The following is a 115343-nucleotide window of genomic DNA, read 5'->3' on the forward strand; positions in this document are numbered from 1 at the left end:
CAAATTCAACTGGTCATCCCAACCAGTGAGGAAGTTTTTTTTCAAGAGGCGCTCTTAACTAAAGTTCAAGTCCATCGCCAAAGCCAGACGTATCATTTTACAATTGAAGTGGCGGAAATTTTGCCGGTGAATTTGTTTCAGAATTTTAAGCAACAATTAGAATTAGGTTTTAAAGATATCGCTAAAGTAAAAATCACCATTACACCTCGAAAGCAACAATTTAGCCAAGAATTATTAGTCGACTACTGGCTGCTGGCCGTCAATGGTGAGGCTTGTGACACGCCAGTTTTGCGAGAAACTTTAAAAAATGCTACCCCGATGTTAGAAAATAGCAAAGTAAAATTAGCCATCGATAATTCCGGGATGTTGGCTTACATTAAAGAACAATATTTACCGCTAATTGAACAACATTACCAAGACTTTGGATTTCCAAAATTTACCATTCAACCTTTTGTCGATGAAGAAGAAGCGCAGCGGATGCTGGCTTTATTTGAAGAACAAAAGCAAGAAAAAGAAGAACAGTTGCAAAAAGATGCTCAAGTTGTCTTTGAAATGCATCAACAAAAATCAGCGGCAAAAAAAGAAATTTCTCCGCTAAAAGGTCCGATTCAATTAGGTAAAGAAATTCCCGCCAGTGAAATAGTTACTTCTATGAAAGATATTGTAGAAGAAGAAAAACGAGTGACGATTGAAGGGGTTATTTTTGCCATTGAGGTCAAAGAGTTGCGTTCCAAACGGAAACTGATGACTTTAAAAATGACGGATTATACTTCGAGTTTTTCAGTGAAAAAATTCTCCAACAATGAAAATGATGAAGCCGTATTTGCCGCACTTAAAGAAAATATGTGGATTAAAGTCCGGGGATCCGTCCAAGAAGATACATATATGCGCGACCTTGTCGTCAATGCCTTTGATTTACAAACAGTAAAACACAAAGAACGGATGGATACTTTTGACGGTGACAAACGAGTGGAACTGCATCTTCATTCTAATATGTCACAGATGGATGCCACCAATCCGATTGGTGATTATGTAGCACAAGCAGCCAAATGGGGACAAACGGCTATTGCCATTACGGATCACGGTGGAGCACAAAGTTTTCCTGATGCCCATTCCGCTGGAAAAAAACATGGCGTGAAAATTTTGTACGGGGTCGAGGCCAATTTAGTAGATGACGGGGTGCCCATTGCTTATAATCTCGAACATTTAAATTTGTCTGATGCAACGTATGTCGTTTTCGACGTGGAAACCACTGGACTATCGGCAGTTTACGATACAATTATTGAACTGGCCGCCGTAAAAATGCACAAAGGGAACGTTATTGATACGTTTGAACAATTTATCGACCCTGGACATCGTTTGTCTAATACGACAATTAATCTAACCGGAATTACCGATGAAATGGTTCACGGATCAAAACCGGAAAAAGAAGTGTTGCAGCTTTTTGCCGAATTTTCTAAAGATTCGATTTTAGTGGCCCACAACGCGACTTTTGATATGGGTTTTTTAAATACGTCATACGGACGCCATCAAATGCCAGAAGCGTTAAATCCAGTAGTAGATACGTTAGAATTGTCGCGGTTTTTACACCCGCAATTAAAATCTCATCGTCTAAACACGTTAGCTAAAAAATATGGCATTAATTTGGAACAACATCACCGGGCCGTCTTTGACTCAGAAACTACCGGACATTTGGCTTGGCTCTTTTTAAAAGAAGCCCAAGAGGAACACGGCATTATTTTCCACGATCAGTTAAATGATTATATCGGCCAAAGTGATGCTTACAAAAGGGCTCGGCCATTTCATGCGATTATTATGGCTAAAACTCAAGCCGGCTTGAAAAATTTATTTAAATTAATTTCGGCCTCTAATATTGATTATTTTTTCCGCGTGCCACGGATTCCGCGCTCGCTTTTAACTGAGTTGCGGGAAGGCTTGTTAGTCGGGTCTGCTTGTAGTGACGGCGAAATTTTTGAAGCCATGATGCAAAAAGGAAAAGAAGAAGCTTCTAAACGCGCTGCTTTTTACGATTATATTGAAATTCAACCAAAAGCGGCCTATCAACCATTGATTGAACAAGAGCTGGTGAAAAATGAAGCCGATCTTGAAGAAATTATGGAAAATATGATTGCCATTGGAAAAGAATTAAATAAACCGGTCGTTGTCACAGGCGACGTTCATTATTTAAATCCAGAAGATGCGATTTATCGCCAAATTTTAGTTGGTTCCATGGGAGGCGCTAATCCTTTGAATCGTCATAGCTTGCCGGAAGTGTATTTCAAATCGACGTCAGAGTTAATGAAAGAATTCGATTTTCTTGATCCAGCAACGGCTAAAGAAATCATTGTGGACAATACGCAACTTGTAGCTAGTTGGACCGATGAAATTACGCCAGTTAAAGATCAATTGTATACGCCAAAAATTCCCGGCTCAGAAGAAGAAATTACCGAATTGTCTTATGTGCGGGCCAAAGAATTATATGGCGATCCTTTACCAGATATTGTGCAAAAGCGTTTAGAACGAGAATTAAAATCAATTATCGGCAATGGTTTTTCGGTGATTTATTTAATTGCCCAAAAACTTGTTCATAAATCTTTAAGTGATGGTTATTTAGTTGGTTCGCGGGGATCGGTCGGTTCTAGTTTTGTAGCGACTATGACTGGAATTACCGAGGTCAATCCACTGCCACCTCATTACCATTGTATTCATTGTCAATATTCGGAATTTTTCACTGATGGATCGTATGGCTCAGGCTTTGATATGCCAGAAAAAAAATGTCCTAATTGTGGCGCTCGGCTCTTTAAAGACGGCCATGATATTCCATTTGAAACATTCTTAGGTTTTCACGGCGATAAAGTACCGGATATTGATTTGAACTTTTCCGGTGACTATCAAGCAGAAGCCCATAATTATACAAAAGTTTTATTTGGTGAAGATTATGTCTATCGCGCCGGAACGATAGGCACGGTAGCTGAAAAAACAGCGTACGGGTTTGTCAAAGGGTACGAACGGGACCATGATTTGCAATTTCGCCAAGCAGAAACAGATCGCTTAGTGAAAGGCGCCACTGGAGTCAAGCGAACGACAGGGCAACATCCCGGCGGTATTATTGTTATTCCTGATTATATGGATGTCTATGATTTTACGCCGATTCAATATCCCGCCGATGATCGCAATGCTGAATGGAAAACGACCCACTTTGATTTCCACTCGATTCACGATAATATTTTGAAACTCGATATTTTAGGTCATGATGATCCTACCGTTATTCGGATGCTGCAAGATTTATCCGGCATCGATCCTAAAACAATTCCGACTGATGATCCCACGGTGATGAAAATTTTTGCCGGTTCTGATGTTTTAGGGGTCACCGAAGAGCAAATTTTTTCTCGCACCGGCACACTAGGTATTCCTGAATTTGGGACGCGGTTTGTTCGGGGGATGTTAGAAGAAACGCATCCGTCAACTTTTGCCGAGCTTTTGCAAATTTCCGGACTTTCTCACGGAACCGATGTCTGGTTAGGCAACGCGGAGGAATTAATTTCTAAAAAAGTAACTACTTTGGATAAAGTAATTGGTTGTCGGGACGATATTATGGTGTATTTAATGCATGCCGGTTTGGATAATGGTTTGTCCTTTAAAATTATGGAGTCCGTCCGTAAAGGAAAAGGTATTCCTGATGAATGGCAAGCCGAAATGCGCCAGCAAAATGTACCGGAATGGTATATTACTTCTTGTCTAAAAATTAAATATATGTTCCCCAAAGCCCATGCGGCAGCTTATGTCTTGATGGCTTTGCGGGTAGCGTACTTTAAAGTTTATTATCCCGTTTTATATTATTGTGCCTTTTTCTCTGTGCGAGCCGACGATTTTGATCTCGTGGCTATGTGTAAAGGCAAAGATGCGGTCAAAGAAAAAATGAAAGAAATTAATGACAAAGGTCTAGAAGCTTCCACAAAAGAGAAAAATTTATTGACCGTCTTAGAAATCGCCAATGAAATGTTGGAACGTGGCTTTAAATTTGGGATGATTGATTTGTACAAATCCGACGCCCAAAACTTTGTTATTGAAGGTGACACCTTAATTGCTCCATTTCGGGCTGTACCGTCTTTAGGAACAAACGTAGCCAATCAAATTTGTGAAGCACGCAAAGACGGGCCGTTTTTATCTAAAGAAGATTTGGCCACTCGAGGAAAAGTTTCCAAAACTTTAATTGATTATATGACTGAACAAGGGGTAGTCAGTGATTTACCCGATGAAAATCAATTGTCGTTATTTGATTTTTAAAATTTCCTGCTGTTTTGTTACTTATATTTTTTAATTTTAAATTTTTAGTTAAGCGTAAAAGCGCCAAAACAGCGCCTTTGGTTGCATTTTTCAAATTTTTATGCTAGTATGATGAAAGAAATGATACTGTTAAGGGAGTGAGCAAAATTTTGCTCACTCTTTTTAATGGAAAAACAAATTTTATTAAAGGGGGGACATCCTTGAGTAGTGTTATTGAAACTGTCACGGAGTTAGTCACGCCATTTCTAGTAGAAAAAAATTTTTATTTAACCGACTTAGAATTTGTCAAAGAAGGAAAAAATTGGTTTTTGCGGGTCTTTATTGATAAAGAAGGCGGCATCGACATTGAAGAATGTGTCGAGGTCAGCGAATTTTTGTCAGAAAAACTCGATCAAATGGATCCAGATCCCATCCCACAAGCTTATTTTCTCGAAGTTTCTTCTCCGGGAGCCGAACGTCCACTTAAAAAAACAGCCGATTTTGAACAATCCATCGGTGAATTTATTCATGTGGCCTTGTATGAAGCAATGGATGGTCAAAAGCAATGGGATGGAATTTTGCAATCCTACAGCGCTGATCAATTAGTCTTAAGCGTCAAACAAAAAACCCGCACCAAAGACCTAACCATTCCCAATAAAAATATTGCCAAAGCACGACTAGCGATTCAGTTTTAATAAGTAGGAGGAAACATCATGTCAAAAGAAATGTTAAATGCCCTAGATCAACTGGAACAAGAAAAAGGGATTTCTAAAGAATTTGTAATTGAATCTTTGGAAGCCGCCTTAGTTGCAGCTTACAAACGTCACTATGGGCAAGCGCAAAATGTGGCCGTAGAATTCGATCAAAAAAAAGGCAATATCCATATTTATTCCGTTAAAGAAGTGACTGAAGAAGTCATGGACTCTCAACTTGAAGTGAGTCTAGCAGATGCTTTAAAAATTAATGCCGCTTATGAAATTGGCGACACGATTCGTTTTGAAGTGACGCCAAAAGATTTCGGACGCATCGCGGCTCAAACCGCTAAACAAGTTATTTTACAACGGGTTCGTGAAGCGGAACGGAGCATTATTTATAATGAATTTTCACAATATGAAAATGACATTATGTCGGGGATTGTTGAACGTTTAGACAATCGGTATATTTATGTGAACTTAGGCAAAATTGAAGCTGTTTTATCTAAACAAGATCAAATGCCAAACGAACATTATCGCCCCCATGATCGGATTAAAGTTTATGTCACAAAAGTAGAAAATACATCAAAAGGCCCGCAAGTTTTTGTGAGTCGCTCACATCCTGATTTGTTGAAACGTTTGTTTGAACAAGAAGTGCCTGAAGTTTACGATGGCACGGTAGAAATTGTTTCCATTGCTCGAGAAGCTGGCGACCGTTCTAAAGTGGCGGTAAAATCAAACGATTCTAACGTTGATCCAGTGGGGACTTGTGTGGGACCAAAAGGACAACGGGTGCAAGCCATTGTGAATGAATTAAAAGGGGAAAATATGGATATCGTAGAATATAGCGATGAACCAGCCCAATTTATTTCAAATGCCTTAAATCCAGCCCAAGTACTCGATGTCATTTTTGATCTTAAAAATCCTAAAGCTTGCACAGTAGTCGTTCCTGATTATCAACTGTCGCTAGCTATTGGTAAAAAAGGTCAAAATGCCCGTCTGGCTGCTAAATTAACTAATCATAAAATCGATATTAAACCAGAATCTGAAATGGGTGATTTTTATGCCCAAATCGAAGCCGAAGAAGCAGCGGTCCAAGAAGTTACTGAAGAAGTTGCTAATGAAGAATTAGTAGCCGATGAATTAGTTGCTGAAAATTTAGTTGAAAATGAAATTGTTGAAGATCAAGTAGCTGCAGTTACTGAAGCTATTGAATCTCAAGAAACAAACGAAGAAGAATAATTTTTTTAAAGGAGTGTCCACATGAAACCACGAAAAATTCCTATGCGCAAAGATATTGTTACCGGTGAAATGTTTCCTAAAAAAGAATTAGTTCGCATCGTTAAAAATCAAGAAAACCAAGTGGAAATTGATCCTACAGGTAAAATAAATGGTCGTGGCGCTTATGTCTCTTTGAACCCAGAGCTAGTAAAAAAAGCTCGGGATAAGCAAATTCTTGATAAAGCATTAGAAACGAAAGTCAGCGCTGATTTTTATCAAGAATTATTGGCCTACGTGGAACATCAAAAAGCGCGCAAAGAGTTGTTAGGCAAATGAATTTAGGATTAAATTTATTAGGCCTAGCTCAACGCGCAGGAAAATTAGCCAGTGGCGAACAAACGGTCTTGCAAAATATTCGCAATCAAAACGCAAAACTCGTCCTCCTTTGTTCGGACGCTTCTGACAATACGCAAAAAAATATTCGGGACAAGTGCAATTTTTATCACATAGAGCTGCGGGTGGTTTATACTTCTGACCAACTGAGTGCCGCTCTTGGGAAAAAACGCTTTGTCTGTGCCTTACTTGATTCCGGATTTAGTAAACGAATGGACGAAATAATACAAGGTTAGGATGGTGATTGCATGGGTAAAAAACGTATTTACGAATTTGCCAAAGAAATCAATCAAGAAAGTAAAGTGGTCGTTGAAAAAGCGAAGGGACTCGGCATGGATGTTAAAAATCACATGGGCTCTATTAGTGACGCCGAAGAACAAAAATTACGAGCCGCGTTGACACCAAAACTTGCCAAAAACCCCACCGAAACCAACGCAAAAAATCCGGGTAATTCTGGACATCAAAAAGCACAACAAAGGAGTCAAATGAAAGAAATTAAAGATAATAATGAAGAAAAAGTAACAGGAACTAGCACACAATCAACTGATAAAGTTACGGACAAAGCCGCTGATAAAACATCAGGTACCGTCCACCGTCGTTTCCAACCCAAACCAAGCAATGCTTATTCCACTACGCGGCCAAATCAAAAACAAAGTCGTCCTAGCAATAAACCTGTTAGTGAACAAAGTGGAAGTAGTGTAAAACCAGTTGTTAAGACAGCTGAAAAATCAACAGTTAAATCCGTTGAAAAAACGCCTACTCAAGCAACAACTACACCGCGCTCAACAAGCCAAAGCACTCAAACAAAGCCAACTTCTGACAATCGAACGAACCGTTCTAATAGCAATCAATCAGGAAGAAGCGATCACCGATCTAATCAAACAAGTCAAAATAAAACGCAAAATCGTCCGGCAACTTCTGGAAATACAAGCACAACTTCAACAAATTCCAGCAACCAGGCTAACCGTCCGCAACGCACGAATGATAATCGTTCAAACCAAGGAACAACGAGCAATCGTTCAAACCAAGGAACAACTCGGACGAATGATAACCGTTCAAACCAAGGGACTCGTTCAAATCAAAGTTCTAACACCAATCAAGGGGCAAGAACAAACCAAGGAACGAATACCAATCAAGCACCGCGCACCAATCAACCAACTAGAAGTAGCGACAATCGCACTAGTCAATCTAGTAGCCAACAAAATACCCGCAACCAAAATCAAAATCAAAGTGCTAACCGCGGCGGTGGTAGTGGGAATTCTTACAACTCTCGCAATAACCGAGGCAATAATCCTTACAACAAAAATAATAAATTTAACAAAAAAGGCAAACGGAATCGTCAAAAAGAATCCGATAAACCAGCAGTTCCAGCACGTAAATTCTGGGAACTTCCTGAAGTATTGGAATATACAGAAGGCATGAACGTTGCTGATATTGCTAAGAAAATCCGTCGCGAACCAGCAGAAATCATTAAAAAATTATTCTTAATGGGTGTGATGGTTAACCAAAACCAACCATTGGATAAAGATACGATTGAACTGTTAGCAGCTGATTATGGCATTAACGCTCAAGAGAAAATTCAAGAAGATATTGCCGATATTGATAAATTCTTTGAAAATGATGATTTGAATCCTGAAAAAATGGTAACTCGTCCACCAGTAGTTACTATTATGGGACACGTCGATCATGGTAAAACAACTTTACTAGATAATTTGCGTCATACCCACGTGACTCAAGGTGAAGCCGGGGGAATTACCCAACATATTGGTGCTTATCAAATTGAAATTGATGGCAAACCAATTACGTTCTTGGATACTCCAGGACATGCTGCCTTTACTTCTATGCGGGCACGGGGCGCAAGTATTACTGATATTACGATTCTCGTTGTCGCAGCCGATGATGGTGTGATGCCACAAACTATTGAAGCAATTAATCACGCCAAAGCCGCTGAAGTGCCAATTATCGTCGCTGTCAATAAAATCGATAAACCAGGAGCTAATCCTGATCATGTGATGCAAGAGTTGTCCGAACATGGATTAATTCCAGAAGCATGGGGTGGCGACACAATTTTTGTGAATATCTCTGCTAAATTTGGTCAAAACATTGACGAATTATTAGAAATGATTCTCCTTGTAGCCGAAGTGGAAGATATGAAAGCCGATCCTACCGCGCGTCCAATCGGAACCGTTATTGAAGCACGTCTTGATAAAGGAAAAGGAACAGTAGCAACTTTACTTGTTCAAGAAGGTACTTTAAAAGTCGGTGATCCAATTGTTGTAGGTAGCACTTTTGGTCGGGTTCGGGTAATGACCAATGCTTCCGGTCGCCGGGAAAAAGTAGCTGGACCAGCTACACCAGTAGAAATTACTGGACTAAATGATGTGCCACAAGCAGGCGATCATTTTGCCGTCTTTGAAGATGAAAAAACAGCGCGGGCTGCTGGTGAAGAACGGGCAAAACGTTCCTTATTAGAACATCGTGCCGTTACGAGTCGCGTTACACTTGATAATTTATTTGAAAGTCTTAAAGAAGGCGAATTAAAAGAAGTGAACGTCATTATTAAAGCTGACGTTCAAGGTTCCGCCGAAGCTTTAAGTGCTTCTCTGCAAAAAATTGATGTGGAAGGCGTTCGGGTGAAAATTGTTCACTCCGCAGTGGGTGCCATTAATGAATCTGATGTTACCTTAGCTGCAGCCAGCAATGCGATTATTGTCGGCTTTAACGTTCGCCCAACCCCACAAGCAAAAGCGCAAGCTGACCTTGAAGAAGTGGATATTCGTTTACACAAAATTATTTATAATGTGATTGACGAAATTGAAACAGCTATGAAAGGGATGCTTGATCCTGAGTACGAAGAAAAAATCACGGGACAAATGCTTGTTCGCGAATTATATAAAGTGTCTAAAGTCGGCACCATCGCCGGTTGCTATGTCACTGACGGCGTAATTAAACGCGATTCAGGTGTGCGAGTGATTCGTAATTCCATCGTTATTTTTGAAGGGAAACTTGCCAGCTTGAAACGTTTCAAAGATGATGTCAAAGAAGTGAAACTTGGCTTTGAATGTGGTGCGATGATTGAAAACTACAACGAGCTTCAAGTGGATGATGTGATTGAAGGTTTCGAAATGGTAGAAATTAAAAAAGCTTAGGAGGAAATATTATGGCTCAATATCGTGATCGTCGGGTAGCTCAAGAAATTCATCGTGAACTGACCGATATTTTACGGAAAAATGTCAAAGACCCCCGGGTAGCTGATTTAAACATTACTGATGTTCAAGTCACTGGCGACCTGCAACAAGCAACGATTTATTATAGTTTGTTGTCTGATTTAGCAAGTGATGATCAACGTGTACAAGCCGGTCTTAAAAAAGCTAGCGGGATTATTCGTAAAGAACTCGGCAGTCGTTTGACTATTTATAAAACACCAGAATTAATTTTTAAAAGAGATAGTTCGGTGGCTTACGGTGAAAAAATTGACGATTTGCTCCGGAATTTGAATAAAGAATAATCAAATAAAAAACCAAGGAAATCCTCCTTGGTTTTTTATTTTTTTTGTGCTAGATTTAATGGATGAAATAAAAAGGGTGGTTCAATTGATGGCAGAAAGTCTTGAAGAAGTGCAAAAAGCTGGGAAATATTTAGTTACATGGATTTTTTTAGGTAGTCTTGTTGGTGTGGTGATGGGATTTTTATCTTATTTCTTCTTAACAAGTTTACAATTTGTCACCCAAATACGTTCCGGCTCTCCTTGGCTCTTATTGGGCTTACCAGTTGTGGGCTTTATTTTTAGTTTTTTGTACGTTAGATTTGGCAAAAATGCCATCGGTGGCAATAATTTAGTAATTCGTCAAGCCAATGGTGGAAATGAAAAAATTCCGTTGCGTCTGATTCCTTTAACTTTATTTGGCACCTTAGCGACTCATTTATTTGGTGGATCTGTTGGTCGAGAAGGAACAGCTGTGCAAATGGGCGGCAGTGTCGCTGATTTTTTTAGCGGTCTTTTTCATGTGACCGGCATTAAGCGTGAGGTGTTAATTGCCAGTGGCATGGCGGCGGGTTTTAGTTCGGTTTTTGGTACGCCGCTTGCGGGAACGATTTTTGCTTTAGAAGTATTAGTTGTAGGAAAAATTCGCAGCGAGGCTTTACTACCGGCGCTGATTGCCAGTCTGGTAGCTAATTATGTTACTTTATCATTAGGAGCAAACCATGTGCATTACGCTATGGGGCAAGCACCGGATTTTTCACTCTTGTTAATGGGAAAATTATTTTTAGCGGCGCTTTGTTTTGGTTTGATGGCGCGAGTTTTTGCTAAAAGCATTGGCTATTTGAAAAAATTCTATACTAAAATTTGGCCAAATCCTGTTTTACGCCAAACTTTAGGAGCGGTTATTGTCGTTTTATTTTTTCTTTTGTTGTCAGGACAACGCTACGAAGGATTGTCCACTGAATTATTATCGGATGCATTTTCTGGCCAGCAACATGCAATAGATTTTGTCGGCAAACTTTTTTATACCGTCTTATCATTAGGGGCGGGCTTTCAAGGCGGAGAAGTGACGCCGTTATTTGAAATCGGGGCAACGTTAGGCGCAAATCTGGCGCCGATTTTGGCAATCAGCGTGCCATTTTTAGCTGGACTTGGTTTTATTGGCGTTTTTGCTGGAGCTACTAATGCACCAGTCGCCTGCTTTTTAATGGGAATTGAATTATTTGGTGGCGATTATGCCTTGTATTTTATGTGGGTAGCCGTGATTGCTGTTTTCGCTTCCGGAAAAGCGGGTATTTATAGCGCCCAGATTTTTCCTGGTGAAGAATCTTTATAAAATAGCAAAAAAAAAGCTAAGATTAATATCTCAGCTAAAGTAAGTATTCAATAAAAAAATTAAAATCGTTAGCACAATAAGAAAAGCCACCACAATTAGGTGGTTTTTTTTATTTTTAAGAATAACGGCGGCAAATTCCCGCAAGAAAGCATTTGGTAAAAAATAAAAGGCTGTTTTAGCTCCTAGGCCATCCGCTTTTAATTCCACCGCTCTAGCGTCAAGGGCAGCTCGGAAAATATGATAGTTGCTAGAAGTAAAAATAACGCGGACTGGTTCAGGATGCTTTTGTAAAATAATTTTTTTAGAAAAGGTCATATTTTGCAAAGTATTGACCGCTTGATCTTCAAGCAAAATCAAATCGGCTGGAATCCCTTTAGATAGCGCATAATTTTTCATAGCAGCAGCTTCTGAAATTTGTTCGTCATTTCCTTTTCCGCCAGACATAATGAGTGTCGGCGCCTGGCCCGTTTTATTTAATTGTTTAAAATAAAAATTGACCGCTCGATCCACTCGAGCAGCTAAAAGGGGCGAGACCGTTTGTCCATTGATTAGTCCGGCACCTAAGACAATAATGAAATCTTGATTGAGACGCGGACGATTGAACTGGTAAAGAACGTTGACGGTAAAATAATTGGCAAAAACAAATAAAAAATAGGCGCCAATCACATTGACTAATTGAAAACTAGATTCAATAATAGCAGGATACTTTATTGGTAGATTTTGAATGATTAAAAATAAAATGAGTCCCAAGCCTAAAAATAAAGTTAACATATTCCCTAAAGAGCGAGATTCTCGGCGCCAGACTTGCCGCGCGTTCCATAAGAGGAAAACAATAAGGCCATAAACACCAAAAATCGCGGCGATAATAATGAGCAATCCAACAGAGGCAACTAATATAAAAAACAGATTGTTTTGGCTAGTCAGAGCATATGCGCCGATACCAATTGCCAAGCTTGCTAGAAACAGATTGAATAATAAACCGTTAATGATTCGTCGTTTTTCAATCCGCCAATTCCAAAAGAATAATAAGAAAAAAAACAAAGGAATCAATAAAAATGCCGGACCAGAAACAAAATTTTCCATAAATGCACCTCGTGTGTTTAGTATAGCAAAAAAAACGTCCAGACTAAAAGAAAAATCTTTTAATCTGGACGCCTGTAAACAATCAGATGGCTATTTTCTAAAAGCGTAAAATGGCAACTAGAGATTTTTCGTCGGGGGCATCTTTTTGATCTAGAAGATGAACCTCGCCGCCATTGATTGCTACTTGATAGGCGATTTGATTAAGGACTTGTCGACGATCGTATTCAGTATCAGGATCTGATCCGAAACCATTTTGCAATAAATTGGTGGCGATAAATAAATGAGAAACTTTTCCTAAGCCAGTTGCTTGTTGAATATCGACTAATTGATCAGAAAATTTACGATCCAATAGTTGATTGTAATCCTTGACTTCTTTTTGCGTTAATTGTGTTTCTAGTTTTGGTAATTGTTCAATAATTTCTTTTTTAGTTAAAGCAGATGGTGCAATGGTTAATGCGGGTTCTTTTAGTTGATCTAGTTTGGAAACTTTTTTGTAGACAAATTGATTTTCTGGTAAAGCCATCAGATAAAGTGGGATTTTTTTATCAGGTAAAAATCCTTTTAAGAAGGTATCGACTGCTAAATAATAATTAGTATGATCAATTTCTTCTTCTTCATCTTTGGAAGAAACGCCGTGAAAAGCTAATCCTTCTTTGCCACGTCCACCGGCAGATCCTTGGGTGGAGTAATTAATATTTCCACCAGTAAGTTCTGTTCCTAGTGCTGTTTCTAAATCTTTTGGCGCACCGTCTGGTAATTCAAGTTCAGTTAATTTCTTTTCGTGATATTCGTAAACTTTCATGGAGTCACGATTTAGCGCTAATAAATAGTAATGATAGTTAAACTGAGCATTTTTCACTAAAGCTAGTAAATAAGGCCGTTCCGATACATAATATTGATTATCGACAGAAATTGTTAAAGGATAAACAAAACTTTTTTCCGGGGTGAAAATTAAAGCGACGGCTGTGTAACCATTACGGAAAAAATTCTGATCGTTTAAAAGAGTGTCGATCTGTTTTTGAAATGGTTCAAAGGAGTGGTCGGGGAATTTTTTGGCAAAGCGATTCTGGGCATCTTTAGCCAAATTTTTAAGCTGGAGAACATCTTGATCGACGGCGGAATGTCCCACATGTGTATTCAACATAATGGTTACAAACGGGCCTTCCACCTCATTTAATTCTTTAAAGTCAAACGCTGTCATAAAAAAACCTCCTTAACAAATTTATTACAACTTCAGTGTAGCACAACAGTCGTTTTTTTTGAAAAATTGTCTTCTTTTTGGGTAGACAGCTAAAAAATTATTAAAAATCTTAAAAATCAAAAAAAGGCTAGCGAAATATAGTATAATATCCAAGAGTGAAAGGAGGGATTCGGTGGAACCAATTTATGCAGTAGTAGATTTAGAAACAACGGGCACAGACCTTGAGCATGATCGAATTATTCAAGTAGGCGCGGTGTTGTTACAAAATGGTCAAATTGTGAGTCGATTTGCCACCGATGTCAATCCTGAACGGAAAATTCCTAAAAATATTGAAACATTAACCGGTATTAGTAATAAACAAGTTCGCCAGGCACCGATTTTTACTGATATTGCTGGCATGTTGCATCAATATTTGGAGGGGACTATTTTTGTGGCCCATAATATTGGCTTTGATTATCGCTTTTTAAATGCGGCGATGCAAAAAGAAGGTTTGCCGCCTTTAAAACTTGCGGGAATTGATACCGTCGTCCTTGCCCAAATTTTTTTCCCAACTGAAATTAGTTTTCGTTTAAAAGATTTAGCAGATTCTTTTGGGTTAACGCATGAACGGCCTCACCATGCCGATTCCGATGCTGAAGTAACAGCGCAACTACTTTTGAAAATTCAAGAAAAAATGCGCGCCATGCCAAAAATAACACTAGAAAAAATTGCCCAATTGGCTACAGTTTTGCCTTTTCAAACGGGAAATTTCATTCAAAGAATAGAACAAAAGCAAACAAGCAACCAATTGCCAGCTGAATTAATGGTCGTTGAAAATTTAGTTTTACGGAAAAAAACTTTGTCAAAAGAACAAGTGACTGTTCAAGCGTCTTATCCAAAAAAGAAAAAAGATAAAGAAAAAATTTTGCCGCCTGATTTTCAATTTCGTAATGTTCAAGCGCGGATGATGAATTTAGTGGCTGACTTTTTTATGAATGAACAAGAGCAGTCCACCTACTTTTTGGAAGCTCCGTCAGGCATTGGCAAATCAGTCGGTTATTTATTCCCGTTGAGTTTTGTTGCGACACCTGAAAAACCAGTCGTTATTGCCACGTCCACTTTATTATTGCAACAGCAATTGCTAAAAGATATTGATCAATTAAATCAAACTTTACCTAAAAAATTAAAACCAATGATCATTAAAAGTCCTCGTCATTATTTGGATTTGGCTAGATTTTCCAAAAGTTTGCAAACTTTTGAAACGAAACAAATTACCCTCTATCAAATGATGATTCTCGTCTGGCTTACAGAAACTATGACGGGCGATTTTTCAGAGCTGAATTTATTGAAAATCTCAGATCCTTATTTCAAAAGTATTGCTTCAACTGGGCACAAACAAGCGACTGCTTTTTCGGCGGTTGATTTTTACTTTTGGGTCAAGCAACAAGCCCTTAGCGCCAATGTCTTAATTACCAATCATGCGTATTTACTACAAGAAAATCTGCGAAAAGTTTACGCCTTACCGAAAACGCCATTTTTAGTCATTGATGAAGCCCATCATTTACCAAATGCGATTTTACAGCAACAAACGCAACATTTTGATTTTGATTTTGTGCAACGAAAATTGCGTTATTTAAGTTTTATAGCCAATGATCCGCCAGAAAATCTGGTGATGCCAGCGGGAAATTATTTTATTGAATTAACTAATGAATTGGCGACAGATTTGGAAGCTTTAAATCATTATTTTGTTGGCAAATATCCTTTAGATTATCCATTGCTTTGGGGACGGCATTTTCAGGAGAATTTAGAAAAGCCAGTGGCCGTCTTAGTCGATCAAGTGGAACAATTATTAAAAGACGTCGCCCAATGGAGCCAAGAGTTACTAGTCGAAGTGGAAAAAGAACCTACCGGACTTGCCCAACTGTTGTCAACTTTAGAACAGGTGATTTTATTGTGGCCCATCTTCCGCCAATTTTTTAATGCCCATAATCAACACGTCAAATGGTTGACTAAAGAAGAACATGTGGAAGACTTGGTGTTAAATATGACCCAAGTCAAAGCACTGGATTTAGAAAAAGCCGCTTGGTTTACTCGCTATGAAAAAGTATTACTGGTGGGCGCGACTTTTCAAATTGGCCGAAAAAAAATCATTCAAGAACAACTACAATTGCCAAATGCCAAATCTAGCCGGCTCCATGCCGCTTACGATTATCAAAAGCAATTAAAATTTTACGTTCCTGAAGCAGATTCGGCAGTCAATCCTTTTGACCAACTCGTTCTATCTGTGGAACAATATATGAAAGAGGTTAAACAACCACTTTTAGTTTTATTTTCTTCTCACCAAAGTTTAGCCAACTGTTATGCCCGTATTCAAAAAACGGCGCTGGATGCTGGCCGTGAATTATTAGCCCAAGGAGTTAATGGGACGAAAGAAAAATTATTGAAACGATTTTTATTAAGCAATGATGCGATTATGTTAGGGAATGAAACATTTTGGGAAGGCATTGATTTGCCAGGAAAAAATTTACCGGTGATTTTTGTAGCGAAACTTCCTTTTGAAAATCCCAATCAACCACTGGTGCAAGTTAAATTTTCTACCATTGAACAAGCAGGCGGAAATGCTTTTTACCAAGAAGCTTTGCCTCATTGTTCCATGCGTTTGCAACAAGCGATTGGTCGACTTTTGCGGACGCCAGAAGATCGCGGCGTGTTGGTTTTATTTGATCAACGGATGGTCGCTTCGTCCTATGCACCTTCTTTACAAAAAAACTTGCCTAAAGGATTGCTAGTGGAGACCATCATTTCAGAAAAATTAATTACAGCTATTGAGTCGTTTAATCAAAAAGGAGAAGTTCATGAAAACTAAAAGTCGCTTTGGCACAAAAGAAAAAGTGCTAGTAATTATTTTGGCGGTGCTAGTTACAGTCATTGTTTTTACAAGTATTTTTCTCGTGCGAGGCACCCGTCGCTACAATTGGGCCCGACAAGAAGCCGAAGAATTGGCTCGGCAATATGGAAAAATTACTACCGTGGATCAATTTTATTATTTTAACCGGGAAGAACAATATTTCGCGGTCCTAGGAGAAACGGCCCAAGGGAAATCTGTTTATGCCTTAATTCCAGAAGATGGAAAAGAAATTACGATTTTGCCAGCGGGGGAAGGAATTTCTGAAAATCAAGCCTTAACCGTAGTCCAAGAAGCACATCCAGAATTAACGTCTTTAAAAGTCGGCCTTGGTAAAAAAAATGAGGACGTTGTTTGGGAAGTTTCCGGAAAAAAAGGTGATACATGGACGTATATTTTATTATCTTTTAATGACGGAACTGTTTTGTCAACGATTGAAAATATTTAAAAAATAACTAGAAATATTTCTATTTAAGGAGGGGAACCAATGAAATTATCGACACGGGCACAACAAATTAGCCCTAGTGCAACCTTGCAGGCGGCTGCCATGGCCCGCAAATTAAAAGCGAGCGGGCGTGATGTGATTAGTTTGACAGTAGGAGAGCCAGATTTTTTCACGCCGAAAAATATTCAAGAAAAAGCAATTGAAAGTATTCGTGATGGCTCGGCTAGTTTTTATACACCGACAGACGGCTTGCCAGCGCTAAAAAAAGCGGTGCAAGAATATTTTCACACGAGTTATCATTTGAACTACGAATTAAAAGAAATTATGATTAATCCTGGTGCAAAATTTGGTTTGTACGCTGCTTTTATGGCTCTTTTAAATACTGGCGATGAAGTGTTAATCCCGACGCCTTACTGGGTGAGTTACAGCGAACAAGTAAAATTAGCTGATGGCGTGCCAATTTTTGTGGAACCATTTGATCAAAAAAGCTGCAAAGTCACCCCAGCTGATTTGGAAAAATATCGGACGGACAAAACAAAAGTGCTCTTAATGAATTCGCCAGCGAATCCCACGGGTATGATTTATACAAAAGAAGAATTAACGGCACTGGCTGATTATTGCTTAGCGCACGATTTATTTGTAGTGACCGATGATATTTACTCCCAATTGGTCTATCACGGGGCTGAATTTGCCTCGATGGTGAATATGCGCCCGGCAATGAAAGAAAATACTTTAGTCATTACTGGCGTTTCTAAAACTTACGCCATGACTGGTTGGCGAATTGGATTTGCGGCAGGTCCTGTGAAATTAATTCATGCCATGAGTGAAATTCAATCGCACTCCACTAGTAATCCGGCAGCCGTCAGTCAATATGCAGCGATTGAAGCGTTAAACGGGTCCCAAAAAGAAGCAGAAAAGATGCAAGAAACTTTTTCCAAACGATTAGATGCCGCTTATGATTTAGTAGTTGTTCTGCCTGGTTTTTCGTTAGTGAAACCGCAAGGCGCTTTTTATTTATTTCCTGACGTCACAGAAGCTATGGAAAAACTTGGTTACACCGACGTAGAAAAATTTGTCGCTGATATTTTAGAAGAAACTGGCGTGGCGTTAGTGGCCGGCACAGGTTTTGGTTCTAATAGACATTTGCGCTTGAGTTATGCCGTTAGCCAGGAAGCTTTTGCTAAAGCGATCGGACTGATTTTAGAATTTTTAACTTTAAAAAAATAAAACTTACCGTCAAAAAAATTCGCCTTTGCGCGATTTTTTTGGTTAGAGCAAGGAATAGTCTTGCTTTTTTACTAAAGAATAGCTTAAAATAAGACCATTGAAAGAAAAAGGAGCGAAAAAGTGTGAAACGTATTTCCATCATTGATGCTAAAAATTACGTGGGTCAAACTGTTGAAATTGGCGCCTGGGTTGCCAATAAACGCTCGTCTGGTAAAATTGCCTTTTTGGAATTAAGAGACGGCACTGCTTATTTTCAAGGTGTAGCAGTAAAAAATGAAGTAGGCGAAGAAATTTTTGATATCGCTAAATCCTTAAATCAAGAAACATCCATTATTTTAACTGGAGAAATTCGCGAAGATGCTCGCAGCCACTTCGGTTATGAAATCGGCATTAAAACGTTAGAAGTAGTGGGAAGTTCAGAAGATTATCCCATTACGCCTAAAGAACATGGAACGGACTTTTTAATGGATCATCGCCATTTATGGTTGCGTAGTTCTAAACAGCATGCCATTATGCAAATCCGTAATGAAATGATTCGGGCAACTTACGAATTTTTCAACGATAACGGATTTATTAAAATTGACCCACCAATTTTAACTGGGTCTGCTCCAGAAGGGACGACGGAACTTTTTGAAACGGATTATTTCGATCAAAAAGCTTACTTGTCACAATCTGGTCAACTTTATATGGAAGCTGCGGCAATGGCTTTTGGTAAAGTATTTTCATTTGGCCCCACTTTCCGGGCTGAAAAATCAAAAACCCGCCGTCATCTGATTGAATTTTGGATGATTGAACCAGAAATGGCTTTTATGCACCAAGAAGAAAGCTTAGAAATTCAAGAACAATATATTGCTTATCTTGTTCAAGGTGTTTTGGACAATTGTGATTATGCCTTGACTGTTTTAGAACGGGATAAAGGAATTTTGGAACGTTATACGCAACTGCCTTATCCACGGATTAGCTATGATGATGCGGTTGAATTATTAATTAAAAATGGTTTTGAAGATATTCAATGGGGAGACGATTTTGGTTCTCCGCACGAAACATTTATTGCGAATTCTTTTGAAAAACCAGTTTTTATTTTAAATTATCCAAAACAAATCAAACCATTTTATATGAAGCCACATCCAACGCGTGAAGATGTTGTCATTTGTGCTGATTTAATTGCTCCAGAAGGTTATGGCGAAATTATTGGCGGATCCGAACGGGAAACGGATTACGATCAACTTTTAGCTGAAATTAAAAAATTCGGCTTAAGTCCTGAAGAATACAAGTGGTATTTGGATTTGCGCAAATACGGCAGCGTTCCTCATGCCGGTTTTGGTTTAGGTTTAGAACGAGCCATTACTTGGGTTGCCGGGATTGAACATATTAGAGAGGCCATTCCGTTTCCACGTTTGATCAACCGTATTTATCCATAAAATGAAACTAGAAAACGATAAAAACATGAAAAGAGGAGCTTATGCAAATTTATCCTAATGATCGTATTGTTTTTTTCGGCGATAGTATCACCGATGCCGACCGTCAAAAAGAAAATTTAGACGATCTCGGACATGGATTTCCTTTATTTATTGCCAGCCAATTTGGTGCAAGATATCCAGAAATGAATTTATCATTTTATAATCGCGGCGTTTCTGGTGATAAAGTTGCCGATTTGAATGAACGTTTGCAAGAAGATGTGATTAGTTTAATGCCAGATGTGGTATCGATTATGGTAGGGATTAACGACACGTGGCACAATGTGGAAAGTCCTGACTTTGGGACCAAAAAGGCGGCTGATTATTTCGAGGCTGAATACCGCAAAATGTTAATGACCTTAAAAAATGCCGGTATTACCCGACTTGTTTTAATGGAACCTTTTGTTTTACCCATTCCTAAAAATCGGACCACTTGGCGGGTTGATTTGGATCAAAAAATTCAAATTATTCGCCTATTAGCTGCTGAATTTCATGCGGAATTTATTTCGCTTGATGGCTTAATGAATGCAGCGGGCATTCGTCACGGATTTGAACTGTATACTAAAGATGGCGTTCATCCTACACCAACTGGTTACGGGCTAATTACTGAAGAATGGATGCGCCATGTCCATCCAACTTTAGAACTTAAGTAATTTTTTAAAAATTGATGTCTCTTCTAAGAGGTGTCAATTTTTTTATTTTGAAAGGGTTTGTCAGACTTCGTGTCATTTGATTTTAATGTAAAACGAGACGATGACAGGTTTAGGCGTGAATTCTCTGTTTTTTCTGTTATACTAATATTAGTAAAAAATATTTTCCAATTGGCGTCAAGAAAGTAGGATATGTATGTCTAACATTAAAATAGTTACTGATTCTTCTTGTACCATGGATCCAAAACTTATCTCCGATTTAGATATTACCGTAGTACCTTTATCAGTCATGCTGGATGGCGTGATGTACACGGCAGATGAAAATTTTGATAATGTGCAATTTATGAAACTTATGGCCGAATCTAACGCACTACCTAAAACAAGTCAACCACCGATTGGCGTCTTTGCTGAAACGTATGAAAAGTTAACCGCCGATGGTTCCACTGTTATTTCCATTCATTTAACTGAAAAATTATCAGGCACTGTAGAAGCTGCCCGCCAAGCAAGTCACTTGGTAAAAGGTAAAGTCATTATTGTTGATTCCAATTTTATTGACCAAAGTTTGGCCCAACAAGTCATTATGGCCGCCCAACTGGCGCAACAAGGGCGCGATGAAGCAGAAATTGTTGCCGCTACAAAATCTATTGCTCAACGTTCAAAACTTTTTATTGGCATTTCTAATTTAGAAAATCTCATTAAAGGTGGCCGGATTTCTAAAGCAAAAGGCGTGGTGACCACTTTATTTAACATCAAATTAGTTTTAGAATTAAAAGATGGTAATTTTGAACCGGTGGCAAAAGGTCGCGGTAGTAAAACTTTTTTCAAATGGCTCCAAGAATTAAAACGAGAATTACAAAATCAAACGGTAGAAAAAATGGGAATTTCCTATGCCGGTGATGCCTCATTGGCTAAAGAAATAGCCGGAGAACTGCAAGAACTTTTCCCTAATTTAGAAATTCCCGTGTTCCATACCAATCCTGTCGTGGCTACCCACGCTGGAGATGGCGCGTTTGCCATTATGTATTACACAAAATAATTAGCAAACGATTCATCGCAAAGTTGTGGTGAATCGTTTGTTTGCATTTTTCACAACCTAATTTTTAAAAGGACTGATTTTATGAAAGTTTGGCAAAAAATAATTAGTTATACGGTCGTGATTCTAATTGGTTTTGTGGCGAGTTTTTTTATTTTCTCGCTGTTTTTACAACCGAAAGAGGGCGTCTTAGTCAATGCGCAACCGGTGAGAAAAGAAGATTCCAAATCGGCGGTTTCTTTAGTGGCGCTGGGGGACTCTTTGACCCAAGGCATTGGCGACACCACTAATCGTGGAGGATTTGTCCCACTAGCTGTCAGTGATGTGAAAAATTATTTTGATTTGGCGGCTTTTGATGCTGATAATTTCGGCAAATCAGGCGATCGCTCCGATCAAGTCTTAAAGCGACTTACCGAATCCACTGAGCAACAAGATGCCTTGAAAAAAGCCGACATCGTAACTTTGACAGTCGGTGGCAATGATTTGATGAGTACAATTAAAAAAGAATTATTTAATAAAATTAGTTTAGACACTTTTGAAAAACCGGCCGCGAAATATCAAACGAATTTAAAAAATTTGCTAGCTGAAATTCGCAAGTATGCTCCAGATGCGCCGATTTATCTTTTTGGTATTTATAATCCATTTTACGTTTATTTCCCCCAAATTACTGAACTGCAAGATGTGGTTTCGTTTTGGAATGAGCAAAGTGAAAAAATTATTGCTGATACGAAGCGGAGTTACTTTATTCCCATCAACGATTTATTATATAATGGGTCGGACGGTGCCACGGTCGTTGCCGAAAGTGACACCACCAGCACGCAAGAAGAAAATACAACCCAAAACAGTTCTAACCAAAGCGATTCGTCCCAAGATAGTTCTGAAATTGCTGATGCTACGACGGATAGTACGATTTCCGATGAAGAGCTGGCCGGGTTAGTTGAAGCGGTGAATAATGATTTGATTTTTGAGGAGGATCATTTTCATCCCAATAATTTAGGCTACCAAAAAATGGCGACGGCCTTACGCGATCAATTGATTTCTACGCAAGGACTTTGGTTGAAAGAAGGTCAAACAAGTGGAGAATAATCCAGAAGAAAAAACACCTGAAAAAACAGCACGAAGTAAAACAAAATCTAAGATGACCTTAAAAAGAAAAATTAATGGTTGGAAAATTGCTACGTTATTAATGATTGGCTTAATTTTAGGCAGTGGATTTTATCTTTTTTCGATTATTAACACCGATCGCGAGGACGATTATAAGCCGGCAGCAGTAGAAACAGTCGAATCTTCCACGCAGATTTTGGAATTATCGACTGATAAAACGCGAGTCAATGAACTGATTGATCATTATTTGGTGGAGTATTTATCTAATGAAGATATTAAATATGAATTTTATTTGGAGAACCAGGCCCTTTTAAAAGGAACTTTTGAACTGTTAGGTTATCCGTTAAATTTTTATTTGTATTTTGAGCCGTATGTAATGGAAAATGGCAATGTCCAATTAAAAGCCAAATCCGTTTCCATTGGGGCCTTGGGTATTCCGGTAAAAGAAGTGTTGCGCTATGTCCGTTCTAATTTTGAATTACCAGAATGGATTGAAATTAATTTGGACGAAGAGACGATGATTTTACATTTGGATCAATTTAAATTAGCGGCGGATTTAAAAATCGCAGCTGAAAAAATTGATTTAGTGGATGATGATATTCGGTTTACTTTAAATTTAGCAACTTCAGAAAGCGAGGCTGAAAAATAATGACAACACAAAATCTACAACCAACATTTGAAAAGGCAATTTTTGCTGGGGGCTGTTTTTGGTGCATGGTAGAACCATTTGATTCCTTACCCGGTATTGAAAAAGTGATTTCCGGTTATACAGGCGGTCACGTGGAAAATCCTACTTATGAACAAGTGTTAACCCATAACACAGGACATACTGAAGCAGTGGAAATTACTTATGATCCAAAAATTTTTCCTTACGAAAAATTAGTCGAGATTTATTGGCAAGTCACTGATCCAACCGATGCATTCGGACAATTTCAAGATCGTGGCGACAATTATCGACCGGTGATTTTTTATACGACACCAGAACAGAAAATAATCGCCCAAAAAGCCAAAAAAGAAATGCAAGACTCCGGTAGATTTGATCAACAAATTGTCACGCAAATTGAATCGGCGCAACCTTTTTATCCGGCGGAAGACTATCATCAAGATTTTTACAAAAAAGATCCAGCTCGCTATGCATTAGAACAAGGCGCGCGAAAAGAATTTCAAGAAGAACATTGGGAGGAATAACGTGTATCGATCGTTTTATCATTATTTAATGACTTTACGGGCACCGCATAGTAACCCGCAGGCTGACTTTGCGGATCATGCTTTTTATGATGCGAGTTTTCCTAAGCAAGCCCAAGATTATCAAACCTTGAGTCAGTATTTAGAATTTGTAGATTATTTGCCGAATATGGATATCTTTGATGAGGTTTTTACGATGTATGAAGAAAATAATCGTTAGAAAGGAATTGGTGGCATGAAGAAAAAATTTGCGACTTGGCAATTGGTCGTTAGCTTGATTTTAGTGGCCCTTTTGACAAGTGGGGGAAGCTATATTTATTTTAATCATCAATATCAAATCAATCGAAAAGAAGTCGCCGGGACAAATGATGACTTGGCGCCGATTTCTGATTTGTACGCACGAATTTTAAAAGATTATGTTGGCAATGTCGAAAGTAAAACTTTAATCGATGGCGCACTTTCTGGCATGACTCAAGCAATCGGAGATCCTTATTCGACTTATTTGCCAGAAGATCAAGCACAAGATTTAGAGGACTCATTAGCTTCTAGTATCGAAGGGATTGGAGCCAGCTTAACGATTATCGATGAAAAGCCGCAAATTGCTCAAGCGCCGATTAAAGGCACGCCCGCTGAAAAAGCAGGTTTAAAAGCAGGGGATCTGATTTTAAAAGTTGATGGCACAGACGTTACCAAAAAAACCTTGGATGAAATTGTTGCTTTAGTCCGCGGAGAAAAAGGGAGCGAAGTAACGCTGGATTTAGAGCGAGACGGGAAGGCATTTTCTGTCACAGTAACGAGAGATACTATTCCAGTGGCCTCAGTCAATGCCAAAATGCAAACCGATGATGTGGGTTATCTTAATATTACAAGTTTTTCAGAAAATACCGCCGCTGAATTTCAAGAACAAATTAGTTTTTTACGTGAAAGTGGCGCTATGAAATTTATTTTCGATGTCCGCCAAAATCCAGGTGGTCTACTAGATCAAGTCGTCCAAATGGGTTCCATGGTTTTAACAGATGGAGAAACCATTGTGAAATGGGAAAATAAAGACGGCGAAAAATTTCAAAATACAGCTAGTAGCGATCTGGATAATGGATTTAAAGTGACGGAACCGGTGACTGTTTTAGTCGATTCCGGTTCTGCATCGGCTGCTGAAATTTTTGCCGGCGCCATTAAAGACAATCAACGAGGAAAAATTATCGGCACTACCACGTATGGTAAAGGGACGATGCAAGATGTGGAAGGTCTCGGCGATGAAAAATTAAAACTAACGACAGGAAAATGGTATACCCCTAACGGCACGTGGGTTAATGAAGTGGGACTGGCGCCAGACGAAGAAATTTCCTATCCGGATTACGCCTATATGGCTCCTCTTACTGGTGAACAAGAATTAACCATTGGCAGCACGGAATCTTCAGTAAAAGCAATTAAAGTTCTAATGAACGGCTTAGGTTATTCTTTAGAAGAAACAGAAACTTTTGACGCGCCGCTAGAAGATGCTTTAAAAGATTTTCAAGAAAAAAATAATTTAACTGTCAGTGGTACTTGGAACGTTGAAACGGCTAATTCCTTACAAACCCAGTTGATTGAACAACTCAATAGCCATGATCCTTTTATGGAAAAAGCGCTAGAAATTTTAGGTGAATAACATGAGAGACCGCTTTTGGTTATTATTCAAACAACTTTTAGTAGCGGCGGCCATTGTTTTATTTCTCCGCGGATTTGTTTTGATTCCTGTTCAAGTAACTGGAAATTCCATGAAAAATTTATTGCATCAAGATGACACGGTCATTATGGAAAAAATTTCAAAAATTCAACGTTTCGATATTGTTGTTTTTACCCAAGCGGATGGCTCGACCTTAGTTAAAAGAGTGATTGGTCTACCTGGAGAAACAGTCGCAGTAAAAAATGATGCTTTATATATTAACGATGAAAAAATAACTGAGCCTTTTTTAAGTGGCTTGAAAAAAAAGGATCAAGCGTTAATTCAATTTACCGCTGATTTTTCACTATCTGATTTAACTGGCCAAGAAGAACTTGGGAGTACTCAATATTTTGTGATGGGGGACAATCGGCGGATGTCAAAAGATTCGCGAGATTTTGGCCCGATTGACCAAACAACAATTATTGGTAAAGCGCGCCTTGTTTATTATCCGCTCAAACATTTTAATTGGTTGCAATAAATGAGTGCGCCAAATATTAGTCCAATAAGAAAAGTTAAAGTTGCCTGCTTTTTATAAAAAATATTTGCCTTTCTCGGCAACTTATGGCAAACTTTTTAAAGTAAGTTTTTGATGACGGAATGTAAAGGATTGTTGTATGAAAAAATCGCAGAAAATTATTTTGAGTTTAGTCAGTATTGTAGTCCTTGGTGCTGGTGTTGTGTTTGCTTATGCTATTAAACTAGCTGAAGACGCCAAACAAACGGTGGCTAATATTGAAGGTAGTATCGATCGTGAAGTTCGTCCCGTGAATTATGAAGCGCAAGATCCGGTTTCGATTTTGTTAATGGGTGTTGATGAAGGGACAGTCACTGGAGAATTGGACCGCACAACAGATTATGTTGGCCGCAGTGATTCACTGATGTATGTCACTTTAAATCCAAAAAATAAACAAACAACAATTGTTTCCATGGATCGCGATTTATATGTGCAAATTACCGGCAAAACTAGAGATAGTGGCGCGCCGCTTTATGCTAAATTAAACGAATCGTATTCATACGGAGCAGGTGACGGGGCTGGCGAAATAGGTTCGGCTGAAACCACCATTGCCACTGTGGAAAATATGTTGGATGTGCCAGTAGATCATTACGTTTCAATTAATATGCAAGGTATGGAAGATTTAATTGATGCCGTGGGCGGAATTACCGTTGATAACCAATACCATTTTGAATTAGATGGTGTTGAATTGTATCCCGGTGTTCAAGAACTTGACGGCAAATCAGGGCTTGCTTATGCGCGATTTAGAAAATATGATGCCGCCACTGGCATGGGCGATCCTGAAGGGGATGTCGGTCGTCAAAAACGACAACGAGAAGTAGTTGAACTAATTGTCCGTAAAATTTTGAGTTTAAATTCAGTAACGAATTATCAAAAAATATTTACCGCAATTGAGGACAATGTCGTGACCGATTTAACTTGGGATCAAATGTTAAATATCGCTCAAGGATATACAAGTGTGTTAGATAATATTGTTCCGCTACAACTACAAGGGCAATATCATTGGTTTGACGGCTATTATCAACTGTTACCAATTAACGAGCTGTTAGATATTCAAAATGCGCTGAAGACCCAACTAGACCTTCCTAATGTGGATAGTCTGGCTGCTATGGAAAGTTTTGATAATCAAGAATATTATTTTGATGACACTAATCTTGATGCTGATGCCGGTGAACGCGAGGGCATTGATGACAATCTTTACTTTGACGGACAAATTTTGCGCCCTTATCAAAGTATTTGGACGCGGGATAGTTATCCGGAAAATGCTTTGACCCAATCGACAACGGAATCAAGTGGATCTGCTACTGAAACGACAGCCACTTCCGAGATTGCTCAAGTAGAATAAAATAAAACATAAATGGAAAATCCAGCCGTTAATGGTTGGATTTTTCTTTTGGGAAAAAATGCCGAAACTTTTTGTAAAAAAATTCTCGCTGATTTTCGCCAAATTTTAAAATAAATATGATACACTCAAAAAAAGGACGTGAAGAAATGACAATTCAATGGTTTCCCGGCCACATGAACAAGGCCAAACGGGAAGTGAGCGAAAAATTAAAATATGTTGACTTGGTGTTGGAATTAGTAGACGCCCGCTTGCCCCAATCCTCAAGAAATCCCTTATTGGATAAAATTATTCAAAATAAACCAAGACTGATGATCTTAAATAAAATTGATTTAGCAGATCCTGTGGCCACTAAGCAATGGTTGGCCGAATTTGAACGTCAAGGCATTCCGGCAATTGGGATTAACGCCAAAGAAGATCATGCTAAGAAAAAAATTATGACTGGCGCTAATGAAGTTTTAAAAGAAAAAAAAGCCAGAGACGCCTCCCGAGGCATTAAACCACGGGCAATTCGCGCTATGGTTATCGGTATTCCTAATGTGGGAAAATCCACCCTTTTAAATCGCTTAGTAGGTAAAAAAATTGCCGCTACTGGTAATAAACCCGGCGTAACTAAAGGGCAACAATGGTTAAAAATTAGTGGGTCTTTGGAATTATTAGACACCCCAGGAATTTTGTGGCCAAAATTTGAAGATGAGCGGGTGGCCAAAAAACTCGCCGTCACTGGTGCCATTAAAGATCAGTTGCTTCATTTAGATGATTTGGCGATTTATGCGCTAGATTTTTTGAGTGAGCATTATCCAGACTCTTTAGTGAAACGATATGGTTTTACTAAAGAGGATTTAACGGTCGGCGGCGTTGAACAGTTATTACTAATTAGTAAAAAACGCGGCTTTAAAGATGATTATGAAAAAGGCGCCACGCTATTTCTGACGGAGCTTAGAAACGGGATGCTTGGCGGAATTACTTTTGATATTGTTCCTGAGCAAAATTAAATAAATCAAAACGGGAGGATGGAAGTGTATTCCACAGCTGAAATAAAAAATTTGTTACAAAATAAAGTTTCTCCTGAACTTTTTGAAGAATTAAAAATCGATTCTCGTAAAGGTGTTCAGCAGCTTCTTGTTTCATATGAAAAGCGCCAGCAAACGATAGAACTGGCAAAAAATAATTTTTACGATCGTTTGTCTTTTGAACGCCAACTTTCTGCAGAAGGTTTTTCGGCGGTGGCTGGCATTGACGAAGTTGGTCGAGGGCCATTAGCAGGTCCCGTTGTGGCAGCAGCAGTAATTTTGCCGGCGGATTTTTTTCAGCCAGAGGTGAATGATTCTAAACAAGTTTCTGAGAAAAAAAGAAATACTTTATATGAAATCATTCTTGAAAAAGCAGTCGCTGTGGGTATTGGAGTGATTTCTGAAAAAGTCATCGATCAAGTCAATATTTATCAAGCGACCAAACTTGCTATGATTGATGCGGTGAAAAATTTAGAAGTGCCAGCCGACTTTTTACTTTTGGATGCTATGAAGTTAGACTTGGCGATTCCTCAAGAAAGTCTGATTAAAGGGGATGCCCGTTCGGTGTCCATTGCGGCGGCCTCAATCGTGGCCAAAGTCACTCGGGATTCGCTAATGACAGCTTACGATGAAGAATTTCCCGGCTATGATTTTACTCATAATGCCGGTTACGGCACGAAAAATCATTTGGCAGGTTTGTCAGAGTTTGGTCCATCGCCCATTCATCGCCGAACATTTGCCCCAGTAAAAGATTATTTTAAATAATAAAAACCGGTAAACACCATTTTTTCTTTGGTGTTTACCTTTTTTTGCGTATCTTCTAGTAAAGGGGTGTCGCCATGAGTAAAAAAAGATTGCTACAACAATTATATTTAACCCGAGGAGTCGGCAACAAGACGATTCAAAAAATACTCGCCCAAATTCCTGATGACAGCGCGGTTAGTCAATTAACAGCTAATGATTTAATAAAACTAGGAGAAATTTCTCGCCGGCAAGATTTTGCAAAAAATTTTCAAGAAGTGCTAGATCATCCGGAATGGTTGAAGTATTTAAATACTTTGCCGCATTTTACCACGCTTGATGCGTTATATCCGCCGCTGCTAAAAGAAATGTATCAATTTCCTTCGTTGTTATTTTTTCAAGGAAATACCGAACTTTTAGCAAAACCGTCTCTGGCTGTCGTGGGTACTCGTGATCCATTGCCACATTTAAAGCCGGTTTTAGAAAAAGTTTTGCCACCACTTTTAAATGAACTAGTGATTGTTTCCGGACTCGCTGAAGGGACGGACGCACTGGCCCACCAATTGACCCTAGAAAATAACGGCGCAACCATTGCTGTTTTAGGAAATGGTTTAAATATTTTTTACCCGAGAAAAAATCGCCAACTACAAGAAACTATCGCCAAACGTGGCCTTTTATTAAGTGAATATCTCCCACAAGCAGAGCCTCGGCGTCATCATTTTCCCATGCGCAATCGGATTATTGCCGGACTTACTTTAGGAACGGTAGTCGTGGCCGCTAAAGAACGGTCGGGCTCTTTAATTACCGCGCAAATGGCTTTGGAAAATAATCGGGAAGTTTTTGCGATTCCCGGCAGTATTCTCGATAAGAAATTTTCCGGCTGTTTATCCTTAATTCAAGAAGGCGCCAAGTGTGTTCAAAATGCAACTGATATAATAGAAGAAATTCGTTTTTCCTAAATCATTTTTAAAAATATTTCTCAATCGATTTTTCCAAGTCGACCGCGGGTTTCTCGCGGTTTTTTTGCGCATTTTTACGCAGCTGGCCAAAAAATGATTACCCCTCGTCCTTGACAAAACAATTCTTTCTAACATATGATAATATCCGAATTCAAATGTGTGTTATTACACAAATTTTTTTAAAATTTACTATTAAAATACAGATAAATACACAAAAGGAGAATTGTTTTGGCATTTAAATACTTAGTTATCGTCGAATCACCTGCAAAAGCAAAAACAATCGAAAAATATTTAGGGCGCAATTATAAAGTCATGGCTTCCGTGGGCCATGTGCGTGATTTACCGAAAAGTAAAATGGGAATTGATTTTGAAAATAATTTTGAACCTCATTATATTAATATCCGCGGAAAAGGCGACGTCATTAAAAGTTTGCGGACCCAAGCCAAAAAAGCTGAAAAAGTTTACCTAGCAAGTGACCCGGATAGAGAAGGGGAAGCTATTGCTTGGCATTTAGCCCATATTCTTGGGTTGGATATTAAAGATGAAAATCGCGTCGTCTTTAACGAAATCACCAAAGATGCTGTTAAAGAAGCTTTTAAACATCCGCGGACGATTGATTTAAATTTAGTCGATGCCCAACAAGCGCGCCGGGTGCTAGATCGGATTGTGGGTTACTCCATTTCACCTATATTATGGAAGAAAGTTAAAAAAGGTTTGTCCGCTGGTCGTGTGCAATCCATCGCTTTAAAAATTATTATCGACCGGGAAAAAGAAATTCGCGCCTTTATTCCAGAAGAATATTGGACAATTGACGGGAATTTTAAAAAGGGTGCTAAAAAATTCAAAGCGGGCTTTTATGGCATCAACGGAAAAAAAATGAAGTTAAAAAATGCTGAAGACGTTAAAGAAATTTCTAAACTTTTAAAAACCAAAGATTATTTAGTAGAAAAAGTCGAGAAAAAAGAACGGAAAAGAAATGCACCACTACCTTTTACTACGAGTTCTTTGCAACAAGAAAGTGCTAACCGAATTAATTTTCGGACTAGAAAAACCATGATGGTCGCTCAACAACTTTACGAAGGAATTTCTCTTGGTAAAGAGGGCACAGTCGGGTTGATTACTTATATGCGTACAGACTCCACCCGGATTGCTGATTCCGCTAAAACCGATGCTGCTAAATATATTACTGAAACTTTTGGCGAAAAATATTCTACTCATTCCGTTCGGACCATTAAAAATGCCAAGGGCGCTCAAGATGCCCATGAAGCGATTCGTCCGTCTAGTGTTTTTTACACGCCAGAAAAAATTGCCAAACATTTAGATAAAGATCAATTAAAATTATATACGTTAATTTGGAATCGATTTGTGGCAAGTTTAATGACCCCAGCGGTGATGGATACGGTCAAAGCGACTTTAACGCAAAATACTGTGACCTTTATTGCCAATGGTTCCGTCGTGAAATTCCCTGGTTATTTAAAAGTTTATCCAGAAACGACGAAAGACCAAGAAAAAAATCTTCCCGCATTAACGGAAGGTGAAACCGTTCAAGCAGTAGATATCGAAAACAATCAACATTTCACCCAACCACCGGCTCGCTATTCTGAAGCCACGCTAATTAAATCGTTAGAAGAAAATGGTGTCGGCCGCCCTTCAACTTATGCGCCGACTTTAGAAACGATTCAACGCCGTTATTATGTTAAATTAGCGAATAAACGCTTTGAACCAACGGAACTTGGAGAAATTGTTAATTCACTAATTGTAGAATTTTTCCCACAAATTATTGATATTACTTTTACTGCCGATATGGAAAATGATTTGGACCGAGTGGAAGATGGCACGGAAGAATGGAAAAAAATTCTCGAACGTTTTTATGGACCATTTACTAAAGAATTAACCGACGCCGAAGAAAAAATCGAAAAAATTCAAATCAAAGATGAACCAGCTGGCTTTGATTGTGATCTTTGCGGACATCCTATGGTAATTAAATTGGGGCGCTATGGTAAATTTTACGCTTGTTCTAATTTCCCTGATTGCCGCAATACAAAACCAATTGTTAAAGAAATTGGCGTGATTTGTCCTGTCTGTCATGAAGGTCAAGTCATTGAGCGCAAATCGAAGAAAAATCGGATTTTTTATGGCTGCTCTCGTTATCCAGAGTGTGATTACACTTCATGGGATAAACCAATCGGACGCCTTTGTCCCGTTGATGGCGGTCAACTAGTGGAGAAAAAAAAAATCAAAGGTGGCGGCAAGCAAGTGGTGTGTGCCAATGGTGATTACGAAGAGGCCGTGCAAAAATAATTTAAAAATAAAACATACGGAGAAATTATGGAAAAAATTCAAGTAATTGGGGCCGGATTAGCCGGTAGTGAAGCAGCGTATCAAATTGCCCAAGCCGGGATACCGGTAGAACTTTATGAAATGCGAGGAAAAAAATCAACCCCAGCGCATCACACAGAAAATTTTGCTGAGTTGGTTTGTACTAATTCTTTGCGGGCCAATCAATTAACGAATGCAGTGGGTGTTTTAAAAGAAGAAATGCGCCAACTGAATTCTTTAATTATGGAAGCCGCCGATGCCACCGCCGTTCCAGCTGGCGGTGCTTTAGCAGTGGATCGGGATTTATTTTCCGAATATGTCACCGAAAAAATTAAAAATCATCCACTAATTACGGTTATCACTGATGAAGTAGAAAAAATTCCTGAAGGCATTACCGTTGTTGCGTCAGGTCCTCTAACGAGTGATCATTTAGCTGCCGATATTCAAGCGTTTAATGATTCCGATGGGTTTTATTTTTATGATGCAGCAGCGCCGATTTTAGAAAAAGACAGTATCGATTTTGATAAAGTGTATTTAAAATCCCGCTACGACAAAGGGGAAGCGGCTTACTTAAATTGCCCTATGACAAAAGAAGAGTTCGACGTTTTCTACGAAGCTTTAATTACTGCTGAAGTGGCGCCATTGAAATCCTTTGAAAAAGAAAAATTTTTCGAAGGCTGCATGCCGATTGAAGTGATGGCTAAGCGCGGGGAAAAAACAATGCGCTTTGGTCCGTTGAAACCCGTGGGCTTAGAAGATCCGAAAACGGGTCGTCGTCCTTATGCGGTGATTCAATTGCGCCAAGATAATGCTGCAGGATCACTTTACAATATTGTTGGCTTTCAAACTCATTTAAAATGGGGCGAACAAAAACGCGTTTTCCGTTTGATTCCGGGTTTGGAAAATGCTGAATTTGTGCGTTACGGTGTGATGCACCGGAATTCATTTATGGATAGTCCTAATTTATTAGAACCGACGTATCAAACGAAAAAACGGCCTGATTTATTTTTTGCCGGGCAAATGACTGGTGTGGAAGGTTATGTAGAAAGTGCCGCTTCTGGACTTTTAGCCGGACTGAATGCCGCTCGCTTGGCGCAAGAAAAAGAACCAATTGTCATGCCGGAAGAAACCGTGATGGGGGCGATGGCCCACTATATTACTCATGCGGCCAGCAAACATTTTCAACCAATGAATGCCAATTTCGGGATTTTAAAAGAGTTAGACACACCAATTCGCGACAAAAAATTGCGCTACGAAGCGTTAGCTAATCGCGCACTGGCAGATATTGCTAGCACTAAAGAAGCACTTTAAAAATATAAAATAGTAAAAAGAATTTGGAAAACTTTCCAGATTCTTTTTACTTTTTCAGCGTTGAAACTAACAATTGGCTTTGTTTTGCGTGAAAATGTTGAGAAAAGATTAAAATTTTTGCAATAAATCATTTAATTCTGACAATTAAATTGTAGAAAAAGCTTTTTTTTGTTACAGTTAACATGTTTGGAGGTGCACAATGACTGAAAAAAATTGGCCCGAACTTTTTTTTAAATATCTCCATACCCAACGTGGCTATTCTCCTTTAACCATTGATATTTATCATGATGATTTGCGGGATTATTTAGCTTTTTTAAAAACATCAGGAGATGCCAATTACTTGGAAGTAGAGCCCTTAGATGTCCGGAGTTATTTGGGCTTTTTGTATGAAAAAAAATATGCTAGAAATACGGTGAGCCGCAAAATTTCTGCGTTGCGTTCCTTTTACCAATTTTTGTTAAAAAATGAAGTTTTGGACGAGAATCCTTTTTCTTATTTGCACCTTAGAAAAGGACCGAGTCGTTTGCCGAAATTTTTTTACGAAGAGGAGATGAATGTGCTCTTTGAAACGGCTAGTGGCAGTCAGCCGCTGGATTATCGGAACACGGCGCTCTTAGAAGTTTTTTATGCTACGGGTTTGCGGGTTAGTGAAGCTTGCCAACTGCAAATTTTCGATGTGGATTTTCAATTAGGCGTTGTCTTGCTCCATGGAAAAGGCAATAAAGAGCGTTACGTGCCCATTGGAAGCTTTGCTCAAGATGCTTTAAAAATTTATTTTGAAAAATCTCGGACACCGCTAATGACTAAATACCATAAAGAGCACCAATTTGTCTTTGTTAATCGCCTAGGCGAACCGATTACTGATCGCGGCATTCGTTATGTTTTTACCCAACTAGTGAAAAAATCCAGTTTAACCACGACGATTCATCCCCATATGTTCCGCCATACGTTTGCCACTCATTTACTTAATAATGGGGCCGACATGCGGACCGTTCAAGAACTTTTGGGGCACGTCAATCTTAGCTCCACTCAAATTTATACACATGTCACTACCGATCGCCTGCAAGAAAGTTACGATAAATTTTTCCCGCGGGCTTAATGTTTGATGATTCAATTTTAAAAAATTTAGGAGGTTTTTAAATGTCAGTAAAAAGTCCATTTCATTCCACTACTATTTGTGCCGTGCAAAAAGACGGGCACATCGCCATGGCCGGTGACGGGCAAGTCACCATGGGAGAACAAGTGGTGATGAAAGGTACGGCCAAAAAAGTGCGGCGAATTTTTAATAATGAAGTAATTGTCGGTTTTGCCGGCAGTGTCGCGGATGCTTTTACTTTAGAAGAAAAATTCGAAGGAAAACTCAATGAATATAATGGCAACTTAACCCGAGCAGCTGTTGAGCTGGCTAAAGAATGGCGGACCCAACAATCGATGCAAAAATTAGAGGCAATGCTTCTAGTCACCAATGGCAAAGAAATGTTATTAGTTTCAGGAACGGGTGAAGTTATTACACCAGACGAAGATGGTGTATTAGCCATCGGTTCAGGTGGGAATTTTGCCTTAGCAGCAGCGCGGGCGATGAAAAAATTTGGCGCCCCAGATCTTTCGGCCCGAGAAATTGCTGAAGGTGCGTTAAATATCGCTGCGGATATTTGTATTTTTACCAATCACAATATTATCGTGGAGGAAATTTAAATGTCTGAACAAACACCAAAAGAAATTGTCGTTGAACTTGATCACTATATTGTTGGTCAAAATGAAGCGAAACGTGCGGTAGCTGTAGCTCTGCGCAATCGTTATCGTCGTTTACAATTAGATACGGAAATGCAAAAAGATGTGACGCCGAAAAATATTTTAATGATTGGACCAACTGGAGTGGGAAAAACCGAAATCGCCCGCCGGCTTGCTTCTGTTGTGGGCGCGCCATTTGTTAAAGTGGAAGCAACTAAATACACCGAAGTCGGCTACGTAGGTCGTGATGTGGAATCTATGGTGCGCGATTTGGTAGAAAATGCGTTGCAAATTGTCAAAAAGCAAAAATATTCTCAAGTCTACGCAAAAGCGCTCCGTCTAGCAAATGAACGGCTAGTTAAAGCCCTCGTTCCTGGGATTAAAAAAGAAAAACGCCAAAGTGGCAATCAATTTGAAAACATGATGAATATGTTTAATCAAATGCAAAAAACAGAAGAACCAGAAGAAATCAACGATTCCATTCGCACCAGTCGCGAAAGTGTGATGGACCAGTTAGAAAAAGGTTTACTAGAAACGCGTGAAGTCACTATTGAAGTGCAAGAAATAAAACCAAAAACTAATATGATGAACAATGGCTTAGAACAAATGGGCATTGATTTAGGCGATACTTTGTCGGCTTTAAATCCCCCTAAAAAAACCAAGCGAACACTGCCGGTCAAAGAGGCGCGGGAAGCATTAATTGTTGAAGAGCAAGATCGTTTAGTCAATACAGCGGACATTAATGCCGCTGCCGTTGAACTGGCGGAAAACTCAGGCATTATTTTCATCGATGAAATTGATAAAATCACCGCCAAAACTCAACAATCTGGCGAAGTTTCTCGGGAAGGTGTTCAGCGGGATATTTTACCCATTGTGGAAGGATCAACCGTCAATACAAAATACGGCACGATTGAAACAGACCATGTTTTATTTATTGCTAGTGGGGCTTTCCACGTGTCCAAACCATCTGATTTGATTCCTGAATTGCAAGGGCGTTTTCCTATTCGCGTCGAGTTAGATGATTTAACAAAAGATGATTTTGTGCGGATTTTAACTGAGCCAAAAAATTCTTTGATTCGTCAATATACCGCGCTATTAGCTACGGAAAATGTTAAAATTAAATTTACTAAAGAAGCAATTGATAAAATGGCTGAAATTGCCTTTACCGTCAATGCCCATACTGAAAATATTGGTGCCAGACGTTTGCATACGATTTTGGAAAAATTGCTGGAAGAATTATTGTTTGAAGCTAGCGACATGCAAATGGGTGAAATTTTAATTACCGAAAATTATGTCAACGAAAAATTAGCGACCATCGTCCAAGATGAAGACTTAAGTCGCTTTATTTTATAAAATTACTTTGGAGGAAAATAATGACTTTACTAGACAAAATGCGTCAAATGAATGAACTGCTGCAAAAAAATGATAACTTGGAAGTTCATACGGCACTTCCTTACAATCATATGGCTCAAGTTTCTGGCGATCTTTTAGATGCCAATTGTTACATTATTGATCAACAAGGTTTGCTCCTCGGGCTCAATGAAGTGCATGATATTAATAATCAACGGACTAAACAAATGATGGCCACCGGTCAATTTGAAAAAACCTATACGTATGATGTGGATCGCCTGCAAGTAACGCGGGAAAATATTCCCATTGATTCTGACTTGACCGCTTTTCCGGTTGAATGGCGGAGTCATTATCCATTTGGCGTGACAACGATTGTGCCTATTTTTGGAGCTGGTCGTCGTTTAGGAACCATTATTTTAGCTCGGATGCAAGATCGTTTTTCTGAAGATGATTTGGTTTTAGCAGAATATACAGCAACGGTTATCGGGATGCAAATTTTGTATCAACAATCTAAAGTAATTGAAGCTGATATTCGTCAACAAACCCAAGTCCAAATGGCCCTTTCTACTTTATCTTATAGTGAAATGAAGGCCGTTAAAGCGATTTTTAAAGCTTTAGATGGTAATGAAGGTCGTTTGACCGCGTCATCGATTGCCGATTCCATTGGGATTACGCGCTCGGTAATCGTCAATGCTTTGCGAAAATTAGAATCAGCTGGCGTGATTGAATCTCGTTCATTAGGGATGAAAGGGACTTATTTGAAAGTCTTAAATGATCGCTTTATTGCGGAATTAGACAAACAATTTTAATTTAATTATTTTATGGATTCAATCGTTTTACAAGAAGAACTTTATAAAAATAGTTTTACCGGGAAAGATTTAAAAAGGAGTGATTTGGTGATTGTTTTAGAAAATGAGTGGTTGAAAGTTGGCGTAAAGCCAGCCGGTGGGGAACTGACGGAAATTTTCCACAAAAAAAATCAGCTGAACTATTTATTTGACGGCAATCCGTCATTTTGGTCACGGCAAGCGCCGGTGTTGTTTCCTTTTGTAGGACGCCTAAAAAATGATCAATACCATTATCAAGGGAAAACATATCCCATGGGGCAACATGGTTTTGCCCGCGATAAAGTTTTTCAAGTGCAATCACAAACGCAAGAGTCAGTGACTTTGGTTTTAACTGATTCTAAAGAGTCGCAACAAGTCTATCCCTTTGCTTTTTTTCTAGCGGTCACTTACACCCTTAAAGACGATACGCTAACTGTTGCTTATCAAGTGGCTAATCCAGCCGAAACACCGCTCTATTTTTCCCTTGGTGCCCATCCGGCTTTTCGGTTGCCACTAGAAGAGAATTTAAGTTTTGAAGATTATTATTTGCAATTTACACCGGCTAAAAGTCGGCTGGCACTTCCTTTAAATGGTCCTTTTATTGATTATAATCAGCGGACCATTGCCGCCACCAATACGAATATGGCGTTAACTTATGATCTTTTTAAAAATGATGCCTTAATTTTTGAAACGAATGGGCCGCAAATGTTTGCGATTGTTAGTGAAAAAAGTGAACATGGGGTCAGTCTCAGTTACGATGGGTTTGATTATGTGGGCTTTTGGACGCCATATGGCAAAGATGCACCATTTTTATGTATTGAACCATGGTCTGGATTAGCTGACACTGTTGATACGACTGGTGAGCTGACGGAAAAATTGGACATTCAAACGTTAGGTGCCAAAGAAACATTTGAAAAATCATTTACACTTCATCTTTTTTAAGCGGCTAAATTAAATAAAAAGAACTGTGACAAAAAGATTTCTCTTTTTTATCACAGTTCTTTATTTTATTTTTTTTTTGGAAATAAACCAAACGGCACTCGATTTTCAGTTCCATTTTTAATACGGGCGATATTGTCCTTGTGGCGAATAATAATAAAAAGGGCGATAAGGAAAATCACACCGGTTAAAAACCAATCTTGTTGGGGCAAAATCACCGGCGCGATTAAAGGTAAAATCATCGTGGAAACAAAGACTAGGACAGCGGTAATCATACTAGATAAAGAAACAGTAGAAGTTAAAAATAAAATGATTATAAACAGCAGCAAGGAAAAAAAGAAAAATGGTGGATAATAACCTAGCAAAATTCCGCCAGAAGTGGCGACGGCTTTGCCACCTTTAAAGCCGGCAAAAATCGGAAAAGTATGACCTAAAATAGCGGCCAGCCCAAACCATAAAGGATTAATAGCCAGCCCGAAGTAAATGGGAATCATCGTCGCAACCGTTCCTTTTAAGATATCCAAAATAAAAACGACGATGCCAGCTTTTTTTCCTAAGACGCGAAAAGTATTGGTGGTCCCCATATTGCCAGAACCAAAGTCTCGCAAATCCTTTTTAAAAAAAAGTTTGCCAATCCAGACGCCATTTGGAATCGATCCGATTAAATAAGCGACAATCAATAAAATAAAAATTTTCATTATGCACCTTCAAAGTTTAAATTTATCACTTTCTAAGTGTACCATAGCAGACTACCGAGAACGCAATTTTTTTTATTTTCGCGGTCTTTTTTGCTAGAATTATTTGACTAACGATTAAAAAACCGCTATTGTCTTAAAAGATACAATGTTCATTTTTGTTGGTTTTATTTAACAAAAATCATACATAAAGGAGTAGAGTTCGTGGTAAAAAAGCAAACATATAATGATGATTCCATTCAAGTACTAGAAGGACTAACGGCAGTCAGAAAACGGCCGGGTATGTATATCGGTTCCACCGATTCAAAAGGACTCCACCATCTTGTTTATGAAATTGTCGACAATGCTGTCGATGAAGCACTTTCTGGGTTTGGGGATAAAATTGCGGTCACAATTTATCCAGACGGTTCTTTAGGCGTGCAAGATTTTGGCCGGGGAATGCCCACAGGAATGCACGCTTCCGGGATTCCTACTGTCGAAGTCATTTTTACCATTTTACATGCGGGGGGCAAATTTGGCCAAGGCGGCTATAAAACTTCCGGTGGACTGCATGGCGTTGGTGCCAGTGTCGTCAATGCTTTATCTAGCTGGTTAAAAGTAAAAATTGTTCGTGATGGCACTTTATATGAAGAAAATTTTGTTAATGGTGGCAAGCCAAAAGGAACCTTAAAAAAAATTGGCAAAACAAAAAATCCTGAAGGTACTGAAGTTATTTTCATGCCGGATAAAGAAATTTTTTCTACTACCAAATTTTCCTTTGAAACGTTAACGGAACGTTTGCGGGAGTCGGCCTTTTTACTGAAAGGCGTGACGATTACTTTAACGGATTTAAGAGGCGAGGAAAAAGTCGAAGAAGTTTTTCATTTTGATGAAGGCTTAAAAGAATTTGTCGCTTATTTAAATGAAGAAAAAGATGCGTTAACGCCGGTGATTTATTTTGACGGGGAAAAAGATGGCATTGAAGTAGAGTGTGCCCTTGAATATAATGATGGCTACTCGGAAACGGTTTTGAGTTTTGTTAATAATGTGCGCACTAAAGATGGCGGGACTCATGAAGCTGGGATGAAGACGGCTTTGACGCGATCTTTTAATGACTACGCCCGGAAATCTAATTTACTTAAAGAAAAAGATAAAAATCTTGAAGGTAGCGATTTTCGTGAAGGACTCACCGGTGTCTTATCGATTCGTGTGCCAGAGCAATTATTACAATTTGAAGGGCAAACGAAAGAAAAACTAGGCACTCCTATTGCCCGGTCTGTAGTGGATAATGTTTTAGGGGAGCAATTGAGTTTTTATTTGCAAGAAAATGGCGATGTTGCCCAAATGCTAGTCAAAAAAGCCTTGAAAGCACGAGAAGCACGAGTAGCGGCTCGTAAAGCGCGGGAAGAAAGCCGCAGTGGGAAAAAGCGCAACAAAGGAGAATCCCTCCTTTCGGGAAAATTAACACCCGCTCAATCAAAAAATCCGAAACGCAATGAACTCTTTTTAGTGGAAGGAGATTCCGCCGGCGGTTCAGCTAAACAAGGACGCGATCGGAAATTCCAAGCCATTTTACCTTTACGAGGAAAAGTTATTAACACGGAAAAAGCGAAACTTGCCGATATTTTAAAAAATGAAGAAATCAATACAATGATTTACACGATTGGCGCAGGTGTCGGGGCAGAATTTTCGGCTGACGATTCTAATTACGATAAAGTGATTATTATGACCGATGCCGATACCGATGGCGCTCATATTCAAGTTTTGCTGCTGACTTTTTTCTATCGTTATATGAAACCACTCATTGAAGCTGGAAAAATTTATATTGCGCTGCCGCCTTTATACAAAGTGCAAAAAGGCACCGGGAAAAAATCAGTCATTGAATATGCTTGGACCGATGAAGAATTAGCTAAGATTACCGAAAAACTCGGCACAAATTATATGTTGCAACGTTACAAAGGTTTAGGGGAAATGAATGCTGACCAACTGTGGGAAACCACGATGGACCCTGAGACGAGAACTTTAATTCGCGTTCGGATTGACGATGCTGCCAAAGCCGAGCGCCGAGTGACCACCTTAATGGGTGACAAAGTTGAACCTCGCCGTAAATGGATTGAAAGTCATGTCGCTTTTACGTTGGAAGAGGAAGGTTCTATTTTAGAAAACCAAGAAGAGCTTGCTTACACAGATGAAGAAGAGATTGTTGAGACAGCTTTAGAACATCAAGAAGACGTTAAAGAGCAAGCAGCATTAGTTGACGAAGAAAAAATAGTTGAAAAAAAAGCCGAAATTCTAATTGAAAAAAGCGATCATCAATTGGATTTTTCAACAACTAAAAAAGAAAACAAAAATAAAAAACAAGCACCAAAAATAACGACAACCAAAAAAGATCCGGAAAAAGCAGCGCAAAATAAAAATGTCGCCCCAAGTGATTTTGAATCTTTTTCTTTATTTGATTTTGAAGGGGAGGAATAAATGTGGCACATCCGATTAAAGAATTAACTTTAGAAGATGTTATGGGAGATCGCTTCGGGCGGTACTCTAAATATATTATTCAAGAACGGGCTTTACCTGACATTCGTGACGGTTTAAAACCGGTGCAACGTCGGATTTTATTTGCCATGCACCAAGATGGAAACACTCATGATAAAGCATTTCGTAAATCCGCTAAATCCGTGGGAAATATTATGGGGAATTTTCATCCCCATGGTGACTCCTCGATTTATGAGGCGATGGTTCGGATGAGTCAAGATTGGAAGTTGCGGGAAACTTTAATTGAAATGCACGGTAATAACGGATCAATGGATGGCGATTCTCCAGCGGCGATGCGTTACACAGAAGCGCGTTTATCAAAACTTGCCGATGAACTGTTAAATGATATCGACAAAGAAACAGTGGAACTTGTTTGGAACTTTGATGACACGGAAAAAGAACCGACTGTTTTACCAGCGGCTTTTCCTAATTTATTAGTCAATGGTTCAACAGGAATTTCAGCCGGTTACGCCACTGAAATTCCCACTCACAATTTAGGTGAAGTAATCGATGGCACGGTTTATTTATTAGATCATCCCGATGCTTCTTTAGAAAAATTATTGCAATTTATTCCTGGTCCCGATTTTCCAACCGGGGGTATTTTGCAAGGGAAAAAAGAATTACAACAGGCTTATGAAACAGGACGAGGCAAAGCCATTTTGCGTTCAGTAACCGCCATTGAAAGTATTAAAGGCGCCAAAGAGCAAATTGTCATTACTGAAATTCCTTATGAAGTAAATAAAGCCCAACTAGTTAAGAAGATGGATGAAGTCCGCCTCAATAAAAAAGTTGAAGGTATTGCTGAAGTTCGTGACGAAAGTGACCGGACCGGCTTACGGATTGTTGTGGAGCTGAAAAAAGAAGCCAATGCTAACGGCATTCTTAATTTTTTATTGAAGAATACCGATTTGCAAATTAATTATAATTTCAATATGGTAGCTATCGATGAAAAAGCACCAAAACAAGTGGGCTTGCAAAAAATGTTGGCCAGTTACATCAAGCATCGCCGAGAGGTCATTAAACGCCGCAGTCAATTTGATTTGGAAAAATATCAAAAACGGCAACATATTGTAGCAGGGTTAATGAAGGCCTTGTCGATTTTAGATGAAGTGATTGCTATAATTCGTAATTCTAATGACAAAAAAAATGCCAAAGAGAATTTAATTAGCGAATTTCAATTTACAGAAGCGCAAGCTGAAGCAATTGTTACTATGATGCTGTATCGTTTAACTAATACCGATATCACGATGCTGCAACAAGAAGACCATCAATTGCAGGAAAATATTTCGGCTTTGCAATTAATTTTAAACGACCAAAGTCAATTGGATAGTGTCTTGAAAAAAGAATTGAAACAATTGAAAAAAAATTATGCGACTCCTCGCTTAACTAAAATCGAAGCTGAAATTTCCGAAATTAAAATTGAAACGGAAGTCTTAATCCCGTCTGAAAAAGTGATGGTAGTAGTAAGTAGAGAAGGGTACATCAAACGCAGCTCCTTGCGCAGTTATGCCGCTTCAAAATTAAGTGAACTAGGATTAAAAGAAGGCGACAGTTTATTATTTAGCCAAGTGGCAAATACCCGTGATCATTTACTTTTATTTACGACTCACGGCAATGTAATTTATCGCCCAGTCTTTGAACTGCCAGACCTTAAATGGAAAGACTTAGGAGAACATATTTCCCAAACGATTAATGGCCTTTCCCTGGACGAAAAAATTATTGCTAGTTTCGTCTACGAAACGATAAGCGATCAATCTTTTGTCTTCTTTACTAAAAATGGAATGATTAAACAAACATTACTCAGTGAGTTTGCCCCTTGGCGCGGGTACAAGTCAAAAAGTACCATGGGTATGAAGCTAAAAGGAAAAGATGAGCTGATCAATGTTTTACTGACCCCAACAGATTTGTCCGATGTCTTTTTAATTAGTCACCGTGGATTTGCATTACGCTACAGTCTTAGTGAAGTTCCGGTGGTCGGTGCCAAAGCTGCCGGTGTGAAATCAATGAATTTAAAAGAAGAAGATCAAGTAATCAATGGACAGTTGGTAGATCACGAAGGGGACACGCCCATTTTTCTAGTCACCCAACGTGGATCAGTTAAAAAATTCCTGGCACAAATTCTTGAACCGTTAACCCGAGCTAAACGCGGGGTAATGATTCTAAAAGAACTGAAAGGAAATCCCCATCGAGTAGTTTACTTTAACCGTTTAGATAGCAATCAAGTGCAACAAACGTTTGTTTTAACTTCTGCTAAAGGGACGCAAGTAGAAGTTGTTGCCCAAGAGTTAATCTTCTCTGATCGCTTAAGTAACGGCAGCTTTGTCATGGATGAAAAACAAGTCGGTCCGGTGATTAATGTCGAAGAAATCATGACCATCCAAAACTTAAATGAAGCTAATTCTGGCGATGATTCACTAAAAGAATAATAGAATTTTAACGGAACCACCTAAATTTAGGTGGTTCTTTTTAATTAAGTAACAAACTTAGTGAAGGAATTCGCCATTTTTCACCAACTGTACTCTTAAAACTAATACAGTTATCTAAAAAATGAGTACAATTGATTTAAATGACTCACTTTAGTGGACGTATTTTTCAAAAAAAACGATCTGTTGTAGAAAAATCAGTAAAAAATGCTCTGTTTTAGTACAACAAATCGAAAATTCGGCTTGCCAAAATCTTAAGAAATTGCTAAAAGTTTAATAATGTTCACAGACTTCACAATAGTAAATCGTTGATACAACAAGGTTTAACAAAAATTAATAGCCGAACTTGAAAAAAAATTTACAAACTGAACGACTTTAGCTTGCATTCCTTTTCGGTTGTGTTATACTTTATTCGTAAACCTGTTACATATGAGTGATCATAATTATTTGAGGAGGTCTCATGAATGGGAGCAACTAAAGAATTAGAAGAATTGAAAAATGTAGAGAAATCTGCATGGGATGGATTTAAAGGTCATCTTTGGAGAACAGAGATCAATACCCGCGAATTTATCCAAAATAACTACACACCGTTTGAAGGCGACGCTTCATTTTTAGCTGGACCAACGGAAGCTACAAACAAACTTTGGAAAACTTTACAAGGTTTGCAAAAACAAGAACGTCAAAATGGCGGCGTATTAGACATGGAAGCTGATGTTGTATCATCTGCTGATGCTTACGGCTCTGGCTATATTGAAGAAGATTTAAAAGACTTAGAACAAATCGTTGGTTTGCAAACTGACAAACCTTTGAAACGTGCCTTCATGCCTTATGGTGGGATTAAAATGGCTGAAGAAGCTCTTGAAAGCTATGGCTACAAAACCAACCCTGAATTGCACACAATCTTTACTAAATATCACAAAACACATAACCAAGGTGTTTTCGATGTTTACACACCAGAAATTCGGGCAGCTCGCCGGAATAAAATCATCACTGGTCTTCCTGATACTTACGGTCGTGGCCGGATTGTTGGTGACTATCGTCGGATCGCTTTATATGGTATCGACTACTTGATGGAACAAAAATTCAAAGATCATGAAAATTGTGGTCACGGTCAATTCACTGACGAAGATATTCGTTTACGTGAAGAAATTACTGATCAATACAATGCTTTAAAACGGATGAAAACAATGGCTTCAGCTTATGGTTTTGATATTTCCGTTCCAGCTGAAAATGCTAAAGAAGCTGTACAATGGTTATACTTTGGTTATTTAGCAGCTATTAAAGAACAAAACGGGGCTGCTATGTCAATCGGCCGTGTTTCAACTTTCTTAGATGTTTATATCCAACGTGACTTAAACCGCGGTTTGTTAACTGAAGAATCTGCTCAAGAATTAATTGACCACTTAGTTATGAAATTAAGAATGGTTAAATTCGCACGGATTCCTTCATACAACGAATTGTTCTCAGGAGATCCAATCTGGGCAACATTATCAATCGCTGGTATGGGTCTTGACGGTCGGACTCTTGTTACTAAAAATGATTTCCGTTTCTTACGGACATTAGAAAACATGGGACCTTCTCCAGAACCAAACTTGACTGTTCTTTATTCTTCTCGTTTACCTGAAGGATTTAAAGAATATGCAACGAAGATTTCTATTGAAACTTCTTCTATCCAATACGAAAATGACGATGTAATGCGTCCAGTATGGTTAGATGACTACGCTATTTGCTGCTGTGTATCAGCTACGCAAACTGGTAAAGAAATGCAATTCTTCGGTGCCCGCGCTAACTTAGCTAAAGCTTTACTTTATGCTATTAACGGTGGTGTTGATGAAAAATCTAAAACTCAAGTTGGACCTGCATACCAACCAATTACTTCTGATCTTTTAGACTTTGATGAAGTTATGGCTAAATATGACGACATGATGGAATGGTTAGCTGGAATGTATGTCAATACATTGAACGCTATTCATTACATGCATGACAAATATTTCTATGAAGCAGCTGAACTTGCTTTGATGGATACAAACTTGAAACGGACTTTCGCAACTGGGATCGCTGGTTTCTCTCACGTGGTTGACTCCTTGTCAGCTATTAAATATGCTAAAGTAACAGCAATTCGTGACGAAGACGGCTTAGTTGTTGATTATAAAGTTGAAGGCGAATTTCCTAAATACGGAAATGACGATAACCGCGCCGATGATTTGGCTGTTTGGTTATTGAAGAAATTCTTGGAAAAATTGGAACACTACCATACTTACCGTGATTCCGAACCAACAACTTCAATCTTAACAATTACTTCTAACGTAGTTTACGGTAAAGCAACTGGTAATTTGCCAGATGGCCGCCGTGCTGGTACTCCATTATCACCAGGTGCTAACCCATCTTATGGTGCTGAACAATCTGGTTTATTAGCTTCTCTTAACTCTTTGACGAAATTACCTTATGAATATGCTTTAGATGGTATCTCTAATACACAAAGTATTAACCCTGATGCATTAGGTCATGACGAAGAAGAACAAGTAGAAAACCTTGTTTCTGTATTGAACGGTTACTTTGATAAAGGCGCTCACCATTTGAACGTGAATGTCTTTGGTAAAGAAAAACTTGTTGATGCTATGGAACATCCAGAAAAAGAAGAGTACGCAAACTTCACCATTCGCGTTTCTGGTTATGCCGTTAAATTTATCGACTTAACTCATGAACAACAATTAGATGTTATTGCTCGTACTTTCCACGATCATATGTAATTTCTGCTTAATCTCGAAGCGGACGGACGTTTGTCACGCCCGTTCGCTTCTTTTGTTTTTTTAATTAGAAAGGGGAAGGAATTATGTCCACCCAAACTGAAGTTACCGAATCAAAAGAAATTTTAGGCAATGTCCACTCCATTGAAAGTTTCGGGAGTGTTGATGGTCCTGGCGTTAGATTTATTGTCTTTATGCAAGGCTGTCAAATGCGTTGTCAATTTTGTCACAACCCTGATACTTGGAAATTAAAAAATCCCAAAGCAAAATTCCGTAATGCAGACGATGTTTTAGATGAAGCATTGAATTATAAGAGCTATTGGGGCAAAAAAGGTGGTCTAACTGTTTCAGGCGGCGAACCTTTATTGCAAATTGATTTTTTAATTGATTTATTTAAAAAAGCGAAAGCCCGCGGTGTCAATACAACAATTGATACGTGTGGCCAACCATTTACTCGTGAAGAACCCTTCTTTTCTAAATTTGAGGAGTTAATGAAATATACTGACCTTTTATTGTTTGATATTAAACATATCGATGCAGAAGGTCACAAACGGTTAACCGGTCACAGCAATGAAAATATTTTGGCTATGTCTCAATATTTATCTGAAATCGGCAAACCCGTTTGGATCCGCCACGTCCTTGTTCCTGAACGTTCTGATTATGATGAATTTTTAGTTCGTTTAGATGCATTTATTAAAACCTTGAAAAATGTTGATAAAGTAGAAATCTTACCATATCACACGATGGGTAAATATAAATGGGAACAATTAGGCATCGATTATCCTTTAGAAGGTATCGATCCGCCGACTAAAGAACGGGTCTTAAATGCACAAAAATTATTACACACCAGTGATTATCAAGGATATCGGACACGGGTTTTTGATTAATTATTGAAAAAAGTAAACTGCAACTTTGCGTGTTGCAGTTTATTTTTGTTCTTTTCATTTGCAGGTATTTTTGCTATGATGAGTAAAGATGAATTACAATGAATTACGAAAAAGGAGTGCAAAATACATGGGAAAATCTTTAGTTTTTGGACATTTAAATCCTGATACCGATGCGATTGGGGCAGCGATTGCGTATAGTTATTTATTAAATCAAACAGGTCACGATACCGAAGCGGTAGCTCTAGGCGAACCGAATGAAGAAACACAATTTGCCTTAGACACATTTGGCTTAAAAGCGCCACGGGTCGTTACAACTGTGGCCAACGAGGTAGACAATGTCGTTTTAGTAGATCATAACGAAGCTCAACAATCTGTCGCTGATCGCAGTGAAGTATTTGTTGCACGTGTGGTAGATCACCACCGGATTGCAAATTTCGAAACACCTTATCCCCTTTATTATCGGGCGGAACCTGTGGGATGTACGTCAACAATTTTATATAAAATGTTTAAAGAAGCGGGCGTGACTTATCCTAAAGAAATCGCCGGTATAATGCTTTCAGCAATTATTTCTGACACTTTATTGTTCAAATCTCCAACGACGACACCCGACGATGAATTGGCCGCCAAAGCATTAGCTGGTTATGCTGATGTCGACTTGGAAGAGTACGGCTTGGAATTATTAAAAGCTGGGACGAATTTAGCTAGTAAATCCGTTCATGACTTATTAGAAATGGATGCTAAAAGTTTTCCATTAAATGGCGTCAATGTCCGTATTGGTCAAGTAAATACGGTAGATCTTGATGAAATCAAAGCCCGTAAAACAGATCTTTTAGCTGAAATGGCTATCGAAAATGTAAAATACCAATATGATTTATATCTTTTTGTAGCCACTAATATTTTAACGAGCAATTCCTTGTTGCTAGCAGTAGGGGCTCATCTTGATAAAGTGGAGCAAGCTTTTAACATTAAACTTGTCGAAAATGAGGCCGAACTTGCTGGCGTTGTTTCGCGGAAAAAACAAGTGGTGCCACCATTAACTATGGCTTTTGACGAATAATATTTAAGAAAAGCTTGCATCAGACTTCGGTTTGAGACAAGCTTTTTTAGCAAAATATAATTTATTGACAGACGAATTATAAATTGCTAAAAATGCCGCTAGTTTTTTTGGCAAGAAAGGAGGAGGAGTTATGGAAGAAGTTGCAGTTAAACAATGGGTGGCGGACTTTTTTTCCGACGATCATTCCGGACATGACCTGGACCATATTGAACGAGTGGTAAAAACGGCTACTTATTTAGCCAAGGAAGAAAGGCTGTCAGCTGAAGAAATCACCAACATTCGCTTGCTCGCTTATTTACACGAAATGTTAGATCATAAATTCTTTCCTGATCAAAATGCTGCTGAAAAAAATCTGGAAACTTTTTTGAATGAACAAGGTGTTGGTTTAGTTTCCCAGATGGTTTGGGCCGAAGCAATCAGTCAGATTTCTTTTAGTAAGCGTGGTGACAATAACGATGTGCCGTTTTGGGTGAAAATTGTCCAGGATGCGGATTTATTGGATGCCATTGGCGCTATTGGTATTGCTCGAACCTTTATGTATGGCGCTACTCGAGGCAGTAAAATGTATGATCCTATAAGCGCTGGAGTCAAAGATAGTTCTATTATTCAGCATTTTTATGATAAATTACTGACGATTATTGATTTACTAGAAACCGATGCGGCCAAAAAGCTTGGTGCCAAACGTCAAATGATGATGGAAGACTTTTTACAAGCATTCTATGAAGAGTGGGAGGGACATTGATGCTATTTATCCCTGAAAAACCAAGATCAAATGATGTCTTAAATCATTCAGCTAGTTGTTCTTTCAACGATCCTTTGTACGAATCGTTGATTACTTTTTTGCAAAAAAATCCCCGAGAAATTTTGCGAAACTTGAAAAAAAATTTCCCTCAAGCAGACTTTGAGCAAAAATTAGAAAAAGCGATTCAAGCAGGTCTAATACGACGCGTTGATCGCCGCTATGAAGTACAAGTGACGATTTTTCCAGAGGAGCTGGCGTGGCAAGATATCGTTAAAGAGCAAGGGCAAATTGTCTTAGCTGAAATTTTAGCGCACCCTAAACTAAATTTTAAACAACTGTGGCAATCTTTAACTGTGGATCAGCGGACTTTGCCGCTATTTGTAAGTGATGTAAATCATCTTGAAAAGATGAGACCGTGGCTAGTGGAAACTAAGACATTTTATGGGAAATTTCGTCTAGAAGAATTTCAAAATGGCGTACCACAAACGACGCTAACGAATTATTTTAATCGTCGTTACTGGACGGACAATTTACAAGCGATTCAACAACTGCTAGGGGAAGTTGACGCGCAATATTTTCTGGACCAAGCTATTCCCAAACTCCTCCGAGGACAAGAAAAACCGCTAAGAGAAAGCAGGCGCGATATTTTTACCGAAGCGTTGCAATTATTTGGCTTACTAGATTCAGAAAAAAGAGCGACAGTAATAGTCAACAGCTCAAATAGCGCATCAAGTGATTCATCAGCGGTAAAATTATTTTTAGAGCCGGTTTTTTTCACAAGTTTTTCTAAGGCTTGCGATAATTTTCAAAAATATCCGCCGGCTGTAGCGGAGCATCTTCAATTGCTATTACAAGGATATATTCTAGAACAACTGGCGCTGAAAAATTATTTTCCTACAATCCAAGTCGCCGATGAAGAGCTCTGGCATTGTCTAATCATTGAAAAACAAGCATGAACACGTGAATTTTGGATAAATAGGCGTATAATAAAGATGAGGTGAAAAAAATGGAACATAATTGTGTGACGCTCGTTCCTTTATTTAATCATTTAGAAACTAATGAACAGGAAACGATTAATCAATTAACCCATCACGAAAAATTTCAAAAAGGGGAGACCATTCTCTCCCCTTTAGAAGAGGATAAATTGGTGATTGTCGCCCGCGGACAGGTGAAACTTTATCAGTTGAATGCCAACGGGAAAGAACAATTGCTACGGGTCATGGAGCCAGGGGATTTTGAAGGGGACAAAGAGTTATTTGGCGCGGTCAATAATAGTTTATATGGTGAAGCTATGCAAGAAACGACTATTTGCATGATTAATCAAAAAGATTTTCAACAAATGCTGTTGGAAAAACCAGAAATTGCCCTGAGACTTTTACAACTTAATGCCCAAAAAATGGTTCAAGTGGAAAAACAAGCACAATTTTTAACGAGTGATTCAATTGAGGAACGCTTGGCTAGCTATTTAATTGACCTCAGCAAAGCCGAGGGCAGTTTAAAATTCACTTTACCATTTAAAATGAAAGAGTTAGCCGCATTTATCGGCACCACTCCGGAAACGCTTTCTAGAAAAATGCGTCAAATGGAAGACGATGAATTGTTTCAACGTCGTGGTCGAATGATTCAACTGAATAATCTCGAAGATTTGGAAGATTTGTAAACCTTTCTGATATTAAATAAACACAGAGTGCATCAGCAGTTCTTAGCCGCCTGAATTAAGTTCAGGTCTGGTTGCCAATTCGTGCTGAGAACTTTGTGTTTTTGTTTTTTTTAGAAAATGAACTGATTAGAAATGAAAAATAAAAAATCAATGAATGGTTGCAGATGTAAATATAATTGATCAGTAAAATAAAATTCAAAAGTGAGTTGCAGAAAATATAATTTATCCCAAAATTACTTAAGGCAAAACGAAAAACTTGTCCTGAAAAATGATTGAATGAAGTTTAATTAACTAATATAGAACGAATGAACCGATAGAAGTAAATTACTCATATAAATCCTGGTGAAAGAGCATCAGGAAATGTATTCTCTTTTTATAGACTGGATTCTTCCACAAATATATATTATGTTAACTAGAATTCAAAAAAAGAATTTCTAACAGAACTAAATCTCTTTTGCTAAGATTTTAGGCGTTAAAACTTAACTTGTTCAATAATCCTGTATCCTTTAAATAAAAAGAATAAGCTGTCGTTTTTTAAGTATGATTTTTGAGAAACGTCGTTACACGGTTCTTTAGAACATCAAAATCACCATTGTCAGTGGCAATTTCCAAAATAAAAGTAAGAAGTTCTTCCTGATCTACTTGTAATTCTTTTCCGTTAGCCAACAGAAATACATCCATTGCCACCAGTGCCGTTCGTTTGTTTCCGTTATAAAAAGGATGACGTTTAATGAGATTGATTACTAAAACTGCTGCTTTATCAAATATTGTGGGATATAATTCCCGACCGAAAACTATTTGTTTGGGCTGCATTGCTGACATTTGTAAGGCTGCTGAGTCTTTAACACCAACATCTTCTTGCATCGTTGAGCGGGTAATTTCTAAGACGTTAATCCGAATAAGTTGCTCTTCAGTTAAATATTTCATAAATGAGCCAGTTTATCCAATGTATTTCGATGTTTCTCCACAACTTGTGTAATCAGATCATCAACATTTTCAATATCGTCCGCTTTTTCAATTTCAACTTTGCCATTTTCTTTTACGATATAAGTAACTTCGTCGCCCAATTGGATATTCAAGGCATCTCGGGCTTCTTTAGGGATATTTACGACATGACTGTTCCCCACTAAACGTAGCTTAAAATGTTTTGAATGAAATATTTTTTCTTGTTCCATAAAAATACCTCCTTAATAACTATGTATATCTATTGTATCACGGGATATACATTTTTGAATAGGATATCTATCTGAAAAGATTTTAAGAAAATTTTTTGGAGGGGATTTGTATGAACATTTGTTTATCACGTATAATAAAGTTGAATCATGATTGGAGAATATAATGACGGATAAAAATATGACGGATCAAAAAATATCTGACGATGAACTCGTTCGGTTTTGGAATGAATTCGCCCCTGAGTATTTTGAAGTTCAAGAAAACTCATCTTTAAATATTGCTTCAGAGCTGCAACAATATTTGTTAGCTCAACAGTTGCTACCGGCAATTTCATTACTTGATTTAGCTGGCGGCGCTGGGCGTTATTTATCAGCTTTGGAGCCTTTTGTTGATCAATATGTATTAGTGGATCTTTCTGAAAAAATGTTAGACTACGCTAAAACGAAAAGTAAAAAAGCTACCACAAGATTTCTTCAATTAAGTCAGGAAGAATTTTTCAAGCAAAATCAGGAAAAATTTTCGGTAGTTTTTTCGGCTATGAACCCGGCGTTAGTAACTAAAAAAGATTTGCAAAAATTATTATTATTAGGTGATGTGCGCTTGATTTTACGGCAAAAAAGTTATCGTGACACCCTCTTCTGCCCTTATGAACCTGAAGATGATGATCAACTTTTAAGACTCTATCAAGACTGGCTCACAGAACTTCAGTTGCCTTATGAAGTTCATTCATTTACTTTACAGACAAATGAAGAAGTTTCTCGTGAATTTTTTCAAGAATACTTTGAAAATCCAGCGTTGACCCAAGAAATTTTTGAAGATAAGTTGGTGTTGAACAATCAGCAAACAACAATTTTTCAGCTCTTACAATTTTAAATAGTTGACCTAGAGCGGTTTTTCTGCTAAATTAACAGTAATAAAACAAAAGGAGGAGCCAGCCATTGAAATAATCAGCCACCCAATTTTAGAAAAGTTAGACACGTTTGTCGAGACTTTTTTTGGTGTGGATTGATTTCAACTGGCTGACTCTTAGTCTCCCTGTGAAGGACACCGGTCTCGTTATGGACTGGTGTCTTTTTGTGAGGAGGAATTTTATGACAATCGAGATAAAAAATTTAACATTTGGCTATGATAGCCAAGGCAATCTTCTATTTGATCAGGCTAACGTTACCATTGATGAATCGTGGAAATTGGCTTTGATTGGACGGAATGGTCGTGGAAAAACGACTTTATTGCAACTACTGCTAAATAACTTGCCTTTTGCTGGCACAATTACCCATCAGCTGAACTTTACTTATTTTCCCCAGACAGTTGCTGATGCAAGTCAGCTAACCTATCAAGTCTTACAAGATTTGGGGGTTTTTGAAGATTGGCAATTGGAAAAAGAATTAAATCTATTGAAAGTCGACTTAGAATGTTTGTGGCGCCCCTTTGAGCAATTGTCTGGTGGCGAACAAACAAAAGTCTTATTAGCATTGCTCTTTTTAGACGAAGGCGATTTTCCTTTGATTGATGAACCAACCAATCACTTGGATATGGCTAGCCGCCAATTAGTCGCTGAATATTTGCAAAAGAAACGTCAAGGATTTATTTTGGTGAGCCACGACCGTTCTTTTGTTGATCAAGTGACCGATCATGTGCTGGCGATTGATAAAAGTCAGCTGAGTCAGTACCAAGGAAACTTTTCGACTTACGAGGCACAAAAAGCGCGGGTCGATGAATTTGAGCTTGCTGAAAATCAAAAATTACAAGGTGAAATTAAACGACTTCAGCAAACCAGTCGGGAAAAAGCCAATTGGTCTATGAGTCGGGAAAGTGATAATCACGGAAATCCACATGTCAAAGGCAGCGGCGGCACTGGTCATGATGGTTTTACTTCAGCCAAAGCTGCTAAAATGATGAAGCGCTCAAAAGCAATCGAAACTCGCTTAGGAACTTCTGTAACAGAAAAACAAAAACTCCTGAAAAACTTGGAGTTTGTTGATGAGTTGACTATGAATTACCAAGCGAATTACCACGACATCTTGCTCACTGCAGAAAATGTACAGTTATTCTTTCCAAATACCCCACCGTTGTTTCAACAAATAAATTTCCAGTTAAAAAAAGGAGAACGACTTGCTTTAATAGCGCCTAATGGTTCTGGAAAGTCTTCCTTAATTAAAGCATTGTTAGACGATTTTCCTGGTGAAATAAGTGGAACGTTATCGATAATTCGTCCGTTAAAAATTTCTTATGTCCGACAAAATTATGAAGACAATCGTGGGACTCTAGTGGACTTTGCAGATAGTCGGGGCCTTGATTATCAAATATTTTTGAGTAATTTAAAAAAACTAGGTATGGAGCGGAATGTATTTTCCAATCGTATTGAAGAAATGTCCATGGGTCAACGGAAAAAAGTTGAAATTGCCCAATCGTTGGCGCAACCAGCGGAGATTTATCTTTGGGATGAGCCGTTAAATTACTTGGATGTTTTCAATCAAAAACAGCTGACGGAATTAATTTTAACTAGCCAGCCGACCATGATTATTATCGAGCATGAAGCCGACTTTATTGAAAAAATCGGTGCAAAAAAAATTGAATTGATTCCATAAAAAAAGCCGTTGTATCTTGAGAGATACAACGGCTTTTGACGATTTTTTTAACGATCTAGACGAGCAGCGGAACCTGCTGACATAGCTTTTTTAATTTCCTCTTCGGAAACGAGATTTAAATCTCCAGTGATTGTTAGTTTTAAAACAGAAGCAGCTAGTGCAAAGCGCACCGTTTCATCAGGCGTGTAATCATGTAAGAGTGCATGCATGAAGCCAGCTCCAAAGGCATCTCCAGCAGCGACACCTTCCATCACGTGCATTGGATACGTATCTGTTTCGTAAAATTTTCCATCATGTAGCAGTAGTGCAGTCCAAGAACTATTTTCTACAGAATGAATATCCCGCAAAATGCTAGCAACTGTATGGCAATTTGGAAATTGCTCAGTAACTTCTTTCATGGCAGCTTTGAAACTTTTAGCTTGTTCAATGCCACGAGTAGAATCTCCATCAAAAGCTTTGATGCCTAAAGTAGCTTCAAAATCTTCATCATGGGCGATACAAACATTGACATATTCCATTATCTTAGACATGACGCCCCGCGCTTTTTCAGGAGACCACATTTTCCCACGATAATTCATGTCGCAGACCACGGGAATATTGTTTTGTTGACAATATTGGCAAGCTTCAAGGACTGCTTCTTTTAAATCATCAGAGATTGCCGGAGTAATTCCGGAAAAATAAAAATAAGAGACATCTGCAAAAATTTCAGGCCAATTAAATTCGCTTGCTTTAGCCTGCGAAAAAGCGCTGTAAGCTCGGTCGTAAACGACGTTAGTTGAACGAACGCTAGCCCCTTTTTCAAAGAAATAAATACCTAAACGTCCTGGTCCTGTTTGAACTTTTGATGTATCAACGCCATATTTTCGTAAAGTTGAAGTGGCACTTTGGCCTAACAGATTGTCAGGGAATTTTGATAAATAAGCCACAGGATTGCCTAAAAGAGCCAAAGAAACAGCGACGTTAGCTTCTGCACCGCCATAAGTTGCTTCAAAATTATTTGTTTGTAAAATGCGTTCATTTGCTGGCGGTTTTAATCGTAACATCATTTCGCCAAAAGAAAGTACTTTTTTCATGTTCATCATCCTTATTTGCTTATTTTTTACTTCTTTATTATTGTAGCACGCAAGAAAAAATTTGGCGGAACTTTTTAAAATTTTTTCTTCTTTTTTGCGTGGGGATCGGCGATTTGCATGACGACTATTTTTTCATCTGGTAAATAGACATATTCCACGTAGTCCCCGACTGCAGCTTCGAGTAGTTTTAAAACATGATCGGGAATGGTGACGATTGTCGAATTACCTGATTTTCTTAAGCGAAAGGCCGAAATTGCCTCTTTTCCTATGGCCGTTGAGGTGAGACGATTACCTTTTAATTCATTTTTAGTTTTAGTCGGTTGTTGTTGCTCTTGTTTCTTTTTTAAAAAAGGAACATCAGTAAAATCCATAAAAGCCTCCAATTCAACAGTATATACTGTTTGTTTTTCTATATTTTAACAGTATATACTGTTAAAAAGCAAATGAAACTTTTTGAATCAGACTATCTACAAGATGATAATTTAATTATGTCAACTAATCTCTGAGATTATTGAGGTCTTGGATAATTTGAGGTACTAGTTCTTTAGCAGTTGCTTTTTGATCAATCATTTTTTCTTGAGGAACGTTTAAATAATCTTTAGGTAAATACCATCGTTTCAATAAGTCATCTCCAAATTCTTGGGCTTTTAGGCGATTGGCATGACGCTTTTTCGTTTCTTCTAAACTTAAGTCGTAATAATACACGAGTGTCTCTTTAGCATGATCAGCTAAAAATTGTTGGAAAAATGGTCCATAAACTTGATTACTGTAAATCCCTTCAATAATCACTACCGGAAAATATTTCGAACCGAAAGTAATTAAATCTGGCAGTAGTTTTAAAGTTAAATTTTCAGGTCGATCTTTAACTCCGAGGATTTCTCGGCGCAGAGTATCTTGACCTAAGATTATTGTTGATTCTTGTAGTTGTTCTCTTAAAAGTTTAGCAACGGTAGATTTTCCACTGCCGGAATTTCCGCGAATAATTATATATTTGGTCATCGAGCTCTCCCCTTTTCAAAAAAACCAACCGCTTCAAGTAAGCGGCTGGCTGCATGCATGTTTAAGTAAAAGATTTTATTGGCTAACTTTACCTAAGAAATATTTTTTCTTACCACGACGAATGACTACAAATTGACCATCGAAATGATCTTTGGGATCAATCATTGTGGCCACTTCAGTCACGCGAATCCCGTTAATAGTAATGGCACCATTTGAGACATCCTCTCGTGCTTGGCGTTTAGAAGGAGAAATTTTCGTGCCAACTAGTAGCTCAACGACATTAATTGGCTCCGGACTTAACTCCACTGTTGGCATTTTACCAAAAGCCTGGCTAATTTCTTGAGCATTTAAATCTTGCAAATCACCACTAAATAAAGCCTCAGTAATCTTTTGTGCTTCTTTTAGTTCTGCTGGTCCATGAACAAAGGTAGTCACCTCTTCCGCTAAACGTTTTTGCGCACTGCGTTTTTCAGGTTGAGTCGCTACTTCTTGGGCTAAAAGTTCAATTTCATTTTCATCTAAGAAGGTAAAGTATTTCAAATATTTTACAACATCACGATCATCTTGATTCAACCAAAATTGGTAAAATTCGTAAGGGGAAGTTTTTTCAGGATTTAACCAAACAGCGCCACCGGCTGATTTACCAAATTTTGTTCCATCAGCTTTTAACATTAAAGGAATTGTCAAACCATAAACTTCCGCTTGGTTGCCTTTCATTCGGTGAATCAAATCAATTCCGGCGGTGATATTGCCCCATTGATCGCCACCGCCGATTTGCAGTTGGACGCCATGTTTTTCAAATAAATGTAGAAAATCGATTGATTGCAAAATTTGATAAGTGAATTCGGTAAAAGAAATCCCGACTTCTAAACGAGAAGCCACTACATCTTTAGCTAGCATCGTATTTAAATTAAAGTTTTTCCCAAAATCTCGTAAAAATTCCAATAATGAAATTTGGCTCAACCAGTCGTAGTTATTCACCATGGTCACTTCAGCATCGGCGCCAAATAATTTTGTCATTTGCGCAGCTAAAGCTTCAGCGTTGGCATCGACTTGCTCCATTGTTTGTAAAACGCGTTCTGAGTTGCGCCCAGATGGATCACCAATCGCCCCAGTGGCACCGCCAATTAAAATATATGGATGATGGCCGGCTAATTGGAATCTTTTCATCATCATAAAAGGAATTAAATGACCAATATGCATGGAATCTCCCGTGGGATCGACTCCGCAGTATAAAGAAATCTTTTTATCAGTGACTAGTTTATTTAATCCTTCTGCATCCGTTTGCTGATTTAGCGCACCTCGCCAAGTTAATTCATCAATAATATTCATTTTCATATTCCTCCTTAAATTTTTGCATAAAAAAAGCCCCTGAGTTTTCACTCAGGGACGAATTATCGTGGTACCACCCATGTTCGCAGTCAATATTTATGATCAACTGCCTCCAAATCGTTAACGCCGATCAGACGCATTGCTAGTAAAATTATGGCTAAATTTTTTTGAAAATGTAATTCGACAGCCGACATTTGTTACTTTCCACCAACCAGTAACTCGCTAAAAAAGAGGTCGCCTCTCTACTGCGTTTTCACAATGTATGTCTAGTTTATAAGCTTCATTTGGATTTGTCAAGGTCAGTTTCAGTCTTTGAACGGTTTGGTTCATCAGACATTTTAAAAAGCTGAGTGGCCGTTACAGCTTGCTTCCAGCCGGCATATAATTTTTCTCTAGTTTCTTCGTTCATTTCTGGTTTGAAAATTTTTCCAACCTGGGTCAATTGTTTCACTTCGGCTAGTTCTTTCCACCAACCTAAACCAAGTCCCGCCAAAATGGCTGCTCCTAGCGCCGTGGTTTCGATATTTTCTGGCCGCTGTACAGTTAAATTTAATAAATCAGCTTGAAATTGAAGTAAGTAATCGTTTCGAGCCGCACCGCCATCGACTTTTAAAATTTTCAGTGGCAAATGAGTATCTTTTTCCATGGTGGTCAAAATATCTTTCACTTGGTAAGCAACAGCTTGTAAAGTCGCTTTTACCAAATCTTCTTTAGTAGTGCTGCGGGTGATGCCAAACATGGCACCGCGGGCTTCAGGGTCCCAATACGGCGCTCCTAGTCCTGTAAAAGCTGGCACGACATAAAGATTATCGTTATCGCTTGCCTTTAGCGCCAGTGCTTGCGTTTCTTCAGCTTTTTCAAAAAGTTGGAGGCCATCGCGCAACCATTGAATCGCTGAACCGGCCACAAAAATACTTCCTTCTAAGGCATAACACACTTCGCCATTGATATGATAGGCCACGGTGGATAATAATTGATGATCGGACCGTTTCAAACTATGGCCGGTATTCATAACAATAAAAGCACCAGTGCCGTATGTACTTTTTGTTTCTCCTTTTTCAAAAGCCATTTGTCCAATAAGCGCGGCTTGTTGATCGCCGGCCATCCCACAAATCGGTACTTTTTGGCCAAAAAAGTGAAATGGTTTTGTTGCGCCGAATTTTCCGGCATTGCTACAAACTTCTGGCAACATTTTTTTAGGGATATTTAATTTGGCTAAAATATCTTCATCCCACGCTAATTTTTCGCAATTAAAAAGCATCGTGCGAGAAGCGTTGGTGTAGTCAGTTTTATGTTGCTCCCCGTCCGTTAATTTCCACAAGAGCCAAGTATCGATCGTTCCAAAAAGTAATTCGCCATTTTCAGCCCGCTCTTGCGCGCCTTCTACTTGGTCTAAAATAAAACGAATTTTAGTAGCGGAAAAATAAGCATCAATGACTAGACCAGTTTTTTCTTGAATCCAAGAACCGAGTCCTTCATCTTGTAGTTTTTTAGCGTAAGGCGCACTTTGCCGTGACTGCCAAACAATAGCTGGATAAATGGCTTGGCCACTCTTTTTGTCCCAGACGACAGTGGTTTCTCTTTGATTAGTAATTCCAATGGCTTTAATTTCGTCGGGGCGAATATTACTAGTAATCAAACTATCGGCCATCACCGACTGCACTGATTGCCAAATTTCGTTAGGATCATGCTCCACCCAGCCGCTTTGGGGAAATGATTGCTGGATTTCTTTTTGAGCGCTGGCCATGACTTGAAGTTCTTGATCATAAATGACCGCCCGTGAGCTAGTAGTTCCTTGATCAATGGCTAATAAATACAAGCTATCCCCTCCTTTTTTACTTTAATTATAACAAAAAGCGAGGAAAAAGTTCCCCGCTTTTTTTAAATTTATAAATTATTTCTTCACCCAACCGAATCCTAAAGATTGATCGCCTAAATGCAAACCAATGACTGGTGAAAAATAGGCAATTTCTAAATCCATTTGCGGATGTTTACTTAATAATTGCTGTTGCTCTTCTTTGGTTTGCGCCAAATTATTGGCATGAATAATAAAATAACGATATTCAGGATGATGTTCCCATTCTTGGCTGAGTAGCTCTCGGGTCCGTAAAAATGCTTTTTTACTCGTTCTAATTTTTTCAGCGACAACAATGTGTCCTTCTTCAAAAGTTAGAACAGGCTTAATTTTTAAAAGCCCGCCAATAATTGCCGCGCCGTTATTCAATCGACCACCCCGAACCAAATGTTGCAGATCATCGACAATCATAAAGGCCCGCGTATTTTCTCGCATCTCACTAAGCGTTTCGATAATATTTTGCGGACTAGTTTGTAAATCCACTAGAGACAACGCTCTTTGAACCATCGCCCCCATGGGAACGCTAGTGATTTTGGAGTCAAAAGGCCAAATAGTTAAACCAGGAACTTCCTCTTTTAAGGTGTAAAGTGTATTAAAATAGCCAGAAATACCGCTTGATAAAGTGATTACCACTACATCGGTGTAACCTAATGCCCGCAAATTTTCCATTTTCAAAAGAACTTCACCAATAACTGGTTGACTCGTCTTAGGGAAAGTTTGGGCCTGATTTAAAACAGCCGTATAATTCGTTTCATCAAGATCAAGACCTTCGTTGTAAATTTTTTCATCAACGATAATGGGAATCGGAATAATAGTCAAATCCGGATGGGAAATATCACTGGGGCTTAAATAAGCGGATGAATCGGTGATGATAGCTGTCTTCATTTATCTTCCTCCTTTCCACCAATAATTTTACCATAGATTTACTCGTTAAAAAAAGTAGTGATTGCTTGTTGGTTTTGCGCCAAATCGATTTCTAACACGCTGCCGGCATCCGCATAGGATCCATAACTCCAAGAATTATCGACAGGAATGGACAAGCGGTCAACACCTGTTGCTCCTTTGACTAAATAATTAAGTCCTTGGAAAGCGACAAAAGTTGTCGGTAAATCAGTTGAGGTATAAGTCATGGCAGCTCCCGTAGCTTTTGGCAAATGGATAAGGGTCGCTGGACTTTTGGCTTGTTGGATAATGCCATCAATCACTTGTTGTTGACGACGAATTCGACCGAAGTCCCCTTCTTCATCTTTTCGGAAACGGGCATATTGTAATAAAACATGGCCGGTCATCTTTTGCTTGCCTGCTTGAATGGTGACGCCGTCTAAATCTAAATCTTTTTCAGCGTTCAGTTCAATACCTTTTGGATACAAAATATCAATCACTTGTTCAAAGGATTCAAAATCAGTTCGAACATAGTAACGCAAATCCAGTTGGAAATTTTCTTTTATAGTTTGTCGCAATAATTCTGCGCCACCAAAAGCATAAGCGGCATTGATTTTATTGGCGCCGTATCCAGGTATAGTGACGTACGTGTCCCGCATAATTGAAATAAGTTTCGGTTGTTTTTGGCCACTTTCCAAATGAAGAATCATAATCGTATCCGCGCGGGAAGCTTGATTTTCATTAGGTCGTTGATCAGATCCAATTAGCAAAATATTGGTGGAGCCATCCGCCGATTTCACCCCATTAAAGGTTTCTGTCGGTGCCGCTTGCCCACCCATAGTATCTTTGGCGATCTTAACTCCGGCAAAATATTGCCAAGTAATTAACCCTAAAATAATGAGAATGAAAATAAATAAGTTTCTTAAAAAATGATGGCGTTTTTGACGTTTAGGGGGTACTCCTTGGGTTGATTTTGCTTGGGTAGCTGGTCTTTTTTGTGAAGATAGTCCTTGTGATGGTGATTTTTGGTTCGATTGATTTTGTCGTTTATTATTAGAATTTTGGTAATCATAATGGGTTTTTACTGGTTGATTAAAGCTAGATTTTTTTTGGCGCCGGGATTTTTTTTGTTTTTTAGCGGGGCGCTTCGTTTGCGTCTGATTATTTTCAGCAAAATCTTGATTAGTTTCCCAGTTATTTTCTTGCCAATTTTCGCTTTCAGATTGATAATTGTCCCGATTTTTTGGTCGATAATCATTTCTTTGGGTATTTTTCGGGCGCAGTGGTTCTTCATTTGCTTCAGATTCATGCTGCTGACGGTAATCTTTGCGACTTAAAAATTCATCTTCTTTAGACATATTTTTCACTCCTTCACAAAAGCATAGCAAAAAAAAGTAGTTTTGATTCATTCTGGAAAAAATTTATAAAATTATTAGAGCTTTTTAAGAACTGATAAAATTTCTTCAGCAATTTCTGCCGGTGTTTTATTCGTGGTGATAATCACCACATCAGCCCACTCTTGATAAACTTTTTGGCGAGCGGCAAAACGAGTTTCCAGTTGATTAGCTAAAGGGCGCGCTGTTTGTTGGCTTAGTTCTAGGCGTTTGATAATAGTTTCAAAAGGAGTCTCTAAAAAAATAATCGGTGAAAATTTTTTGAGGTAAGAAAGATTTTCAGTTCGTTCCACGACGCCACCGCCAGTTGCTACAATTTCGGTTTTTGGTAGTTGTTTTAATAATTCACTTTCTTTTTTTCGAAATGCTTCTTCACCAAATTGGTCAAAAAATTGATTAATCTGTCCATAATTTTCGCAAAATAAAGCATCGAGATCACAAAAATTACTTCCCATTTGGGTTGCTAAAATTTGCCCGACTGTTGTTTTTCCGCTAGCCATAAAGCCAATAAGAATCATGACTTTTCCTCCAGACGATTGAAATCAGAGAAGAAATCAGGATAACTGACGGTGGCAGCTTCGCTATTTGTTAGGTGAGTAATTCCGGTAGCGATTTTTCCAGCAATAAAAAGCATCATGGCCAGGCGGTGATCGCCATAACTATCCACCTCAGCGCCGTGAAGCGGTGTGGGACCTGTAATTTGCCAACCGTCAGAGGTCTCTGTGATTTGTGCTCCCATTTTATTTAAAGTTGTGGCGACTAAATGCAGTCGATTGGATTCTTTATGCTTTAGTTCTGAAGCACCAGAAACAATGGTGCTTCCTTGTGCTTGTGTGGCAGCCAGTGCTACTAAAGGCAATTCATCTAAAGCATCAACAGTCAGTTGGCCAGAAATGTGACTGCCTTTTAAGTGACTGGCTTTGACAATTAAAGTGCCACTTAGCTTGTCAGAATTTTGTTCAATTTCTATAAGTCCGTTCATTTGTTTTAAAATCCGTAAAAATCCGGAGCGTCGTTTTGATAAACCAACGTTTGGTAGAACAAGTTGGCTTTGGGGAATGACACTGGCGGCACAAAGAAAAAAAGCCGCGGCTGAAAAATCATTAGGAATTTTAACTCTGGTTCCTGATAATTTATTGCCACCAACAACAGTGATTTTTTGATCCTCAACGGTCAGATCTCCGCCAAATTGTTTAACCATTTCTTCCGTGTGATTACGACTTTTAATTTTTTCGGTAATAGTGGTTTTCCCTGGGGTTTGTAAAGCAGCCAAAATAATAGCGGACTTGACTTGTGCTGAGGCGATGGGCATTAAATAATCAATCGGCTGCAAACTTTTCACTGGCAAAATTGTTAATGGCGGCGTGTCCCCGGTGATATTAGCGCCCATTTGACTTAGCGGGTCCACAATGCGTTTCATGGGCCGTTTTATTAAAGAACGGTCCCCTGTTAGCTGACTAGAAAATGGTTGGCCCACTAAAATACCAGCTAATAAGCGCAAGCCAGTTCCGGCATTTTTTAAATCTAACGGATGTTTGGATTTTGTCAGTTGCCAATCTTGTCCAGAAATGGTTATTGTGCGTCCCTTTTGTGTCATGGGCACGCCAAGACTTTCTAAGGCAGTCTTTGTAGCCAGCGTGTCATCGGCTAATAAAAAATTTTCCAAGACCGTTTCACCGCGACTCACTGCGCCTAACAATAATCCGCGGTGAGAAATGGATTTATCCCCGGGAACTGTCAGCGTTCCTTTAATCGAATTTCCGCGAACAATTTTCATCAAGATACCCCCTAAGATGCTAAAATGCTAAAATGCTAAAGTACTAAAATGCTAAATTAAAATTCCTTGGTTCGTTTTTGGTAACGGAGAAATGTTTCTTGTAAAAATGGAAAATCAAAACTTGGAAAAGTTTCGAGAATTTCTTGGCAAAGGGTGCGAGCAATTACTTGTTCTAAAGCCACGCTGGCCGCTTCTACTGCCATCACATCGGCGCGCTCTTTTTGAGCGGTGGTTTTTTGTTTCGTAGTAATATCAACAGTTTGCAAAGATTTTTTCAGCGTGGGAATGGGCTTCATAGCGCCTCTAATAATGAGCGTTTCGCCATTAGTCATCCCTGCTTCAAATCCGCCTAAATGATTACTGGCACGTTGATATTTATTTTCATAAATAATTTCATCTTGCACTTCAGAACCTAATTTTCCAGCTAAGGCAAAGCCTTCGCCAAATTCCACCGCTTTAAAAGCATTGATGGCCATAATACTTTGTGCCAAAGTTCCATCCAACTTGCTATCCGCTTGTATGTAATCCCCAAGACCAACGGGTAAGCCAAAGACGTGGGCTTCAATCACGCCGCCTAATGTGTCTCCGCTGTTAGAAACCTTATTCACCATTTGAATAATTTCGGCATCTTTTTTGGCATCTAACGTTAAAAATTGGCTGTCGTTTTTTAAAGAAGTAATTTTATCCAAGGTTAAATCTTTTGGCGTAGAAATTTTTACATCACCAATTTGCGTAATAAAACTAACAATTTCAATTCCTAGAGCCGATAATAGCTGGCGACAAATATTGCCAATCGCTACTTGCATCGCCGTTTCTCTAGCGGAAGCTCGTTCTAAAACATTGCGCAAATCTGAAAAATTTCTTTTTTGACCACCGACTAAATCTCCATGTCCAGGGCGCGGCGTGGTGACTTTTTTTAGTTCATCTTGTTTTTCATCAGCAGAAAAGGCCGACATTGCTCCTTGCCAATGTTTAGAATCACGATTCGTAATTTCTAAAGCAATGGGACTGCCTAAAGTCATACCGTGACGAACGCCAGCAGTAATAATCACTTGATCTTTTTCAATTTTCATCCGTCCGCCCCGACCGTATCCTTGTTGCCGTAAAGAAAGTGCTTGATTTATTTTTTCTTCAGAAAGAGAAAAATTGGCCGGAAATCCTTCCAGAATTCCGGTAAGTTTAGGCCCGTGGGATTCCCCAGCTGTTAAATAGCGCATAATATCCTCCTAAAACCACATAGAAAAAGCATCAAAGGAAACTGGAAAAATTTCGGCGATGCCGATTTCTTTTAAAATCACCAATTGAATTGTGTCGCCTCGTCCTTTTTTATCAAAACGTAAAGTATCCATGATCTCTTCCATATCTACTTCCGGCCAAGTGGTTGGTAAATTGAATTTTTCTAAAATCGCTATTAATTGTTGGGTCGTTCCGGCCTTCGTTAAGCCGCGACGTTCACTTTCTTTAGTGATCGCCACCATGCCAAGAGCCACCGCTTCACCGTGAGAATAAGTAAATTCAGAATTTTTTTCTAATGCGTGGCCTAATGTGTGACCGAAATTTAATTTTAGGCGCTGGCCGTTATCAAACACATCGCCTTCAATAGCGTGTTGTTTAATCGTTAGGGCTTTTTCAATGATTTCTAGTCGTTCGTCTTCCCAATTTTCTTTTAAAAAATGATTTAATTGCGCAAAAAAATCCGCATCAAAACCGGCGGCCATTTTAATAATTTCTGAAAAACCTTCTGCCATTCTTAGTTCAGGCAACGTTTCTAAATAATAAGGATCAATAAAGACGGCTTCTGGTTGATAAAAAGTCCCGACTAGATTTTTCCCTTCCGCTAAATTAACCGCCGTTTTTCCGCCAATGGAGGCATCGACTTGGGCAAGTAAGCTGGTGGGAATGTTGTAAAAAGGAAGTCCTCTTAAATAAGTACTAGCGACAAAGCCTGACAAGTCTCCTACCACGCCACCGCCTAATGCGACAATACCATCACTTTTGGTAAAATGTTCCCCTAATAAGACGTGATACATTTTTTCAGCACCAATTAAGGATTTAGATGCTTCACCAGGATGAATAACAAAAGTAGTCACTTCTAGACCTTGTGTTTGGAAATAATCTTTAATCGGCGCTAAATAAATTTTACCGACATTTTCGTCAGTAACTAGTAAAATTTTATCCATTGAGCCTTTTTTAAAATGTTTTAAAGGATGATCTTCTAAGTAAACAGGATAATTTTTTTGACTCGTTTTAATTTCCATTAGCGTCTCCTTTTGCTAAAGCATTTTTGAGATAATCAAGTTGTTGCATCATGTCGTTAAAATGTTTGAAATTTAAAGATTGCGGCCCGTCAGATAATGCCTCAGCAGGATTTGGATGAACTTCCACCATTAAGCCGTCGCTACCACAAGCCATTCCAGCCATAGCCATGGGAGCTACCAAATCAAAGCGACCTGTCCCGTGGGCTGGATCAATTAGTACTGGAAAATGAGTTAATTTTTTCATTAAAGGAATGGCCGCCACGTCTAACGTATTGCGGGTTTGAGTTTCGAAAGTCCGAATCCCTCGTTCCATAAACATGACTTGTTGATTGCCACTCGTCGTTAAATATTCAGCAGCATTCAGCCACTCATCAATCGTCGCAGCCATGCCACGTTTTAAGACAGTCGGGCGATTTAATTTGCCGACAGCTTTAAGCAAAGAAAAATTTTGCATATTGCGAGCACCAATTTGGAAAATGTCGGTGTATTGTCCTACGACGTCAAGATGTTCTTGATCCATAACTTCCGTTACTACTAATAAATCAAAAGCATCGGCGGCTTGTTTTAATAATTCTAAGCCTTCTTCTTCTAAACCTTGAAAGGCGTAGGGACTTGTTCTTGGTTTATAAGCTCCGCCGCGTAAAATTTGTCCGCCGGCTTTTTTGACAGTTTCGGCCGTAGCCATGATTTGGTCATAACTTTCCACGGAGCAAGGACCCGCCATAGTGGTGAAAGTCCCGCCGCCAATGGTGACATCTTTTATTTGAATAATCGTGTCTTGTGGATGAAAAATGCGCGAGGTTAATTTATAAGTAAGATTGACATGTTGGGCAAGTTTTACACCGGCAAGATTATTAAAAAAATCTTCGGGAAAATTTTGCGGTACATTAATCAGGCCAATCGTTATTTGTTTTCCTTCGTTAATTTGCGGAATAAATCCTTGTTTTTTAGCGGCAGTCACTACTTCAGCCAAATTTTCGGTGGTGCTATTTTCTTTCATAACAATAATCATTGTAAACTTCCTTCCAATAAGTGATACGCTTGAATTTTTAAATCGGCGGGTATATGAAGCCCCGTCCAAAAGGTAAAAGATAAGACGCCTTGTTCTACTAGCATGCCGAGGCCATTTTGGTAATAAGCGCCGTCGTTTTTAGCAGCCTGTAAAAAAGGCGTTAAGTTTCCGGCATAAATTAAATCAAATACTTTTTGATTTGAGCGGAAATGAAAATCTGGCGGTAAAAAATTTTCGCCTTTCAGACCTTGTGTGGTGGCTTGAACGAGATACTCCTGTTGCAAAAAAAGTTGTAAATTCGCAGTGGTCCAAGGCACTAAGGTAATTTTTAGACGAGCATTTTTTTCTAACTGTTTTACTTTTTGTTCTAGGGTAAAAAAGCGTTGATTTTTTCTTTGTAAAATAAAAATATGATGGACACCAAATGTATTGGCGGCATTAATAATTGCTAAAGTAGCTCCCCCGCCACCTAAAAAATAAAGTTCTTTAGCCGGAAAATTTTTAAGCCAACTATTAAAAAAACCTTCCCCATCTGTGGTGGTGGCTTTTAAAAGACCCTCTTGATAAACAATCGTATTGATACTTTGGGCACTTTTAGCAATTGGGGTCATTTCATCGACTAAAGGAATGATCGCTTGCTTTAAAGGATGAGATAAATTCCCGCCCAAAAAGTTTTCGGATTTTAATTGTTGAATGGTCTCTTCTAGTAAATTGATTGGTGTTTGTTGTAGAGAATATTCAGCTGGAAAAGCCATTTTTTTCAGCAAAAAATTTTGCAATAAGTGGGAAAGAGATTTATTCACCGGATCGGCTAATAGCACTATTTTTTTTTGTATCATAAAACCTCCAAAAAAAAGTTGTAGCGCAAGCTACAACTCAACTGTAAATTGTAAATTGTTTTTCACGCGATTTGACTCAAAGAAAGTATACCGATGGAAAAATTCCTTGTCAAATCAAGGTTGAAAAATTAGTGTTTTGGGCCGTAGAAAATTAGGAAAAACAAGGTGAATTGAAAATTCGCCGAAGATTTTATCGTTACTTAATAAAAATAAGAAAACAAGTCTTCTTTTGTTAATTGATCTTTTTCACTTTTTGAAAAATCAGCAGCGATTTTGCCGGCTTTTAAAACTACTAAGCGATCACCAAAAGTCAGCGCATCTTCTAGGTCATGGGTAATCATTAGACAAGTAAGATTTTTTTCGGTGACGATTTGTTGGGTTAAAGCCATAATTTTTTTAGCTGACAAAACATCTAGTGCGGCAGTGTGTTCATCTAGTAGTAATAATTCTGGCGTTTGGCTAGTAGCCATAAATAAGCTTAAGGCTTGTCGCTGCCCTCCTGACAAAAGTTCGGTGGGATTATTTAAGACGTCTTCTAAACCGTTTTGACTTTGGGCGACGATTTCTTTTAGTCGAGCCATTTCTTTTTTCACCCGCACAAAAGTATGGATATTCACGTGGCCAACATTTTCAGCAAGTAATAAATTTTCGGCTACGGTCATTCGAGGAGCCGTTCCTTGTTTAGGATCTTGATAAACGCGGGCGATTTTCAGCGCTCTTTTTTTCAGTGACAAACTCTTAATGTCTTCATCGTTTAATTCAACGACGCCACTGGTTGGCTGCAAGGTACCGTCTAGGACATTGAAAAATGTTGATTTACCGGCACCATTTCCGCCTAAAATCACTACAAATTCTCCTTGTGCCACTGATAAGTTCAGCTCTTGTAAAATATTTTTCGGCTCCCCGGCACTAATCACTGAAAATCCGACATTCTTAAGCGTTAAATAACTCATTTTTTGGCGCCTCCTTTAACAAAATGTGGCAACATTAAAAATCCGGCTAAAATAATGGCGGTGATTCCTTTTAAATAAGTAGTATCTAATCCTAATTGAATAATTAAAACTAATAATAATTGATACAAAACAGCCCCAACGACGGTCCCCCATAAACGTTTGCCTAAAGTTAATTGACCAAAAAGGACTTCTCCTAAAATAATGGCCGAAAGCCCTATAACAATGACGCCAAATCCTTTATTGACATCGGCATAGCCGTCGCTTTGTGCTAAAAGCGCACCGGATAAGCTAATCAAACCATTGCCGCAAATCAAACCTAAACGCTCCATTTTTTTGGCATCAATTCCTAAATTTTTTGTCATGGCCGGATTGTCCCCTGAAGCAATAAATGCTTGGCCGAGAGTTGTTTTAGTAAAACCAAATAATAAAAAGCCGAACAAAAGACAAATAAACAATCCTAAAATAACTTCTCTTAAGTTTTCTGGAAAAATCTGTAAAAGAAATCCGTCTACAAGTTTGGGAAAATTAAGAAGCGATAAATTCGCCGATTGCATAATTAAAAGCATGACTGAATTCATACCAGACATCACTAAAATTCCAGCCAGTAACAAGGGCACTTGACCTTTCGTGTGTAACAAGCCAGTTAATAGACCGGTGAGACATCCGGCAATCATAGCGGCAAGTGTGGCCACTAGTGGTGAAACTCCAGCGCGAATTAAAACCACCACCACAGCGCCACCTAATGGAAAACTACCTTCTGCGGTCATATCGGGAAAATTTAAAATCCGAAAAGTCATAAACAAACCTAACGCCATCACGCCCCAAAATAATCCTTGCGAAATACCTGAAATAATCATGGTTGAACCTCCCCTACTAGTTGTGCATCTTTTTTAATTTCTGCTGTCAATGGAATGCCTAATTCTGCAGCGACTTTTTCGTTAATGATTTTTTCTCCATGATCAAAAACATAAACGGGCAGGTCAGCAACTTTTTTTCCTTGCAAGATTTCTGCAGCCATTCTGCCTGTTTCAATGCCTAATTGTTTTTGATTAATGCCCATAGTAGCCAGACCGCCTAATGTCACTTGCTGACTCACCGATGGAAAAATTGGTTTTTGCGCTTGTTTGGCATTGGCCACGACAGTTTCAAAACCAGAAGCAATTGTATTATCTGTTGGTAAATATAACGCATCATTTTCACTCAGCGCTTTTTGACTCACCACTTTAATATCGTTCGTACTTGAAACGACGTAACTTGAAACTACAAATCCGCGACTTTCAGCAATTTCCGTCATCTCTTGCGCTTGGGCTTTGGCGTTATCTTCATTAGAAGAAAATAATAAGCCGATTTTTTTAAGTTGCGGCATTAGTTGAGTCATTAAATCTAGTTGTGCGGCTACTGGCGAGCGGTCAGAAACGCCGGTAATATTGCTATCGGGTTGTGTTTCGTCTTTTACTAAGCCGGCTTTTTCCGGATATGAAATTGCCCCCATCACAATTGGAATTTTGGTTGTTTGGTTGGCTAATCCTTGCGCTGCTGGAGTGGCGATGCCGATTAAGACATCGGATCTTTGGATGAGTTGTTGGCCCATCGTTTGAATTTTATTTTGTTCTCCTTGGGCATTTAGTAATAAGATTTCTGAATTTTCTTCGTTGTAATCAGACTCTGCTAATCCTTCTTTAATGCCATCAGCGATTTCATCTAAAGATGGGTGGCTAACATATTGCAAAATACCAATCACCGGTTTTTCATTTTCAGTCGGTTTATTTTCAGTTAAGCTGGCAAAAATCAGTAAAGCAAATAATAAAAAAGTTGTGACGTATAACGTTTTTTCACGCATTATTTTCTCCTCCAAATAAATAAAATGATTAGAAAAACAAAAGGACTTCCCGAAAGCGACGGGAAGTCTTAAAAAGAAAACCCGCATAGTTTACCTATGCGGACTTGAATTCACTAAGAATCAATTCGACATAGATACGTTTTTAGAAAATCTCTAAAAAGTCGTATCTAGGCCCTGTGTCAGGAACATAAATACAACTATCTACGCCAGCTTTGCCAAGAAATATTGGATTGAGTGATAGTCATGTTTGTTCCTCCTTGTTGTTTTTTTAAATCATAAGCCAAAAATAACGCGCCGTCAAGCCAAGAATTTTATTTTATTCCAAAGTTTTGATATTTTCCATGGATAAATCATTAAGTTTAGCAACAAAATTTTGAAATTGGCCGGGTTCTTTTAAGACTAAACGATTTTCTTCTTTCCCTTTTTCAAAAAAGATCACCGTTGTATAGCGATAATCAATGGCAAATTTTTCCGCTTCTTCATGGGTGTTATAGACCATTGGATATAAATAAACCGTATGATTTAGTGCTTGAAGATTTTTATCGTCAGCTAAAAGATCTGAAACCTCATGTGCATAAAGGCCATTTGTCGGAACAAAAATAATCGTCGCTGTTTCCTGTTGGCTAATTTTTTTAATATTAGGATATTCGACTAAGGTTACTTTTTTAGCCATTTTTTCTGGATAAACGACGGAAGCTAGTTGCTGGGTGCGAATCGTTTGCTGTAAATGTGGTGTTACACTAAGTAAAACAATTAAAATAATTACAGCGACACCGCCTGTGATGCCTAAAATTTTCCAATGTTTGCCATCGATATCGTGAAGTTCATCTATAAATTGCTGCCATTTTTCTTGGAGCCAGTTTTTCAAAGCAAGCGCCCCTTCTTATTCATTATTAATTTCTATTCATCTATCCTACCAACAAAAACCATCTTTGACAAGGGAATAAAAAAAGCGGAAAAAACCGCGAATTTCTTTCATTTAAAGCCTTTACATGTTAAAATAAATGGGAATTAGCAATAAAAATTTTAGGAGGCTTTTGTATGACGACTGTCGGAAAATTTGCTTTAGCGGATTTAGAAAAAACGAACCACTTACTTTCCAATATCAAAGTAACAGTGGAAAGTGCTTTTTATGGAAACAACGTCAAAATGATTCCTGATCTTGCCTTTGCCTACAATTTGGCAAAACAATCACCTAACGTGACGGTGACTGATTTACCAGTAGCCCACACCGAAGATTTAGGCTTGCCAGCCGATGCTCGCGTTCTAGTGAGTAATGACGGAAAAGTTTTTGGTCGAACGGCTCAAGCGCGCCGTATTTTAGGACAACCGGGAATTGATAATAATTATTATGCCGGGATTTTGCGAGAAGCGGTTTTTACCGGTCAAAAGAAAACTTTTTATCATGGGCAAGCAGTTGTCGGCCTTTCTAAAGATTTTAGCGTTAAAGCCCATTTGCTGCTAGCTGAAGGGTATGAAAATAATTTATATTCTTGGCTATTAAATTTCCAAATTTTTACACCGGAAGCCAAAGAATTATACGAACAAAGTCCCGCCTTAAATGAAGATGATTTATATATTTATGCTAATCCTGATTGGTCCCATCCTGATTTTCCTAATGGGCTAGCGTTATTTGATCCCGTCCATAATGTGGCGGCGATTTTAGGCTTGCGTTATTTCGGCGAATTAAAAAAAGCGACTTTAACTTTAGCTTGGGCCACAGCGCATCGCAACGGATTTGTTGCTTGCCATGGCGGCATGAAGCAATATGATTTAGGCGATAAGAAATTCACTATGGCGGCATTTGGTTTATCCGGTTCAGGAAAATCAACAATTACTTTAGCAGAATCAAAACAAGATTTCCCGGTAAAAATTCTTCATGATGATGCTTTTATTATTTCTGAAAAAACTGGCGCCACCACTGCACTTGAACCAAGTTATTTTGATAAAACGCAAGATTATCCAGCCACAAGTTCAGCTATTGATTACTTTTTAACGGTGCAAAATGTCGGCGTCACGCTAGATGACACGGGTCGCAAAGTAATTGTCACCGAAGATATTCGTAATGGCAATGGGCGGACGGTCAAATCGCGTTACTTAACGCCAAATCGCGTTGATTTCTTACCAGAAAAAATTGATGCTGTTTTTTGGATTATGAAAGACGATGCTCTGCCACCAGTTGTAAAAATTAATGATCCGGATTTAGCCACTGTTTTCGGGGTAACTTTAGCGACAAAACGTTCCACCGCTGAAAATGTTATTGGGCAAAATCTTGATCAATTAGTAATGGAACCTTTTGCCAATCCTTTCCGCTCCTATCCATTGGGAGAAGATTATCAAACATTTAAAGAACTTTTTGCTCAAGGAGTGGATTGTTATATTTTAAATACTGGATTTTTCAATGGCAATAAAGTCACCCCGCAACACACATTAGGTGCGATTGATTTAATTATTCAAGGAAAAGCTGACTTTGTTGATTTCGGTCCGATTGAAAAACTGGAATATTTGCCAATTGAAGGCCATCCCGTCGATTTTTCTGATAAAGAATATTTAAATAAAATCAAACAGCGTCTCGTTGACCGCCTCGCTTTTATTAATGAAAAGTCCACCGAAAAAGAAGGATACGACGCTCTTCCTAAAGAAGTCAACGAACAAATGGAAAATCTTATTTTAGACTTAGCGCAAAAATTAGCTGATTAAAAAAACTTTTAACCTGCAAGAATTTTTTGCAGGTTTTTTTGTTGTTTTGGCTATTTTTCGTTATAATTAATAAAGAATCAAATTGGAGGAAAAAATATGTCATTTGATGGCGTTTTTACCCACGTTTTAGTCAAAGAATTACAAGAGCAACTGTTAGGCGGTCGTGTTGCTAAAATTCAACAGCCTTACGCCATGGAAGTTGTTATGACCATCAGAGCTCGCGGTCGCAATCACAAATTACTCTTGTCGGCTCACCCAAGCTATGCCCGGGTCCAACTGACCCAATTGCCTTTTGAAAATCCAGCGACGGCACCGAATTTTGCTATGATGCTTAGAAAATATTTAGATGGCGCAATTCTTGAAAAAATTTCTCAAGTGGACAATGATCGGGTTTTGCATTTTTCTTTTAGTCGTCGAAATGAATTAGGCGATTTGGAAGATTTGCGTTTAGTAGTGGAATTAATGGGGCGTCACTCGACTATTTTATTATTAAATGCGCAAAGTGAAAAAATTATTGATGCGATTAAACATGTCGGTCCAAGCCAAAATACATATCGCCTTTTGCTGCCAGGAATTCCGTACATTGCCCCGCCGCTTCAATATGTGGAAAATCCTTTTACGGTTACCGAGAAAAAAGTTTTTGAAATTTTACATGCTGAAGAACTGACGCCTAAATATTTGCAAACTTCTTTTCAAGGTTTGGGGACCGATACGGCCACAGAATTGTGTTATCGACTCAATCGAAATCCGCAAGATAAATTAAAAACTTGGCAGAAGTTTTTCGAAAGTTTAGAAACGCCAAAGCCGACGATTTCGCAAAAAAATAATAAGGAATTTTTTACACCGATTTCTTATTTTCATTTGTTAAATATAGCTAGTTACTCAAGTTTATCAGAAATGTTAGATGCCTTTTACGGAGAAAAAGCGCAAAAAGATCGCGTCAAGCAATTGGGTGCTAATTTGCAAGTGAAAATGCAAAATGAATTCAAAAAAAATCAAAAAAAATTAGCCAAATTGGAGCAAACTTTGGCCGACACCGAAAATGCCGAATCATATCGCAGAAATGGCGAACTGCTGACGACATTTTTAAATCAAGTCCCTCGTGGTGCCACGAAAGTTACTTTAGCTAATTATTATGACGAGGATAAACCCCTAGACATTGCTTTGCGGGTGGATTTAACGCCTAATCAAAATGCGCAAAAATATTTCCAAAAATATCAAAAAGCCAAAAATGCCGTCAAAATTGTTCAAGGACAAATTGAAGAAACCAAGCAAGAACTAGCCTATTTAGAGTCAGTCATCGATCAAATCGAACTGGCCTCCCCTTTAGAATTAAATGGGATTCAAGAAGAATTGCAAACTACTGGCTATTTAAAAGCGCCTAAGAAAAAAATGCGGACAAATAAAGCCAAACCGCAATTTCAAAAATTTATTGCCACTAGTGGCGATGAAATTCTAGTCGGTCGAAATAATTTGCAAAATGATTTGTTAACTTTAAAAACGGCTAAAAAAACCGATATTTGGTTGCATGTCAAAAATATTCCCGGCTCGCATGTGATTATTAAAAATCCGCAACCGACCATTCCGACGATTATGGAAGCTGCCAAACTTGCCGCTTACTTTTCTAAGTTCCGCCTTTCTAGTAATGTGCCGGTAGATTATGTCGCTTGTAAATATGTCCATAAGCCAAATGGCGCCAAACCTGGTTTCGTGATTTATGAAAATCAAAGCACGGTTTATGTAACACCGGAAGAATCTTTAGTGAAAAGTTTAGCCGAATAAAAAAAGAAGTGTTGCCAAAAAATAGGCAGCACTTCTTTTTTACAATTTTTCTTTTTCGGATAAAAATTTTTCTAATTCCGTTTCGATATCCACGTCTAATCTATTCGCTAGTTCCATTAACCACCAAATGTTTTCCGCTAATTTTTGTTCCAAATTATATGGCGTTTCGTCGTAATATCGACCAGCACGGGTCATGGCAAGTCGGTTTAAGTTGCCAATATCATTAGACAAAGCTAATAAATCTTCTTCGACACTCCAGATACTGCCGTGATTTTTTAATTCCAATTCGTGATAGCGCGCTCTGATTTTATTGCTTCGGGCAATTAATTCTTTGACGTCCATATTTTAATTCTCCTTTTTAAATGTAGCTTGAACAATGTTGATAAGACGCAAAAAAAGCTTAGAGAGTAGATAAAAAAATCTATTCTCTAGGCTACAAATTTTTATGCTTTTTCATTTCTTAGCTGTTCAAGTGTTTTTTGAAAAATTTCTGGTGGATCCACTTCAAAAACCATTTTTTCCCCAGTTGTGGGATGAGTAAATCCTAACAGTTGCGCATGCAAAAATTGACCATTTCCTGCTAAAGTTTTTCTCGGTCCGTAAAGAAGATCGCCGGCCACCGGATGCTTAATATATTGCATATGGACGCGAATTTGGTGCGTTCGGCCAGTTTCTAATTGCAATTGTAAAAGCGAATAATCGTCAAATGTTTCTAATACTTTAAAATGAGTGACCGCTTCTTTTCCATCGGCAATCACCGCTTGTTTTTTCCGATCTTGTTTACTGCGGCCAACTGGTGCGTCAATGGTGCCATTATCATGCGAAAAAGTCCCGTGAACAATGGCTAAATATTTTCGTTGACTCGTTTTATTTTTTAATTGCGCGGCTAGATTTTCATGGGCAAAATCATTTTTGGCAATCATCAGTAAGCCGGAAGTATCTTTATCAATCCGGTGGACAATCCCTGGACGAATCACATCATTAATCGTCGAAAGATTTTTCATATGAAATAAAAGCGCATTGACCAAAGTACCAGTTGGATGTCCGGCAGATGGATGAACGACCATGCCTTGGGGTTTATTCACGACTGCAAGATCATCGTCTTCATAAATAATTTCTAACGGAATATTTTCTGGTAAAAGATCTAATACTTCGGGAATTTTTTCTTCAACCGCAACAACTTCCCCTTTTTTTGCTTTGTAATTGGCGCGAACAACTTGATTATTAATCGTCACCAACTCTTCTTTTAGCCATTGTTGTACTTGCGAGCGGCTAACGGCCATCGTTTGAGCCAAAATGGAATCCAAACGGCCGTCCTCTTCTAAAATATAAGTTTTCATTTTTTTCCTCTCTTAAAAAAATCATCATCTATGCGCAAGATAAAAATAAAAACAACGGCGACACCGACTGTTAAACACATGTCAGCAACATTAAAAATAGGAAAATTAAAAAAGTCCAACCGAATCATATCCACGACATACCCTAAACGCATCCGATCGATAAAATTCCCTAAAGCTCCAGCAATCATTAAGCTTAAGCCTAACGAAAACCAAATGCTATTTTTCCCGTAAATAACTAGAAAATAAATCATAGCCACTAAAGCAATGGTAGTAACAATGGCAAAGAAAATCATTTTTCCTTCTAGTAAGCTCCAAGCCGCACCGGAATTTTGCAAATGGGTCAACGAAACGATACCTGGCCATAATTCTTTAGTACCACCGATAGTAATATTTTGGACGACTAAATATTTTGTCCATTGATCAATCGCCACTAGAACGGCGCTAATTGCTAAGTAAATTAAAAACACGTGATCCTCCTTGTTTAATCGGAATAATTCAAGTCGCGGGGCCGAATAATTCCCAATAATTGTCCATCTGGATTGCCATCTTTAGTAATTAAGACGGCTTCTAATAATTGGACTTCTTGAAACCAATTTTCCACCTCAGAAACGGGCGTATCTTGGCGACAAAAACGATAATTTGGTTGTTTAAATGAAATATTTAATAAATCTTGAGCTGTTCGTTTCCGAAAATCCACTGGACCTTTTTGACTTTCCACCGCTAGCCAAAAACCAATCCCCCGAATCGTTACTAGTCCTAAAAAATGACCATGGTCATAAATGGGAAATTGCGAATAATGTTTTTCGGCAATTTTTTTTAAAATATCTTGAATCGGAATATTTTTTTCAAAACCGGTGACGTGCTTTTTAAAGCGGGGGTAAACGGTCGCCGGTTCAATCAATTCTGATTCAATCAACTGCATCCGTTTAATCGCCCAATCATTCGGTTCGGCAATGACAAAGTCTTCCGATATTTTTTCATGAATAATCGCGTTACGCAGTTGAGCCATTTGCAATAAATCATTTTCATACTTCTTTAAAATCGGATTTTTTTGGCGACTCCCCCGACGAACCGCCTCAGAAAACCCCATATTGTTGGGAGCTTTCATAAGTACTTTAACATATTTTTCCACCCGATTAAAACTTGTCAAAAAAATTTCTGCATTATCAGCCATAATCATCCTTTCTACGACAAACCGTGGACGGTGCCGTCATCATCAATGGTCATCTTTAAGGCGTTAGGTTCTTTAGGCAGTCCGGGCATTGTTAAAATGCTGCCGGCTAAGGCCACAATAAATCCGGCGCCGATTTTGGCTTGGAGTTCCCGAATTTCAATCGTGAAATTTTCTGGTCGTCCTAATCTTGTTGGATTATCTGATAAAGAGTTTGGCGTTTTGGCCATACAAATTGGTAACCGTCCCCAGCCATTTTCGGCAAATTGACGGAGTTGTTTTTGAACTTTTTTAGTAAAAGTAACTCGTTGGGCGCCGTAAATTTTCTCGGCAATCGTCGTAATTTTTTTCTCTAGCGTTGCTGTAGATTCATAAAGTTTGACCACGGGTTCTTTTTGTTGTGCCAAAATGTCTTGCAATTTTTCAGCTAATTCAACAGCCCCTTTTCCCCCTTTAGCCCAGACGTCTGTTAAGATACAAGAAATATTTTTTTCGGCGCATAATTTTTTAACTAGTGCAATTTCAGCATCGGTGTCACTTGTAAAACGATTTAAAGCGACGACTTGTGGCAAATGAAATGCGGCAATATTTTCTAAATGTTTGGCTAAATTAGAAAAACCAGCTTCAAGTGCCGCTAGATTTTCAGTGTCCAAATCATTTAGCGGCAAACCACCGTGCATTTTTAATGCGCGAATCGTGGCTACCATCACTACAGCATCAGGATATTTCCCAAGCACTGGCGCTTTAATATCGAGAAATTTTTCCGCACCCAAATCACTCCCAAAGCCAGCTTCTGTTACAGTGATGTCAGCCGTTTGTAAAGCAAGGCGCGTAGCCATCACTGAGTTACAACCGTGGGCAATATTAGCAAATGGTCCGCCGTGAACAAAAGCCGGCGTGCCTGCTAAAGTTTGCACCAAATTTGGTTTTAAAGCTTCTTTTAATAAAATCGTTAGCGCATCTGTTGCCTGAAGATCAGCGACGGTAATAATTTTACCGGATGTATTTTCCGCTACTACAATGCTAGCAATGCGATTTTTTAAATCGGCAATATTTTTAGCTAAACATAAAACAGCCATCAGTTCTGAAGCGACTGTAATTTGAAAATGATCTTCCCGCGGCCAACCATTTAAAGGTCCACCTAGTCCAATGGTGATATTTCGCAGCGTGCGGTCATTTATATCTAAAACGCGATTCCAATAAATTTTTCTAGAATCAATATTAAGCGCATTGCCTTGTTGCAAATGATTATCTAGCAAAGCCGATAGTAAATTATTGGCTTGCGTTAAGGCGTGCATATCGCCAGTAAAATGTAAATTAATTTCTTCCATCGGCACCACTTGGGCTAAACCGCCACCAGTAGCGCCCCCTTTGCGACCGAAAACAGGACCGGCGGATGGTTCCCGCAAAGCAATCGCTACTTTTTTATTTAAAAGGGCAAAAGCATCGGCTAAGCCCACCGTGACGGTTGATTTTCCTTCACCGGCGGCCGTTGGGGTCATGGAAGTCACCAAAACTAATTGGCCAAAATTATTTTCCTCCCGCGCATTCATTGCCTCATAAGAAATTTTTCCTTTAAAATGGCCAAAAGGTTCAATTTCTGCCGGGGAAAAATGTAATTTCGCACCAATTTCTTCAATCGGCTCTAGGCGCGCTTGTTGTGCAATGGTTAAGTCGTCCATAAAAACTCCTTTCTAACAAAAAAGCAGACGAGAATCATCTGCCAAATAAAATATGTTGATTTTTTTTAAAGCATTTTTTTCAGTTTAACTTAAAGTAATATTGATTTTTTCCACTGCTTTTAACTTTTCTTTGAGGACGCTGTTTTCTTGTTGTTGTTTTAAAAATCGGGCACTATTTTTCCGTCCTAACAGACAGTGAAAACTTTTTTCGGCAGTAGAAATAATAAGTAAGCCGTTTTTGGCTACTTGGACTTCTTTGATTTCCTTTAGAAAAAAGGTTTTGCGGTTCACTTTTAATAAACTTTTGACAAAAATTTTTTCTTGATCAACCTGAATGACTCGTTGTAGTCCTAACCAGACAAAAAACAAGAAGACTGCGGCAATAAATAGTGAGAGCCAATAAATATACGTGTTTTCTAAGGTGACGATGACACCAGTAAAAAATATCACGAAAGTCATGGACCAATATATGAGACTCGTCGCCAATTCGGGTTGAAATCGGTATGAATTTATGACGTATCCCCTCCTTACACATGGTATAATCATAGCATAATTCTGTTATTTAAAAAAGAAATGTGGTGAAACTTATGTTGAAAATTTATGTCGATGCAGCAACGAAAAATCAATCAGGACCTAGTGCGGCCGGGATTTTTTTTAAGGCTGAAAAAAAGACCCACACTTATGGCGTAACGCTTGGAGAAATGACCAATCACGAGGCTGAATTTCTGGCGGTAATTCACGGCTTGAAAATTTTACTGGAACAACATTTAGAAAAAGAAACTATTTTTATGTATAGTGACTCAAAAGTAGTCGTGGAAACGTGGCAAAAAAAAGCCAGCGCCAATCCCTTGTTTCAACCACTCTGGCAACGTTTATCCTTTTTACTGGAAAAATTTCCGGATTTTACCCTTACTTGGCAAAGTGATAAAAAAAATGCCGGAGCCCATACAATCGCTCAGCAAACATTGCGAAAAATGCGCTCTTGAAATTGCTAAGAATCATGCACATTTTATTAAATTTTCATTACAACTTGACAAGAATTTTTAAAGTTGCTATCTTTAGGCAATCCATCTTTTAAAACCTAGTGATGAAAGGAGTTTTCATATGAAAAGATTTTGGAATATTTGGCAAAAAATTAGTTTAATTCAAAAAATTTTAGTAGGTATTGTAATTGGTATTATTTTAGGACTAACCGTTCCTAATTGGGCTTTTATTGGTGTCTTGGGCGATTTATTTGTTGGTTCGCTGAAGGCGATTGCCCCCTTATTGGTCTTTTTTATTATTTTAACCTCTTTAGCCAAGCATGAAAAAGGAAGCAAAACGCATCTCACCTCAATTGTAGTTTTATATTTAATGGCTACGTTTGTGGCAGCGGTGGCGGCAGTCGGAGCCTTTTATTTATTCCCAGTGGCCATTGTCTTACCCCGAGTCGGCGAAATCGCCCAAAGCGCCCCGCAAGATATCGGCACCGTGCTTAAAGAAATTTTGCTAAATGGAATTGCCAATCCGATTGAAGCTTTGGCAAATGGAAATTATTTAGCGCTACTTTTTTGGGGTGCTTTATTAGGATTGGCTTTGCGAAGTTTTTCAACCACGACAAAAAATGTTTTAGAAGATATTTCTGGCGCCATTTCTTCAGTGATTCAATTGCTTATTCAATTGGCACCCATTGGAATTATCGGATTAGTTTATAACTCAATTGTCGCCACCGGACTTTCTGGCATGTTAGAATATGGAAAATTAATTCTTCTAGTAGTAGGCACGATGTTTTTTGTTTCTTTTGTTGTTTATCCATTGATGGTCTTTTTTATGATCAAAGAAAATCCTTATCCACTAACTTTTTATTGTTTCAAAGAAAGTGGCATCCCCGCCTTTTTCACCCGCAGTTCGGCCGTCAATATTCCCATTAATATGCGTTTAGCTGAAAAATTAGGACTCAATGAAAAAACGTATGCCCTCTCCATTCCTTTGGGAGCGGCAGCTAATTCTGGTGGCGCGGCAATTACGATTTCCATTATGACTTTAGCCGCTTGTTATACTTTAGGCATTGAAACGAGTTTTCCTTTAGCATTATTATTATGTTTCCTCACCGCTATTGCTTCGACGGGCGCTTCCGGGATTGCTGGTGGATCGCTACTTTTGATTCCGTTAGCTTGTAGTTTATTTGGAATTAGTAATGATATTGCCATGCAAGTTGTGGGCGTTGGTTTTATTATTGGCGTCATTCAAGATTCAGTTGAAACGGCTGTTAATTCTGCTTCTGATTTATTATTTACCGCTACAGCCGAATTCCATGACTTGAAAAAAGTTGGCGAAAAAATTTCCGTTAAAGATTATGTAAAACGTGCTCAATTAAACGATTAAAAAAAGAGCCGCCTCAAAAATTATTTTTTTGAGGCAACTCTTTTTTTATTGAACATTTATTTCGGGGCGATTTTGCTCTTCAGCTAAAATATTTAATTGTCGGACTGCTTTGACATATGATGGAATTAAAACTAAAAGTGAACCTAACCAAGCAAGTGGATTGGCACTAGCGGCTCCCGGATAGCCAAATGCTTGCGCTAGGAAAATCGCCGCTAAGGTTCGCATTAAAAGTTCAGCGATCCCAGCGAGTGTCGGGATCATTCCTTTGCCTAAACCTTGCAACGTGTAGCGAATAATAAATAAAACCGCCAAAAGTAAATACATGGAGCCATTAATAATGAAATAAGTTCTAGATAAATGTAAAATTTCTGGATTTGGCACTTTTAAAAACAAGCTTACTAACTGATTGGCAAAAATAATAATTAAAGCCCCGGCCACAATGGAAAAAGCGCCTGACATAATTAAACATTCTTTCACCCCTTGAATAATTCGGCGATATTTTTTAGCGCCAAGATTTTGCGCGGTGAAAGTCGCCATAGCAATCCCAAATGAAGCCATGGGTTGGGTGGCAAATTGGTCAATTCGCCCGGCAGCAGTATTAGCGGCCACCACTTGTGTCCCTAAATTATTCAATGCCGTTTGTAGCGCAATGGAACCAATGGCAATAATTGACGATTGAAACGCCATCGGAAATCCCACCGCTAAATGAGCTTGCCATTCTTTTTTGACCAATGTAAAATCTTTTTTCCGAACGTGGAGTAAAGGTACTTTTTTATAAATATAATACGCACAACACAGACTAGCGACGATTTGGGCGGTGACAGTAGCTACTCCAGCACCAGCCACCCCCATTTGAAATTGGGTAATTAACACGAGATCCAAAACAATATTTACAACAGAAGCAATTACTAGAAAAAAGAGCGGCGTTCGAGAATCCCCCAGTGCCCGCAACATATTGGACAATAAATTAAAAGTAATCGAAGCCGGAATTCCCATAAAAATGATTTTAATAAATTGCTCGGCTTGATTAATAATATCTGTCGGCGTTTGCATTAGTTCCAAAATTTGCCGGACAAAAAGTACTGAAAAAATAGTCAGCACAATAGCTACAATTCCGGAAATAATAATACTAGTGGCAAAACTTTTCCGGACACCGCGACTATCTTTTGCCCCAAATCGCTGGGCGGTAATAATGGAAAGTCCGGCGGTTAATCCTTGGGCAAAACCAATAATTAAAAAATTTATGGAACCGGTGGAACCCACGGCCGCTAGCGCATTTTCTCCTAACGTCCGCCCGACGATGAGTGTGTCGGCGATATTGTAGAATTGCTGAAACAAATTTCCAATAAATAATGGAATGGTAAAAGCGAAAATTAATTTATACGGGCGTCCTTGCGTCATATCTTGCATTTTTCTATCCTCACAATTTTTTATTCTCTAGTTATCATAGTGATTTCAACTGCAAAATGCAATCGGTTCAGCAAAAAAATTTTTTAAGGGTTCGACCTTGTCACTTATCTTAAAATCTTATAAAATAGAAACCAATTACATGAGAATTATCTCATAAAATTACGGAGGAAAATGGAATGGATGAATTACTAGCCTATAAAAAAATACAACAGCTGAAAAATCAATTAGCGCAAGTTATTTTAGGGAAAGAAGAGGTGCTGACTTTAACCATCACGGCTTTAATTGCCGATGGACATTTATTATTTGAAGATGTTCCGGGCGTTGGAAAAACGACTTTAATTAAAGCGCTGGCCCAAAGTATTGGCGGAGAATTTTCCCGGATTCAATTTACACCTGACCTATTACCTGCCGATATTTTAGGCACGACGATTTTTAATAGCCAAAAACAAGATTTTGAATTCAAACCAGGCCCTGTGTTTACTACCGTTCTTTTGGCTGATGAAATTAATCGCGCCACGCCCCGCGCTCAAGCCGCCCTTTTAGAAGTTATGAATGAAAAACAAGTGACCCTCGATGGCACAACTTATCCTTTAGCGGAAAATTTTTTCGTTTTGGCCACGCAAAATCCTTTAGAATATGAAGGAACTTATCCTTTACCCGAAGCCCAATTGGATCGCTTTTTATTTCGTTTGAATATTGGTTATCCCGATGCTGAAAGTGAGCTTGCATTACTGAAAAATCAAGGCCCGTTACGCATTGGCAAAACATTAGCGCCGGTCATTTCCTTAGATGAATTATCAGAAATAAAAAAATTAGTCCAACAAGTTAACATGGACGATTCTTTATATGCGTACGGCTTAGCTTTAGTCAAAGCCACCCGCAATCATCCGGAGATTTTTTTAGGCGTTTCACCGCGGGGAGCGATGGCATTTATTCAAGGCGCGAAAGCTTATGCCGTCGTTTCTGGGCGAAATTATTGCCTCCCCGATGATTTAAAAGCTGTATTTTTACCGGCCTGCGCCCATCGAATTTATTTAAATGCTGGCGATTTTTTACGGGAGAAAAATGAAGCTGTCTTAGCTGAAATCTTAAATAAAACCGCCGTCCCTCGCTGAACAGAAAAAGATAAGGAGATTTGATGCATAAATTAAAAATAATAATTAAATGGCTGGCAGTTTCCATTGTTTTTTTCGGCAGTTTTTTATACGCCGCTGTTTTTAATACGAATAGTGGCTGGTTTATTTGGTATCTCAGCGTGCTGACTCTTTTATTTTTGCTTTTTCTCGCTCTTTTGCCGTTAAGACGGATTCAAGCAAATATTATTGGCCAAGCAGTTTTTAATCGTCAAACGAAGGAAAAATTATTGGTTCAATTGAAGAGTCCGCCCTTTTTTATTTATCCTTTAATTGAAATATCTTTGTTAACCAATCACCGCAGCACTCCTCGTTTTAGTCTTTGGCGGGCTAAAAAAGTTTATTTCGACCTTACTGATTTACCACGGGGTGTCTATTCTCAGCCTATTTTAAAGGTCACCAGTTATGATTTTTTAGGTCTTTTCAATAAAAAAAAGCAAATTCGTCTTTTAGATCAACTAATTATTTTACCGAATGAAAATATAAAATTAGCCCAACTGTTAGAGCAACAACTTTTTTTCAAAAATGTTGCTGTACAGGCCCGTGGCGATAAAAGTTTTGATTTGAAAAATGTGCGGGCTTATGAGTCGCGGGATCCATTACATGAGATTGATTGGAAAATGTCGGCCCACCAACAAGAACTTGTCGTTAAAGTTTTTGAAAATGAACCAAAAAAAGAAATCACCATTCTTTTAGTAGCTAAAGAAAGTCCCAACTTTGAGCATTTATTGAGCGGTTATTTTAGTTTGCATCAGCGATTACAACATAGCTTTCAACGACTGAATCAACCAAAACAATTTATAATTGCTGGAAATACAATTCGTTCTGCTGTAAAGATCCCTGATGAAATATTCGCTAATATTTTAGCGACTGAAAATCCTAATTTGCCAACTATATCCGGTCAACAGGTCTATATTTTTGTTGAAAAAAAAGCATTTTTAGAAGAAACTTGGCTGAAGGTCCTGCAAAAAAATAATCAAGTGACGCTAATTACCTTAGATAAATCCCAATGGTCAATGACGATAAATCAGCGGGTGACGACGATAAATTCGGGGGTGCTTACTAATGACTAAAAAAAGAATCACCCAAGAAAAAATTCAAAATATATTAGCCACCCTCTTCTTATTTTTAGCGTTGAATATTTTTGTAGATCCCCTATTTCAAGCTAGTAAAATCACTGGTGCAAATTATTTTCGTTGGTATTTATTAGCGGTATGCCTACTCGCTCTATTTACGCGCTTTGTTTTTTTACAAGTATTTTTGAGTGTTGTATTTGGCAGTCTGATGCTCGGTTTAATTTTTGACCTTCAAGATTATGTTGAATTTTTCCGGCAATTTTTGCCGCAACTAGTCAGACAACTTCAAGCTTTTTTTAATGGAACTGCCCAACAACTCCCAGCCTCTTTTAGTGTTGTTATTTTAATGATTTTATTTTTAGTCCTGATTTTTACTTTTGTCAAAGAGCGTTATTTTTGGCCCGTCATCGTACTAGCCGTTGGTCTCTTATTTTTCTTTGAAACATTTGCCAATCAAGAAATTAGCAATCGCTTGCTTTTATTTTTAATTTTTTCATTGGCCGCGGGATTTTTTCAAAAAAATCGTCGTTTCAAAGGACTGCCGATTTTACTTTTTATTATCTTGTCATTTGGAATTTTAGCTGTCGCCAATCTTATTCAAAGTCCAACTCAGCCACTAACCCAACAGCTGATTGAAAAAACGGCTCGTATTAGAGATTATTTTAATCAGCAAGGTCTGTATGCTCGTCTTGATGAGTTGCAAGGCAATCAGACGGCCGCACGCCAAGGATTTTCTGAAGATGATCAAAAGTTAGGCGGTCCTTTACTAGCGAATAATGAAATTGTTTTTGAAGTAGAAGAAGCCCAAGATCATTATTGGCGCGTCGATGCCAAAAAAATTTACACCGGTGAAGGTTGGGCGGATAATGAGTTGCAAGATGCCCGCAACTTATCGTTTTTTACTAATGATTTTCAAACCGAAATGTCAGCGGATGCTATTGAAAATAGCCAAGAAGTGACTATAACTTTTCCAAAAGAACCAGCATATTTACCTTTACCATATGGGACAATCGATTTTTCTGCCACGACACCGCCTGTCAATGACCAGCGAGTGATTTATAATTTGGAGGCGCAGCGATATTATTTATATCAATATCCTGCCCAAAGCAGTTTTACTTATACTTACGTGCCGGCTGATTTTTCTCCTGAAATTTTGGAAACTATTACGAAAGAAAGCTCTTCGATAGAATTACGCTTAGCAAGTGATTTTAATCAGGAATTTACAGCGCTACCGGAAATTCCCCAGCGCGTCACGGATCTGGCACAAGAAATAACCACAGTAGCTCCTAGTTATTACCAACAAGTTTTGGCAGTGGAAAATTATTTGAAAAATGAAGCACCCTTACGCTACTCCAAAATAGATGCCGAAATCTTGCCTGCTGGCGCTGATTATGTGGATTTTTTCTTATTTGATAGTCAAGTCGGTTATTGTGATAATTTTTCTACTAGTATGGTGGTTTTGTTGCGGACACTGGAAATTCCCGCACGTTTTGTGAAAGGTTTTTCTGGCGGTTTATTAATTGGTCAAAGTGAAAATGGAGTCAATCAATATCGAGTCACTAATAATCAAGCCCACTCTTGGGTGGAAGTTTATTTTGAAGGTATGGGCTGGGTTCCTTTTGAGCCGACGAAAACATTTACCGGCCAACAAGCTTTGGAAGAAAGTCCGGAAAGTTTACCTGAGGACGCTGTTACTCCAAATGAAAATTCCGCTGAATCTCCTACTCAAAGTCAAAGCATGCCGCAAGAGACGGAAGCTGAAATTCCATCAGAAAATTCTTCCTCAGAAAATAATGCAGCACCTTTACCAACAATTTCTTGGACTCGAGTTGCTTGGATTATTTTAACGGTCGTCCTTGTTACTTGTGGTGTAATTCTTTATGTTGGGCGCTATCGCTTAGAAATTTTTTGGTTTTCATTAAATTATCACGATGATCAAACGGCATTTTTAAAAGTTGTCCAAAAGTTACAAAAAAAATATCCGACAAGTTCGGCGGTTACTTTACGGGAATATGAAGCAATTTTACAAAAAGAAAATCCTGGTCTTGCTGAAAAATTTGAGAAGCTCCAACGACTTTACGAAGGCCAACGCTATGGGCAACAAGAAATTTCCCATGAAGACTTTAAGGGTCATTTAATAGCCTTTTTAAAAGAGCTCCAACAAATGTCCAACAAAAAAATCTCCTAATGATTTAGGAGATTTTTTTTTGATAGGTGAAAAAAGTGCCAGTAATTTTTGATTTTTCATCGGAAAACTTTTCTTCAGTTATTTTCTCGAATTTTTCAAAGGAAACTTCCGGAAAAAACGTATCTCCCACAAATGTTTCGTGAAAAATTGTCAGCTCTAAAAGATCAGCTTCAGGCAAAAATAATTGATAAATTTCTCGCCCACCACAAATATAAATATCTTGTGTTTTGGCTAGCTCTAGGACCTCTTCTTTCGTATGAACAACCACGACACCATCAGAGTGATAATCACGATTACGAGTGAAAATAATTGTCTGACGCCCCGGCAGCAACCGTTGCTTCATGCCGTCAAAGGTTTTGCGACCAAATAAAATTGTATGGTCCATGGTTTTTTCTTTAAAATGTTTAAAGTCAGTTGGCACATGCCAGGGCAATGTATTATTAAGGCCAATCACGCCATTTTCATCTTGGGCCCAAATCAGAATTAACATTCTCCACCTCGCTTGTCTTTAAACGGCAATCGGCGCTTTAATGGCCGGAGCACTTTGATAATTTTCTAAAGTAATATCTTGGACATCAAAATCAAAAATATCCGTTTTTTCAGGGTTTAAAATTAATTTAGGCATCTCAAGAACCGGACGCGATAATTGAAGTTCAATTTGCTCCAGGTGATTGAGATATAAATGGGCGTCTCCTAATGTATGAATAAATTCTCCCACTTCAAGGCCTGTTTGGCGGGCAATTAAATGGGTTAACAAAGCATAGGAGGCAATATTAAACGGCACACCTAAGAAAACATCGCCACTCCGTTGATAAAGTTGGCAAGATAATTTCCCGTCAGCTACATAAAACTGAAATAAACTATGACACGGCGGCAAAGCCATAGTCGGTACATCTTCTGGATTCCAAGCAGAAACAATCAAACGCCGCGAGTCGGGATTTTTTTTGATTTGTTCAATCACATCTTGAATTTGATCAATAAAGCTCCCGTCTCTTGTTTGCCAATGACGCCACTGGGCCCCGTAAATATTTCCTAACTCACCATAAATTTTAGCAAAATCTTCATCGGCTATGATTTGGTCGGTGAATTTTTTCATTTCTTCTTTGTAAATTTTAGCAAATGCAGTATCGGTTGTACTACGAATACCAAAGTCGGTCATATCCGGTCCCGTATAATTCTCAGAGACGATATATTTTTCAAAAGCCCATTCATCCCAAATATGATTATTGTGCTGGAGTAAATAACGAATATTCGTGTCCCCTTTTAAAAACCACAGAAGTTCTGATTTAATCAAACCAAAAGGAACTTTTTTTGTTGTTAATAAAGGAAAACCTTGTGAAAGATCAAAGCGCATTTGATACCCAAAAATTGATTTTGTGCCCGTGCCTGTGCGATCGGTTTTAACCGTTCCTTGGTCCAAAATTTTTCGTGCTAAGTTCAAGTATTGTTCTTCCATTATTTTCTCCTATACGAATTGGCCTAAGTAGTCCCAGCGTTCCATTTTTTCATCTAGTTGTTGCTGGGTGGCGGAAAGTTCATCTTGTAAATTTTGTAAAGCAGTAAAATCAGATCCTTGTTGGGTCATATCTTTTTCTAGTTGCGTTGCTTTTTGTTCTAGTTTGTCAATTTCTGACTCAATAGTCGCCCATTCTTTTTCTTCTAAGTAGGTCAACTTCGTTTTTTCGGTAGATTTTTTTGGTTCAGGCGCTGTTGTTTTCACTGTTTCTTTTTTAACTGATTTTTTTTCAGCTATTTTTTCTTGAGCCAAATATTCAGAAATGGTCCCAAAGTAAGTTTCATATTTTCCAGATCCTTGCATCAAAATTAATTTGTGACAAGTTTTATCCAAAAAATACCGATCGTGACTCACTACGATGACGGCACCTTTAAAGTCTTGTAAATAATCTTCTAAGACCGTTAAGGTGGCGATATCTAAATCATTAGTAGGTTCATCTAGTAACAAGACATTTGGTGAGCTCATAAGTAACTTCAATAAAAATAAACGCCGCTTTTCTCCACCTGATAATTGTCTTACTAAAGTGCCGTGCATAAAGCGCGGAAATAAAAAGCGTTCCAATAATTCTGGTACGGAAATTTTTTCGCCATTTTTATTTTCAACTACTTCGGCGGTTTCTTGCAAATAAGCAATCATTCGCAAATCTTCAGGTAAGTCTGGCATAATTTGCGTGTAATAAGCTAGACGAACGGTTTCACCTTGCTCAAAGACGCCAGAAGTTAACGGGATTTTTCCGGCTAAAAGATTTAAGAGCGTTGTTTTTCCTACCCCATTGTCGCCGACAATCCCTACCCGGTCGCCTGCTTGAATCAAAAGATTAAAGTCATCTAAAATAAGATGATCTTGCACTTTAAGCGCAGCGTCTTTTAAGCGCAAAACTTTTTTTCCTAAACGCGTGCTCCCCATATCCATGGTGACTTGTCCATCTTTGCTGGACGTATTAAGACTCTCTTTTAAATTTTCAAATCGTTTCACCCGCGCATCTTGTTTGGTGCCCCGCCCTTGTACTCCGGCGCGCATCCAGTCTAGTTCTTTTTTATAAAGTTGTTGGGCTTTTTCAGCTTGCAGTTGATTGGTTTCATCCAAAACTTCTTTTTGCAAAACGTAACTTTCGTAATTACCGGCAATTTCTAAAAGTTTTCCTTGATTTAATTCAAAAATCCGTTGGGTGACTCGATCTAAAAAATACCGATCATGAGTGACCATTAATAGCGCACCGCGATAATTTTGTAAAAAATTTTCCAACCAAGTAATTGCCTTAATATCCAAGTGGTTGGTAGGTTCATCTAGGAGTAATAAATCATAATCTTCCACTAAAACTTGCGCTAAGGCCACGCGCTTTTTTTGTCCGCCCGAAAGTTCGCCAATTTTTCTGGACCCTTGTGGCACCGAAAGTTGAGTTAAAATCCCTTTTACTTTCGTTTCTAGCTGCCAAACATCTTTGGCATTCATTTCTTCTTGGATTTGTAAAAATTGTTTTTGCAAATCTGCATCAGTCGGATTTTCTTCTAAAGCTAATAATAAAGATTCATACTGGCGCAGTAATTTAATTTTAGGACTATCCCCCGTTAAGACGGCTTCTAAAACTGTCGCATCATTAGGTAGAGCGTCGGTTTGCGGCAACAGACCAATTTTATAATCTGACGAATGTTCCACTTGACCATTTTTTTCCGAAGTATCAAGACCTGCCAAAATTTTTAAAAGAGTGGATTTTCCGGTGCCGTTAGTTCCAATCAAACCAATCCGATCTTTTTCGTGAATAATAAACTCTACATCGTCAAGAAGGATTTTCGCCCCGTATGTTTTATGTAAATGTTGCACTTTTAACTCTTGCATCCAACCCCTCCTTTTTTATCCAGTTTAGCATAATTAAAGCCACAAAAAAAGAAGCACAGACTTTTCAGTCGGCTCCTTTTTTATGGAAATTTAAATTATAGATTTTTGCTGTAAACATCTTCGACAGATTGTTTAGGATCAATCACAATATATAAAGCCCCGTTTTGCTCAGAAACTTTTGTTGATTGATATTCATTATCTAGACCTTCTTGGAATGGTGTTTCTTGATCTTTATATGGGAAATAAATCAAGTCAGGCACGCCATGGGAATAAAGAATTTCCATTTTTTCAATATCTTGATATTTCAAAGCCCGAGAAAACATCCCCAACTCCAAGCCACCTAAATTAATATCTTCTGTCGTCACATGATCGGCTTCAGGGAAAATTTCAATTTTAAATCCTTGTGCTGGATGAATTTCTTTAAAATCGCTGCCACCAATTCGGCCAAAGCTAGTAGATACTTGTTTAATCCATAAATCTCCAATAAAGCGACGGTTAACAGTCCATGTTTCGCCGTTGCGGAAATAAAATTTTAAACTAGTCATTGCTTTTGTCATATCTCATTCTCCTTTGTTTTTCGATCTTACTACATCATTTTAGCACAAAAGACTTATTTTTTCACAAAATTAGCGGTTTTTTTCTAGCGTTTCCATAAATGTTTCAGCCGTTACCTTAACACGGACATGTTGGCCGCGGGCGATGCATTTTTCACCTTCATAAACGACAAAGGAAAAGGAAAAACTTTTTTTACCGGTTTTTTCTAAAGTCGTCACCACTTTAATCGTCGCCCCCACGCCACTAGGAAGCAAATGGTCAATAGTCATTTGTACGCCAACGGTTGTTTGACCTTCTGTTAGTTGAGTGGCACATTCTTTTAAGCAAGTATTTTCCACCATCGCCACTACTTTGGGCGTGGCTAAAACTTCTAAAGTACCTGAGAGTAAGTGCGCTGCAGTATCATTTGTGGTTACTTTAAATATTTGTTCCATGGAAATTCCTCCGCCATTTTTTCAAGTAAACTGTTTTTTTCGTTAGGCCAGCGATGGATCACTACATTCTTTTCCGCCAGCGCAAGAGCCGCTCCTACCCAAAGTCCTGCTGGGTACTGAAAGTTTTTTAACAAATCATCGCCGGAAAGATCAAGTTCACTTTTATTTTTAATCGGCAATTGTTCAAAAACTTCCGTAACGCCAGCCAAATCGACTTCTTCTTGATAATAAATCATCAGCATTTCTAACTGTTGACTTAATGAGTTTCCTAATTGATAAACTTCCCAAGTATTTAACATTCGTGTTTTGCGGACTGGTAAAAAGGCGGTCAATTTTTTAACATCGTTCATTAAATTTTTCGACAGTTTCCAAGCTCTTAAAAAAGTTTCAATTCCAACTTTTTTACTGGTGAAATCATAAAGTAAAGTCCACGCCAAGACTGGATTTTCTAGCGTTTGTTTTTGCAAAGCATGGAGTAACGTTTTTAATGCTTTGTCTTCGCCTAATAAATGCGGCGTGCAGCGATAAAGTTCGCTGTCTAAAAAAGCTTGCAAGCCACTTGTAGCAAAGTCGCCTAATAATAATTTTTCAAATTCAACTCGGATCCGCTCCACCGCAATTTTTTCTAAAAGATCATGACGTTTTTTCATCGCAGCAAATGTTTTTTCTTCAATGGAAAAGCCAAGTTGCCCGGCAAAACGCACTCCCCGCATCATCCGCAAAGCATCTTCTGAAAAGCGTTCTTCAGGTTCGCCCACTGCGCGAATAATTTTTTCTTCTAAATCTTTTAGACCGTCAAATAAATCAATTAAATTTCCGTTAGTGTCTACCGCTAAAGCATTCATCGTAAAATCTCGCCGCTTTAAATCTTCTTTTAACGAGCGGACAAAAGTCACTTGTGAAGGCCGGCGGAAATCTTCGTAGCCTTGTTCGGTCCTAAAAGTCGTAATTTCATAAGTTTCTCCCCGCTCCAAAACAGCAATTGTTCCGTGTTCAATCCCCAGGTCAAAATATTTCGGAAACAACTGGGCAATTTCATGGGGCGTGGCGTTTGTCGCAATATCCACATCATGAATCAAATGATGCAATAAAAAATCCCGCACACAGCCCCCTACAAAATACGCTTCAAATCCGGCGGCGGTAATTTTTTCTAAAACTGGCAGTGCCGTTTCAAATTCTGGTGGAAAATGTTCAATTTTCATCCTCATCCTCCTTTCTTTCAAAACGTTTGGCATCTCGATTATAAAATTTAGTCATATTTTCATTGAACGCTGTAGTTAAATCAATGTCTAAAGAATTGGCCATCATCATCGTAACAATGAAGACATCTCCTAATTCTTCAGCGACCGTTTTAGCCGGTTCACTGGCTTTTTTTTGTTTCGGTCCATAGTAGTGGTTGATCTCTCGGGCCAACTCACCTACTTCTTCAGTGAGGCGAGCCATTTGCGCTAAAGGTTCAAAATAGCCCACTTTAAATTGTTGAATGTAATCATCGACTTCTTTTTGTAGGTCGGTTAGGTTTTTTTCCAAAATCTTCCCTCCAGTTTTTCTCCAACTCATCTCTCTTATCTTACCAAAAAAACCGCCAATCATTCAATCAAACTTCTTTTAAGTCCAATTTTTTTACTGATTGAAACAATAGTTGGCTCTTGTTGTTTGTTTTTGACAATGCTAAGATAAATGCAGAAGATTTTTTGGCCAGGAGGGAAATGAATGAAAGTACGGATTTTGTTAAAAGACATTTTGATGATTTTATTTGGTACAGGACTTTATGCGTTTGGTTTAGTTTATTTTAATATGGCCAATCAGTTAGCTGAAGGTGGCGTCACTGGGATTAGTTTAATTTTATTAAATTTATTAAAAATTGATCCCGCCATTTCTACTTTAGTTATTAATATTCCGCTAATTTTAATTGGCGGGAAAATTTTAGGGAAACGGTCTTTTTTTTACACGATTATTGGTACTGTCGCCCTTTCATTTTTCTTATTTGTTTGGCAAAGGATTGAAATAAATATTAATATCGATCACGATTTGCTAATTGCGGCTCTTTTGGCGGGATTTTTTGGCGGTCTTGGTTCTGGATTTGTTTATCGCGTCGGGGGTACAACAGGTGGCGCGGATATTGTGGCTCGCATATTGGAGCGCAAGTTTGGCATTTCCATGGGTAAATCCCTTCTAGGTTTTGATGTTTTTGTTTTGTTATTATCGTTAACTTATATTGATTTGAAACATATGATGTACACCTTGATTATTTCTTATATGTTCTCGCAAATTGTCGATTTTGTTCAAGATGGTTCATATAAAGCTCGTGGCGTGCTGGTGATTTCTGATTTTAGTGAAGAAATCGGTGCTCAAGTGATGACTAGTTTAACCCGAGGTGTCAGTTTTCTAGAAGGTCAAGGTGGTTTTTCTAAAGCCGAGAAAAAAATTCTTTACGTAGTCGTCTCGCCAGTAGAATTAGTCAATGTCAAACGGATTATTGAAGAAATCGATCCAAAAGCTTTTGTTTCGGTCATAAATGTCCACGAAGCAATCGGGGAAGGTTTCACTTATCAAAAGCCGCGCCGCTTTTCACTACGCCGGCACTCTTCATAAAACAAAAAAACTTGGACTGCTTATTAAAAGCGATCCAAGTTTTTTAATTGTTGAGCTAATAGTTGAAATTGTGTTTGATTACCCTCTTCTAATGCTTGATCAATGGCTTGTAACAACCTGGCTTTTTCTTCGGCTAAAGAAATTTGCGTCAAAGTTTTTTCCACCGCCATTTGGGTCTCGGAATCAATTTCTTCATTCCACGAAAAAAATGGATTATCTTCTAAAACGCCTAAATAAAAATGATTTTCCCAGGCATTTGGAAATTTAATTTCCATAAAAAGTTTTGATCCCGCATGAAAACGAATCTCATGGAAAATCTGCTCAGCATCCTCAATCATTTGTTCATCAATTTGTAAAAAATAATCGCCATTTTCGTCAATCACTAACCCTCGTGGCGTTTGATCGGCCCGTTCAACAAAATGAATTGACGTCAATATTTCCGGATTTTTCAATAAAAAATGCAAAAGCCAAGCAATTTCTGGTCGTTTAAAGGCAAGATTTTTTAGACACCAACGAATAAAATGTTGTTTTTCAGTAATCAGCGGTGTGTTCATTGGGCAAAATGGTCCAATGCAGCCACTAATGATTGAATTTCTAAATCTTCAGGCTCATGGGCTAAATAATGTTGCAAAATATCTCTTGCTTCTTTTAAGCGACCTTCTTCTCGTAAAAACAAGCCATATTCTTTTAAAAATTCTGGTTCGTGATTTAAATCAGCAGCTGCTAAATCAAAAAATTTGCCAGCCGATACAAAATCTTCTAACTGATTAAAAGCTGTCGCTTGTTGCCAGTAAGCGCGTGGCGTTTCTAATGGATGGTCTTGATATAATTTCAAAACAACGTCGAAATTTTCCTGCTGCAAATATAAATTCGCCAAAGCCGAAACAACTTCTTCTTCTTTATCACCAATAGCTAGCGCCTCAGTTAAAATATCCACTGCTCGCGTGCTTTCTTTTAAGCGATAGGCGTTTTGGGCACCCGCTAAAAATAAATCCACATTGAATGGATTTTGTTTCATCCCTTGCGTGAAGACAGCATCCGCTTCTTCGATCCGTTCTTCTTTTTGTAATAAATTTCCTAATGGGCCGTAAACACTTTGGTACTCGTCATTTAAGCTGAGCAACTGTTGATACAACTCGATAGCTTTTTCTCCTTCATCTAGCATTTCGTAAGTGTATCCTAGATAAAATAAGCGATCATCGGTGACTTCTTTTTCTAAAGCTTTTTGCAAATAGTCAACCGCCTCTTCAAATTTTCCGCTCATAGCGTAACTAACGCCGAGGCGTTCGGCGATATTTTGACCGGCTATTTCTTCATTTTGATCTAAAATTAAGACTAAATAATACGTAGCGGCTTTTTGATACTGTTGCAGCGAAAAATATAATTCGGCTAAAGCAAAATTAATCAAAGGCTCATCAGGTAAGATTTTTTCAGCTTGTAATAATTTTTGTTCTGCCGCTTCAGGAATATCTATCAACTGGTACAAATCCGCTTGATCCAACAATGATGCCGGATAGTCTGGTGAACTAGCTGGAATATCGTCAAAATATTGAAACGCTTTATCATAATCATCTTCTTCAATGGCCAGTTCCCCCAAACTCAAAAGATAGCTGGTCTGGTAATTTTTAGCTAATAATTGCTCGTAAAGCGTTACTGCTTGTTCGATAAAACCTAGTTGGTACAATTCTTCGCCGAGTTCCGCTAAGACCGGCTCAGGGTCTTTTTTTAAAGCTTCAGCAAAAGCCAATTCGGCTGCGACAAAATCATTATTTTCTAGCGCTTGTAACATTTCTTCACTTTTAGTCATCGTATTCTCCTTTTATAAATTGTTGCCAATATTTTTGTAGCTCTAATTCATCGTGGCCGCCGCTGATTTGTTTGAAATCCGCAATTAAAACAATGGGCTCTTCAAAGTCATAAAAATCAACGGGAGTAAATTTTTCTGGTAACTCAACTGAGAGTCCGACATATTTCAACCAATTTTTTAATTTTACCAAAGAAATAGAAAAATGGGTGCTTTTTTTGCTCAAAAAAATAATAAATATTAGTGCCTGCACTAATGAAGATTCTGTCGACATCGTTTTAGCAAAAAAACGACTCAAGGCTCGCCACGATTGCAAAAATAAATTCGTCTCAGCTTGTTCTAAGCTAGCTAAAATATCCGGCAAATAAATTCCTGGCGAATTTTTCAAAAACGCCGCGGAATTTGGATAGAATCTCGCTAAATCCCCTAAAAATTCTCGATCATTTAAAAAACTAATCACCACTAAAAATAACAAATCTGCAGCACTTGAGCGATCCGTTTGTGGGGCGAAAAAAATAAATTCTGCTTTAATATCAGTATTTCCTTTTAAAAAATTTTCCCCAGATGATTTGATCACGGAACCAATACCCGCTCGTGCTTGCCAAACGCCAAAAAAATCAGTCGGAATCAACCATAACTTTTCCACGGAAGAAGCTAAACTTGCAGTCATTTGCGCTAAACTCACCGCCTGATGAGATCCGATTCCTAAGCAATATTTGAACGCTTCCCCTTGTTCCAGATATTCTAATAATTCCTCAAAAATTTGCAAAGAAACGCCTTGATAACTATCAGAAACAATATACCAACTGACTTGCGTTTTAAAAATCCGCGCCAAAACTTCGGCTAAAGATTCATAATGTTCCTTTGAACCAATGATTAGCATTTTTTCATCACGAGGAATTGTTTTAATCACTTCAAAAAAATTCTCCCCATAAATCCAACTAACTTGCTCAATTTCTTGACGCATTTTTTCACCTCATTTATCCCTTTTGTTAAGTGTAGCACAGAAAGAGAACACAAAAAAATTTAGGTAAAAAAATTTGCTGGAGCACGGATGGCTTTCGGATTTTTGGCTTTGGAACTAGCAATTAATTAATCTTATGCAACACAGAATTGAATAGATATTAACTCGTCCACACTGATGTTTCTAAACATTCATCTTGATAGTTAATTTTTCCCTTTCGTTTCTGACTGCTGCAACGACACCTGCGAATTTGTTAGTTTAATGACATTCCATTCAGATGTAATCACTTCTTGCGCACCCAATTTTGGATACAAAAATAGCACTTAACCATTTTGGCTCTATAATTTATTGGACTGATAGAATAAAAATTCTATCGGTCCATATTTGTATTAAAAATAAAAAAAACCGCTAAGACCTAGGTCTTAACGGGTTTTTAACAGTTATTATTTAACTGCATCTTTCAATGCTTTCCCTGGTTTGAATGCAGGTACTTTGCTTGCTGGGATTTCGATTTCTGCGCCAGTTTGTGGGTTGCGACCTTTGCGGGCTGCGCGTTCACGAACTTCGAAGTTACCAAATCCGATCAATTGAACTTTTTCGCCTTCGGATAAAGATTCTTGAATGCTTGCAAAAACAGCATCTACTGCAGCAGTAGCATCTTTTTTAGTGAAGCCAGTAGCTGTAGCAACTTTTTCGATTAATTCAGCTTTGTTTGCCATAATTTTTTTTCACCTCCACATAATGTGTTCATGTTTGTGACTGCTGAGTGGTCCAGCAATCTGAAATATTGACGAGCAATATTCTGTTATCAAGATACCATAGGAAAGCTTTAATGGCAAGGTTTTTCGTGCTTTTATGTTAAATTTCCGCTAAAAATAATCTATAAGGGTTTTTTCTTGAAAAAACGCCTTTCGTCTGCTAAAATGTCGTATTTTACTTACGTTTACGGGTGATAATGCGAATCGGTGTCCCGACAAAACCAAATGCTTGGCGAATTTGATTTTCCAAAAATCGTTTATAAGAAAAATGCATCATTTCTTCCTCGTTAACAAAAACAACAAAAGTTGGTGGTTTGATCGCAACTTGCGTCGTATAGAAAATTTTCAGCCGCTTGCCTTTATCTGTTGGTGTTGGATTAATGGCAATCGCATCTAAAATGACTTCATTTAAGACAGAAGAGGAAATCCGTAAATTTTGATTTTCTGAAACTTCAGCGATCATTTCTGGCAAATTAGCAAGTCGTTGTTTTGTTTTAGCTGAGACAAAAATAATGGGCGCATAATCCAAATACAAAAATTCATTACGAATATCATCGGTAAATTTTTGCATACTGTGATCATCTTTATCAATTAAATCCCATTTATTAACGACAATAATAACGCCTTTACCTGCTTCATGCGCATAGCCGGCAACTTTTTTATCTTGTTCAATAATGCCTTCTTCAGCATTTAAAACCATCAAAACCACATCAGAGCGTTCAATGGCCCGCATTGCCCGTAAGACAGAATATTTTTCAGTACTTTCATAAACTTTTCCTCGTTTACGAATCCCTGCTGTATCAATCATCATATATTTTTGGCCATCTGCTTCAAAACGCGTATCAATGGCATCACGAGTTGTTCCGGCAATATCTGAAACAATGACGCGATTTTCGCCTAATAGCGCATTAATTAGTGAAGATTTACCAACATTTGGTCGACCAATAAAACTAAATTTGAGGAGACCTTCTTCTTCAGGCTCGTCATCTTCTTTAAAATAACTAATCGCTTTATCTAAAACATCCCCAAGTCCGGTCCCGTGAGCTCCAGAAATTGGATATGGATCGCCTAAACCAAGAGAATAAAATTCATAAATCTCATTTCGCAATCCGGGATTATCTATTTTGTTGACTACTAAGATAATTGGTTTTTTGGAACGATGTAATATTTTTGCGACTAAATCGTCAGCATCAGTAATGCCTTCTTGGACACTCACCACCATTAAAATAACATCAGCTTCTTCAATGGCAATTTCTGCTTGTTGTTTAATTTGTTCCATAAATGGTGCATCGGAAAGTTCAATCCCACCAGTATCAATAATACTAAATTCTTTGCCTAACCATTCACCGGTGGCATAAATTCGGTCGCGCGTCACGCCGGCAATATCTTCCACAATGGAAATTCGTTCGCCAGCAATCCGATTAAAGACGGTGGATTTTCCCACGTTGGGTCGGCCAACGATGGCTAAAGTTGGTTGGGTCATCTGCCCACCTCCTATTTTAATTTTTCATCTTGTTCAGTGTAGCGATATTTTCTTTAAATTGCAATAAAAAACCGAAGCAGCAAGGCTGCCTCGGCCTAGATGTCGCTAATTATTTGTTGTCAGTGTCAAGATCTTTTAATTGATCTCCTAACAGATCTCCTAGAGAAAAGCCAGAGCTTTCTTCAGGCATTTCATATTTTTCTTCAGCTGGTTTTTTTTCACGAGCTGGTTTTTTAGCTTCTTTTAATTCTTCAGGTTGTTCTTCCAAAGCTTTAATAGAAAGAGAAATCCGGTGGTCTTCAGGTTTTACATCTAACACTTTCACTTGCACTTCATCACCTTCATGCAACACTTCTTGTGGTGTTGCAATCCGTTTGTGTGAAATTTGTGAAATATGAACTAAACCTTCAACTTCAGGGAATAATTCAACGAAAGCGCCGAAGCTAGTCAAGCGTTTGATTTTCCCAGTCAGGACTGAGCCAACAGGTGCTTGTTCTAAAATACTATCCCAAGGTCCAGGTTGAGTGGCTTTAATAGAAAGAGAAATCCGTTCTTTTTCACTATCAAGTCCTTGAATACGAACAGAAACTTTTTGACCAACTTCTAGAGCGTCACTTGGTTTACTAATGTGAGCGTGAGAGATTTCAGAAATATGCACTAAACCATCCACGCCACCAAGGTCAACAAAAGCACCAAAGTTCGTTAAACGAGCCACAGTTCCTTCCACAACGTCGCCAACATGTAATGTATCAAAAATTTCAGCCATTTTTTCAGAACGTTCAGCTTCTAAAACAGCTTTATGAGATAAAATTAAACGATTTTCTTTAGGATCGATTTCGATAATTTTGAATTTCAAAGTTTGACCTTTGTATTGTGAAAAGTCAGTAACAAAATGCGTGCTGACCATTGACGCTGGAACGAATCCACGAATGCCAAGATCAACAATTAAACCACCGCGAACGGCGTTAATTACTGTACCTTCAACTAAATGATCGGCTTTAAATTCTTCTTCTACTTCGCTCCAAATTTTTCGTTCTTCTAACCGGCGTTTGGATAAAAGATATGAACCATTTTCTTTATCTTGTCCGATAGGTTGAATAACAACTAAATCTAAAATGTCGCCAACACTAACGATATCAGACATATTTTCAACATCTTCACTTGTTAATTCTTTAACCGGAACAACTCCTTCAACACCGGAGCCAACAATTCCAACAACGATTTGGCGATCTTCTAAAACTAAAACTTCAGCTTTAACAACATCACCGATTGTTACTTCTTGCACATTTTTCAATGCTTGTTCCATGGATTCAGATCCATTTTCTACTTTTTTTTCTTCAAATTCTGACATACTAATCCTCCTTGTGACAATTGCACAACTTAATTATAAGCTATCCTTAATTCTAAATGAAAAACCAACAAAAATAAAGCAATTTCCCTTTAAAAGTAAAATCTTTCTTAAAAATTTGGAAAAAAAACAAAAATACCGCTGAAAAAATTCTAAAGCGCCGTCTGTTTCTGATAAATTGCCAAGATTTCAGCTACTACTTCTTCAATGCTTAATCCTGTCGTATCAAGTTCTATGGCATCATCTGCTTTTGTTAACGGTGAAATTTCACGATGAGAATCTAAATAATCGCGATTTTCGATACTTTTAGTAATTTCAGTCAAATCAGCCGGCAATCCTTTTTCGATATTTTCGTTATATCGACGTTGTGCCCGCTCTTTGACTGAAGCGATTAAGAAAATTTTTACTTGCGCGTTGGGTAAAACTTGGGTGCCAATATCGCGCCCGTCCATTACTACATTTTGATTTGCGGCAATTTCTCGTTGCAAAAAAACGAGTTTTTCACGAATTTTTTCTAAAGCGGAAACTGGTGATACAAAATTATTTACTTGATCTGAACGAATTTCTTCAGTGACCTCAAGAGAACCTAGAAAAACTTTTTGACCAGAAGAACTGGCAGCAAAAGAAATCGGTTCTTTTTCTAAAGCGCTCAGCAATTGCTGGGCATTTTCTAGATCCAGATGATTTTTGATTCCTAGATAAGTCACGGCTCGATACATGGCGCCGGTATCCACATAAATAAAATGAAGACGGCTGGCGATAATTTTTGCCACGGTACTTTTTCCTGCTGAAGCTGGACCATCGATGGCAATTTGTATATTTTTCAAACAAACAACACCCTTTTTCATTTTTTCAAGAAATAAGCTGTGCCCAAAATATCAGGCACAGCTGAAAAAAATTTATTTTATTTTGACAACTTGTCCAGGTTGAATCGTTGTTCCATCAGCAAAACCATTTAACGATAATAATTCGTCTAAAGTCATACCATTGTTGACGGCAATTCGGTAAAGGCTATCGCCAGCGACAACAGTATAAGTAGAACCTGTTTCTGTAGCTGGTGGTGTTTCTACGACGGGCGTTTCCGGAACAACCGGCGTTTCTTCCACTGGTGTTTCTGGAACTACGGGCGTTTCTTCAGCAACTGACGAACTAGAACTTTCGATCGTGCTTGAAACGGTGGTGGAACTTTCAGTCTCAGAAGAACTAGTGGTTGAACTAATTTCTGTTGTAGTTTGGCTAGTGGTGGATTCAGTTGTGTTAGCCGGCGCTTTATCGCTTGGATGCATAATCCAAAAATAAGTGAAAAAGGCCATTACAACAAGTAATACGAGTAGAGCCACAAGTAAGGTGACAAATAAACTATTTCCTTTTTTTGTTTTGCGTTGTTGACTCCGGGAAAGATTTTCATCGTACTCGGTGTCATAAATGGGTTGGTCCCATGGTTCGTTTTGTTCGAAATCGTCTTTTTTACTCAAAAATATTCCCTCCTAAAGCTGTTCTTGGCTATTATAGCATGCTGTTTGGTAAAGGAAAAGTCTTGACAAGAAAAAAAGTTAGAAAAAACTTTTTCTTAACTTTTTTATTGCACTTTTGGAAATAAATTGGCCAGTCGTTGTTGCCAATTGGCGGGATTTTCTTTAAGAGTTGGCCTTTGATTACTTGGATAATCCTCCGTTTTTAGTCCATGAAAAGAACAGCATTTTTCCACTTGCTCTGGTTTTGGATCATGAAAATAATTAGCGATTTGTTGCCGCAGACAATTTTTTTCGGCAATGAAATCTTGCATCAAGTCTTGTTGTTGCGTTTTAAAATCGGCTTTTTGATTTAAAAATGCTAGCGTCTGACTAGAATTATTTTGGCGCGTGATTGTTTGGGCCAGTTCTGGAATATTTTCTTTGCGCCTTTTAGCAAAATGTTGATGAATGGCCTCATCCCCGGTGACAACATACATTAAGGCAAATCCCGGCTGACCATCGCGACTGCAGCGGCCTGTTTCTTGCACATATTCTTCCAAAGTGGCCGGCTGCTCATAATGAATTACAAAACGAATATCCGGCTTATCGATTCCCATGCCAAATGCGTTAGTGGCAATCATCACTTGTAATTGCCCAGCCTGAAATTGCGCTTGTAATTTTTTTCGTTCTAGACTCGTCAATCCACCGTGATAAAAACTACATAAAAGACCTTGTTGCTGCAAGCTTTTAGTCAGGGTTTCAGTTTTTTTGCGGGTATTGCAATAAATAATCCCGGCAGCATGTTGCGTTTTTAATAATTGGCTAAGTTTTTCAAACCGATTTTGTTCATCAAGACATTGCTCAATAATATAGCCGATATTTTTTCGTTCAACAGGGAATTTTTCAGTCATAAAATTTCCAGAAAATAAAAACGTTCCAATATCTTTTTTGACCATCGGAGTCACGGTGGCGGACAAGGCCAAAATCTGCGGTTGATTTATTTTTTGGAGATTTTCTTTGAGAAATAAATATTCCGGTCGAAAGTCAAATCCCCATTGAGAAATGCAGTGGGCTTCATCAATCACCGCTAATTGGACTGGCAAATGGGCTAAGCGGTGCAAAATTTGTGGTTTCTGGAACATTTCTGGTGACAATAATAAAAATTTAAACTGAGAAAGATGTTGAATAATAGCTGTTTGTTCGGCAAGATTTTCTTGCGAATTTAAAAATACCGCGCAATTTTTTTGAATTTTATTTAGCCGTTGCACTTGATCTTCCATTAAAGAAATCAACGGCGAAATCACAAGAGTGAGTCCTGGGCGCATCAGAGCAGGCAAAGCATACGTTAATGTTTTCCCTGATCCGGTAGGTAAAATGCCTAAAACATTTTCACCCGCTAATAAATGTCTCACAATTTCTTCTTGTCCAGGTCGGAAAGTTTGGAAACCAAAAAATTGATTTAAACTTGTTTGCAAGTCATTCATTTATTTTTGGCGCCTCCCCTACTTTTTTTGTTTTCTCTATGGCGATTTGTTGGATTTGATAAAGCCGATAAGTCAAAAAATCAGCGGTATTTTCAGGGAAAATTTCTTTAAACCGCCAATCGCGCAAATTTTCTAGTGCTAGTTTTTCAACTTGTAAAAGTGTTTTATTTTCATAAAAGTGGGGAAATGGAAATTCCGCTGGATTGAAAATAGCTAATTCTAATAAATGATCCCGCAAAGTCGACGGTTTTAACGCTGGACGTTGGCTTAAAATTTCAGAAAAACTAGCTCCGTTTGCTACAAGCGTCCCCGTTTGTTCCACTGAAGTTGCTGGGTAGACGAGTAATTGTTGCCAAATTGGATACGGTCCGACTTTTAATATTGTAAAAAAAGCATGGAGATCGTTTTTATATTGTAATTTCCCACTAAATTGCGCTGCATAGATTTGGGCGTTGATTTGACCATTCACTTGATGGCCATGCCAGAATAAACTAAGACGCTGACTGGTTTCTTCTGGGAGTTTTTCCATAATTTGTTGTAATTCAGTTTGGGCTTTGGGCCATTGCTCTTTTCCTACAACTTTAAGCCAAAACTTAATTTTTTGGCCGCTTAAAAATTGATCCGACAATACTTGATAATCACGATTGGCAAAACTCAATTCAGAAAAAACTTGCAAGCCAAACAAAAAAAGATGCCAGTTCCCTTCATCGTCAATACTATACGGATAGCCTTTTAAAGCCGGGTATGTCGTCTTTAAAGAAATAGGATTTTTATTTTGGCGCTTTAAGTAGCCATTTTCTATAATAATTTTTTTCTCACTAACTAAATGTCTAATCATTTGTTCATATTGTTCTCTCGTTAAATTTTTTGCTAAACCAAAATACGGCAATAAGTCATTAAAGTAGCCGTAAACTAAAACTGAGCTCGTTTTTTTGCCAACTAAGACAAAATACAAAGTTGATTTTTTTAAGTTGTTAAATTCTTGAATCAAGGCTAAAATAAAGCCAGACAAAAGCGCCACCTACTTTCTGGGAGGAATTAAAATGGAATGTGAAATTATACAAGAAAAGTGTATCGCTTGTGGGCTCTGCCAAGTGACGGCCCCACACTTTTTTGATTACGATCGCGAAGGTCTAGTGATTTTTAAAGACGAAGAAATAAATCTTCGAAAAAAATCATTTGACGAAGATGACCAAAAAATTATTGCCGCCATCAAAAAATGTCCCACCGCAGCTCTAATTGCTGGCCGCTAATTGATTATATTTTACCACAAAAAAATCCCGTCGGACATTGAGGTCCTGACGGGATTTTTGATTTTATAAGCGACTTTTTGGTTGAAGATGCAAAGCTTTTCTGGATAACCAAGGAAGCAATTTTGCATAAACGACTAGGAACACAGCGGAAACAATAATTCCTTTAGCAATATTAAATGGTACGATACCAATTGCCACATAACGCGCTAAGCTCATTCCTAAAAAGTTGTTGGCATCTACATTGAAGAAATATAAATAAAGCGGCGTAATCACAAAATAATTTGCCACCGACATGACTATTGTCATCGCAACAGTGCCGGAGATAATGCCGAGAAATTTGTTCTTCTTGATTTTGGTTAATTGACTTTCTTTGGTGAAAAAATAATACAGCGGCAATGTATACACGCTAGAAGCGACAAAGCTTGCAATATCTCCTACCATATTGGCCGGATCAAAACCCGTCAATAGCAAATGAAGTACCGAACGTAAGCCAGCCGTTAAAATCCCGGCTAACGGTCCGAATAGAAACATCGAGACCATTACTGGTAAATCAGAGAAATCGATTTTTAAAAAACTGAACAGTGGAAATGGAATTGCGATAAATTGTAACCCCATCCCCATCGCGGCCATTAAAGAAATGACCACCATTTTTTGAACTTTGCTGCTTTTCATGAAAATCCTCCTAGAAGGAAACATCTCCGGAAACTTTTTTGCGACAAAAAAAGCCAATGACTCCACACAGAGACACCAGCTTTTGTGAGTACACAAAAAAGCCGATCTTCTTTATCCAGACTTTACTGTCGGCTACGGAATTACACCGTATCGGCTGAGCGCAAGACTCAGTTCGTGGACTATTACCACCGGTCGGGAATTTCACCCTGCCCCTGAAGACGAACCTATATATTTTTTTAACGTGTTCATTATATCCGATATTTATTTTTTTGACAAGGAGTTTGTTTCGGCCAAACGTAATAAATCAGTCACTTCTTTTTTAAATAGTCGGCGAGATTGGCCAGGATTTAATTTGTCCAAAGTTAACATGCCAAATTTTTCGCGTTTTAGTTTTAAAACAGGAAAGCCAACTTTTTCTAACATATTTTTTACTTGATGATGATGGCCTTCGTGAATCGTTAAAGAAACAATGGCAGTTCCTTTTTTGGCATCACTAGAAATAATACTTACTTTAGCCGGCGCTGTTTTGTAATGTTCAATCCGAACGCCTTTTTCTAATATTTTTAATTGTGAATAATTGGGAACCCCTTTGACCTTGGCCACATACACTTTTTCAATTTCATGGGAAGGATGGGTTAATTTTTGAGCAAAATCACCATCGTTAGTAAGCAGCAGTAAGCCGGTCGTATCATAATCAAGCCGACCGACTGGAAAAATCCGTTCTTTTACTTCTGGAAAATAATCCAAAACCACCGGCCGTTTTTTGTCATCAGTAACGGCAGTAATCACGCCTTTTGGTTTGTAAAATAAATAATAAACGGGCTCTTCTTTAGCTAACGGGATTCCTTTGACTTCAATTCGATCACTGGCTTTTACTTTCGTTCCTAGTTCAACCACCGTTTGACCATTGACGGTGACCATGCCTGCTTTAATTAATTCTTCAGCTTTACGCCGGGAAGCAACGCCCGCTTGAGCGATAACTTTTTGTAGTCGTTCCATCTTAATTTTCCTCAGTTTCTGACCAAGAGTTTTCCTGATCGTTTGTTTGTCGTGCAAATAAATCATTGACTTGTGGGATATTACTTTCCATTTCCGTAATATCTGGCAGATCGGTTAATTTCTTCAATCCAAAATAATCAAGAAAGTAACTCGTAGTGCCATATAAAATCGCCCGCCCCACTGTTTCGGCGCGCCCTTTTTCTTCTACTAGACGTTTAATGACTAGCGTTTGTAAGGCGCCAGAACTTTGAACCCCGCGAATGTCATCAATCTCACCGCGGGTCATTGGCTGTTTATAAGCAACAATTGCCAAAGTTTCTAAAGCAGCCTTACTTAACCGATTGGCAATAGGAGCTTTAGCGTAATTGACAATCAGTGGTTGGAATTTAGGTTTGGTGACTAATTTAAAAACTTCACCGGTTTGAATGATGGTTAGCCCACGATTTTTATCTGCTTCATATTGACTTTGTAATTGTTCTAATTGTTGGAACAGTGCGCTGGAGTCTTTATTTAAAACGCTGGCGGCTTCTTTTACTTGCAATCCTTTTTCCCCCGCCACAAAAAGCAAGGCTTCTAATTGGGGTCCAAAATTTTTAACCACGGGACTCCTCCCTTTGTTCAAAATAAATATCGGCAAAATTTTCCGCCTGCATGGCAGTCATAAAACCTTCTTTTAACAATTCTAACACAGCTAAAAAGGTATTGACTAATTCATTTTTTTCATAGTTGACAAACATATCTGAAAATGAAACTTGCCGAGTATGAATAAATAAATGTCGTTTAAACCAAGAAACTTTTTGACTAACAGAAAGATCTTCTTTGGCCACTGTCGCTTGTTGGCCGGTTTGCTCTTGTTTTTTTTGCAAAACGTCATGAAAGGCTAAAAATAAATCAATCGTTGTTACTTGATTTTTTTCTAACGGTAAATCTTTCGTGTACATAGAAAGATCACTCGGTTCTTTTTCAAAAAATAATTGGCGCTGACCTTCTAAATCTTGTAATTCTTGGCCGGCGTATTTAAATTTTCGATAAACGAGTAGTTGTTGCAATAATTCTTCTTTAGGATCAAGTCCAGTATCTTCTTCCCACAGCTCGTCGATATTTTCATTTTCGATTTGTGGCAATAATTGGCGGGATTTTATAGCTAGTAGCGTTGCAGCTACGACTAAATATTCAGCTGCCACTTCCAGTTGTAGGGCATGCATGGTGTGGACGTAATTTAAATACTGGTCGCACACTTCAGCCAGCGGCACTTCATAAATATCCACTTCATATTGTTGAATCAGATGTAATAATAAATCCATCGGTCCTTCAAAACCTTCAATTTTTACATTTAAATCAGTCATAAAAAACTCCTATGCGCGGGGAAAATATTTTTGATAAACATCAGCCATCCGAGCTTTCGTGATGTGGGTGTAAATTTGCGTGGTGGAAATATCGGCGTGTCCTAGTAATTCTTGAACAATTCTTAAATCGGCGCCATTTTCTAATAAATGAGTAGCAAAACTGTGGCGCAACGTATGTGGCGTAACGGATTTTGTAATGCCAGCGGTTTGAACGATTTGTTGTAAATTTTTCCAAATCCCTTGGCGCGATAATTGATTGCCATGAAAATTCACAAAAACAAAAGGCACATCGTCTTTTGCTAGTTGCGGACGAACTTCATCTAAGTAGCGATTGAGCCACAATAAAGCAACACTGCCTAAAGGAATAATCCGCTCCTTGTCCCCTTTACCGATTGTTTTGAGCAAACTAATATTTAAATGAAGCATGCTCATGGTCAAGTTCACCACTTCAGACACGCGCATCCCAGTAGCGTACATCACTTCTAAAATCGCCCGATTGCGTAAGCCGAGCTTTGTAGTTGTATCTGGTGTATTTAAAAGCAAATCTACTTCTTGGGTGCTTAAAATTTTGGGCAAAGTCTGGCCTTTTTTCGGCGTGTCAATGTGTTGCATCGGATCCGTTTCAGTATAGCGTTCTTGGCGCAAAAATTGATGGAATCGGCGCAAACTTGAACACATCCGAATAATCGTAGCTTGGGCGTGATCTTTTTGTAACATTTCCAAAAAGTCCATCACCACAAAGCGATCCACTTGATCTAAATCCGTAATTTGTCGACTTGCTAGAAATTTTAAATATTGAGTCAAATCACGGCGATAAGACTGACGAGAATTTTCCGCTAGCCCGCGTTCAATTTGTAAATAAGATAAATATTCATCTAAAAGTGATTGCAAATGTGGATCAATCTCTGACATTTTCTCCCTCATTTCTTATGTATCATAACAGAAACGCGCCCAAACGTAAAAACAACTCCCAAAATTTTTGGCAGTTGTTTTTGGCTAGCGTTTTTAAAGCTGATTTTTTTCCGCCCGACAATTCCGACAAATACCATGAAAAGTTAAGCGATGATCTTTGACTAGAAAACCATATTGTTTGTCTACTACTTTTTCAACTTCTAACAATAAATCATCTTCAATTTCTTCAATTTGTCCGCACTCCAAGCACAAGAGATGGTGATGAAAATGTTTCGCCCCGTCTTTGCGCAAATCATAACGAGAAAGCCCGTCGTTAAAGCTCACTTTATTAACTACTTTTAATTCTGTCAAAATTTCTAACGTCCGATAGACTGTCGCCAAGCCAATCTCAGGCGCTTTTTCTTTGACCCGAACGTAAATTTCTTCGGCGGCCAAATGATCTTTTTCATTTTCCAGTAAGACTAATAAAGTGGATTCTCGTTGAGGCGTTAGTTTAAAACCTGATTCATGTAATTGTTTTTTGATTTTTTTTAGTTGCGTGATGGTATCCATGATTTAGCCCTCTACTTACAAAATTTTCAAATTTGACTTTCATCAAATGTATTTTGCATTTTTTTATATTCGTTCTTTAGACAAATTATAAACTAGTCAACGGACTTTTTCAATGGATTCTCAATTAGATTCTATTTCAGTATCAAGTAAAACGGTCCAACCATCTACTTGCTTAATTTTTTTAGCTTTCAACAAATGACCAATCGCCCGTTTAAACTGCGCTTTACTAATGCCAAATTGTTGCTGAATGCTTTCAGGCGTTGATTTATCAGTGAAAGGAATTTTATTTTCTTCGGCTCTTTCTAGAAAAGTCAGAAGCATTTGCGCATCGTCATCAATAATTTCAAACGCCCGTGGTTTCAAAGATAAATTTAAATAACCATGAGGTGAAACGCCGATGACCCGCGCTTTTAGTTGTTCACCTAAGCGAGGTTCTTTGAAGCGTTCATTCGGATGAATAAATCCTTGATGAAAATCACTCGTTAAAACAAACGTTCCGGCTAATTTCAAACGATAAGCAACGCCTTCGACTTCTTTATTTTGCCAATTATCTTCAGCGCGTAATTTTTTAAACAAGCTAAGGAAAATATTTTCATCGGCTAATAAGCCCCAGATGCGATCTTTTTGATCGACAGTAATAGTTAAATACAGAACGTCGCCGGGTTTAGGCCACAGCTCTTTCATTTCTGGCAAAAAATCTAGGGAGACGACGACATCTTTATCCGGTAAACCGATATCGACAAAAACGCCTAAGTCCCGCCGCGCTTTCACAACAATCCCAAATCCGTAATGTCCCTGACGAATATTAGGAATTTCTGTTGTGAAGCTTAATTTTTGATCAGCATTGATGTAAAAGAACCCTTCAATACTGTCTCCTAATGCATGCTCACCTTCTGTTTTTAACAATTGAAACGTCTGACCATTTTTTTGTACGAAAAAATGAGTATCATTTTCGTCAGTAATAATTCCTGTTGTCAATGTTCCTAGCAATTCTTCCATAATTTCCTCCTTGAAAAAAAGAGAAGACCTGCTGTCTTCTCTTTTATTTTTTATATTTAGATTGTGTTTTGGCCAACAGTTAGGAAAATAGATAAAACTTCACACAAATATTCTATTTGTCTTCAGTTTTCCTAATTTTCTACACTGTTATTCGGCCAAAACACATCCTTATTCTAAAAAGTCTTTTAGTTGTTTTGAGCGGGATGGGTGGCGGAGTTTCCGTAGGGCTTTGGCTTCGATTTGGCGAATACGTTCGCGGGTTACGCCGAAAACTTTACCTACTTCTTCTAGAGTCCGTGTGCGGCCGTCATCTAGACCAAAACGCAAGCGCAAAACATTTTCCTCGCGATCAGTTAAAGTATCTAGCACATCTTCTAGTTGTTCTTTTAATAATTCGTAAGCGGCATGTTCAGCCGGGCTAGTTGCTTCTTGGTCTTCAATGAAATCACCTAAATGAGAATCATCTTCTTCACCGATTGGTGTTTCCAATGAAACTGGTTCTTGAGCAATTTTCAAAATTTCCCGAACTTTTTCAGTTGGTAAATCCATTTCAGCACCAATTTCTTCTGGTGTTGGTTCCCGACCTAAATCTTGTAATAATTGTCGTTGAATACGAATTAATTTGTTAATGGTTTCCACCATATGCACTGGAATCCGAATGGTCCGTGCTTGATCGGCGATGGCCCGGGTGATTGCTTGACGAATCCACCAAGTAGCGTAAGTAGAAAATTTAAATCCTTTACGGTAATCAAATTTTTCTACGGCTTTCATTAAGCCCATATTTCCTTCTTGAATTAAATCAAGAAATTGCATGCCACGCCCGACATAACGTTTAGCAATAGAAACTACTAAGCGCAAGTTGGCTTCAGCTAAGCGTTGTTTAGCTTCTTGGTCGCCTTCTTCAATTTTTAGAGCAAGTTCTACTTCTTGCGGTGCCGTTAATAAAGAAACGCGGCCGATTTCTTTTAAGTACATCCGCACGGGGTCGTTAATTTTCACACCCGTTGGCGCCGATAAATCTTCCATTTCTTTTTTTGTAACGGTTGCTTTTTTCAAACTAGCTGCGGTAGGTTCACCTTTTTCATCAACTACAGAAATACCGGCATCTTCCACTTTTTGAATCAATTGATCCATCGCGTCTGCTTCAAGCTCATAAGGAGTAGCCAATTTTTCAGTCAGTAAATCAATTTTCACTGTACCTGCTTTTTTGTTTGCTTTAATAAATTTTTGTAAGGCTTCTTCGTAAGGAATTTTATTTTCTTCAGCCACTTTTTTTTCTTCAGCCATTATAGACCCTCCTAAATAATTTCTGCCGTTTTCATTTTTTTGGTCAATTGTAAGATATCGATGGTCAGTTGTAACTCCATCTCCGAATTTTCTAAGCGTTTGGCTTCTTGTTGGAGTTGCCTTTTTTCAGCAATTTCTCTTTTCAAACGTTCTAACGCTAAACTATGGAGTAAATCGAAAATCTCGTTATTAGATTCTTTTGGGGCGGCTTCTAGCATGAAAATTGTTGCTGCCAAGTTACGTAAGCTGTCGTCTTTTACATAATCAAGAAAAACATCATCAGACATTTCTCCGCCAGACATAGCAAAACTTTCCATCACCAAATATAATTCTTGATACATGTCGTGAATAAAAATCGGTGGATGTTGGCGTAAAAATTGTCGCACTTCATCGTCATAAAACATCCGATGTAACAACAAGCGTTCTGCTTTTTCGCCTTGCGTTAACTTTTCCCGGGTCTGTTTGACTGCTTGAGACAAGTCAACCACTTGCTGGAGTTGATTTTGCTGGCGCGATTTGCTCACTGCTAACAATTGATTTTTTAAAATATCGTAGCTCACCTGATAAGTTTCAGCCATTTGATGCAAAATAATATCGCGCTCCATGACGGAAGGATTATCAGCTAATTCTACCACGAGTTCCTTTAAAAAATCACCTTTGCCTTGCTCATTTTCCAAATCGTAATTTTTTTGCAAAAACATTTCCTTAAATTGAAAAGGCGTTTTTTGATTTTTCGTTAAAAAATTAAAAAATTCAGTTGCACCATGTTGCCTTAAAAATTCATCTGGATCTAATTTTTCTGGCAGCATAACAATTCTTAGACGTAAATGCGACATTTGTTTTAATTGTTGCAGACTTTTAAAAATCGCATTTTGTCCAGGATCATCTCCATCAAAACAAAGGACTAATTCCTTAGTGGTGCGCTCTAACAGCTGAACTTGCTCTTTAGTAAAGCTCGTCCCCATGCTGGCGACACCATTTTTTATCCCTCCTTGAAAAGCGGCGATTACATCCATAAATCCTTCAAATAAAAAACACGATTGTGCTTTTCGCATATCACCTTTTGCCTGATTAAAATTATACAACATAAAACGCTTCTCAAACAATGGTGTTTCAGGGGAATTTAAATATTTTGGTTGATTTTTATTTTTTTCTTGTCCGGTTAGTCGCCCAGAAAAGCCGACAATCGATCCGTTGGCATTTTTTAAAGGAAACATAATTCGCCCTTGAAAGCGATCAAAGAACTGTCCATCCTCACTTTGAGCAAATAATCCCGACAATTTTAATTCTTCATCTGAATAACCATCACGCGATAAAATTTCTTTTAAAAATTTCCCGGTGCTTGGAGCAAAACCAATCCCAAATGTTTTTAAAGTTTCTTCGTCTAGTCCCCGCTTTGTTAAATAATCTAGCGGTTCAACTCCTAATTGCGTATTTAATAAGACATGTTGAAACGCCGTTTGCGCTTGTTCATGCATCTTAATTAAACGTTGATTTTTTTTGGTGACGGGTGCTGTTTCTGCGACTTCAATTTCAAGTGGCACGTGGGCATAGTCGGCCACTTTTTTTACCGCTTCAACAAAGCTGACGCCTTCAATTTCTTGAACAAACTGAAAGACATTGCCGCCTTTACCACAACCAAAACATTTGAAAATTTGTTTTTCTTCAGTAACCGAAAAGGAAGGTGTTTTTTCTTCGTGAAATGGACAAAGACCGGAATAATTTCGCCCAGCTTTTTTTAGCTGAACATATTCGCCAACAATGTCGACGATATTCACTTTTTGCCGAATTTCATCAATTTGTACTTGGGGAATCCGTTGCATTGTTCTCACACCTTTCACTTTGAAATGGAAAAAATTCGCATCAATTTTCATTAATGCGAATCAAGACACACTCATACATTCTTATCATACCAAAGTTTTGGAAAACTACAAGAAAAGTGCCCATAATATGTATAAATTTTAACTTCTGTCAAATAAAAAAAGAAGCAGCCAAACTTTTTTGGTTGCTTCTTTAATAATGCATTATAAAATTTAACCTTCGATTTCAGTAACCATACCAGATCCAACCGTTTTGCCACCTTCACGAATGGAGAAAGTTGTTCCTTTTTCAATGGCAACTGGATGAATTAATTCGACATCAATTGTAACATTGTCTCCTGGCATAACCATTTCAACGCCTTCTGGAAGTTCGATAACCCCAGTAACGTCTGTCGTCCGGAAATAAAATTGTGGACGATAGTTAGTAAAGAATGGCGTGTGACGTCCGCCTTCTTCTTTCGTTAAGATATAGACTTCGCCGATAAATTTCGTATGTGGAGTAATAGAACCAGGTTTAGCAATCACTTGACCACGGGTAACATCATCACGTTGAATCCCACGTAACAAGACACCAACGTTATCGCCGGCTTCACCGTAATCCAAAGTTTTTCTAAACATTTCCACCCCAGTAACAACAGCTTTTTTAATATCGGGATGAATTCCGACGATTTCAACTTCATCGCCGACCCGCAATGTTCCGCGATCAATCCGACCAGAAGCTACTGTGCCTCGACCAGTAATGGTGAAGACATCTTCCACTGGAATCAACAAAGGTTTATCCAATTCACGAACAGGTGTTGGAATATAAGTATCAACAGTATCCATTAATTCTAAAATTGCTTCTTCAGCCGCAGGATCGCCTTCCAAAGCTTTTAAAGCTGAACCTTTAATGACTGGAATATCGTCGCCTGGAAAATCGTATTCGTTTAATAATTCCCGAACTTCCATCTCGACTAAATCAATTAATTCTTCGTCATCTACTTGGTCAATTTTATTAATAAAGACGATTAAATATTTTACACCTACTTGGCGAGAGAGCAAAATATGTTCACGCGTTTGAGGCATCGGACCATCAGTAGCGGAAACAACAAGAATTGCCCCATCCATTTGAGCGGCACCGGTAATCATATTTTTAACATAGTCTGCGTGCCCTGGAGCATCGATATGGGCGTAATGCCGTGCTTCAGTTTCGTATTCAACGTGGGCTGTGTTAATGGTAATCCCGCGTTCACGTTCTTCAGGTGCAGCATCAATTGACGCATAATCTTGCGCGTCGGCCAAACCTTTCTTTGATAATACTTTGGTAATTGCCGCCGT

105 protein-coding genes, 1 pseudogene and 1 riboswitch (2 of these 107 cut by a window edge) are annotated in these 115343 nt (G+C 38.4%); of the genes and pseudogenes, 50 read left to right on the plus strand and 56 right to left on the minus strand.

Annotated elements, in window-relative coordinates:
- The 8 genes from BQ5341_RS07745 to BQ5341_RS07780 all read left to right on the plus strand — a co-directional run.
- A protein-coding gene (locus BQ5341_RS07745; protein WP_083378644.1) for a PolC-type DNA polymerase III crosses the window boundary here: on the plus strand, positions 1-4287 show its 3' portion. 42 nt of this gene lie to the left of the window's left edge; the window shows 4287 of its 4329 coding nt (coding positions 43-4329); the start codon falls outside the window, past its left edge; the stop codon is at positions 4285-4287.
- Positions 4288-4487: 200 nt separating this feature from the next.
- Positions 4488-4961, plus strand: a complete 474-nt coding sequence (rimP, locus tag BQ5341_RS07750) for a ribosome maturation factor RimP (protein ID WP_071131434.1) — start codon at positions 4488-4490, stop codon at positions 4959-4961.
- An 18-nt stretch (positions 4962-4979) separates the two neighbouring features.
- Positions 4980-6200, plus strand: a complete 1221-nt coding sequence (gene nusA / locus BQ5341_RS07755; RefSeq protein ID WP_071131435.1) for a transcription termination factor NusA — start codon at positions 4980-4982, stop codon at positions 6198-6200.
- A 21-nt stretch (positions 6201-6221) separates the two neighbouring features.
- On the plus strand, positions 6222-6515 hold the full coding sequence (rnpM, locus tag BQ5341_RS07760) for an RNase P modulator RnpM (RefSeq protein WP_071131436.1): 294 nt from the start codon (positions 6222-6224) through the stop codon (positions 6513-6515).
- The gene (locus BQ5341_RS07765; protein ID WP_071131437.1) at positions 6512-6808 is read left to right on the plus strand and encodes a L7Ae/L30e/S12e/Gadd45 family ribosomal protein; all 297 of its coding nucleotides are present in this window, start codon (positions 6512-6514) and stop codon (positions 6806-6808) included. The genes rnpM and BQ5341_RS07765 overlap by 4 nt, the downstream gene beginning before the upstream one ends.
- 12 nt (positions 6809-6820) lie before the next feature.
- Complete coding sequence (gene infB, locus BQ5341_RS07770; RefSeq protein WP_071131438.1) at positions 6821-9721, plus strand: translation initiation factor IF-2; 2901 nt, start codon at positions 6821-6823, stop codon at positions 9719-9721.
- Positions 9722-9732: 11 nt separating this feature from the next.
- Positions 9733-10080, plus strand: a complete 348-nt coding sequence (rbfA, locus tag BQ5341_RS07775) for a 30S ribosome-binding factor RbfA (RefSeq protein WP_071131439.1) — start codon at positions 9733-9735, stop codon at positions 10078-10080.
- 88 nt (positions 10081-10168) lie between these two features.
- Positions 10169-11392: a chloride channel protein gene (locus tag BQ5341_RS07780; protein ID WP_071131440.1), complete on the plus strand. Its 1224-nt coding sequence runs from the start codon at positions 10169-10171 to the stop codon at positions 11390-11392.
- 30 nt (positions 11393-11422) lie between these two features.
- Here the strand turns inward: BQ5341_RS07780 and BQ5341_RS07785 are convergent, their stop codons facing one another.
- Complete coding sequence (locus BQ5341_RS07785) at positions 11423-12475, minus strand: YdcF family protein (RefSeq protein WP_071131441.1); 1053 nt, start codon at positions 12473-12475, stop codon at positions 11423-11425.
- Between the two features lie 97 nt (positions 12476-12572).
- On the minus strand, positions 12573-13676 hold the full coding sequence (locus BQ5341_RS07790) for a baeRF6 domain-containing protein (protein ID WP_071131442.1): 1104 nt from the start codon (positions 13674-13676) through the stop codon (positions 12573-12575).
- Positions 13677-13848: 172 nt separating this feature from the next.
- On the opposite strand from BQ5341_RS07790, the gene BQ5341_RS07795 reads away from it, so the two are divergent.
- From BQ5341_RS07795 to BQ5341_RS07905, 23 genes are all read left to right on the plus strand, one after another.
- Complete coding sequence (locus BQ5341_RS07795; protein ID WP_071131443.1) at positions 13849-16521, plus strand: helicase C-terminal domain-containing protein; 2673 nt, start codon at positions 13849-13851, stop codon at positions 16519-16521.
- Entirely contained in the window at positions 16511-17008 is a 498-nt protein-coding gene (locus BQ5341_RS07800; RefSeq protein ID WP_071131444.1) for a cell wall elongation regulator TseB-like domain-containing protein, read from the plus strand. The genes BQ5341_RS07795 and BQ5341_RS07800 overlap by 11 nt, the downstream gene beginning before the upstream one ends.
- 39 nt (positions 17009-17047) lie before the next feature.
- Positions 17048-18232 carry a pyridoxal phosphate-dependent aminotransferase gene (locus BQ5341_RS07805; RefSeq protein WP_071131445.1) on the plus strand — a complete coding sequence of 395 codons (1185 nt, stop codon included), beginning with the start codon at positions 17048-17050 and terminating at the stop codon, positions 18230-18232.
- Positions 18233-18354: 122 nt separating this feature from the next.
- Positions 18355-19653 carry an asparagine--tRNA ligase gene (asnS, locus tag BQ5341_RS07810; RefSeq protein ID WP_071131446.1) on the plus strand — a complete coding sequence of 433 codons (1299 nt, stop codon included), beginning with the start codon at positions 18355-18357 and terminating at the stop codon, positions 19651-19653.
- 41 nt (positions 19654-19694) lie between these two features.
- Positions 19695-20342 (plus strand): SGNH/GDSL hydrolase family protein, encoded by a 648-nt coding sequence (locus BQ5341_RS07815; protein ID WP_071131447.1) that lies wholly within the window; start codon positions 19695-19697, stop codon positions 20340-20342.
- 193 nt (positions 20343-20535) lie between these two features.
- Complete coding sequence (locus BQ5341_RS07820; protein WP_071131448.1) at positions 20536-21375, plus strand: DegV family protein; 840 nt, start codon at positions 20536-20538, stop codon at positions 21373-21375.
- A gap of 81 nt (positions 21376-21456) precedes the next feature.
- Entirely contained in the window at positions 21457-22458 is a 1002-nt protein-coding gene (locus BQ5341_RS07825) for an SGNH/GDSL hydrolase family protein (RefSeq protein ID WP_071131449.1), read from the plus strand.
- Positions 22448-23125: a YpmS family protein gene (locus tag BQ5341_RS07830; protein WP_235836388.1), complete on the plus strand. Its 678-nt coding sequence runs from the start codon at positions 22448-22450 to the stop codon at positions 23123-23125. The genes BQ5341_RS07825 and BQ5341_RS07830 overlap by 11 nt, the downstream gene beginning before the upstream one ends.
- Complete coding sequence (gene msrA, locus BQ5341_RS07835) at positions 23125-23664, plus strand: peptide-methionine (S)-S-oxide reductase MsrA (protein WP_071131450.1); 540 nt, start codon at positions 23125-23127, stop codon at positions 23662-23664. Before BQ5341_RS07830 ends, msrA begins: the two co-directional genes overlap by 1 nt.
- A 1-nt stretch (position 23665) precedes the next feature.
- Positions 23666-23881 carry a YozE family protein gene (locus BQ5341_RS07840; protein WP_071131451.1) on the plus strand — a complete coding sequence of 72 codons (216 nt, stop codon included), beginning with the start codon at positions 23666-23668 and terminating at the stop codon, positions 23879-23881.
- A 15-nt stretch (positions 23882-23896) separates the two neighbouring features.
- Positions 23897-25309, plus strand: coding sequence for a S41 family peptidase (locus tag BQ5341_RS07845; RefSeq protein ID WP_071131452.1), 1413 nt, complete (start codon positions 23897-23899; stop codon positions 25307-25309).
- 1 nt (position 25310) lies between these two features.
- Entirely contained in the window at positions 25311-25844 is a 534-nt protein-coding gene (gene lepB / locus BQ5341_RS07850) for a signal peptidase I (protein WP_071131453.1), read from the plus strand.
- A 136-nt stretch (positions 25845-25980) separates the two neighbouring features.
- Positions 25981-27225: an LCP family glycopolymer transferase gene (locus BQ5341_RS07855; protein ID WP_071131454.1), complete on the plus strand. Its 1245-nt coding sequence runs from the start codon at positions 25981-25983 to the stop codon at positions 27223-27225.
- Positions 27226-27371: 146 nt separating this feature from the next.
- A complete protein-coding gene (ylqF, locus tag BQ5341_RS07860; RefSeq protein WP_071131455.1) occupies positions 27372-28217 on the plus strand; it encodes a ribosome biogenesis GTPase YlqF in 846 nt (281 codons plus the stop codon).
- Between the two features lie 18 nt (positions 28218-28235).
- Positions 28236-29000, plus strand: coding sequence for a ribonuclease HII (rnhB, locus tag BQ5341_RS07865; protein WP_071131456.1), 765 nt, complete (start codon positions 28236-28238; stop codon positions 28998-29000).
- Positions 29001-29074: 74 nt separating this feature from the next.
- Positions 29075-29935 (plus strand): DNA-processing protein DprA, encoded by an 861-nt coding sequence (dprA, locus tag BQ5341_RS07870; RefSeq protein ID WP_071131457.1) that lies wholly within the window; start codon positions 29075-29077, stop codon positions 29933-29935.
- A gap of 228 nt (positions 29936-30163) precedes the next feature.
- A complete protein-coding gene (gene topA, locus BQ5341_RS07875; RefSeq protein WP_071131458.1) occupies positions 30164-32236 on the plus strand; it encodes a type I DNA topoisomerase in 2073 nt (690 codons plus the stop codon).
- Positions 32237-32263: 27 nt separating this feature from the next.
- Positions 32264-33565, plus strand: coding sequence for an FADH(2)-oxidizing methylenetetrahydrofolate--tRNA-(uracil(54)-C(5))-methyltransferase TrmFO (trmFO, locus tag BQ5341_RS07880; RefSeq protein WP_071131459.1), 1302 nt, complete (start codon positions 32264-32266; stop codon positions 33563-33565).
- Positions 33566-33764: 199 nt separating this feature from the next.
- Positions 33765-34664: a tyrosine recombinase XerC gene (xerC, locus tag BQ5341_RS07885; protein WP_071131460.1), complete on the plus strand. Its 900-nt coding sequence runs from the start codon at positions 33765-33767 to the stop codon at positions 34662-34664.
- 41 nt (positions 34665-34705) lie between these two features.
- Complete coding sequence (gene hslV, locus BQ5341_RS07890; protein WP_071131461.1) at positions 34706-35260, plus strand: ATP-dependent protease subunit HslV; 555 nt, start codon at positions 34706-34708, stop codon at positions 35258-35260.
- The gene (hslU, locus tag BQ5341_RS07895; protein WP_071131462.1) at positions 35261-36649 is read left to right on the plus strand and encodes an ATP-dependent protease ATPase subunit HslU; all 1389 of its coding nucleotides are present in this window, start codon (positions 35261-35263) and stop codon (positions 36647-36649) included.
- 17 nt (positions 36650-36666) lie between these two features.
- Complete coding sequence (gene codY / locus BQ5341_RS07900; RefSeq protein WP_071131463.1) at positions 36667-37455, plus strand: GTP-sensing pleiotropic transcriptional regulator CodY; 789 nt, start codon at positions 36667-36669, stop codon at positions 37453-37455.
- Positions 37456-37539: 84 nt separating this feature from the next.
- Positions 37540-38415 carry an aldose 1-epimerase family protein gene (locus tag BQ5341_RS07905; protein WP_071131922.1) on the plus strand — a complete coding sequence of 292 codons (876 nt, stop codon included), beginning with the start codon at positions 37540-37542 and terminating at the stop codon, positions 38413-38415.
- Between the two features lie 65 nt (positions 38416-38480).
- Here BQ5341_RS07905 and plsY read toward each other — a convergent pair whose 3' ends face one another.
- Positions 38481-39110: a glycerol-3-phosphate 1-O-acyltransferase PlsY gene (plsY, locus tag BQ5341_RS07910; protein ID WP_071131464.1), complete on the minus strand. Its 630-nt coding sequence runs from the start codon at positions 39108-39110 to the stop codon at positions 38481-38483.
- A gap of 201 nt (positions 39111-39311) precedes the next feature.
- Here plsY and parE point away from each other — a divergent pair.
- From parE to BQ5341_RS07950, 8 genes and pseudogenes are all read left to right on the plus strand, one after another.
- Positions 39312-41261: pseudogene (parE, locus tag BQ5341_RS07915) on the plus strand (DNA topoisomerase IV subunit B); the annotation flags it as partial.
- Positions 41262-41602: 341 nt separating this feature from the next.
- Positions 41603-44044, plus strand: a complete 2442-nt coding sequence (gene parC / locus BQ5341_RS07920) for a DNA topoisomerase IV subunit A (protein ID WP_071131923.1) — start codon at positions 41603-41605, stop codon at positions 44042-44044.
- Between the two features lie 461 nt (positions 44045-44505).
- Positions 44506-46791, plus strand: coding sequence for a formate C-acetyltransferase (pflB, locus tag BQ5341_RS07925; RefSeq protein WP_071131465.1), 2286 nt, complete (start codon positions 44506-44508; stop codon positions 46789-46791).
- Between the two features lie 83 nt (positions 46792-46874).
- Entirely contained in the window at positions 46875-47675 is an 801-nt protein-coding gene (pflA, locus tag BQ5341_RS07930) for a pyruvate formate-lyase-activating protein (RefSeq protein ID WP_071131466.1), read from the plus strand.
- A 127-nt stretch (positions 47676-47802) separates the two neighbouring features.
- A complete protein-coding gene (locus BQ5341_RS07935) occupies positions 47803-48732 on the plus strand; it encodes a manganese-dependent inorganic pyrophosphatase (protein WP_071131467.1) in 930 nt (309 codons plus the stop codon).
- Positions 48733-48862: 130 nt separating this feature from the next.
- Complete coding sequence (locus BQ5341_RS07940) at positions 48863-49474, plus strand: HD domain-containing protein (RefSeq protein ID WP_071131468.1); 612 nt, start codon at positions 48863-48865, stop codon at positions 49472-49474.
- Complete coding sequence (locus tag BQ5341_RS07945) at positions 49474-50430, plus strand: DUF1803 domain-containing protein (RefSeq protein ID WP_071131469.1); 957 nt, start codon at positions 49474-49476, stop codon at positions 50428-50430. The genes BQ5341_RS07940 and BQ5341_RS07945 overlap by 1 nt, the downstream gene beginning before the upstream one ends.
- 50 nt (positions 50431-50480) lie before the next feature.
- Positions 50481-51134: a Crp/Fnr family transcriptional regulator gene (locus BQ5341_RS07950; RefSeq protein WP_071131470.1), complete on the plus strand. Its 654-nt coding sequence runs from the start codon at positions 50481-50483 to the stop codon at positions 51132-51134.
- 534 nt (positions 51135-51668) lie between these two features.
- Here the strand turns inward: BQ5341_RS07950 and BQ5341_RS07955 are convergent.
- Together BQ5341_RS07955 and BQ5341_RS07960 are read right to left on the minus strand one after the other, a co-directional pair.
- Complete coding sequence (locus BQ5341_RS07955; RefSeq protein ID WP_071131471.1) at positions 51669-52061, minus strand: type II toxin-antitoxin system death-on-curing family toxin; 393 nt, start codon at positions 52059-52061, stop codon at positions 51669-51671.
- Positions 52058-52309: an AbrB/MazE/SpoVT family DNA-binding domain-containing protein gene (locus BQ5341_RS07960; protein WP_071131472.1), complete on the minus strand. Its 252-nt coding sequence runs from the start codon at positions 52307-52309 to the stop codon at positions 52058-52060. The genes BQ5341_RS07955 and BQ5341_RS07960 overlap by 4 nt, the downstream gene beginning before the upstream one ends.
- Positions 52310-52472: 163 nt before the next feature.
- Between BQ5341_RS07960 and BQ5341_RS07965 the strand changes: the two genes are divergently transcribed.
- On the plus strand, positions 52473-53180 hold the full coding sequence (locus BQ5341_RS07965; RefSeq protein ID WP_083378647.1) for a methyltransferase domain-containing protein: 708 nt from the start codon (positions 52473-52475) through the stop codon (positions 53178-53180).
- A 218-nt stretch (positions 53181-53398) separates the two neighbouring features.
- The gene (gene abc-f / locus BQ5341_RS07970) at positions 53399-54895 is read left to right on the plus strand and encodes a ribosomal protection-like ABC-F family protein (protein ID WP_071131473.1); all 1497 of its coding nucleotides are present in this window, start codon (positions 53399-53401) and stop codon (positions 54893-54895) included.
- A gap of 47 nt (positions 54896-54942) precedes the next feature.
- Here the strand turns inward: abc-f and BQ5341_RS07975 are convergent, their stop codons facing one another.
- The 17 genes from BQ5341_RS07975 to BQ5341_RS08055 form a co-directional block, all read right to left on the minus strand.
- Entirely contained in the window at positions 54943-55968 is a 1026-nt protein-coding gene (locus BQ5341_RS07975; RefSeq protein ID WP_071131474.1) for a sugar kinase, read from the minus strand.
- A gap of 74 nt (positions 55969-56042) precedes the next feature.
- A complete protein-coding gene (locus tag BQ5341_RS07980) occupies positions 56043-56339 on the minus strand; it encodes an AbrB/MazE/SpoVT family DNA-binding domain-containing protein (RefSeq protein ID WP_071131475.1) in 297 nt (98 codons plus the stop codon).
- A gap of 124 nt (positions 56340-56463) precedes the next feature.
- The gene (locus tag BQ5341_RS07985) at positions 56464-56967 is read right to left on the minus strand and encodes an AAA family ATPase (RefSeq protein WP_071131476.1); all 504 of its coding nucleotides are present in this window, start codon (positions 56965-56967) and stop codon (positions 56464-56466) included.
- A 75-nt stretch (positions 56968-57042) separates the two neighbouring features.
- Positions 57043-58299, minus strand: coding sequence for a tyrosine--tRNA ligase (tyrS, locus tag BQ5341_RS07990; RefSeq protein ID WP_071131477.1), 1257 nt, complete (start codon positions 58297-58299; stop codon positions 57043-57045).
- A 280-nt stretch (positions 58300-58579) separates the two neighbouring features.
- Positions 58580-60118 (minus strand): glycerol kinase GlpK, encoded by a 1539-nt coding sequence (glpK, locus tag BQ5341_RS07995; protein WP_071131478.1) that lies wholly within the window; start codon positions 60116-60118, stop codon positions 58580-58582.
- 75 nt (positions 60119-60193) lie between these two features.
- Positions 60194-61039, minus strand: a complete 846-nt coding sequence (locus tag BQ5341_RS08000) for a DegV family protein (RefSeq protein ID WP_071131479.1) — start codon at positions 61037-61039, stop codon at positions 60194-60196.
- Positions 61040-61077: 38 nt separating this feature from the next.
- A complete protein-coding gene (locus BQ5341_RS08005; protein WP_071131480.1) occupies positions 61078-62394 on the minus strand; it encodes an LCP family protein in 1317 nt (438 codons plus the stop codon).
- 74 nt (positions 62395-62468) lie between these two features.
- Entirely contained in the window at positions 62469-62948 is a 480-nt protein-coding gene (locus BQ5341_RS08010; protein WP_071131481.1) for a shikimate kinase, read from the minus strand.
- Positions 62945-64207, minus strand: a complete 1263-nt coding sequence (gene aroA, locus BQ5341_RS08015; RefSeq protein WP_071131482.1) for a 3-phosphoshikimate 1-carboxyvinyltransferase — start codon at positions 64205-64207, stop codon at positions 62945-62947. The genes BQ5341_RS08010 and aroA overlap by 4 nt, the downstream gene beginning before the upstream one ends.
- Positions 64208-64263: 56 nt before the next feature.
- Positions 64264-65424, minus strand: coding sequence for a chorismate synthase (aroC, locus tag BQ5341_RS08020; RefSeq protein ID WP_071131483.1), 1161 nt, complete (start codon positions 65422-65424; stop codon positions 64264-64266).
- A 9-nt stretch (positions 65425-65433) separates the two neighbouring features.
- The gene (gene aroB, locus BQ5341_RS08025; RefSeq protein WP_071131484.1) at positions 65434-66465 is read right to left on the minus strand and encodes a 3-dehydroquinate synthase; all 1032 of its coding nucleotides are present in this window, start codon (positions 66463-66465) and stop codon (positions 65434-65436) included.
- Positions 66455-67477 (minus strand): 3-deoxy-7-phosphoheptulonate synthase, encoded by a 1023-nt coding sequence (aroF, locus tag BQ5341_RS08030; RefSeq protein WP_071131485.1) that lies wholly within the window; start codon positions 67475-67477, stop codon positions 66455-66457. The genes aroB and aroF overlap by 11 nt, the downstream gene beginning before the upstream one ends.
- The gene (locus tag BQ5341_RS08035) at positions 67474-68316 is read right to left on the minus strand and encodes a shikimate dehydrogenase family protein (RefSeq protein WP_071131486.1); all 843 of its coding nucleotides are present in this window, start codon (positions 68314-68316) and stop codon (positions 67474-67476) included. Before BQ5341_RS08035 ends, aroF begins: the two co-directional genes overlap by 4 nt.
- 200 nt (positions 68317-68516) lie before the next feature.
- The gene (locus BQ5341_RS08040) at positions 68517-69269 is read right to left on the minus strand and encodes an ABC transporter ATP-binding protein (RefSeq protein ID WP_071131487.1); all 753 of its coding nucleotides are present in this window, start codon (positions 69267-69269) and stop codon (positions 68517-68519) included.
- On the minus strand, positions 69266-70126 hold the full coding sequence (locus BQ5341_RS08045; protein WP_071131488.1) for an ABC transporter permease: 861 nt from the start codon (positions 70124-70126) through the stop codon (positions 69266-69268). The genes BQ5341_RS08040 and BQ5341_RS08045 overlap by 4 nt, the downstream gene beginning before the upstream one ends.
- The gene (gene trpX, locus BQ5341_RS08050; protein ID WP_071131489.1) at positions 70123-71109 is read right to left on the minus strand and encodes a tryptophan ABC transporter substrate-binding protein; all 987 of its coding nucleotides are present in this window, start codon (positions 71107-71109) and stop codon (positions 70123-70125) included. The genes BQ5341_RS08045 and trpX overlap by 4 nt, the downstream gene beginning before the upstream one ends.
- A gap of 316 nt (positions 71110-71425) precedes the next feature.
- Positions 71426-71977 (minus strand): hypothetical protein, encoded by a 552-nt coding sequence (locus tag BQ5341_RS08055; RefSeq protein WP_071131490.1) that lies wholly within the window; start codon positions 71975-71977, stop codon positions 71426-71428.
- A 173-nt stretch (positions 71978-72150) separates the two neighbouring features.
- Here BQ5341_RS08055 and BQ5341_RS08060 point away from each other — a divergent pair, with 173 nt between their 5' ends.
- Positions 72151-73809, plus strand: a complete 1659-nt coding sequence (locus BQ5341_RS08060; protein ID WP_071131491.1) for a phosphoenolpyruvate carboxykinase (ATP) — start codon at positions 72151-72153, stop codon at positions 73807-73809.
- 96 nt (positions 73810-73905) lie between these two features.
- Entirely contained in the window at positions 73906-75591 is a 1686-nt protein-coding gene (locus BQ5341_RS08065) for an NFACT RNA binding domain-containing protein (protein ID WP_071131492.1), read from the plus strand.
- Between the two features lie 39 nt (positions 75592-75630).
- On the opposite strand, the gene BQ5341_RS08070 is transcribed toward BQ5341_RS08065, so the two are convergent.
- From BQ5341_RS08070 to BQ5341_RS08095, 6 genes are all read right to left on the minus strand, one after another.
- Positions 75631-75933 carry a MazG-like protein gene (locus BQ5341_RS08070; RefSeq protein ID WP_071131493.1) on the minus strand — a complete coding sequence of 101 codons (303 nt, stop codon included), beginning with the start codon at positions 75931-75933 and terminating at the stop codon, positions 75631-75633.
- 101 nt (positions 75934-76034) lie between these two features.
- Positions 76035-76931 carry an RluA family pseudouridine synthase gene (locus BQ5341_RS08075; RefSeq protein WP_071131494.1) on the minus strand — a complete coding sequence of 299 codons (897 nt, stop codon included), beginning with the start codon at positions 76929-76931 and terminating at the stop codon, positions 76035-76037.
- A complete protein-coding gene (gene lspA, locus BQ5341_RS08080; protein ID WP_071131495.1) occupies positions 76928-77398 on the minus strand; it encodes a signal peptidase II in 471 nt (156 codons plus the stop codon). Before lspA ends, BQ5341_RS08075 begins: the two co-directional genes overlap by 4 nt.
- 14 nt (positions 77399-77412) lie before the next feature.
- Entirely contained in the window at positions 77413-78105 is a 693-nt protein-coding gene (locus tag BQ5341_RS08085) for a CBS domain-containing protein (RefSeq protein WP_071131496.1), read from the minus strand.
- 11 nt (positions 78106-78116) lie between these two features.
- Positions 78117-79784, minus strand: a complete 1668-nt coding sequence (locus tag BQ5341_RS08090; RefSeq protein WP_071131497.1) for a formate--tetrahydrofolate ligase — start codon at positions 79782-79784, stop codon at positions 78117-78119.
- 84 nt (positions 79785-79868) lie between these two features.
- Positions 79869-80330 carry an EbsA family protein gene (locus BQ5341_RS08095; RefSeq protein WP_268873198.1) on the minus strand — a complete coding sequence of 154 codons (462 nt, stop codon included), beginning with the start codon at positions 80328-80330 and terminating at the stop codon, positions 79869-79871.
- Between the two features lie 41 nt (positions 80331-80371).
- Between BQ5341_RS08095 and BQ5341_RS08100 the strand changes: the two genes are divergently transcribed.
- A complete protein-coding gene (locus tag BQ5341_RS08100) occupies positions 80372-80770 on the plus strand; it encodes a ribonuclease HI family protein (RefSeq protein WP_071131499.1) in 399 nt (132 codons plus the stop codon).
- A 118-nt stretch (positions 80771-80888) separates the two neighbouring features.
- Positions 80889-82148 carry a serine/threonine transporter SstT gene (gene sstT, locus BQ5341_RS08105; RefSeq protein WP_071131500.1) on the plus strand — a complete coding sequence of 420 codons (1260 nt, stop codon included), beginning with the start codon at positions 80889-80891 and terminating at the stop codon, positions 82146-82148.
- A gap of 45 nt (positions 82149-82193) precedes the next feature.
- Here the strand turns inward: sstT and BQ5341_RS08110 are convergent, their stop codons facing one another.
- Positions 82194-83558: an MATE family efflux transporter gene (locus BQ5341_RS08110; protein WP_071131501.1), complete on the minus strand. Its 1365-nt coding sequence runs from the start codon at positions 83556-83558 to the stop codon at positions 82194-82196.
- Between the two features lie 176 nt (positions 83559-83734).
- Between BQ5341_RS08110 and BQ5341_RS08115 the strand changes: the two genes are divergently transcribed.
- Genes BQ5341_RS08115 through BQ5341_RS08125 form a run of 3 tightly spaced genes read left to right on the plus strand, consistent with a single transcriptional unit; the run spans position 83735 to position 87955 of the window.
- Positions 83735-84673, plus strand: coding sequence for an AAA family ATPase (locus BQ5341_RS08115; protein WP_071131502.1), 939 nt, complete (start codon positions 83735-83737; stop codon positions 84671-84673).
- A 23-nt stretch (positions 84674-84696) separates the two neighbouring features.
- Entirely contained in the window at positions 84697-85764 is a 1068-nt protein-coding gene (locus BQ5341_RS08120; RefSeq protein WP_071131503.1) for a DUF58 domain-containing protein, read from the plus strand.
- A complete protein-coding gene (locus BQ5341_RS08125; protein WP_071131504.1) occupies positions 85757-87955 on the plus strand; it encodes a transglutaminase domain-containing protein in 2199 nt (732 codons plus the stop codon). The genes BQ5341_RS08120 and BQ5341_RS08125 overlap by 8 nt, the downstream gene beginning before the upstream one ends.
- A 4-nt stretch (positions 87956-87959) precedes the next feature.
- On the opposite strand, the gene BQ5341_RS08130 is transcribed toward BQ5341_RS08125, so the two are convergent.
- The 7 genes from BQ5341_RS08130 to BQ5341_RS08160 all read right to left on the minus strand — a co-directional run bounded on the left by BQ5341_RS08130 (position 87960) and on the right by BQ5341_RS08160 (position 93856).
- A complete protein-coding gene (locus BQ5341_RS08130) occupies positions 87960-88445 on the minus strand; it encodes a dihydrofolate reductase (RefSeq protein ID WP_071131505.1) in 486 nt (161 codons plus the stop codon).
- Between the two features lie 18 nt (positions 88446-88463).
- The gene (locus BQ5341_RS08135; protein WP_071131506.1) at positions 88464-89411 is read right to left on the minus strand and encodes a thymidylate synthase; all 948 of its coding nucleotides are present in this window, start codon (positions 89409-89411) and stop codon (positions 88464-88466) included.
- Positions 89412-89420: 9 nt separating this feature from the next.
- Positions 89421-91307, minus strand: a complete 1887-nt coding sequence (locus BQ5341_RS08140; RefSeq protein ID WP_071131507.1) for an ABC-F family ATP-binding cassette domain-containing protein — start codon at positions 91305-91307, stop codon at positions 89421-89423.
- Between the two features lie 95 nt (positions 91308-91402).
- Complete coding sequence (locus BQ5341_RS08145; protein ID WP_071131508.1) at positions 91403-91864, minus strand: hypothetical protein; 462 nt, start codon at positions 91862-91864, stop codon at positions 91403-91405.
- A 69-nt stretch (positions 91865-91933) separates the two neighbouring features.
- Positions 91934-92296: a thioesterase family protein gene (locus BQ5341_RS08150; RefSeq protein ID WP_071131509.1), complete on the minus strand. Its 363-nt coding sequence runs from the start codon at positions 92294-92296 to the stop codon at positions 91934-91936.
- A complete protein-coding gene (locus BQ5341_RS08155; RefSeq protein ID WP_071131510.1) occupies positions 92275-93498 on the minus strand; it encodes a CCA tRNA nucleotidyltransferase in 1224 nt (407 codons plus the stop codon). Before BQ5341_RS08155 ends, BQ5341_RS08150 begins: the two co-directional genes overlap by 22 nt.
- Positions 93488-93856 carry a nucleotide pyrophosphohydrolase gene (locus tag BQ5341_RS08160; protein WP_071131925.1) on the minus strand — a complete coding sequence of 123 codons (369 nt, stop codon included), beginning with the start codon at positions 93854-93856 and terminating at the stop codon, positions 93488-93490. The genes BQ5341_RS08155 and BQ5341_RS08160 overlap by 11 nt, the downstream gene beginning before the upstream one ends.
- Before the next feature lie 153 nt (positions 93857-94009).
- Here BQ5341_RS08160 and BQ5341_RS08165 point away from each other — a divergent pair, with 153 nt between their 5' ends.
- A complete protein-coding gene (locus tag BQ5341_RS08165) occupies positions 94010-94891 on the plus strand; it encodes a YitT family protein (protein WP_071131511.1) in 882 nt (293 codons plus the stop codon).
- A 23-nt stretch (positions 94892-94914) separates the two neighbouring features.
- Here the strand turns inward: BQ5341_RS08165 and BQ5341_RS08170 are convergent, their stop codons facing one another.
- The 10 genes from BQ5341_RS08170 to BQ5341_RS08215 form a co-directional block, all read right to left on the minus strand.
- Positions 94915-95445: a YpiB family protein gene (locus BQ5341_RS08170; protein WP_071131512.1), complete on the minus strand. Its 531-nt coding sequence runs from the start codon at positions 95443-95445 to the stop codon at positions 94915-94917.
- A complete protein-coding gene (locus tag BQ5341_RS08175; RefSeq protein WP_071131513.1) occupies positions 95442-96698 on the minus strand; it encodes a tetratricopeptide repeat protein in 1257 nt (418 codons plus the stop codon). The genes BQ5341_RS08170 and BQ5341_RS08175 overlap by 4 nt, the downstream gene beginning before the upstream one ends.
- Positions 96691-97662, minus strand: coding sequence for a hypothetical protein (locus BQ5341_RS08180; protein ID WP_071131514.1), 972 nt, complete (start codon positions 97660-97662; stop codon positions 96691-96693). Before BQ5341_RS08180 ends, BQ5341_RS08175 begins: the two co-directional genes overlap by 8 nt.
- 440 nt (positions 97663-98102) lie before the next feature.
- The gene (hbs, locus tag BQ5341_RS08185) at positions 98103-98378 is read right to left on the minus strand and encodes a non-specific DNA-binding protein Hbs (protein ID WP_071131515.1); all 276 of its coding nucleotides are present in this window, start codon (positions 98376-98378) and stop codon (positions 98103-98105) included.
- A 214-nt stretch (positions 98379-98592) separates the two neighbouring features.
- The gene (der, locus tag BQ5341_RS08190) at positions 98593-99900 is read right to left on the minus strand and encodes a ribosome biogenesis GTPase Der (protein WP_071131516.1); all 1308 of its coding nucleotides are present in this window, start codon (positions 99898-99900) and stop codon (positions 98593-98595) included.
- 109 nt (positions 99901-100009) lie between these two features.
- A complete protein-coding gene (gene rpsA / locus BQ5341_RS08195; protein WP_071131517.1) occupies positions 100010-101251 on the minus strand; it encodes a 30S ribosomal protein S1 in 1242 nt (413 codons plus the stop codon).
- Positions 101252-101400: 149 nt separating this feature from the next.
- Complete coding sequence (cmk, locus tag BQ5341_RS08200; RefSeq protein WP_071131518.1) at positions 101401-102075, minus strand: (d)CMP kinase; 675 nt, start codon at positions 102073-102075, stop codon at positions 101401-101403.
- A gap of 72 nt (positions 102076-102147) precedes the next feature.
- Entirely contained in the window at positions 102148-102723 is a 576-nt protein-coding gene (locus BQ5341_RS08205) for an SAG1386/EF1546 family surface-associated protein (protein ID WP_071131519.1), read from the minus strand.
- 104 nt (positions 102724-102827) lie between these two features.
- Positions 102828-104186 (minus strand): RecQ family ATP-dependent DNA helicase, encoded by a 1359-nt coding sequence (locus BQ5341_RS08210; RefSeq protein ID WP_071131520.1) that lies wholly within the window; start codon positions 104184-104186, stop codon positions 102828-102830.
- Positions 104179-105198, minus strand: coding sequence for an RQC domain-containing protein (locus tag BQ5341_RS08215; RefSeq protein WP_071131521.1), 1020 nt, complete (start codon positions 105196-105198; stop codon positions 104179-104181). Before BQ5341_RS08215 ends, BQ5341_RS08210 begins: the two co-directional genes overlap by 8 nt.
- A gap of 31 nt (positions 105199-105229) precedes the next feature.
- On the opposite strand from BQ5341_RS08215, the gene BQ5341_RS08220 reads away from it, so the two are divergent.
- Positions 105230-105439 (plus strand): ferredoxin, encoded by a 210-nt coding sequence (locus BQ5341_RS08220; protein ID WP_071131522.1) that lies wholly within the window; start codon positions 105230-105232, stop codon positions 105437-105439.
- A gap of 63 nt (positions 105440-105502) precedes the next feature.
- Here BQ5341_RS08220 and BQ5341_RS08225 read toward each other — a convergent pair whose 3' ends face one another.
- The 10 genes from BQ5341_RS08225 to tuf form a co-directional block, all read right to left on the minus strand.
- Positions 105503-106111, minus strand: a complete 609-nt coding sequence (locus BQ5341_RS08225; RefSeq protein WP_071131523.1) for an ECF transporter S component — start codon at positions 106109-106111, stop codon at positions 105503-105505.
- A gap of 100 nt (positions 106112-106211) precedes the next feature.
- Positions 106212-106335, minus strand: a riboswitch (FMN riboswitch).
- Between the two features lie 37 nt (positions 106336-106372).
- Complete coding sequence (locus tag BQ5341_RS08230) at positions 106373-107110, minus strand: pseudouridine synthase (RefSeq protein ID WP_071131524.1); 738 nt, start codon at positions 107108-107110, stop codon at positions 106373-106375.
- Position 107111: 1 nt separating this feature from the next.
- Positions 107112-107711, minus strand: coding sequence for an SMC-Scp complex subunit ScpB (scpB, locus tag BQ5341_RS08235; RefSeq protein WP_071131525.1), 600 nt, complete (start codon positions 107709-107711; stop codon positions 107112-107114).
- Entirely contained in the window at positions 107704-108456 is a 753-nt protein-coding gene (locus tag BQ5341_RS08240) for a segregation/condensation protein A (RefSeq protein ID WP_071131526.1), read from the minus strand. The genes scpB and BQ5341_RS08240 overlap by 8 nt, the downstream gene beginning before the upstream one ends.
- Before the next feature lie 9 nt (positions 108457-108465).
- Complete coding sequence (gene xerD, locus BQ5341_RS08245; RefSeq protein ID WP_071131926.1) at positions 108466-109347, minus strand: site-specific tyrosine recombinase XerD; 882 nt, start codon at positions 109345-109347, stop codon at positions 108466-108468.
- 114 nt (positions 109348-109461) lie between these two features.
- Entirely contained in the window at positions 109462-109920 is a 459-nt protein-coding gene (gene fur, locus BQ5341_RS08250) for a ferric iron uptake transcriptional regulator (protein WP_071131527.1), read from the minus strand.
- A gap of 120 nt (positions 109921-110040) precedes the next feature.
- The gene (locus tag BQ5341_RS08255) at positions 110041-110919 is read right to left on the minus strand and encodes a CvfB family protein (protein ID WP_071131528.1); all 879 of its coding nucleotides are present in this window, start codon (positions 110917-110919) and stop codon (positions 110041-110043) included.
- A gap of 168 nt (positions 110920-111087) precedes the next feature.
- On the minus strand, positions 111088-112206 hold the full coding sequence (rpoD, locus tag BQ5341_RS08260; protein ID WP_071131529.1) for an RNA polymerase sigma factor RpoD: 1119 nt from the start codon (positions 112204-112206) through the stop codon (positions 111088-111090).
- A gap of 11 nt (positions 112207-112217) precedes the next feature.
- Positions 112218-114029 (minus strand): DNA primase, encoded by a 1812-nt coding sequence (gene dnaG, locus BQ5341_RS08265; RefSeq protein WP_071131530.1) that lies wholly within the window; start codon positions 114027-114029, stop codon positions 112218-112220.
- A gap of 210 nt (positions 114030-114239) precedes the next feature.
- On the minus strand, positions 114240-115343 hold the 3' portion of the coding sequence (tuf, locus tag BQ5341_RS08270) for an elongation factor Tu (protein ID WP_071131531.1). Its footprint extends 84 nt past the window's final position; only the last 1104 of its 1188 coding nucleotides appear in the window; its start codon lies off the right edge, out of view — the gene reads right to left on this strand; its stop codon occupies positions 114240-114242.

It is taken from the genome of Enterococcus timonensis (assembly GCF_900104595.1).
GTDB lineage: Bacteria > Bacillota > Bacilli > Lactobacillales > Enterococcaceae > Enterococcus_J > Enterococcus_J timonensis.

Bases quoted from the DNA above. Each gene is read 5' to 3' on its own strand.
- parC (WP_071131923.1), top strand. From the start codon at position 41,603: ATGGGAGATCGCTTCGGGCGGTACTCTAAATATATTATTCAAGAACGG.
- der (WP_071131516.1), bottom strand. From the start codon at position 99,900: ATGACCCAACCAACTTTAGCCATCGTTGGCCGACCCAACGTGGGAAAA.
- BQ5341_RS08255 (WP_071131528.1), bottom strand. From the start codon at position 110,919: ATGGAAGAATTGCTAGGAACATTGACAACAGGAATTATTACTGACGAA.
- BQ5341_RS08035 (WP_071131486.1), bottom strand. From the start codon at position 68,316: ATGATACAAAAAAAAATAGTGCTATTAGCCGATCCGGTGAATAAATCT.
- BQ5341_RS08005 (WP_071131480.1), bottom strand. From the start codon at position 62,394: ATGTCTAAAGAAGATGAATTTTTAAGTCGCAAAGATTACCGTCAGCAG.
- BQ5341_RS07950 (WP_071131470.1), top strand. From the start codon at position 50,481: ATGGAACATAATTGTGTGACGCTCGTTCCTTTATTTAATCATTTAGAA.
- sstT (WP_071131500.1), top strand. From the start codon at position 80,889: ATGAAAAGATTTTGGAATATTTGGCAAAAAATTAGTTTAATTCAAAAA.
- BQ5341_RS08065 (WP_071131492.1), top strand. From the start codon at position 73,906: ATGTCATTTGATGGCGTTTTTACCCACGTTTTAGTCAAAGAATTACAA.
- BQ5341_RS07765 (WP_071131437.1), top strand. From the start codon at position 6,512: ATGAATTTAGGATTAAATTTATTAGGCCTAGCTCAACGCGCAGGAAAA.
- BQ5341_RS08170 (WP_071131512.1), bottom strand. From the start codon at position 95,445: ATGAACACACCGCTGATTACTGAAAAACAACATTTTATTCGTTGGTGT.
- dnaG (WP_071131530.1), bottom strand. From the start codon at position 114,029: ATGCAACGGATTCCCCAAGTACAAATTGATGAAATTCGGCAAAAAGTG.
- BQ5341_RS08180 (WP_071131514.1), bottom strand. From the start codon at position 97,662: ATGCGTCAAGAAATTGAGCAAGTTAGTTGGATTTATGGGGAGAATTTT.
- pflA (WP_071131466.1), top strand. From the start codon at position 46,875: ATGTCCACCCAAACTGAAGTTACCGAATCAAAAGAAATTTTAGGCAAT.
- hslU (WP_071131462.1), top strand. From the start codon at position 35,261: ATGTCTGAACAAACACCAAAAGAAATTGTCGTTGAACTTGATCACTAT.
- BQ5341_RS08060 (WP_071131491.1), top strand. From the start codon at position 72,151: ATGACGACTGTCGGAAAATTTGCTTTAGCGGATTTAGAAAAAACGAAC.
- BQ5341_RS08240 (WP_071131526.1), bottom strand. From the start codon at position 108,456: ATGACTGATTTAAATGTAAAAATTGAAGGTTTTGAAGGACCGATGGAT.
- BQ5341_RS08220 (WP_071131522.1), top strand. From the start codon at position 105,230: ATGGAATGTGAAATTATACAAGAAAAGTGTATCGCTTGTGGGCTCTGC.
- BQ5341_RS07855 (WP_071131454.1), top strand. From the start codon at position 25,981: ATGAAAAAATCGCAGAAAATTATTTTGAGTTTAGTCAGTATTGTAGTC.
- BQ5341_RS08115 (WP_071131502.1), top strand. From the start codon at position 83,735: ATGGATGAATTACTAGCCTATAAAAAAATACAACAGCTGAAAAATCAA.
- BQ5341_RS08120 (WP_071131503.1), top strand. From the start codon at position 84,697: ATGCATAAATTAAAAATAATAATTAAATGGCTGGCAGTTTCCATTGTT.
- BQ5341_RS08110 (WP_071131501.1), bottom strand. From the start codon at position 83,558: ATGCAAGATATGACGCAAGGACGCCCGTATAAATTAATTTTCGCTTTT.
- aroA (WP_071131482.1), bottom strand. From the start codon at position 64,207: ATGAAAATTGTTCGCGGAAATTCGATTAAAGGAACGCTGACAGTTCCC.
- hslV (WP_071131461.1), top strand. From the start codon at position 34,706: ATGTCAGTAAAAAGTCCATTTCATTCCACTACTATTTGTGCCGTGCAA.
- BQ5341_RS08010 (WP_071131481.1), bottom strand. From the start codon at position 62,948: ATGATTCTTATTGGCTTTATGGCTAGCGGAAAAACAACAGTCGGGCAA.
- BQ5341_RS07945 (WP_071131469.1), top strand. From the start codon at position 49,474: ATGCTATTTATCCCTGAAAAACCAAGATCAAATGATGTCTTAAATCAT.
- BQ5341_RS07815 (WP_071131447.1), top strand. From the start codon at position 19,695: ATGCAAATTTATCCTAATGATCGTATTGTTTTTTTCGGCGATAGTATC.
- abc-f (WP_071131473.1), top strand. From the start codon at position 53,399: ATGACAATCGAGATAAAAAATTTAACATTTGGCTATGATAGCCAAGGC.
- rnpM (WP_071131436.1), top strand. From the start codon at position 6,222: ATGAAACCACGAAAAATTCCTATGCGCAAAGATATTGTTACCGGTGAA.
- BQ5341_RS07985 (WP_071131476.1), bottom strand. From the start codon at position 56,967: ATGACCAAATATATAATTATTCGCGGAAATTCCGGCAGTGGAAAATCT.
- dprA (WP_071131457.1), top strand. From the start codon at position 29,075: ATGAGTAAAAAAAGATTGCTACAACAATTATATTTAACCCGAGGAGTC.
- BQ5341_RS07980 (WP_071131475.1), bottom strand. From the start codon at position 56,339: ATGGATTTTACTGATGTTCCTTTTTTAAAAAAGAAACAAGAGCAACAA.
- BQ5341_RS08040 (WP_071131487.1), bottom strand. From the start codon at position 69,269: ATGAGTTATTTAACGCTTAAGAATGTCGGATTTTCAGTGATTAGTGCC.
- xerC (WP_071131460.1), top strand. From the start codon at position 33,765: ATGACTGAAAAAAATTGGCCCGAACTTTTTTTTAAATATCTCCATACC.
- aroF (WP_071131485.1), bottom strand. From the start codon at position 67,477: ATGATTATTGTTATGAAAGAAAATAGCACCACCGAAAATTTGGCTGAA.
- ylqF (WP_071131455.1), top strand. From the start codon at position 27,372: ATGACAATTCAATGGTTTCCCGGCCACATGAACAAGGCCAAACGGGAA.
- aroC (WP_071131483.1), bottom strand. From the start codon at position 65,424: ATGCGCTATTTAACAGCTGGGGAATCCCACGGGCCTAAACTTACCGGA.
- BQ5341_RS07780 (WP_071131440.1), top strand. From the start codon at position 10,169: ATGGCAGAAAGTCTTGAAGAAGTGCAAAAAGCTGGGAAATATTTAGTT.
- BQ5341_RS07785 (WP_071131441.1), bottom strand. From the start codon at position 12,475: ATGGAAAATTTTGTTTCTGGTCCGGCATTTTTATTGATTCCTTTGTTT.
- tyrS (WP_071131477.1), bottom strand. From the start codon at position 58,299: ATGAATATTATTGATGAATTAACTTGGCGAGGTGCGCTAAATCAGCAA.
- BQ5341_RS07800 (WP_071131444.1), top strand. From the start codon at position 16,511: ATGAAAACTAAAAGTCGCTTTGGCACAAAAGAAAAAGTGCTAGTAATT.
- BQ5341_RS07825 (WP_071131449.1), top strand. From the start codon at position 21,457: ATGAAAGTTTGGCAAAAAATAATTAGTTATACGGTCGTGATTCTAATT.
- BQ5341_RS08175 (WP_071131513.1), bottom strand. From the start codon at position 96,698: ATGACTAAAAGTGAAGAAATGTTACAAGCGCTAGAAAATAATGATTTT.
- trmFO (WP_071131459.1), top strand. From the start codon at position 32,264: ATGGAAAAAATTCAAGTAATTGGGGCCGGATTAGCCGGTAGTGAAGCA.
- BQ5341_RS07960 (WP_071131472.1), bottom strand. From the start codon at position 52,309: ATGGAACAAGAAAAAATATTTCATTCAAAACATTTTAAGCTACGTTTA.
- BQ5341_RS08155 (WP_071131510.1), bottom strand. From the start codon at position 93,498: ATGAAAATTGAACATTTTCCACCAGAATTTGAAACGGCACTGCCAGTT.
- rbfA (WP_071131439.1), top strand. From the start codon at position 9,733: ATGGCTCAATATCGTGATCGTCGGGTAGCTCAAGAAATTCATCGTGAA.
- BQ5341_RS07975 (WP_071131474.1), bottom strand. From the start codon at position 55,968: ATGAAAAAAGTACTTTCTTTTGGCGAAATGATGTTACGATTAAAACCG.
- msrA (WP_071131450.1), top strand. From the start codon at position 23,125: ATGACAACACAAAATCTACAACCAACATTTGAAAAGGCAATTTTTGCT.
- BQ5341_RS07790 (WP_071131442.1), bottom strand. From the start codon at position 13,676: ATGACAGCGTTTGACTTTAAAGAATTAAATGAGGTGGAAGGCCCGTTT.
- BQ5341_RS08210 (WP_071131520.1), bottom strand. From the start codon at position 104,186: ATGAATGACTTGCAAACAAGTTTAAATCAATTTTTTGGTTTCCAAACT.
- pflB (WP_071131465.1), top strand. From the start codon at position 44,506: ATGGGAGCAACTAAAGAATTAGAAGAATTGAAAAATGTAGAGAAATCT.
- rpoD (WP_071131529.1), bottom strand. From the start codon at position 112,206: ATGGCTGAAGAAAAAAAAGTGGCTGAAGAAAATAAAATTCCTTACGAA.
- BQ5341_RS08000 (WP_071131479.1), bottom strand. From the start codon at position 61,039: ATGAAGACAGCTATCATCACCGATTCATCCGCTTATTTAAGCCCCAGT.
- BQ5341_RS07955 (WP_071131471.1), bottom strand. From the start codon at position 52,061: ATGAAATATTTAACTGAAGAGCAACTTATTCGGATTAACGTCTTAGAA.
- BQ5341_RS08100 (WP_071131499.1), top strand. From the start codon at position 80,372: ATGTTGAAAATTTATGTCGATGCAGCAACGAAAAATCAATCAGGACCT.
- hbs (WP_071131515.1), bottom strand. From the start codon at position 98,378: ATGGCAAACAAAGCTGAATTAATCGAAAAAGTTGCTACAGCTACTGGC.
- nusA (WP_071131435.1), top strand. From the start codon at position 4,980: ATGTCAAAAGAAATGTTAAATGCCCTAGATCAACTGGAACAAGAAAAA.
- BQ5341_RS08090 (WP_071131497.1), bottom strand. From the start codon at position 79,784: ATGGACGACTTAACCATTGCACAACAAGCGCGCCTAGAGCCGATTGAA.
- infB (WP_071131438.1), top strand. From the start codon at position 6,821: ATGGGTAAAAAACGTATTTACGAATTTGCCAAAGAAATCAATCAAGAA.
- BQ5341_RS08145 (WP_071131508.1), bottom strand. From the start codon at position 91,864: ATGACAAAAGCAATGACTAGTTTAAAATTTTATTTCCGCAACGGCGAA.
- BQ5341_RS08165 (WP_071131511.1), top strand. From the start codon at position 94,010: ATGAAAGTACGGATTTTGTTAAAAGACATTTTGATGATTTTATTTGGT.
- lepB (WP_071131453.1), top strand. From the start codon at position 25,311: ATGAGAGACCGCTTTTGGTTATTATTCAAACAACTTTTAGTAGCGGCG.
- BQ5341_RS07965 (WP_083378647.1), top strand. From the start codon at position 52,473: ATGACGGATAAAAATATGACGGATCAAAAAATATCTGACGATGAACTC.
- BQ5341_RS08085 (WP_071131496.1), bottom strand. From the start codon at position 78,105: ATGGCTGATAATGCAGAAATTTTTTTGACAAGTTTTAATCGGGTGGAA.
- BQ5341_RS08070 (WP_071131493.1), bottom strand. From the start codon at position 75,933: ATGGACGTCAAAGAATTAATTGCCCGAAGCAATAAAATCAGAGCGCGC.
- BQ5341_RS07935 (WP_071131467.1), top strand. From the start codon at position 47,803: ATGGGAAAATCTTTAGTTTTTGGACATTTAAATCCTGATACCGATGCG.
- BQ5341_RS07845 (WP_071131452.1), top strand. From the start codon at position 23,897: ATGAAGAAAAAATTTGCGACTTGGCAATTGGTCGTTAGCTTGATTTTA.
- BQ5341_RS08045 (WP_071131488.1), bottom strand. From the start codon at position 70,126: ATGATTATTTCAGGTATTTCGCAAGGATTATTTTGGGGCGTGATGGCG.
- BQ5341_RS08130 (WP_071131505.1), bottom strand. From the start codon at position 88,445: ATGTTAATTCTGATTTGGGCCCAAGATGAAAATGGCGTGATTGGCCTT.
- BQ5341_RS07940 (WP_071131468.1), top strand. From the start codon at position 48,863: ATGGAAGAAGTTGCAGTTAAACAATGGGTGGCGGACTTTTTTTCCGAC.
- BQ5341_RS07820 (WP_071131448.1), top strand. From the start codon at position 20,536: ATGTCTAACATTAAAATAGTTACTGATTCTTCTTGTACCATGGATCCA.
- BQ5341_RS08140 (WP_071131507.1), bottom strand. From the start codon at position 91,307: ATGCAAGAGTTAAAAGTGCAACATTTACATAAAACATACGGGGCGAAA.
- BQ5341_RS08150 (WP_071131509.1), bottom strand. From the start codon at position 92,296: ATGGAACAAATATTTAAAGTAACCACAAATGATACTGCAGCGCACTTA.
- BQ5341_RS08230 (WP_071131524.1), bottom strand. From the start codon at position 107,110: ATGGAACGACTACAAAAAGTTATCGCTCAAGCGGGCGTTGCTTCCCGG.
- BQ5341_RS08225 (WP_071131523.1), bottom strand. From the start codon at position 106,111: ATGAAAAGCAGCAAAGTTCAAAAAATGGTGGTCATTTCTTTAATGGCC.
- trpX (WP_071131489.1), bottom strand. From the start codon at position 71,109: ATGCGTGAAAAAACGTTATACGTCACAACTTTTTTATTATTTGCTTTA.
- aroB (WP_071131484.1), bottom strand. From the start codon at position 66,465: ATGGAAATTAAAACGAGTCAAAAAAATTATCCTGTTTACTTAGAAGAT.
- BQ5341_RS08125 (WP_071131504.1), top strand. From the start codon at position 85,757: ATGACTAAAAAAAGAATCACCCAAGAAAAAATTCAAAATATATTAGCC.
- BQ5341_RS08160 (WP_071131925.1), bottom strand. From the start codon at position 93,856: ATGAGTTGGAGAAAAACTGGAGGGAAGATTTTGGAAAAAAACCTAACC.
- rnhB (WP_071131456.1), top strand. From the start codon at position 28,236: ATGGAAGTGTATTCCACAGCTGAAATAAAAAATTTGTTACAAAATAAA.
- plsY (WP_071131464.1), bottom strand. From the start codon at position 39,110: ATGAAAATTTTTATTTTATTGATTGTCGCTTATTTAATCGGATCGATT.
- fur (WP_071131527.1), bottom strand. From the start codon at position 109,920: ATGGATACCATCACGCAACTAAAAAAAATCAAAAAACAATTACATGAA.
- BQ5341_RS08095 (WP_268873198.1), bottom strand. From the start codon at position 80,330: ATGATTATACCATGTGTAAGGAGGGGATACGTCATAAATTCATACCGA.
- BQ5341_RS07805 (WP_071131445.1), top strand. From the start codon at position 17,048: ATGAAATTATCGACACGGGCACAACAAATTAGCCCTAGTGCAACCTTG.
- BQ5341_RS08075 (WP_071131494.1), bottom strand. From the start codon at position 76,931: ATGAAAACTTATATTTTAGAAGAGGACGGCCGTTTGGATTCCATTTTG.
- rpsA (WP_071131517.1), bottom strand. From the start codon at position 101,251: ATGTCAGAATTTGAAGAAAAAAAAGTAGAAAATGGATCTGAATCCATG.
- BQ5341_RS08135 (WP_071131506.1), bottom strand. From the start codon at position 89,411: ATGGAAGAACAATACTTGAACTTAGCACGAAAAATTTTGGACCAAGGA.